Genomic DNA, 112,869 nt, shown 5'->3' with positions numbered 1-112,869 from the left:
GAAACACAGGCCGCCAGCGCGATCCGGGTGTCGCTGGGCCTGCAAACCACCCGGGAAGATGTCTTGCGGTTCGCGACTAGCTGGACCGCAAAAATGAAAAAGCACGAAACGCGGGCCGCCTGAGCGCCGCCACGGAAAGGAACCGAAACCTTGGATAATATGACCCTCAAAGAGAATGACGGCGTCAAAGAAGGCGTTGACCAGGAAACCGTGGATGCCGTGCGCGAAGTCGGCGGCAAATACAAATATGGTTGGTCCACCGACATCGAAATGGAATACGCCCCGAAAGGGCTCACGCCAGACATCGTGCGGCTGATCTCGGAAAAGAACGAAGAGCCGGAGTGGATGACCGAATGGCGTCTCGCAGCTTATGATCGTTGGTTGACCAAGAAAGAACCCGATTGGGCGATGGTCGACTACCCTGAAATCGATTTTCAGGACCAGTATTACTATGCGCGCCCCAAAAGCATGGCGGAAAAACCCAAGTCTTTGGATGACGTCGACCCAAAGCTTTTGGATACTTACAAAAAGCTGGGCATCCCGCTGAAAGAGCAGATGATCTTGGCCGGTGTCGAAGGCGCTGAGGATGCGCCAGCAGAAGGCCGCAAGGTGGCTGTGGACGCCGTGTTTGACTCCGTTTCTGTCGGCACGACGTTCCAAGAGGAACTGAAGAAGGCGGGTGTTATCTTTTGCTCGATCTCCGAGGCAATCCGCGAGCATCCTGAACTGGTGCGCAAGTACCTCGGCTCGGTCGTGCCAGTGTCGGATAACTTCTATGCCACGCTGAACTCCGCCGTCTTCTCCGATGGCTCCTTCGTCTACGTTCCGCCGGGCGTGCGTTGCCCAATGGAACTGTCGACCTATTTCCGCATCAACGCCGAAAACACCGGTCAGTTCGAGCGCACGTTGATCATCGCCGACAAGGGTTCTTACGTCAGCTATCTCGAAGGCTGCACCGCACCGCAGCGTGATGAGAGCCAGTTGCACGCCGCCGTGGTCGAGATCATCATCGAAGAAGACGCTGAGGTGAAATACTCCACCGTTCAGAACTGGTATCCCGGTGATGAGAACGGCAAGGGCGGCATCTATAACTTCGTGACCAAACGCGCCGATTGCCGGGGCGACCGGGCCAAGGTGATGTGGACGCAGGTCGAAACCGGCTCCGCCGTGACGTGGAAATACCCGTCCTGCATCCTGCGCGGCGACGATAGCCAAGGCGAGTTCTATTCCATCGCCATCGCCAACAACATGCAGCAGGCCGATACCGGCACCAAGATGGTGCACCTCGGTAAACGCACCAAGTCGCGCATCGTGTCCAAGGGGATCTCTGCCGGTAAGGCGCAAAACACCTATCGCGGCTTGGTGTCGATGCACCCTAAGGCCAAGGAATCGCGCAACTATACCCAGTGTGACAGTCTGCTGATCGGCTCTGAATGTGGGGCGCATACGGTGCCTTATATCGAGGTGAAGAATAACTCGAGCCGCGTGGAGCACGAGGCGACAACGTCCAAGGTAGACGACGATCAGATGTTCTACTGCCGCTCACGTGGGATGGACGAAGAAGAGGCGGTGGCGCTGGTGGTGAACGGTTTCTGCAAGGACGTTCTGCAGGCCTTGCCGATGGAATTCGCGATGGAAGCCCAAGCGCTTGTGGCAATCTCGCTGGAAGGCTCTGTCGGCTGATCGGGCATGGCGTGTTGCGCAGCATTGAGGGCTAGTGTCCCGCAGCGCAGCGCAGCGCGTCGGCCGATGGCAGTGATAACTTTAATACGCAGGGGGAAGCCTCTGATGGAAAACAGAATATTGATATTGCGGCGCGAGCGCGCGCCAGAAGGAGACCGAAATGCTGAGCATTAAAAACCTGCACGTGAAACTGGAAGAAGAGGACAAGCAAATCCTCAAAGGCGTCGACCTGGAAGTCGAGGCCGGTAAGGTGCATGCCATCATGGGGCCGAACGGCTCGGGCAAATCGACACTGAGCTATGTGCTTTCCGGCAAAGACGGCTATGAGGTGACCGACGGTTCCGCAACACTGGAAGGCAACGATCTGCTTGATCTGGAGCCTGAAGAGCGTGCCGCAGCTGGCCTGTTTTTGGCCTTTCAATACCCGGTCGAAATTCCCGGTGTCGGCAACATGACCTTCCTACGGACCGCCGTAAACGCGCAGCGTAAGGCGCGTGGCGAAGAGGAAATGTCGGCGGCTGACTTCCTTAAGGAAATCCGCGCCAAGGCAAAGGATTTGAAAATCGACGCCGATATGCTGAAACGCCCCGTGAACATGGGCTTCTCGGGCGGCGAGAAAAAGCGCAATGAAATTCTTCAGATGGCGATGCTTGAGCCGAAGATGTGCATCTTGGACGAAACCGACTCCGGTCTTGACGTTGACGCGATGAAGCTGGTCGCCGAAGGCGTCAACGCATTGCGTACCGAAGGCCGTGGTTTCCTTGTGATCACGCACTATCAGCGCCTTCTGGACCACATCAAACCCGATGTCGTGCACATCATGTCCGATGGCCGCATCATCAAGACCGGTGGCCCTGAGCTGGCGCTTGAAGTCGAAAACAACGGTTACGCCGACATCCTCGCCGAGGTGGCGTAATGGCCGAAGCAAAACTCCAAGAAACCCCGACCGAGGCGATGATCGCATCCCTCGATATGCCGCAGGGTGGCTGGGCGCAGGCGGCGCGTGAAGACGCGCTGGCGCGTGTGCGCACAATGGGCTTGCCGCAACGCCGTGATGAGTATTGGAAGTTCACACGCCCCGATACGCTGACACAAGCCGAACCTGTTCCGGCTGCGATCTTTGATCACGGTGATGCGCCGCTGTTCGATGATACCGAGCGTTTGCGTATTGTTTTTGTGGATGGGGTCTTCGACGCCGAAGCCTCTGACGATCTGTCGCTCGAAGGTGTCAGCATTGACCGTCTCGCGGCGGCGAACAGTGATCTGCATTGGGCGCGTGACCTCTATGGGAAATTGGAAAAGAACGGCCAGACCCCAGTTGCACGCCCACTTGCGGCACTGAACACGGCCTACGCCAGTGATGGTGTTTTGATCCATGTGACAGGCACGCCAAGCAAGCCGATCAACCTAGTTTACCACCATAAATCAGAAACTTCTGATGCGATGTTACACCATGTGGTAAAGCTCGACAAAGGGGCCGAAGTGACCCTGTTGGAGAATGGACCCGCAGCGGCACGTTTCAACACCGTTTTGGAAGTCGAAGTAGCCGATACCGCGCGCTTCCACCATGTGCGCGCGCAAGGGCGTGACCATGAACGGCGCGCCGCGACGCATCTCTTCACCCGTCTCGGCACCGAGTCTTTGTTCAAGAGCTTTACCGTGACCGTAAACGGCGCGATGACGCGCAATGAATGCGTGATCGAATTGACGGGCGATGATGCGTCGGCGCATGTGGCAGGCGCCTGTGTTGGCGATGGCGATTTTCACCATGACGACACGGTCTTCATCACCCATGACGCGGTGAATTGCGAAAGCCGTCAGGTCTATAAAAAGGTGCTGCGCAACGGGGCGACGGGCGTGTTTCAGGGCAAGATCCTTGTTAAAGAAGGCGCGCAGAAAACGGATGGTTATCAGATCAGCCAATCACTGCTGCTGGATGGAGACAGCCAGTTCCTTGCCAAGCCTGAGCTTGAAATCTACGCCGATGATGTCGCCTGTTCGCACGGCTCGACCTCTGGCGCGATCGACGAAGAGGCGTTGTTTTACCTCCGCGCGCGCGGTGTGTCTCATGCCGAAGCGACCGATCTTTTGACGCTCGCTTTCCTTGCCGAAGCGGTTGAGGAAATCGAAGCCGAAGGCCTGCGCGAAGAAATCAATGGGCGTCTCAGCTCTTGGTTGGAGCGTCGTAGCAGCTGATGGCTGTTACCAGCGATATCGTTGCCACCTATCGCGGCCCCGGCACAGTGATGTCGGGGCTGCTTGCGCAGGGCCGTAACGAAGTGCGCGTGTTGATGTTCGCGCTGATGGCGGGGCTGCTGATCTTCGTGGCACTGTCGCCTTATCAAGCGCGGGCGGCGCATCTTGATCCTGAAGGGCCGCTTTCGGTTCGGCAGTATTGGAGCGCGTTTTTCTGGATCTTTTTGATGCCGCTGTTGCTTTATGCATTTGCGGCAATGGTATGGGTGATCAGCCGTGTCGCGGGTCAAAAGCTCACAGGTTACGCGGTGCGGTTGACCTTGGTCTGGTCGCTGCTGGCCTCTGCGCCGATCCTGTTGCTGCTGGGCCTTGCGCTCGGTTTCATCGGGCCGGGGGTCCAAGCGCAGATCGTGGGCGCGGTTTGGTTGGCTGTGTTCTTCTGGTTCTGGTTCTCGGGCCTGTTTGCGGCACAGCGGGGCTAGGATGAACAGTGCAGCCTTGATCCCACTTGTGCAAACCACCCTGCGCAACCCACGCGCAGCGGCGGGTCTGATCGCGGCCCTCCAACTTAGCCGAGAGGTCATCTGGACAGCTTTGGCCTTGGTTGCGGCGCTCAATGCGCTGGTGATCTCGGCCATGTTCGCCATTGCGCCGCCTGCCATGGCTCTGCCCAGTTACTTTCAATCACCACTTGTCCTCTTCGCGCTGTTGGGAGGGCTGATGGTGCTCTATGTCCATGCGCTGTCGTGGGTTGGACGCGCGATGGGCGGGCAGGGTATGATTGAGCCCCTCTTGGCCGCGGTGGTTTGGCTACAGGCGCTGCGGCTTTGTGCGCAGTTGGGGATCTTGCTGCTAACGGTCGCACTGCCGCCATTGGCTATGCTGGCCTCTTTTGTGGTCACATTCTGGGGCCTTTGGATCCTGCTGAATTTCGTCGCCGAACTGTTGCATCTGCCGGGGCTTTTTCATGCGGCCGCTGTGCTGGCAGGTGCCGCGCTTGGGGTTCTGTTGGGCCTTGGCCTCTTGCTGTCTTTGATCGGGCTGACCGCCCAAGGAGTTTAAGTCATGTTCGACGTTGAAGCCGTCCGGGCGCAGTTTCCGATCCTTTCACGTCAGGTGAATGGCAAGCCGCTGGTCTATCTGGATAATGGGGCATCCGCGCAGAAACCGCAGGTGGTGATCGACGCGATCACGCAGGCCTATGCGCAAGAATACTCTAATGTTCACCGTGGCTTACACTATCTTTCTAATCTAGCCACAGACAAGTATGAGGGGGTGCGCGGTACGGTTGCCCGTTTCCTTAATGCCGGGTCTGAGGATGAGATTGTACTTAACACCGGCGCTACGATGGGGATTAACACCGTTGCCTATGGATGGGCCATGCCCCGCATGCAGCCTGGCGATGAGATCGTTCTGTCGGTGATGGAGCACCACGCCAATATCGTTCCGTGGCATTTCCTGCGTGAGCGACAAGGCGTCGTGCTCAAGTGGGTTGATGTGGACGCCACCGGTGCATTGGATCCGCAAGCGGTGATCGATGCCATCGGGTCAAAGACAAAGCTGGTTGCAATCTCTCATCTTTCCAATGTTTTGGGCACTAAAGTTAATGTAAAGGCAATCACCGCAGGAGCGCATGAAAAGGGTGTTCCGGTGCTGGTTGACGGCTCGCAAGCGGCCGTTCACATGCCGGTCGATGTCCAAGACCTAGGTTGTGATTTCTACGCGGTGACTGGCCATAAGCTTTATGGCCCTTCCGGCTCCGGCGCGATTTACATCAAATCCGAGCGTATGGCTGAAATGCGCCCCTTTATCGGCGGCGGTGACATGATCCGCGAAGTTACCAAGGACACGATCAGCTATAATGATCCGCCAATGATGTTCGAAGCAGGCACGCCCGGCATCGTTGCAACCATTGGTTTGGGTGTGGCGCTTGATTTCATGATGGATCACGGGATGGAGAATATCGCCGCCCATGAGGATAGTTTGCGCGACTATGCGGTCTCGCGTCTTGGCGGTTTGAATTGGCTTAACTTGCAAGGCACCACGCCGGATAAAGCCGCGATCTTTAGCTTCACACTCGACGGGGCGGCCCATGCCCATGACATTTCGACCGTGTTGGACAAGAAGGGTGTGGCCGTGCGCGCCGGGCACCATTGCGCGGCACCTTTAATGACACATCTCGGCGTCTCGGCCACCTGTCGCGCGTCGTTTGGCATGTACAACACCCGCGCCGAGGTGGACACACTGGTCGAAGCGCTTGAACTGGCGCATGATCTTTTCGCATGACCTGATTTTCGCTTCCCCTGAACCCTGATTTCCCATTGCAGGGGCGGCCCGGTCTGGCTATACCGCCCCTCAGTGGACCCTTAGCTCAGCTGGATAGAGCGCTGCCCTCCGAAGGCAGAGGCCAGAGGTTCGAATCCTCTAGGGTCCGCCACTATTCACGATCATATTTAGGTTGGTTTCGCGGGAACTGGGGCACTGGGAATTTGGTCCCAAGCCCGTTAACGTGACTGTGCCGGTCAGATACTTCTTGTTTTGTCCAGTAGGCGTAATTCGCAATAGCGCTGTGTGGGTCTTGTAGGCCTTGCGCAACTGCCGTCAGCTTGGAGACACCTTATGAGGCTAGCATCCCGTTTGACCGCTGCGCTCATCGTTGGCTTTGCCCGTGCCGTGACGGCCGTCCGCGGAGTTTGGGACGGTATCGAGCCGGTGCAGGGCCAGCGTATCTATTTTGCCAATCACAACAGTCATGGGGATTTTGTGTTGGTTTGGACCGTCCTTCCACCTGATTTGCGCCTTCGTGCCCGTCCTGTGGCGGGGGCAGATTACTGGCTGACATCAAAGCTGAAGTCATTCATCGGCAAGGATGTTTTCAATGCCGTGCTGATCGACCGTAATCCAGAGACGCGCACCGACGACCCAATGACACAGATGAGCGCCGCGCTTAAAAGCGGTGATAGTCTGATCCTATTTCCTGAAGGTACGCGCAACACTGGGAAGTCTCCGCTGCTGCCGTTTAAATCCGGTTTATTTCACCTTGCCACGGCAAACCCCGAGATCGACATGGTTCCGGTTTGGATCGAAAACCTAAACCGTGTCATGCCCAAGGGGGCTTTGGTACCAATTCCGTTGATTTGCACCGTCACCTTTGGCGCAGCTATGCGGCTGGAAGCTGGTGAGGATAAGGCGAGTTTCCTCGCGCGCGCTGAAAGCGCCCTTGTCGCATTAAATCCTGAAGGAACTAGCTGACATGAACGGACATTTCATCATTCTGCTCGGCCTTGTGCTGACCGTCCTACTGATAGCGACGGGGGCAGCTCAACTCCTGAAGCGACGCGCTGGAGCGGATAACCTAACAATCCAGAACCTCACGGCTCGGATCAACGCGTGGTGGGTAATGGTTGCCATTATGGCGATTGCATTCGTCGCTGGCACGGCGGGGGTAGTTATCCTGTTTGCCATCTGCTCGTTCGCAGCACTACGGGAATTTCTCACGCTGACCAACACCGCCGCGGCGGATCATTGGGCGCTGGCCGCCGCCGTTTTCATCGTGCTTCCGTTGCAATATCTATCTGTTGGCATGGGCTGGTATGGGTTCTATTCGATCTTCATTCCAGTTTACGCGTTCTTGTTGATGCCAATTTTATCGACGTTACGCGGGCAGTCTGAAAACTTCCTGATCCGGGTATCCGAAGCGCAATGGGCCCTGATGATCGCGGTCTTCTGCGTCAGCCATGTGCCCGCGCTGCTAAGCTTGAATATTCCCGGCTATGAGGGAAAAAACCTGTTTTTGATTTTCTTCTTGATCGTCGTCGTGCAGTCTTCAGACGTTTTGCAATATGTCTGGGGTAAACTGATGGGCCGCCGCAAGATCGCGCCAACCCTGTCGCCTTCCAAGACATTAGAAGGGCTGGTTGGCGGTGTCATCAGCGCTAGCCTAATGGGTGCCGCTCTGTTTTGGATCACACCGTTTTCCGTTCTGCAGGCATTTGCGCTGTCGCTGGTCATAACATTGATGGGTTTCTTCGGCGGGCTGGTCATGTCCGCGATCAAGCGTGACCGTGGGGTTAAGGATTGGGGCCACCTGATCGCCGGGCATGGCGGCTTCATCGATCGGTTGGATTCGGTGATTTTTTCCGCGCCGATCTTCTTTCATATTGTTCGGTTTTACTGGGATCTGCATTGAATATTCAGCGCCTGATCTCCTCGACACCGCTGCATGTGGCGGTCGGTTTCTTGGCGATGGGCGGTTGGGCCGTTTTTGCCAACGCAGGGCATGGTATGCGCGCCATGCTTGTCGCGGGGCTTGTTCAGGGTCTGATTTCGGGCGCCCTGACATTCGGACTGAAATACTCTGTCGACTGGATGCGTCCCCGCCTCTCGCGCGGACTTGGATACTGGGTGCCCCCCTTAGGCGCGATTTGCGGTTCGGCCCTTCTGCTGGTTGTGACCCATTGGTTAAGCGGTACGCCGGAAATAGCGATGACAATCGCCGTGCCACTTGGCGTGTCATTAAGCTATATTTTTACCTACAACATCCTGCGCCAGCACCGGGAAAGCCCAAAGATCAGCAAGAAAGATGTCCATGATTAACCTTAAAAACCGCCGCCCCCTAAGCAGCCGTGATACGAAATGGGCCGCAGGCTGTGCTGCTTGGCTTGCAAACAAGGGGGTGACGCCGAACGCTATCTCCCAAGCCAGCATGGGGACTGCACTTGTGGCAGGTGTCGCGTTCGCAGCCAGTGGTCATGTGGGCAGTGTTTACGGTGTCGGCGCATTCTTGATCCTTGGTGGGTTTTTCTGCCAGTTACGGCTGCTGTGTAACCTGTTTGATGGAATGGTCGCGGTCGAAGCGGGGAAAAGCGCACCTGACGGGCCGCTTTGGAACGAATTTCCTGATCGCGTGTCAGACTTGCTGATCTTCGCAGGGGTGGGTTTGGGCGTCGGAAATCTTTCGCTGGGGCTGGCGGCAGGCGCGATGTCAGTGTTGACGGCTTATACCCGCGAGTTGGGTGCCGGAATTGGCCTTGCACCTGATTTTAGGGGGCCAATGGCGAAACCGCAGCGCATGGCATTGGTGACGGGCGCCGCGATAATGGCAGTATTCGAACCACTGTTCGCAGCGGCAGGTACGGTCCTGACTTGGGCGCTGTGGATCGCAGCCATTGGTGCTGCGCTGACCGCCATACGGCGTGCCGCGCGTATTCGAACGGACCTGTTGAAACGAGGGTAAAGCGAATGGGTTAGCGGGTATTCCAGCGGATCGAAACCTTGGCAACGTCAGCTTATCACGTTGTTAGCTAAAATATTCGTCATGAATTGCAGGGTCTCAGATTAGTTCAAGGAACTTCTGTTCTGCCAATGAAAGATGCCGTTCCTTGTGGCGCAATACATGAAACTGGCGCTGCGGTAGCCTGAAATTCACCGAAACCAGCCGGTTTGCTTTGATTGCACGGCCAACGACGAGGGTCGATAAGATCGCAGCGCCTGCACCCGCTTCTACCGCGACACAAAGAGCCTCGTTCGATGGCAGCTCAAACGCAATCTCTATGTCATCGGTGCATAGGCCTTGGTCGAGAAGGGCCTTCTCGCAGGCCGACCGGGTGCCGGAACCTGCCTCTCGCATCACCCATGGACTGGCCTTAAGGTCTTCAGGCGCAGAAGGTGGGCGGCACTGCCAATCATGCCCCGGGGCCACGACGAGCGCCAGTTGATCACCGGGCAAGCTTTGGCTGGTCAGCGCCGCATCGGTGATCTCTCCCTCGACGAATCCGAGGTCGACGGTAGCGTCATGGACCATCTGCGCCACGAGGGTGGAGTTGCCGACCGAGAGTTCAAGTGAGATGCCCGGATGATGCTCTCGAAAACGCTGCATCAGAGGCGGTAACCAGTAGTTTGCAATTGTCTGGCTGGCGCCCAAGCGCAGCGTGCCGCGTTTCATCCCGGCCAGATCACCTAGCAGACGTTTTGCCTGTTCAGCGCGTGCCACGACGGCCCGTGCCTCGCTTAGAAACAACTTTCCTGAGTCTGTCAGCACAACACGCCTTCCAACCCGATCAAACAAGCGAACGGCGTGGCGTTCCTCCAACGCGGCGACTGCAGCGCTGGTCGCACTCTGGGTCAGGTTAAGATACGCCGCCGCCTGAGTGACATGCTCACGTTCGGCCACAGCGATAAAGATTCTAAGTTGTTCAAGCGTCATGTCAGTAGAAGAACCAGACCAAGGCTGAAAAAGGAAATGAAAATCCAAGCCCCGGCCCCCAACAGCGCGGGCCTGATGCCTGCGGCCACCAGTTTGCGCATGTCGGTCTCTAGCCCCATCGCCGCGAGGGCCATGGCGAGCAGAAATTGCGTGATGCCGGTGGTGTAGGGCGTTGCGACCTCAGGAACCCAGCCCGTGCTGGCCAGCCCGACCATGGCGACGAACCCGAATACGAACCACGGCAAGGGGGCTGCCGCGCGGTTCGCTACGCCACCAGTTTGACGTAGTTTGCGGGCGGCAAAAAAGCCAAGGCCCAGCACGACAGGTGCCAGCATCATAACACGTGTCAGCTTGGCAATAGTGCCGAATTCCCCGGCCTCCTGCCCGCGCACATAAGCGGCGGCGACAACCTGTGCCACCTCGTGGATCGACGCTCCGGTCCACAAGCCGTAGGCCTGCGGGCCCATGTCAAACAGACCTGCAATCACGGGCATCAGCATCATCGAGAGGGAACCAAAGATCGTCACGCAGGCAACGGCATATGCCACGTCCTCATCACGGCCACGGGTCACGGTATTGGTGGCAATCACAGCAGAGGCGCCGCAAATCGAACTGCCGGAGGCGATCAGCTGCGTCAGCTTTGCATTCACTTTCAACACCCGCCCTAGCCAAGTGGTAAAGGCGAATGTGGCCAGCAGCGTCGCAACAATAAGCGCCACACCGACGCCGCCCACGGCGATGACTTGCTGAACCGTAAGTTGCAGGCCAAGCAACACGATCCCGGCGCGTAAGATGCGTTTGAGGCTAAACGACACACCAGCCTTTGCAATTGCGGGGGTTCCGATCAGGTTGTGAAACGCCATGCCGATCAGGATGGCCAAAATGAGCGGGCTGAGCGTACCAATGCCGGGCAAGTGGCGCAGGCCAAATGCAAGTGCTGAGATCAGCGCTGCGAGGAAAAGGCCAGGAAACATACTGGGCGCTTTCGTCCTTTGCTGCGGCCTCAGCCCAACGCCACCTTCGTGGATGCCGAAATATGTCATCTGAAATCCCCTCGCGATTAGTTCGGGGGTATCTTTAGGTTTTCCGCTGATATTATAAAAACTGTTTGTTTGAGTGGGATTAATCGATTTTGATGAATGGTCGAGGGGAGGCGTCAATCAATCGGAAGCCCAGTCAAATCCGAACGGCTGTTTCTTCTTTCGCAGTGCGGCTCCTTCGCGTCATCTCAGACGAGACGTTTTCGAAATGGGCATTTAGAACGCAAGGCTCGCATTCGACTGTTAAACAAGGCGCGTCGTGATGGTTGTCATGAAAGCTGAAAACGGGAGGTTCTGGGGCAAGACAGTTTATGGAAATGCTTCATGTCGGCGTCCCTTAAGAAAGATGGGATCAATTACCCCTCCATAGTGTACCGCGCTTTGTGATTGCGGGGGGATCAGATCACCATCAGGCGTTCGTGAGATGCATTTCTGAAAAAATGGAACGTAATAGATGCCAAGTTAACCGCCAATAACCCAGTCACGATTATATGCGGCTCCTATAAACTTAATCCCGATTTAGGTGCATTTATATATCTCTGCAATCGTATACCTAGTGCGCATCAAGGAAAATCATGCACTAGGACGAAAAAGATGAAGGCCATTGGCTACAACATTACAGGCGCGGCAGAGGTTTTGGAAGAACTCGAGATCGATCGCCCCGCATTCGGGTCGCGTGACCTTTTGGTTGAGGTAAAGGGTATTTCAGTCAATCCGGTAGACGTAAAGCTGCGCGCACTCGCTGCGCCGGAAGGGGGGGCGAAAGTCTTGGGCTTTGACGCGGCCGGGGTCGTGGTCGAAGTGGGCAGCGAAGTCACAGATTTTGAAGTTGGCGATGAAGTCTTTTACGCGGGCGATGTGACCCGTGCGGGCACCAATGCAGCGTTCCATGCTGTTGATGAACGGATCGTGGGACATAAGCCAGAGACGCTCGATTTTGTCCAAGCCGCTGGTGTGCCTCTCACTGCAATCACTGCTTGGGAAATGTTGTTCGACGCCTTCCGCCTGACCGAAGGTGCTGGGAAGGGGCAATCGATCTTGGTGATCGGCGGGGCCGGCGGTGTGGGCTCGATCCTCATCCAACTCGCCAAGGCCCTGACTGGGTTGACCGTTGTGGCCACGGCCTCGCGGCCTGAGACCCAAGAGTGGGTGCGAAAAATGGGTGCAGACCATGTGATAGATCACCGAGGCGATTTGGTGGCGCAGCTGGCGGAGCTGGAACTCATGCCGACCTATGTGGCAGCACTGACCGCGACTGACATGCATTGGCCCGCTATTGTTGATCTCATCGCGCCACGCGGCCAGATCGCGCTGATTGATGACCCCGATGTGTTAGACATTAAGACTGCAAAGCCCAAAGCGCTGAGCATTCATTGGGAGTTTATGTTCAGCAGGGCGATGTTCCAGACCGCTGACATGACCGCGCAGCGCGATCTGTTGAACCGTGTATCGCAGATGATCGATGCGGGTACGTTGCAGTCCACCGTCACCGAACACGCCGGGACGATCACCGTTGAGAACCTTCGCGCCGCACATCTGCGTCAGGAAAGCGGGCGTGTGATTGGCAAGCAGGTTCTGGGCGGCTGGTGATAGAGATGTCATCCTGACCACATTCTCCCCTCAAACTTAGCAGCGCAGATATTCCAGTAAGGAGAGACCCATGACCAAGACTATCCTCATCACCGGCGCCACCGACGGTATCGGCCTGTTGACCGCAAAGCAGTTGGCCGAGCAGGGGCATACTGTCTTGCTTCATGGTCGCAGCGCCGAGAAATTGGCCAGCGCTGCGGGGGAGGTTGGGAGCAGCCCAAAGACTTACCGTGCTGATCTGTCTCGGTTGGAGGAGGTCGAAGGTTTGGCTAAAGCGCTTCGCGACGATCATGCCCAAATCGATGTGGTGATCAATAACGCCGGTGTATTCAAACTTCCGAACCCGCGGACCGAAGCAGGGTTGGACGCACGTTTTGTGGTGAACACATTGGCGTCCTATCTGCTGGTACAACGGTTGCTGCCAATGCTTCCGAAGGAGGGCAGGGTGGTAAACCTCTCTTCGGCGGCGCAGGCTTCGATAGATGTGGCTGCGCTGCGGGGGGACGGGGCATTGGAAGATATGGCAGCCTATGCGCAAAGCAAACTTGCGATCACCATCTGGACGCAGGAAATGGCCCGCTTGCATCAAGATGGCCCGGTATTCATTGCTGTGAACCCGGGATCCCTGCTGGCATCGAAAATGGTAAAGGAGGGGTTTGGCGTGGCTGGAAATGACCTGAGCATCGGGGCGGACATTCTCTGCCGCGCGGCCCTGTTAGACGAGTTTGCCGATGCATCTGGCGCGTATTTTGATAATGATATGGGTGGTTTCGGGCAGCCTCATAGTGCTGCGCGTGATATGCCTCATGTCAAAGAAGTTATGGCGGCAATCCGCGCGCTTGTCGCAGAGACCCCTATTGGCTAGCTGCTTTCGGGGCATTAACTTGTCCCGGCGAAATAGCTCCAAACTTTAGATAATACCCAACCCCAGAAACCGATGGCAAAGATCAAGCCGACGCCGATCCACCAGCCAGAGGCAAGGTTGTCGCTTTTTGGCAGTTGACCCGTCAGCGTTTCAAGTCGAATGGCCGTCCGCCTGCGCGTACGTTCAGCGTCCTTTGAACTATCGTTCGGCGGATCATCAAGCGGCGCTGAAGGCAGAGGCATGGTATTCGGCGGCGTGTCGCGGGCGTTTTGCTGTTTGCTTGCAATACGCTCTTCTTCATCGGTCATGCCGCTGTCTTTCATCAGGCTCGGTGTTTGGTCGGGATTCGGGTGATCCACATCGACGGTAAATGACAGAGATTACCTAAGAAGAACAGTGTCTTAAAATAAGGCCGAAGTAGGGTCGAGTTTCCCGTAAGTCGGGAAGTGCTATCGCAAAATCGTAAAAAAACCCCGCGCAGCGGTGCTGGCGGGGCAATTTTTGTCGTGCATTGGGGCGCGGTTCCCTTACCGACGGCGACGCCCTCCAGTGCGGCCCGCGCGGCCCCGGCCTTCTTGTCCTGCTTTGGGGGCTACCTTGTTGAACTCGATCCACGCGCTGCCGTGCGGATCTCGGTCAAAAAGGAAATTGGCGGCGCGGATAGCCTCCATTTCTTTGCCCGGGCGTGGCTTGGTCGAGCCGAGGTTAAAGAGGGTGAGGAAGGTTTCATCGTCCATCTCTTCGGGCAAGATGATACCGGCGGCGGCCATCTCGGCGCGTTTTTCGGCAATCTTGACGGCGTTGAGCGGCACGGCCACCGGGTTCATGATCGCGCTGGTCATGCCCGCGCCCATGGCCATCGGCAGGAAGGCGTTGTTGATCCCGTGGCGGTTGGGCAGACCAAAAGAAATGTTCGACGCACCGCAGGTTGTGTTCACGCCCAACTCTTCGCGCAGGCGACGCACGAGGGTAAAGACCTGATGGCCCGCCGTTGCCATGGCACCAATCGGCATGACCAGCGGGTCGACCACGATGTCATGGGCGGGGATGCCGAAATCGGCGGCACGTTCGACGATCTTTTTCGCCACAGCGAATCGCACATCCGGGTCTTCAGAAATGCCGGTGTCATCGTTTGAGATCGCCACCACCGGCACGTTGTATTTCTTGACCAGCGGCAGCACGAGTTCAAGCCGCTCTTCCTCGCCAGTGACGGAGTTCAGCAGCGGGCGGCCCTCGCAGGCCTCAAGGCCCGCTTCCAGCGCGCCGGGAACCGAACTGTCGATACAAATCGGCGCATCAACGGCGTTTTGCACCACTTTGATCAGTTCCGGCATCAGCATCGGCTCGACAAAGTTGTTGTCGGCATAGCGGGGGTCTTCGGCCATTTTGTTGGAGAAGACCGCGCCCGAGTTCACATCCAGCACCGTGGCACCTGCGGCGACCTGCGCGATGGCATCCGCCTCGACCCGCGAAAAATCGCCTTGCTCAAGCTCTTGGCTGAGAATCTTGCGGCCCGTGGGGTTGATCCGCTCTCCGATCACGCAAAACGGCTCGTCAAAGCCGATGACGGCGGTCTTGGTCTTGGATTCGATGACGGTTCTGGTCATGTAACTTCCTTTAGGCTGCGTCGGCGGGCACCCCAGAGGCGCCGCCATTCTCTTGGACCCATGTGGCGCTCGTTTTGATCCCGCCCAGCGGGAAAAGATGCACATGGGTGATGTTGAAGTCCGGGTGTGCTGCCTTGTAGGCGGCCAAGTCGCTGATCACATCTGCGGGCTCATAGGGCAACAGCAGCTTGGTGACATCCATCGCCCGCTTTTGCAGCACCTTGAGCGAGGGGCCGACGCCGCAGGCGATGGCGAATTTAATAAGGGTTTGCAGTTTCGCAGGGCCCGCGATGCCGATGTGAATGGGCAGGGTGATGCCTGCGGCCTTGAGGCTGTCGGCCCATTCGATGATCGGCTGCGCTTCAAAGGCGAACTGCGTGGCGATGGCCATTTCTGCATCGGTGCGGGTCTGGAAATCGTTCTTCCATTTCAGCGCCGCATCGACGTTTAGGCGGCCTCCGTCGGCGTCGATGTCGCGATTGCCCTCGGGGTGGCCAGCGACATGCAGACGGGTGAAACCCGCCTCGTCGAAAAGCCCTGTCTCCATCAGCTGCATGCTGTCGGTAAAGTCGCCCACGGGCGCGGTGACACCGCCCGCGAGCAGCAGCGCTTGGCGCACATCGGCTTCGCCCTGATAACGGGCGATCCAGTCGGCCAGGGTGGCGCGGTCCTTGATGATGCGGGCCGGGAAATGCGGCATGACCTTGAAACCGTCGGCGTTTAGCCGCGCGGCGGTGGCGACCATATCCTCAATCGGGGTGCCGTCGATATGGGCGATATAGACACGGGTGCCCTCTGGCAGCAGGGCGCGAAAATCTTCGACCTTCTCGGCGGTGCGGGGCATCACCTCAATCGAATAATCTTTCAATAGCGCCTCAACTTCGGCCACCGGCGCCTGCGGGGCGGCGGTTTCTTTCTTGCGGAAGTTCAAAAGTGCCATGAGCGTGTCCTTGATCATAGGGCTGGCAGGCTATGCCCAGCCGTCGTTGTCAATCAGTTGCTTGATCCGGTCGCGGTCGTATTCCGCGTCGATCCGGGCGGCTTCGGCATCGGCGATGGCATCGGGATCGCCCTCAACCTCAAAGGGCTCCGCCTTGCGCCATTCTGCCAGGTAAGCGTCGGTATCCTCGGCGCCAATCTTCATAGCCGCACGGTCAATCGCCTGTTCAAAGCGTTCGGGCAGGGGGCGTTTGGAGCCACGGCGGCCCTTGCCGACGATGACCTGTGCCGGAATATCGCGCCAATAAACGATTGTGACTGCGGGCATGGGACGATTCCTCCGGTCCGGTTTAAGCCTGTCTAACGAGCGTCGCGGTCAGGACAGGGCCGTTTTTCGACGAAACACGACCCATCCGCGACTTGGGGTGGTGATAGCGCATCGGGCGGGCCATCACGAGGGCTCTGCGCCCCCATTATTCTCAAGATGATTGTGAGCCGGGGCCAAAGAATACGCCGCGGAAAATGGCCCAAGCCGCCGCGACCTCTTGCACCGGCACTGCGCAGAGAATACCGTGGGGATAACTCGATATGAAAGGCGCGTAACCATGGCGCCACAGCGTCCCAAAGGTGCGGGTGCGCTCGATAAGGACATTCCGGCTCTGAGCCCCGCGCCAGTTCCGCCCAGATCTAATGAGCTATATGCGGCCCTAGATCTGGGTACAAATAGCTGCCGCATGTTGATCGCCCAGCCTCGGGGCAGCGGTTTCCATGTGGTGGACAGTTTCTCGAAATCGGTGCAATTGGGTGCCGGTTTGGAAAAAACCGGGCGGTTGTCGCGCGGATCGATGGCGCGCACCATTCAGGCATTGCGTATTTGCCAGCAGAAACTGCGGCGTAACAAGGTGCAGAACATGCGTCTTGTGGCGACAGAGGCTTGCCGCCGGGCGCATAACGGTGCGGAGTTCATGCGCCGTATCCAGCGCGAAACCGGTCTCAAGCTCGACATTATCCGGCCCGAGGAAGAAGCCCAGCTTGCTGTGATCTCCTGCGCGCCGCTGGTCAGTCGCAAGACGGAAAATCTGCTGGTTGTCGATATCGGTGGCGGTTCGACTGAATTGGTGTGGATCGACATTTCCAAAGTGCCACGGGCTGATCGCGCGCGGTCGATCATGCGCCTGCAGGGTGGGTTCAATCAGGCGAAATCTGATGTGCCCTCGGCGCGGGTGGTGGATTGGATCAGCGTGCCATTGGGCGTGGCGACCCTGCGCGATCAATTCTCAGACGTAGAGGATGACGCCGCGCGGTTTGCTCTGATGAGTTGGTTTTTCGAAGAGAACCTCACCGATTTCACGCCCTACCAGACGATCCAGTCGCAAAAACGGTTCCAGATCGTCGGCACCTCGGGCACCGTGACCACCGTCGCGGCGAGCCACCTGAACCTGAAACGCTATGACCGGACCAAGGTCGACGGGCTTAGCATGAGCAGCGCGCAGATCGACAAGGTGATCCACTCCTATATTGCCATGGGGCCGGGCGGACGACGCGCGGATCCCCGGATCGGGCAAGACCGGGCGGCGTTAATTATGTCGGGCGCTGCGATCTTACAGGCCTTGATGCGCTGCTGGCCGACCGACAGGCTGTCAGTTGCGGATCGCGGTCTGCGCGAAGGCCTGCTATATGCACAGATGAGCGCCGATGGCGTATTAGAAGAAGGGGTCTTTTGATGGCCAAGACACCGGACGGAAAGAACACATCAGGGCGCGGACAGCGTGAACTGAAGGTTAAGGTGAAATCCGCACGCGGGCGCAAGCTTAGCTCAACCCGCTGGTTGCAGCGGCAATTGAACGATCCTTACGTCAAACGCGCGCAGGCCGAAGGCTATCGCGGGCGTGCGGCCTATAAGATCATGGAATTGGATGATAAATATCGGTTCCTCGTACCAGGTGCGCGGATCGTCGATCTGGGCGCGGCACCGGGCGGTTGGTGTCAGGTGGCCGTCAAACGCTGCAACGTGCTGGGCGAGAGATCGGGCAAACAGGTGGGCACTATTCTAGGCGTCGACCTGCAAGAGATGGAGCCAATCGCAGGCTGCGACCTCCATCAGCTTGATTTTATGGAAGACGACGCAGACCTAAAGGTTAAGGAATGGCTTGGCGGGAAGGCCGATGTCGTAATGTCCGACATGGCCGCTTCGGCCTCGGGGCATAAGCAGACCGACCACTTGCGGATCATCGCGCTCTGCGAAGCGGCTGCCTATTTCGCCTTTGACGTGTTGGAAGATGGCGGCACTTTTGTCGCGAAGGTTCTGGCCGGGGGTGCGGAGGGTGAGTTGCAAAAACTGTTGAAGCGCCGCTTTACCAAGGTCGCGAATATCAAACCGCCAGCCAGCCGCGCGGATTCTTCGGAAAAGTTCGTTGTCGCGACAGGGTTTAAGGGCGAAGAGGTCTAAGCAAGCACTGTCGTTCACGCGACGTAAACCAATCTGCATCTAGGGTGCAGTCCTCCCGCGGTCCTTGGGCCGCCTATATTTTGAGGGCTCCTTGATGCTACGACATCTGCCAATTGTATCGCTTATCTTCGTTCTATGTTCTGGGCTCAGGGTCGCCGCGTCAGAGGTGCCATGGGCCCTGAACGACTATATTGATCGGGTTTTGCTGACGTGGGTGAATGACGCCCGCATTGTGGAAGCGATTGCAGAGCAGAACCTGCGCCACCTGCAGATGAATAGTCTAGCAGTCGCACCCGTTGCAGCGAGAGGGGCAGCGATGGCGAACTCCGCTCAACCTTCGCTGTCACAGGTATCGATCGCCAAACCAGTTGAGGCTTTTCTTAAGCAGCAGGTCGCCAGTTCGGCAGGTCAGATTGCAGGCGTAACGGTGCTGGATGCCTACGGGCTAACCGTGGTTAGCAGTGGAACGGCATCCGTCTATTTTAAAGGTGGTCAGCCAAAGATCAGCAATCAGTTTTCGCCGCCGTCTGGGGCGTTTTTGGTTGAACAAGTCGCCTTCGACAATAGCACAAAGGCCCATCAAAGCCGCGTGTTGATGCCTATCACCGAACCGTCGAACGGTGCGATCATCGGCGTGATTACAGTCGAGTTGGAAGCTGCCGCATTCTTCTGATCACCCTGTAGCAGTCTGAGCAGGCCGTCCCATAATTTCGGACGGCCTGCGTTGGGAGTATGATTTCGATGAAGAGAGCGTATCGCTTCCAGCCGTAGCCGCTGCGCCGTGGGTTTATCCAATGGCTGATTGGCGCTTTGGGCAAGCCGCGCGCTGGTCTGTGCCGCGCGTTCTGCATGACACAGGATCTCAAACAGTTTGCGATGGCGGCTTTCATCCTGAGAGGCGGTTTTATGAAGCAAATCTGTTTCCTTAGCGGCCATTTGCCGGATATGTTCAAGTAATTTAAGGGCTAAAGAGCAAATGGGGCGTTCTTTGGTGCCTTCGGAGGCAAGAGCAGGAAATTTGCCCTGATTGGGATAAAACCGTTTCCGAAGACTATCAAATTTAGCCAGATAATCCTTCAGCGATAAAGACCTTGGCCTTCGCGCGGGGAGCGGCAATTCTATGGATACCCCCGACGGAGAGAGAAAATGACCCCCCCCAGCTATTTCGCGCCCACCGGCGGCCATCCAGATCAAAAGACCTTGTTGTCGGACCGCGCCATTTTTACCGAGGCCTACGCCGTTTTGCCGCGCGGCACGATGCGCGATATCGTGACTTCTTTCCTACCCTTCTGGGAGAGTACGCGGCTATGGGTGATCGCCCGCCCCTTAAGCGGCTTTGCCGAGACATTCTCGCAATATATCATGGAAGTGCAGCCCGGTGGCGGCTCGGAAAGGCCTGAACTGGATAAAGAGGCGCAAGGTGTGCTGTTCGTGGTCGAGGGTGGTTTCACCCTAACCATCGAAGGGGAAAGCCATGCGATGCGCGAAGGCAGCTATGCCTATATTCCTGCCGGCGCGACGTGGGCGCTTAAAAACGACAGCGACACGGTCACGCGGTTTCACTGGATCCGCAAAGCCTATGAGGCGGTCGAAGGGCTGGAGCATCCCGATCCGTTGGTTCTGAATGAGCAGGACATCGCGCCAAATGTGATGCCTGACACCAATGGGGTTTGGGCGACCACGCGTTTTGTTGACCCACATGACCTGCGTCATGACATGCATGTGACCATCGTCACACTGCAACCCGGCGGGGTGATCCCGTTCTGTGAAACCCATGTAATGGAACATGGTCTTTATGTGTTGGAGGGTAAGGCGGTTTACCGGCTTAACCAAGATTGGGTCGAGGTTGAAGCGGGTGATTTCATGTGGCTGCGCGCCTTCTGCCCGCAGGCCTGCTATGCAGGCGGGCCGGGGCCGTTCCGGTATCTTCTGTATAAAGATGTGAACCGCCATATGAAGCTGCGCTGAGCCTGCCTTGGGAGGGCGGCCCTTGGTTCGGGGCTGGATGGCCGAGAGGACGTCGGAAGTATAAAAGGGCGCCCAATCGGCGCCCTTTCGGATGAATCAGCCTCGTTTTCCCAGTGACCCTTTGCCGTGGCCCGACAACCCGCCTGAAACCTCTTCAGTTGCGTCATCCGACAGTTGTTCTGGCAGCACAAGGTTCAGCACGATGGCAATCAGCGCCGCTGGCAGCAGCCCGCTTGTCATCAACACCCGCAGTGTATCGGGCAGATATTGCACCGCCTTGGGGTCCAGTTGCAGCCCAAGACCGATCGACAGGGAAATAGCGAAAATAACCATATTGCGTCGGTTCCAGTTCACGTCCGACAGCATCGAAACACCGGCAGCGACGACCATGCCGAACATCACGATCACCCCGCCGCCCAGTACCTCGATAGGGATGGTGCGGATCACTGCGCCGACCTTAGGGACCAAGCCGCAGAGGATCAGAAATAGCGCGCCGATGGTCACCACATGGCGGCTCATCACGCCGGTCATGGCGATCAGCCCGACATTCTGGCTGAACGAGGTATTGGGAAAGCCGCCGAAAACCCCGGCAATCGCGCTGCCCAGACCGTCGGCATAGGTGGCACCCGTGATCTCGGCATCCGTAGCCTCGCGCCCTGCGCCGCCTTTGGTGATGCCAGAAACATCTCCGACGGTTTCGACAGCCGAGACAAATGCCATGAGGCAGAAACCAACAACGGCGGCAAAGCTGAACTCGAACCCATATGCAAAGGGTATTGGCAGCGCCACCGTGGCGGCACGATCCCAACTGGTGACGATGCCCTCAAAGGTGATCATGCCCACCGCCAGCGCATAGATATAGCCGAGCGCGATACCGATCACGACGGCTGAAACCGACAGCATCCCACGGGTGAAGAACTTCAACCCCAGCGTGGCGACAATCACCACCAAAGCCGCCGACCAATTGAGCAGGCTGCCGTACTCGGGTTGATCAATGGCGGGGACGCCGCCAGCGGCATATTGGATGCCCACTTTGACCAGCGCGAGGCCGATCATCGTCACCACCAACCCGGTCACGAGCGGGGGCAAGGCAAAGCGGATGCGTCCGATGAAGGTGCCTAAGACCATATGAAAAAGCCCGCCAACCAGAACGCCGCCAAAGAGCGCTGGCAACGCCTCGACCCCTTTGCCCGCGACGAGCGGGATCATGATCGGCAGAAAGGCAAAACTCGTGCCCTGCACAATCGGCAAGCGCGCGCCTACGGGCCCGAAGCCGATGGTCTGAAACAGCGTGGCAATGCCTGCAAACAGCATCGACATCTGGATCAGATAGGTCATGTCGGGAAAACCCTGCGCCCCGGCATCCGAACCAAACCCGAACCCCGCAGCCCCCGCCACGATGATGGCTGGCGTTACGTTGGAGACGAACATTGCCAGCACGTGCTGAATGCCCAAGGGTATCGCCTTGGACAGCGCGGGGGTATAATTCGGGTCGCGCAGTTGCGCCGGCGTGCCCAGTGAAGCGTCAGTCATGTCATTCTCCCTTTTGACCGATCCCGTCTGCCGCTTCTGATGAGGGCATGACGGTTATTCCTTGGCTGCGACCACCTCCCACGGCTGATCGAACCAATGTTCTTCCAAATTGTCGCCTTCGCCGATCCGGTCGACCACTGCGAAAAGCCCCGGCGCGCTCAGCGGACAGCAGACCGCGTGCCAAGTGTTACGGCGATAGTTCACGCCCTGACCGGGGCCTGCGAGAAACGCCTGCAAGGGGCCGGGGCGGCCCGCGTTATCGGGGGCGACGACGACCAGATAGGGGTTTTGATGCATCGGCAAAAAGGCCTGCGCGCCAAGCGGATGCCGCTCTACCATATCAAGGGTAAAGGGCAGGGCGCGGGGTGTGGCGTCAAACACGCTGATGCCCGCGCGGCCTTGGCCGAAATCCAAATCAGCCAAATCATGATGCCGCCCACACATGCCCTGATTGATGATCTTATCGGGCGCGCCGCACACCTCCAGGACCTCGCCAAACGGGGCGAACGCCTTGGCTGTGAGGGGCTGGAGGACAAGTTGGCGGCTCATGGCAGCATGTCTTTCAGCCGCAGCTGTGCGATGCGTTCGACCTGTCGGCAGGCCTCTTTAAACTCGGTGTCGCGGTCATTATCGATGCGACGCTCAAAAGCGGCGAGGATACCTGTCTTATCATGGTCGCGGACGGCGATGATGAAGGGAAAGCCGTGTTTCTCGACATAGCTTTTGTTAAGCCGGGTAAAGGTCTCGCGCTCTTGATCCGTCAGCGCGTCCAATCCGGCTGCTGCCTGCTCGGACGTGCTTTCAGAGGTCAGGCGTTTGGCCTGTGCCAGCTTGCCTGCCAGATCGGGGTGCGCTTGCAAAACGCCGAGGCGTTGCGCGTCTGAGGCCGATCGGAAAATCCGGGCCAGCGCGTTGTGCAGCCCCACGGCACTGTCATGGCCCGCGCCCAGTTCCAGTGCATGGGCGCCCTCGGCGATCCAAGGCGAATGCTCAAAAATGCTACCGTATTTGGCAACGAAGGTTTCGCGCTCCATCTGGCTGGGGCGCTCGCGGCGCTGGTGCGGGTGCGTTGCGGCCCAATGGTCTGCGATTTGTTCACGGGTGGCGAACCAGACGCCTTCGTGGCTTTGAGCGTATTCGATGAATTGGCGCAGCGCCTCTACCCGACCGGGACGGCCAATCAAACGGCAATGCAGGCCAACCGACATCTTCTTCGCCGCACCCTCGGCCCCTTCGCGGTAAAGCGCGTCAAAGCTCGCTTTCAGATAGTCAAAGAACTGCGCACCAGAATTGAAGCCCTGCGGCGTGGCAAAGCGCATGTCGTTGGCATCGAGTGTGTAGGGTACGATCAACTGATCGTGGCCATCGAACTCAACCCAATAGGGCAGGTCATCGGCATAGGCGTCGGCGACATAGGCGAACTGCCCGGTTTCGGCGGCAAGCCGGATTGTATTCTCGGATGAGCGCCCGCAATAGAAACCGCGCGGGGCAGCGCCCGTTACCTCAGCATGCAGGCGGATCGCCTCGGCAATGGCGGCGCGTTCCTCATCCTCTGGCATGTCTTTGTGTTCGATCCACTTCAGCCCGTGGGTCGCCATTTCCCAGCCTGCGTCGATCATCGCGGCGGTCTGCACCGGCGAACGGGCCAACGCTGTGGCGACGCCGTAGACGGTGATCGGCAGGTCTTTTAATAGCCGATGCAAACGCCAGAACCCGGCGCGTGCACCGTATTCATAGATCGATTCCATATTGGCATGTCGCTGCCCCGGCCATTGCGCGGCGCCGACGATCTCTGACAAGAAGGCTTCGGATGCGGCATCGCCGTGCAGGATGTTATTTTCCCCGCCTTCTTCGTAGTTCAGCACCAATTGCACTGCGATTTTGGCGCCGCCGGGCCACTGCGCATCGGGGGGGGTGGGGCCGTAACCCTGCATGTCGCGGGGGTAGCGAGTCATGTTATTCTCCTTCTGTCGTTCTCTGTCTAAACCGGAAGGTCTTGCATTGCTTTCAATTAATTCCTGAAAGACTATCGTGAAAAGGACACTTTCGTTCGGCCACGCGCCGGGCGATCAAGGGTTAAGCACGGAGGGTATGATGGCAGGCTATCTAACAACACATGTTTTGGACACGGCACGTGGCTGCCCCGCGGCGGGACTGAAGATCGAGTTGTTCCGTTTGGAGGGCGAGGCCCGGACCCATCTGCGGAGCGTGACCACCAATGCGGACGGCCGCACCGATGAGCAGATTTTGCCCGCTGAGGAATTCAAGGTCGGCACCTATGAGCTGCTGTTTCACTGTGGCGACTACCTTGACGCGAATGGCACGCCCGCTGAGGAACCGCGTTTTCTGGATGTGGTGCCGCTGCGTTTTGGCATGTCGGATGCCGCGCATTACCATGTCCCGCTGCTGCTTTCGCCCTTTGGCTACTCGACCTACCGCGGCAGCTAAGCCTCTCCCGCCTTCAGCGCGTCTTCCATACGGGCGATCATGAATTCCATGAACAGCCGGGTTTTCGGATCTTGGTGGCGGCGGTGAGTATAGAGACAGGCCATCTGCACGGGCAGGGGCGGTGTGTCTTCGACCACCCGCACCAGTGCGCCACTGCGCAGGTGATCGGCGATTTCAAACAGTGGTTTCATCGCAATACCGGCACCTGCCAGTGCCCAATCGGTAAGCACATCGCCGTCGTCGCTTTCAAACCGGCCCCGCACGTCATATTTTACTGCGCCTTCCGGTCCTTTTAGTTGCCATTGAAACTCGGTCGCGCCGGGAAAGCGCAGGTTCAGGCAATTGTGCTGGCCCCGATCAATCTCGCCCCCCGTGCGTGGGTGGCCATGCACAGCAAGATACGCCGGGCTGGCGCAGAGCACGCGCTCGCAATCGGCGACCTTACGAATGCGCAACGTGGAATCTTCGGGTCGGCCAAGGAAAAATGCCACATCAAGTCCTTCGGCAGTGAGGTCGAGTTTCCTATCACTTAACCGCAGACGCACATCGACCAGAGGGTAGTCTGCCGCAAACTCAGGCACATGTGGCGCGATCAGCCGACGCCCCACGCCCAGCGGGGCCGCGACATGCAGCGTGCCGCGTGGGTTGTCGGTAACGTCATCGATCCCCGCCTCGGCCTCGGCCACGGAGGCAAGGATCTTGCAAGCGCCATCATAGAAAATCCGCCCCTGTTCCGTCGCCGATAGGCTGCGCGTGGTGCGCTGGAACAGCCGTACGCCCAAATGCCCCTCTAACTGGGTGATCCGCGCCGAGGCAACAGCAGGCGAAACGCGCTGATCGCGGGCTGCTGCCGACATGCTGCCAAGTTCATAGACGCGCACAAAGGTGCGAATGTTGTCGAAATAGGACATTTATCGGGAACTTTTGATAGAGTTTAGGGAATGACAAATCTAGCGGTAAAATCCGCGATTGAATAGTCTGGCCGGTGAATCATCCGGAGAGAACACCATGCACGACATCGCCATCATGTGGGATTGGATCGGTTTTGCCGTCCGCTGGGTGCATGTTATCACCGCCATGGCGTGGATTGGCGCGTCATTCTATTTTATCGCGCTTGATCTGGGTCTGCGCAAAGTGCCGCATCTGCCCGCTGGCGCTTTTGGCGAGGAATGGCAGGTTCATGGCGGCGGGTTCTACCACATTCAGAAGTATCTGGTGGCCCCGGAGAACATGCCCGAGCATCTGATCTGGCATAAATGGCAAAGCTATTCGACATGGCTGTCGGGGGCGGCGCTGTTGATGGTGGTCTATTGGGCCGGGGCAGAGCTTTACTTGATTGATCCCGCCAAGGCCGACCTTTCGATCTTCCAAGGCATCCTGATCTCGGCGGGCTCGCTGATGCTGGGATGGCTGATCTATGACTTTCTGTGCAAATCGCAGCTTGGAAACCGGCCCACGGCGTTGATGTTGCTGTTGTTTGTGCTGCTGGTGGCGATGGCTTGGGGGTATAACCAAGTGTTCACGGGCCGTGCCGCGCTGCTGCATCTGGGGGCCTTCACCGCTACGATCATGACGGCGAATGTGTTTTTCATCATCATGCCGAACCAGCGCATCGTGGTGAAAGACCTTCAAGAGGGCCGCACACCGGACGCTAAATACGGCAAGATCGCCAAACTGCGCTCAACCCACAACAACTACCTGACGCTGCCGGTGATCTTCTTGATGCTGAGCAATCATTACCCGCTGGCGTTTGCGACCGAATACAACTGGCTGATCGCGGCGCTGGTGTTTCTGATGGGTGTAACGATCCGGCATTATTTCAACACGATGCACGCCACGGGTAAGGGGCCGCATTGGACGTGGGGCGTGACCGCACTGCTGTTCGTGGCGATTATGTGGCTGTCGACCGCGCCGCTCATGCAGGACGATGTCGAAGCGGCCGAAGCGCGACCCCTGACCGAAACTGAACAGATGTTTGCCAACGCTCAAGGGTTTGAGGATTTGACAAATATCGTGCCGGGCCGCTGCGCTATGTGCCATGCGCGCGAACCGTTCTATGACGGTATTCACCGCGCACCCAAGGGATTGTTGCTGGAAACACCTGCTGACATCGCGCGCGCCGCGCGGCAGATCTATTTGCAGGCGGGGGTGACCAACGCTATGCCGCCTGCAAATGTGTCCTTCATGGAAGAAGAAGAGCGCCGCAAGATCATGCGCTGGTACCGCGATGGGGCGGCCAACCAGCCTTTTAGCCTCGCCGGGAAGTAACTGTTAGCTTACTCGAACTCCATCTGCTCAAAGACCCGGCCTGCGTTCTTGGTGGCTAATTCCTCGAAGGTGTCCAATCCGTTGTAGGGTGTTTGATCGACGTAATAGGCCTCGGCCAGCCCACCACCTGCATCTAAATGCGCGCCGATCTGTTCGCGCAGATAAACGAGGTAGTCATGAGTGTAGCGCCGTACCTGATCCATATTGGTCGGATGGCCATGGCCGGGGATCACATAGGTCGCCTCTAGCGGCTCAAAGGCGGTTTCCCATGTCTCGATCCAATCTGCCGTCATCGTGTCGGGAAAGATCGGCAACATGCGTTCGTGAAAGGCCATATCGCCCGAAATGACGAGGCGCTGCTTTGGCAACCAGATCACGATATCGCCGGGGCTATGGGCCGGGCCAAGGTGGTGTGCTTCGATCCGGAAATCGCCCATCTCGACGATATATTCGTCCGCGAATGTCTCCGTCGGGAGCTGAACCTCCGTGCCCTCGGCACGGTCACGGTTATAGCGCTGCATCCCTTCCAGAATGCTGCCGCCAAAGCTTTCGACCTCATGCGCCGCGTCCACATGGGCGACAATGGGCACGCCCTGCTCAGCCCAATAGCTGTTGCCCAGAACCGCATGGCCTTGACCGTTTTCGTTGAACACCAGCTTTACCGGCTGATCGGTCACGGCCTTGATCTCTTCATGCAGCGCCTCTGCCAGCCCATAGGCCGCGCCACCGTTAATGACGACGACGCCTTCGCCGGTGACGATAAAGCTCAGGTTGTTGTTATGGCCCGCGTTTTCGTAAGTCGGCGGGGCTGTCGCACCGATGGCGGAAAAGACACCGGGGATCACCTCGTACGGTTTGTCATAAAGCAGAGAGGCGGGATATTTATCGGCGATATCCTCGTTGGCTGTGGCATTGGTGGCGATCAGCAGGGCGGTGCTTAGCAAATAGCGCATCATTGATCCGCCTCCACAAAACGATACGTATCCCCATCGCGTGCGACCCGGCCCAAGCCGCCGTTCGGCAGGTGGAAACCCATCAGCAGGGTCTGTTCATGGGCAAGCTTGTCGAGCAGCCGCTGACGGGTCTGTGCCCCAAGTTCCGGGTCTTGATCTGATCCGCTGGCCCAACCGGGCCGGGCGAAGGCAAGGTGGTGGTTACCGATGGCATCGCCGCCGATCATCAGCGCATCACTGTCGCCGCCCACCTCAAAAGACATATGCCCCGGCGTATGGCCAAAACTTGCGTGGGCCATAATGCCGGGCAGAACTTCTGCGCCATCAACAAAATGGTTCATCCGATCTTCGATCTCGTCAAGCCGACGTGCCGCGCCCACGGCGAAGGCCGTGCGTGCCGCGCCAATCGTGTCAACGGTCTTTGGATCGCGCCAATACTCCCATTCGACCTGTCCCATGTGATAACGTGCCTCTTGGAATACCAGATCATCGAAGTCGTCCAGCACGCCCCAAAGGTGATCGGGGTGCCCATGGGTAAAAATGACATCCGTCACCTGATCGGGCGTAACGCCTAGAGCCCCAAGTCTGTCCAACAGCGTTCCGGCCGAGGGCATGAATGCGGGGCCCGAGCCCGCATCGAAAAGCACTAAACGTTCCTTATTGCGCAGAAGGGCCAAGTTGCAGGGCGGCTCCAACTGATCGTGGGGCAGGTTGAACGGCGCTAGGGCCTGCGCCAATTCTTCCTGCGGCAAGCCGTCGAAGAAAAAACTGCGCGGCAGGACCAGATTGCCATCGCTCACGCTTAAAAATGCGTAGTCGCCGGTCTGGGCCGAGGTTGTGGCAAAGGCGCGCAGCGGACCATGGGCAAAGGCTGCACCGGCCATCCCGGCAATCACCATTCGTCTATTGAGCTTCATTTTATCCCCCTCCCAGTAACCATTCCGATTCGTGAATATAATCATCTTCTGACCCTCAGGGCACAAGAGCGGAATGCGCCGCCCTACGTTAAGGCCGAAAAGCAAAGCAGATATGCATGATCGTGCCTTGCATCGCGGCCCGTGTTTCTGTCTACGGGGCGCTACCCGAAACCCAAGCCAATCCGGACGGACAATGACTGATAACATGATCCAAGGCGCCTCGATCGCCTTTGACAAGGTCGGCAAGGCCTATACCAAAGCGGGCGGGGCGACCGTCAATGCGCTTGAGGGGATTTCTCTTGATGTTGCGCCCGGTTCGATCACCGGGATCATCGGGCGGTCGGGCGCGGGCAAGTCTACCTTGCTGCGCATGGTCAATGGGTTAGAGCGGCCCACATCGGGCAAAGTGTTGGTCGGAGGCGAGGACGTGGGCACCGCCAAAGGCGGCAAACTTCGTGCGATCCGCCGTGACGTGGGCATGATTTTCCAGCACTTTAACCTGCTGTCTTCGCGCACTGTGGCAGGCAATATCGCGCTGCCGCTCGAAGTTGCGGGGGTACCATCGGCACAGATCAAGCCGCGCGTGGCGGACCTGATCGAACGGGTTGGCCTAAGCGCGCAGGCGGGCCGCTATCCGGCAGAGCTTTCGGGTGGGCAAAAGCAACGTATCGGCATCGCCCGCGCTTTGGCCACTGGGCCGAAAGTGCTGCTCTCGGACGAGGCGACTTCGGCGCTCGACCCTGAAACAACACAGACGGTTCTGTCGCTGCTGAAAGACATCAATCGCGATTTGGGGCTGACGGTTCTGCTGATCACCCATGAAATGGCCGTGGTGCGTGACATCGCCAGCCATGTGGCAGTGATCGAAGCTGGCCGCATCGTTGAACACGGGGCGACCTACGATATTTTCACCGCACCGCAACATGAGACGACGCGATCGTTCCTGTCGGGGGTGACCGGGGTCACGCTGCCCGCCTTTGTCAGAGACCGCTTGACGCAAACCGCACCCGCCTCAGGCGGCGAAGAGGTAATCCGTGTGACCTTTGCAGGTGCGCATGCGACGGATCCTATGCTGGCGCGATTGACCAAGGAAATGGGCATACCCGTCAATATCTTGGCTGGTGCTGTTGAAGAAATCGGCACACGCCCCTTTGGCAACCTTTTGGTGTCGATGCCAATGCCGCAGGCCGCCCAAGCGCGCGCATTCTTGGAACAACACGGGCTTCTGACGGAGGTGCTGGGCTATGTCGGCTAACCTTATTAACTTGTTGATCGAAGCGACCGGGCAGACGCTTTATATGGTTGCCATCTCAGCGATCCTTGGCACGGTGTTAGGCCTGCCGCTGGGGCTGTTTCTGGCGACATCGCAGCGCGGTGAACTGCTGTCGGCACCTTGGGTGAACAAAATCCTCGGATTGGTGGTGAACGCCACGCGTTCGGTGCCGTTTATTATCCTTGTTGTGGCGATCATCCCTTTCACCCGCATGGTCGCGGGCACCTCGATCGGGACCACTGCTGCCATTGTACCCTTGACTATTGCAACGGTGCCCTTCATCGCGCGGCTGGTTGAAAACGCCATTCGCGAAGTCGATTCCGGCCTGATTGAAGCCGCCCGCGCGATGGGCGCGACACCGGTGCAGATTATCCGCAAAGTGCTGCTCCCCGAGGCACTGCCCGGCATCACACTGGGTCTGACGCTCGCCATCGTCAGCTTGATCGGATATTCTGCGATGGTCGGTGCTGTTGGCGGTGAAGGCCTTGGTGATCTGGGTATTCGCTATGGTTATCAGCGGTTTATGCCCGACGTCATGGCCATCGTTGTTATCATTCTCATCGTCTTGGTGCAGCTTGTGCAGTCCATCGGCGAGCGTGTCGCGACCGCCGTGGATAAACGCGCCACTAAAAGCGGTGGGCAATAATTCTTACCTTAAACATCTGATCTCTCAATCTAAGGAGACTACTATGCTTCGTCTTACCACGCTTACTTCCGTTCTGGCGCTCATGGCCACGGGCCTTGCTGCCGAAGAGATTAAGGTCGGCGTTTCCCCCGGTGAACACGCCGAGATCATGGAAGAGGTTGCCCGCATCGCTGAGCCGATGGGGCTGGACATCGACGTGATTGAATTCTCTGACTACGTCGTGCCGAACCAAGCGCTCGCCGACGGCGACATTCAGGCCAACTCCTTCCAGCACGTGCCCTATCTTGAGGCGCAGATGAAAGACCGCGGGTTTGAGCTCAGCGTTGTGGGCAATACCATCACTACCCCGATGGGTGTCTATTCCGACAAGATCACCGATATCGCCGATCTGGAAGAGGGGGCCACATTCGGCATCCCAAATGACCCAACTAACGGCGGTCGCGCACTTTTGGTTCTGCAAGAACTGGGCATGATCAAAGTTGATGAGGCCGCTGGTCTGGTGCCAACTGTACTCGACATCACCGAGAATCCGAAAGAACTGTCTTTCAAAGAACTCGACGCCGCCCAACTGCCGCGTTCGTTGGCCGACCTGTCGGCTGCTTTGATCAACACCAACTATGCGATTGCCTCTGGTCTGAACCCGAAGGAAGATTCGATCGCAATGGAAAGCGCCGAGAATCCTTACGTAAACGTGATTGCCGTGCGCAAAGGCGACGAGGAAGCCGCATGGGTTGAAACTCTGCTTAAGGTCTATCATTCCGATGAAATCAAAACTTTCATCGATGAGAGCTATCAGGGCACTGTTATTACCTCTTGGTAAAGTCTCGCTTAGCGCGCTGATTGCAGAACGACTTGACCCGCTGCGCGTGGGTCAAGTCCAAGGAACCATCGCGGGGCTAGTCTCAAAGTCTTCGACCTATACGGCCGCGTCTGACGGTCTTTGAAGTTGGTATCCCGAAATTGGTCTAATCGAGACGACCCAGTATCGCCGCATTCTGCTGTAAGCCAGCTAGCGTCAGGACGGGAATCGGCGCTGCAGATCCGCGACCTGATCGGCAGTGAGGGGCCGCGTCTCCATTGCTTGTAGGGCGAGAAACAGCTTCGCGGTCTCCTCCAACTCCTCGGTGGCATAAACAGCATCCGACAACGATCTAGCTGAAACGACCGGCCCGTGGTTCGCTAGCAGAACCGCATGGTGGTCCGAGGCCATTTCACCGACTGCCTTGGCTAATTCGAGATCCCCCGGCGCGAAGTAGGGCACGAGGGGCAGCTTGCCGACCCGCATGACGTAATAGGCCGTCAGGGGCGGTAAAACGTCCTTGTGATTAATGCATTTCAGGCAGCTTACGGCGACGGAATGGGTGGAGTGCAGATGCACGATAGCCGACGCGCCGGACCGTTTGGCATACATGGCCATATGCAAAAACGCTTCTTTGGTGGGGGCATCGCCTGAGATATGGCGGCCTTCGGGGTCAAGCAGAGACAGGCGCGCCGGGTCGAGGTCTCCCATGGAGGAACCGGTTGGGGTCATCAACCAGCCGTCGTCGACGCGCACGCTGATATTACCAGATGAGCCGAAACTCAGCCCCCGATTATAAAGCGACGCGGCGCGCCGCACGATGTCTTCCCGGATTTTCGCGTCACTCATGGGAGCACCTTCAGGGCATCTTCGAAAAAGCTGGGCTGCCCGAAGTTCCCAGATTTCAGCGCCAGTGTTAAGGGGCGGGGGCCCAAGGCTTGGGTCCATGGTACGCCGGGTGCAATCTCGGGGCCGATCTCTAGCATTTTAATGTCCAGGGCTGAGACGACCGCGCCAGAGGTTTCCCCTCCGGCGACCACCAGCCGGTGAAAGCCTGCATCGGCAAGGCGCAGGGCGAGGGCGCTTAGCGTGTCTTCCATCATCTGCCCAGAGGCGGCAACGCCGTAACGTTTGTGGATAGCGTCCACCTCTACTGGATCGGCCGAGCCGTAAATAATCACCGGGCTGTCAGCAGGCTGGGCCTTGGCCCAATCCGTCAATTCGATGACCACATCATCTCCCGCCGCGACTTTATCGATTTCGACTTTGGCATGGGGCCATTTTGCTTTGGCTTGCGCAAGCTGTGCGCGGGTCGCGGTTGAGCAACTGCCTGCCAGAATCAAGGTGCGCCCTTCGGTTGCAGCGAAGGTGGTTTGCCGCCCCGAGGTGATTTTGCCCCGCGCCCGAAAATTGTCCGGCAGGCCCAGTGCGATGCCTGAGCCACCGGTGATCAAGCTGTGATCCTCCGCTGCTTTGCCAATGGTCCGAAGGTCGCTTTCATCCAGCGCGTCGATGACTGCGTAAGAGATGCCTTCGGTGATCAGCGCGGCTATTTTTGCACGGATCGCTTCGATGCCTTGCTGAACGATCGGCGCGGAGATCAGCCCGACTTGCCCAGAGGACTGCGCATCCATCAGACGCATCAGGTTGGAATCGCGCATTGGTGTTAGCGGGTGATCCTTCATCGGGCTTTCCGCTAGGGGCAACTCTTCGACAAAGAGGACGCCATTGTAGACCGTGCGGCCATTCTTTGGAAAAGCGGGGCAGATCAGCGCGAGTTCGCAACCCATCGCTTCGCGTAGCGCATCGGCGACAGGGCCGATGTTCCCTTGGGCTGTCGAATCGAAGGTAGAGCAATATTTGAACAAGATTTGCTCGGCGCCTTCGGACTGGAGCCAATTTAACGCGGCCAAGGAGTCTGCGATTGCTTCCTCCACCGGTGCTGTCCGTGATTTCAACGCCACGACAACCGCGTCGGCATCGCCATAGGTCTCTTCAGGGCCGGGCACCCCGATGATCTGGACCACCCGCATACCTTCACTGACCAACGTGTTGGCAAGGTCGGTGGCACCGGTGAAATCATCGGCAATGGCACCAAGAACGATGGGCATTTCAATATCCTTTCAAATCAGTAGCGCGGCGCGCAAGCCGCGATAAGCAGACCTGGGCAAGCGCGGCCGATCGTGACAATCGCAGGGTAATTCGCTTGTGGCCCGCACATCCGCAGTGTGGGCCGCGTCGGATTACCCTTTGAGGCCGCCCACGACTTCCCGTGTTGTTGCGAGGGTGCCCATGTCGCCGCCGAACTCCATCGGGCGCAGCGCATTGGCGGCAAACCCTTTTTCGACTGACGCGTCAATCAGGGCTGCCGCGTCAGTGTAGCGGCTGTCTCCAGAGCGTTCGCCAAGGTAGTCCAGCATCAAAGCGCCGCTGAGGATCGCGGCAAGGGGGTTGGCCTTGTCCTGACCCATGATGTCGGGGGCGCTGCCGTGGGCTGGCTGGAAAAGACCGTTGTCATCGCCAATCTCGGCGCAGGCCGCCATGCCCATGCCGCCGACCAAACCACCGCCCAAGTCAGACAGAATGTCGCCGAACATATTCTCCATTACCATGACATCGAAATCCCAAGGACGCCGCACCAGATCAAGCGCTTGGGCGTCGACGTAGTTATAATTGGCCTCGATGTCGGGGTAGTTCGGTTTGATCTCGTCAAAGATCTTGCGGAAGAAAGCCATCGACGTGAAGACATTGGCCTTATCGACACAAGTCACGTGACCGGGCTTGCCGCGCTCTTTGCGTTTCTGGGCCAGTTTAAACGCGAAGTTGTGAAGCTTTTCTGTTGTTGCGCGGGTGATGCGCAGGGTGTCGCGCACCTCTGTATCGCCGATCACTTCGCTGCGTTTATGGGCAGCGGCGGAATAGAACAGGCCTTCGGTGGACTCGCGCAGGATCACCATATCGATCTGCGCCGCACGAGGATCGGCCAGCCGTTGGGGCGCGTTGGGGTAGGCCTTGATGGGACGAATGCCAGCGTAAAGGCCAAAGCGGTCGCGCAGGCGCAGGTGAGGTGAGATTTCTGTGCCATCATCATGGCGGATCGAGGGCAGGCCGATCGCGCCTAGGAAGATGGCATCTGCCTCGCCTGCGCGTTCTTCGCCACCGGGCTCGATGTCATGGCCGGTTTCAGCATAGTAGCCCGCGCCAGCGTTGATCTCGTCATAGGAAAGGGCAGGGGCGCCGCTAATTTCACAGGCAGCATTGACGACTTCGATGGTCGCATCTGCGACATCAATACCGATCCCATCCCCACGGATAAGGGCGATTTTCAAACCAGAAGCCATGTCGTTTTCCTTGGGCTTAAAATTTCACTTTGGTCGAAGGCGGCCCACACGAACGTGCGTGCACCTCTGACGAACGTCACAGCTGAGGGACAAACCGTGCACTTTCGTTGTGCCGCTCTGGTTCGACAAAACACGCTGTAATGCTCCCACTCAGTCTGCAATTCGCACGGCATCACTTCGCCACGTATTTATATGCGTATGCGTTGATGCATTGATAGTCAATGGATTTCGGGTTATCTTCTAGTGGCGCTGAACGAGAGGGAGCGGTTGGAATGAATTCGAGCAAGGTCAAGTCGGCAGAGGCCGAGAAACCGGTCTCGCAGGCTGCTCGTGTTGCGGCCATTCTTCAGGGGATGATCACGAACAACGAACTGCCGCCCGGCTCCAACTACCTAGAAGCCGAACTTGGGGAGATGCTGAGCGTTTCGCGCACCCCGATCCGCGAAGCTGCGGTAATTCTCGCCTCCCGTGGCTTGGTCGAAATCCGGCCTCGGCATGGTATCCGCGTTCTGCCTTTGACCATCGCTGACATGGTAGAAATCTATGACATCCTGATTGAGCTTGAGCCGTTGGCCGCCTTTAAGGCCGCTGAGATGGCTTATCCAGAAAAGGAGCTGCGTGGGTTGGATGAGAGTTTAACTCAAATGGAAAGCGCTCTGCTGCAAGAAGACCGCAAAGAATGGGCGGCGGCGGATGATCGGTTCCATCAGGGGCTGGTGTCCCTGTCGGGGAGTCGGCGTCTGGAGGAGGTGATTGCGATGTACAGCACGCAGGTGCATCGCGTGCGGTTGCTGACTCTCTACATGCGCCCGCTGCCCCACGCCTCGAACGAAAACCACCGCGCGCTTTATGATGCGATCCGCAACGCGGAGCCAGAGCGCGCCCGCGACCTGCACCATGAGCATCGGGTGAAGGCGAAAGCGTTGTTGATCTCATTGCTAGAACAGAACAACCTGTCGCGGTTTTAAGCAAAGCGATACGCCGAGAGGGCGTATCGCCTGAGATGTGGCAAGCCTAGACCTTCAATTTGCGGCCTTCGTCGGCAGAGCGATAGATTGCATGCTCAATCTCGATCACACGCAGATAATCGCGGGCCTTATTTTCTAGTGCGGTGCCATTCAGCAGCGCCGATACAACATGTTCTTGCAGGGCTTTTGTGCAATCCCCACCGAAGCCTTCATGCTGGTCGGGGGGCGAAATTTCTTCAGCCTTTAGCGCGCCGAAGGGGCGGACCCAGATCGACCCGTCACCATAGAGCGTAAGCGTTCCTTCGGTCCCTTCAATCAGCGCCTCGCCCATGGTGCGGCGGGTGTTATCGGCAGCGTGATCCAGACTGCGGTTGGCGTCAAAGAGGGCTCTTACACCACCGGGATGGTCAAAAGTAACGTAACCCGCATCCTCGCCTGCAATCACCGGGTTCACACGGCGCAGATCAGCGTAGACATGGCTTGGTTCGCCAAAGAGATACCGGAAAGTATCGACCCAATGAACGCCTGTCTCATGGATCAAGAAGCGCTCCATCTGTTGGAAATACGGCTGGCGGGCAAGATAGGCGTCTGGGCCCTGGCCATCACCCGGGCGTAACCGAAAGCTGGCCTGTAGCGTGGTGCCGATCCGGCCTGCCTGAAGAGCAGCCTTGATCTTGCGGTACCACGGCTGGAAGCGGAAGTTCTCATGCACGACAAGTGGCACCCCCGCATCTTCGGCCAGTTGGGTGATCTCGCGGGCTTCTTGCAATGATGTGCAGAAGGGCTTTTGACAAATGATCGCTTGCGGGCTTCGGGCGAGCGCCTTGCGAATGGCTTCTGCGTGCCCCGCGGGGGGGAGGATGATGTCGACGATATCGGGGTTTGTTGCCAAAAGGGCGTCGATATTGTCAAAGGCTGGGAGGCCAAAGGCTTCTGCTTTTGCGGGCGAACGATCCGCGACCCCAACAAGGGTCACGCCCTGCATGCGTTGCCATCCGCTGATGTGGAACTGGCTGAAATAGCCAGCCCCCAGACAAGCGATCCGTAAAGTCATGTCATTCTTCCCTTTTCTTTCTCAGCGCGGCCTTTGGGGGGTGCTTAACCCATTGCGTCGGTCACGCCCAATCTTGTTAGCACCGCAGATTTCAGGTGCGTCTCGCGACCAAGTCCGGGCTGGGCAAAAGTGTAGAAACGCCCCTTTAGTCTGACGTGTGAGTTGACAACACATTTGTTAATGCATACGCAGATAAATGCAATAGGCACCGTATCCATTGGGAGGATGAGATGAAAACCAAATTTGCACTGGTCGCGCTTGCCGCGACGCTAAGCACCGGGCTGACCGCGTCTGCGCAGGCACAAGAATACCCATTCCGCGATATTACCGACGTTGTCGTGTGGGGCGCTGGTGGTGGCACCGACAGCATCAACCGGATGATCATGGCCGAGATGGAGAAACATCTGCCGGTTTCGATCAACGTGACCAACCAGACAGGTGGCGTGGCTGGATCCAACGGTATGGTCTTTGTCCAGAACCAACCCGACGACGGCTATACACTGGCGGGCATCTCTGAATCCAATGTGACAGCCGCCGTTCAGGGCGGCTGGGATCAGAAGTTTGATTTTTGGTATCCTTTCATCATCGGTGGCTCGCCCGATCTGATCTCGGTCCCCGCAGACAGTCCTTATAGCACGCTGCAAGAGCTTATGGATGCCGCGATGGCAGAGCCGGGTTCTATTCCCGCCGCCGCTTCGGGCGCAGGGTCGATCCACCATTTGAACCTGCTGGCCATCGAAAAAGGCGCGGAAGTGTCGTTCAAGTTTATTCCCTATGAGGGCTCCGCCGCGGGCCAAGAAGCCGCGATGGCGGGTGAAGTGGAACTGGTCGTGACTTCCCTGGCCGAGCAGGCGCCCTTGATCGAAGGTGGCAAGCTGCGTCCGCTGGCAATGCTGACACCCGAAGAAGGCAAGTTGGGCGAGACCACAATCCCATCCGCATTTGACATGTATGACGGGCTAGAAGCCTATCTTCCGCTCAAGCAATCTATCGGGTTTGGCGTTGCGAACTCTGCATCCGATGACGTGAAGACCACGCTGACCGACGCATTCGATAAGGCGATGGCGTCAGATACAGTGGCTGAGTGGGCAGCGGCGAACTACTACGATATCGGTGGCCAGTCCGGCGATGAAGCACAGGCAATTTTCTCTAAGCTGGAAAGCACCTTTGCCTATACGCTGAAAGAACTCGGTTCGACCACTGTCGACCCGGAAAGCCTTGGCATTGAAAAGCCTTAACAATCACTGAAAACAAGATGGATCGGGGCGCGCATCTGCGCCCCGCTTTGCCGATTGAGGGGGAGCAAAATGGGTATCGAAAAACTGCAGGCAGAACTGGACAAAGATCTAGAGATGCTGCGTGCCCGCGATTTCTGGGGCGCTCTCGCGCTGATCTGGTGCGCGGTTTTCTTTCTCTGGCGCACAAGTTTCATTCCCTTTCTGGGAGAGAACCGCGCCGGGGTGAGCGGGGCAGAGTGGTATAACTCCGCTGCCATCGTTCCTTTTGGCATCTGGTTTGCAATGCTCCTACTGGGATTGGTGTTGCTGCGCATCGCGATCAAGGCAGGGGGCGCAAAACGGGCATTTTCCGCCGTGGGTCTTGGCTGGGACCGCCAAGAGGCTATCCGCATCGGTTCAATCGCGGTCATCATGGGCATGTTCATTTTTGCTCTCGTTCCGCGTGTGGATTTCATCCTTGCCAGTGGTCTTGTGATTACTGCGCTGATTTACGGATTTCACGCGGGTCGGGTCGAACGGATGCTGCAGTCGACAGTTGCCGTGATTTTGCCCGGGATTTACGCACTCTTCATGCACTTTCCGCAGGCAGAGTGGAACAAACCTCATGATGACGATTGGCTGGTGATGGCCGCATGGGTTCTGCTGACCCTCTGGATGTTTGCACATGATCGCAGCCGTATTGCGCGGGCGACACCTTGGGTTGCAGTGCTGACCCCGCTGATACTTGTGACCGCCATGGCCTTTGGATTTCGGCAAAACGTGCCAAACCGGGGCGGGCTGCTGTTTTCAAAAATTGAGTATCACTACTACGTCACTCTTCGTCCGCTTTGGAGAAACTGATGGAATTTTTCCTATCACAGTTGCAAGGTTTCGGTGGGGCTTTTGCTGCCCTCGTCACGGATCCGATCACCTATCCCTATATCATCATTTCGGTTTTTCTGGGCATTGTCTTTGGCGCGTTGCCGGGGCTGACGGCGACCTTGGCGGTCACGATCCTTACCGGCTTTTTTGGTAATAAAATTCCGCTTGATTATGCGCTGATCGCCCTGTTGGGCGCCTATGTGGGCGCAATCTACGGCGGGTCTTACCCTTCGATATTGCTGAACATTCCCGGCACGGCAGCCAGCGCGGCCACGGCGATGGACGGCCACCCACTCGCGAAACAGGGACGGGGGGCCGAGGCCTTGGGGCTGACCACCACGGGCAGCTTCATCGGCACACTCATCGGGACGGCTGCCCTGTTGGTCTTTGTCTGGGCGCTTTTGTTGATTTCGCAATCCATCGCCAGCCCTGAAAAGGCGCTGTTGGCGCTCTTTGGGATCTTGCTGTCCGGTACACTGATGTCCGAAGACCTTGTGGTTAAAGGCTGGATCGCAGGGCTTGCGGGACTGGCGATGGCGATGGTCGGGCTTGATCCGTTGCTGAGCGAGCCGCGCTATACCTTTGGTTGGTCTTATCTGTTGTCGGGATTTCAGGTCGTGCCGGTGCTGATGGGGGCCTTTGCGATCCCGCAGATTATTGATGGGCTGCGTCAAATTGATGCGGGCAAAGTCATCGCGCTCAAGGGACGTATCCTGCCCAACCTCGCAGCGATCCGGCGGCATATGCCCACCATTGCCCGCTCTGGCGTGATCGGCACGGGAGTGGGTGCGCTGCCGGGCGTGGGCGAGGACGTAGCCGGTTGGGTCAGCTACGGTGTTGGCAAATCAGCCAGCCACGATGGCAAGAACTTCGGCAAGGGATCAATCGAAGGGCTACTGTCGTCTGAGACGGCAAATAATGCCTGCATCGGCGGTGCGCTGATCCCGTTGCTGGTCTTGGGTATTCCCGGTTCTCCTCCCGCGGCTGCGTTGATGGGGGCGTTTAAGATCAACAACATCATCCCCGGGCCGACGATTGATCCCTCAATCATTCTGCGGGTCTGCGCGATCATGGTGCTGGCGTCGCTGACCATGTTCATCATGGGCCTGTTCACTGCGCGGGTTTTCATTCAGATCCTGCGCCTGCCGCAGACTGTTTTTCTGCCCGTCGTGCTGATCTTGACCACCATTGGCAGTTTTAGCGTGGGAGGCGGGATCAATGATCTCTACCTCATGCTGGGCGTGGGTGCGCTGGCTTACTTTATGAACCTGATGCGATATCCGATCGCACCGCTGGTCATTGGCGTTATTCTGGGCGGACTATTCGATGAAACCTTCCGCCGCTCCTTGCTGCTGAGCGATGGCGACCTGTCAGGCTTTTTCACGCGTCCAACCGCGGCGGTTCTGCTGGCGCTGAACGTGGCGCTGATTGCCGGGCAGTTGCCGGTGGTTCGCCGGACATTCGCAAAATTGAGGAATAGATAATGTTTGCCATCTGCGTGACCTTTCGTATCGCAACAGGACAGATGGAGGATTTCATGCCTCTGATGCTCGATAACGCCGATACCTCTAAAAAGCGTGAACCGGGCTGCCACCGCTTCGACGTGCTTACCGACGCGGATAAGCCTGATGAGGTGTTTCTCTATGAACTTTACACGGACAGCGCGGCCTTTGACGCACACTGTGACAGCGCCCATTTCAAAGCATTTAGCGCGGCCACGGCTGATATGGTGGTAAGCAAAGACGTAACGAGCTGGAGCACTGTAGCATCATGAGTGAATGGGAGGTTCATGCGGTCAAATACGCAGATCGCAACGCGCGGGTGAGAGGCGACAGCTTTGTTTTTGATGACCGGCACGACGTGGCCCACCCGATGGATTATTTCATCTGGGTTTTACGCCAAGGAGAGCGGGTGATCCTCGTTGATACGGGCTATGATGCGGCTGAAGCTGACGCGCGCGGCCGCCCGATCCAGCTTGATCCGCGCAGTGCCTTGGCGCCCTTGGGCATCACACCCGAAGCAGTCGAGACCGTGATCGTGACGCACCTTCATTACGACCACTCAGGCGGCCTGCATCTTTTCCCCAATGCGCAATTGCATATCCAAGCGGCTGAGATGGCCTATGCCACGGGGCCTTGCATGTGCCATGATACACTGCGGATGCCCTTTTCTTCGGGACATATCTGTGAGGCGGTCAAACGTCTCTACTCCGGCAAGGTCATCTTCCATGATGGCGATGCCGAGGTCGCAGAGGGGGTCACGGTCCACCGTATCGGGGGGCATAGCCGGGGACTGCAAGCGGTGCGGGTGCTCACATCGGCGGGCTGGCTCGTGCTGGCCTCAGACGCTGCGCATTTTTATGAGAACTTCCAAAGCCGCAAACCCTTTCCAATCGTGGTCGATATGCAGGACATGCTGGAGGGTTTTACAACGATCGAGCGGCTCGCCAGCCGACCGGAATTGATTGTGCCCGGACATGATCCCTTGGTCATGTCATCCTTCCCTAGTGACAAGGCGGATCACATCGTGCGGTTGGACCGTGGTCCAAAGCTGTCCTCCGCTTGATCTAGTCCCCCGAGGCTCCCTTCCCAAACCGAAAGCTCCACCATGACCGGCATTCAAACCAAGTACGGAACCCCCATCTCGCGATTGGGATTTGGCGCCATGCAATTTGGCCGTACGGCGGATGTGGGCAACGCCAAAGAGATGTTTGAGACCTGCGTCGCGGCGGGGATCAATCACTTCGACACGGCCTATAGCTATAATGGCGGCGCGTCTGAGAGCATGTTGGGGCAGATCTTGGGATCAAATGTCGATGATCTGATCATCGGTACGAAAGCCCCTAATGATCGGCCCGCCACTTCGGGCAACTTATACGCCGCCTTGGATGAAAGCCGCAAACGGCTGGGCGTGGATGGAGTGGATATCTATTACCTACACCGTTTTGACGCTGAAACACCTCTTGAAGAGACATTTTCCACCTTGGCCAAGATGCAGTCTCAAGGGCTGATACGCTATATCGGCGTGTCGAACTTTGCGGCTTGGCAGATCATGAAGGCGCAAGCGGTGTGTAAGGCGATCGGCACCCAGATTGATGTCTGCCAACCGATGTATAACCTTGTGAAACGACAGGTAGAGGTCGAAATTCTTCCGGCCTGCGCGGACCAAGACATTGCCGTTAGTCCTTTTTCGCCCTTGGGTGGGGGCTTGTTGACCGGAAAATACGCCAAAGGTGCCGAGGGGCGTTTGCAAGACGACAAGACCTATGCCGCACGCTATGGGCAGCCATGGATGCACGAGGTTGCGCGCGATTTGGCCACGCTATCGCAGCGTCTGGGTATTGCGGCCACCACCCTTGCCGTGGCGTGGGTTGCCCGGCACCCGGCGGTGACGTCAGCGCTTATCTCTGGCCGAAATGTTGACCAGTTGCAGCCTTCGCTGGATGCGATGGGCTTGGACTTGTCCGGGGATAGCTACGCCGAAATTTCGCAACTAAGCCCGAAACCGACGCCCGCGACGGATCGGTCAGAGGAAACCTAAGCGTGGTCGGTCGGTAAAACTAAAGCGCCTTCACCGCGCATAAATGTGAAACCCAAAAGCGCTCCCCTTCATTGACATCATTCTGCGTTGCGGCAATGTTCCGCGACAGTCAGTTTGAATGGACAGTAACGTGACGAAAATCAAAAGACGCACATTTGGTGTCGTTGGTTTGGGCAATTTCGGAAGCTCCGTTGCGAAGGAATTGCAACGTTTCGGCAACCACGTCATCGGCATCGACATCTCAGAGGCTCGCGTTGCCAACCTCGCCGATACCCTGTCGCAGGCCATGATTGTGGACGCCCGCGATGATGCAGCGCTCCGTGATGCCGGGTTTGGGGACTGTGATACCGCCGTGGTGGCCATGGGGTCGGACCTAGAGGCGAGCATTCTATCGGCGATGAACCTCAAACTCGTGGGCGTTCAGGTCGTCTGGGCCAAGGCCACGACCCGAACTCACCACCGCATATTGAAGAAGCTCGGCGTGGACAGGATCGTGCATCCAGAGGTCGAGATTGGCCAGCATATCGCGCAGATCCTGCACAACCCACTTTTGCGGGACTATGTCAGCCTCGGCAATGGATACCATGTCGTGAACTTTCGCATCCCAGAAAGCCTCGAGGGCAGACGTCTGACCGAACTGCCGCATGGGAAAACCTATAATCTGCGCTGCATCGGCGTCATGCGGGGGAGCGAGTTCATCGGGCAGGATGGAGACGAATGTCAGTTGCAGTGTGATGATCTGCTCTTGCTGTTGGGCCAGCGCAAAGACCTGCACAGCTTTGCGGCTAGCCTCTGACAATGCCCCTGTCGTTTCGGTCCCTTTTGCGGCGGAAAAAGACCCTGCGGATGCCGCCGCCTGCGCTTTTGTCGCTCTATTATATGGCATTCATCATTCTGGGGGCCATTCTGCTCTGGCTGCCGATTTCGCATCACGGTGATATCGGTCTGGGCGAGGCGCTTTTCACCTCGACCTCCGCAGTAACGGTCACGGGGCTGGTGCTCGCCGATACCGGGGCGACATTCACGGGCTTTGGTCAAGCGGTGATCGCAGCGTTGATCCAGCTTGGCGGTCTTGGCCTGATGACCTTTGCGGTGCTTTTGCTGGGCGCGCTTGGTATTCCTATCGGCATGCCGCAACGGCTGATCCTGCGCGAGGACCTGAACCAGACATCCCTGTCGAACCTGTCCTATATCGCCCGTATGATCCTGATCATCGCGGTTTCTTGCGAGGCGGTGGGTGCAGCGCTTCTGGCCTTGGTCTTTGTGCCTGAGTTCGGCTGGGCCGGGCTGTGGGAGGCGGTCTTTCACTCGATCTCAGCCTTCAACAATGCCGGGTTTGCCCTGCACCCCGATAGCCTGTCGCATTGGGTGGGAAACCCGATCATCAATCTGGTGATCCCTGCGCTTTTCATCCTTGGCGGGCTTGGGTTTATCGTGGTGGGCGATGTGTATCGCAGCCGGAATTGGCGTAAACTGACCCTGCATTCCAAGCTGATGCTGGTTGGCACGGCACTGCTGATCACTTGGGGAAGTGTCATGTTTGGCCTGCTGGAATGGGGCAACCCTGAGACCCTCGGCCCCTTGAGTGTCGTTGAGAAACTATGGGCAAGTTGGTTTCAAGGCACCACGCCGCGTACCGCCGGTTTCAACACGATCAACACCGGCGGGATGCATGACAGCACCTCCTTGCTGACAATGACGCTGATGCTGGTGGGGGGCGGCAGCACTTCGACGGCGGGCGGGATCAAGGTGACCACGCTCTTTGTTTTGCTGCTTGCCACGATCGCATTCTTTCGACGTCAGACAACGCTACACGCCTTTGGCCGGTCCTTAGGGCTGGACGAGGTGATGAAAGTCTTGGCTCTCACCACGATCTCAATGTTGCTGGTGCTGACGGGGGTTTTCGTCATGACAATTAACCACGACGGCCAGTTCACCGATATTGCCTTTGAGGTTACATCCGCTTTCGGAACGGTCGGCCTGTCGCGCGGTATTACGGCGGAGTTAGATGGCATCGGGCGCTTTATCCTCATGTTGATCATGTTCGTCGGGCGGGTCGGGCCCTTGGCAATTGGCTTTTTCCTCGCCACACGCAGCGTTCCTAAGGTGAAATATCCCTCAGGGCAGATCTACTTAGGGTGAGGGGCAGCGAAGTTCGCTAGTGGTTGTTCTTCGGCGCTGGTCCGCCGGATGATTCGAGAATCCCATGCGCAACCAGTGATTGCCACCGGTTTAAAAACCTGTCACTGATTTCGGCGTCGGTTTCCTTCGGGAATTGAAAGGGAATCCGTTCCGGTCACAGCCGGGAAACGGAACTGCCCCCGCAACTGTAGGCGGCGAGCGCCTCTCAAGATGCCACTGGGATTGTCCCGGGAAGGCGAGAGGTGCCGTAACCCGCCAGTCAGGAGACCTGCCGACGGATATGAAACCACGACCGGACGGGGTGTACCGGGGCGGGAAACTCGACATGGTCATCTTGGCCATATTCCGTTTCGCGTCTTGCCCCTGACGGTCCTATCTGACGGGACGGATCGGATGAGACAGACCTTGATTGCGGCCACTTTGGTGGCCAGCGCCGCACTTCCCCTGCAAGCGCAGGAAACAAACTACCCCCTCAATCTCACGAATTGTGGTGTCGAAATATCCTTCGACGCCGCTCCGGACAGTGCCGTGACCATTGGCCAGTCTGCGACAGAGATCCTCTATTCTCTTGGTCTTGCGCCAAAGGTCTCGGGCACTTCGGTCTGGTTCAATCCGGTCCTGCCTGAATTCACCGAAGCGAACGACGGGATCGAGCGGATTGCCGATAACGACCCGAGCTTCGAGAGCGTGGTCGCGAAGAAACCCGGTCTGGTCGCCGTACAATATGAATGGCACGTCGGAGAAAGCGGGATAGTGGGCACGCGCGAGATGTTCCACGACATCGGCATTCCCACCTACATCATGCCTGCCGATTGCGACACCAAGGACAATTCCACCGGTGGCGATGGCACCCGAACCGGCGCCTTCAAGACCGCGTCGGTCTACAAAGGGATCCGCGAACTCGCGACGATCTTCGACGTGCAAGACGCGGGCGAGGAATTGGTCGCCGAGCTACAAACCACGGAGGAAGATGCCATCGCCAGGGCCTCTGGGCTCAAACTGCCGGACGATCTGTCGGCAGTGTTTTGGTTTTCATCCGCCGATCTGGAGATTGACCCCTATGTCGCCGGGCAGCTCGGCGCGCCAGGCTACATGATGGACGCTCTCGGCATCGAGAACGTCATCGCTTCGGACGAGGAGTGGCCGACAGTCGGCTGGGAGAGCATCGCCCGCGCTGATCCGGACGTCATCGTCATCGCCTACATGGACCGCCGCCGTTTTCAGGCCGATAGTGTCGAGAAGAAGCTGGAGTTCTTGCGCAACGATCCCGTGGCAAGCCAAATGACGGCCGTGCAAAAGGGGCGGATCGTGCAGATGGACGCCCATGCGATGAGCGCGACGATGCGCTCAATTTACGGGCTGGAGACGCTGTCTGAGGCGCTCTCGGAGATGTCGTTCGAATGACGATGGTGGCCGCGCAGCCACGGGTTGCGCCGGTACGACGCCTGTGGGCGGCGCCACTGATCCTCGGTCTCACCATTCTCGCTGGGACGGCTATCGGCGAGACATGGCTGCCCTTCGCCACCGTCCTTCAAACGTTGGCGAACCACCTTTGGGGCGCGAGCTATCCCGTGGACGGGATCGAGGCGGGGATTATTTGGAGCTATCGCCTCCCTCGGGCCATTGTCGCCGCCTGTTGCGGTGCGGGGCTGGCGCTGACAGGCGTCGTGCTTCAGGCGCTCCTGCGCAATCCGCTGGCCGATCCCTACCTTATGGGCCTTTCGGCGGGTGCCTCGACCGGGGCGGTTCTGGTAACGGTCGCGGGCGTGGGCGGCGGCGTGATTTCCATGTCGTTCGGGGCACTGACCGGTGCGCTTCTCGCATTCGGCTGCGTCGTGGTCTTGGCCCGTGCCGTGAGCGGAGGGGCGGGTGGCGGCCGTGCCACGCAGGCTGCGGCCGCGATTATCCTTGCAGGCATTGCCGGATCGCAGATGTTCAATGCACTGACGGCCTTCACCATCGCCCGCTCGGCCAATGCCGAGCAGGCGCGCGGCATCATGTTCTGGCTGATGGGCAACCTCTCTGGTATTCGATGGGAAGATGTTATGGCCTGTACGCTGGTCTCCCTTGCTGGGGTGGGCCTTTGCCTTTGGCACCGGCGCGGGCTTGATGCCTTCACCTTCGGGGCGGACGGGGCGGCGTCGCTCGGGATCAACGTGCCAGCCCTGCGCGGTAGCCTGATCACCGCGACCGCGATCATGGTCGGCGTTCTCGTCTCGAAGGTGGGGGCAATCGGCTTTGTGGGGCTGGTCGTCCCCCATGCCATGCGGTTTCTCGTAGGCACGCGCCACGATCGCCTGGTGCCGGCATCTGCCCTTGCCGGGGCAGTGTTCCTTGTCGCGGCCGATGTGATCAGCCGCGTCATAGTCCCGGGTCAGGTCCTCCCCATCGGAGTGGTGACCGCGCTCGTCGGTGCCCCTGCCTTTGCGCTGATCCTCGTTCGAGGTGCGCGCCGATGAGGATAGAGGTAGAGGCCCTGTCGGCGCGCGTGCATCGCACGCCGCTCCTTCAGGACATCACGCTCCGGATCGAGCCTGGAGAGTTGTTCGGCCTGATCGGCCCAAATGGTTCGGGCAAATCGACGCTGATGCGCTGTCTGGCCGGGCTGCACCGGGCTTCCATCGGGCGCGTCCTGGCCGAAGGTGAGGACCTTGTAAGAATTCCGACCCGGACGCGCGCGCAGCGCATCGCCTTCGTTGAGCAGCAAGCCGATACGACGGATCGCCTGACCGTCCTCGAAGCAGTTGAGCTGGGGCGGACGCCCTACCTCTCGCCTCTGCGCGGGTGGCGCGGGGTCGACGATGATGCGGTGTCGGACGCCCTTGGCGCGGTGGAGATGACCGCATTCACCGATCGCCTCTGGCATACCCTCTCGGGCGGTGAACGCCAGCGCGTCCACATCGCCCGCGCGCTTGCGCAGACACCCGATCTCCTCCTGCTCGACGAGCCCACCAACCACCTCGACATCCGCCATCAGCTTTCACTCATGGAACTTGTCGGGAGCCTACCGATAACCCGCGTCGTCGCGCTGCACGATCTCAACCAGGCCATGGCCTGCGACCGGATCGGGGTGCTCAGCGGAGGTCGGCTTTTCGCCATTGGTTCTCCGACCGAGGTTTTGAGCGAGCCGCTGCTTGCCGAAGTTTTCGGCGTGTCGGCCATGCGCCATGCGGCTCCGGATGGATCGTCACGCCTCCACTTTTCTCATGCTCTGTAAAGGATCACCCATGCGACTTCTGACCGCACTGATCACCCTTCTGCCGTCCCTCGGATACGCCGAAACCCATGATGTGAAAATGCTGACGCGCGGAGACACCGGCGCGATGGTCTACGAGCCCGCCCATCTGCAAATCGCTCCCGGCGACACGGTCCGTTTCCTGCCAGCACAGCACGGCCACAACGCCGCGTCTATTTCCGAGATGTTGCCCGAAGGGGCCGAGCGTTTCATTGGAGAAATCGACGAAGAAAAATCGGTCAGTTTCGAGATCGAGGGACGCTACGGCATCAAGTGCTCGCCGCATTACGCTATGGGGATGGTAATGATCGTCGACGTGGGGGAGGTCGATGACGCAGCTCCCCTGCCGTCTGCGCTGCCTACCCGTGCACGAGAGCGGATGTCGAAGTTTCTTAACCGATGACTGGAGAGCGACAGACAGTTCGAAAGTGCCACCGATATGTGCCGCGACCATGGCTGCCAACACGATCCCCACAAAGCCCACTTCGGCCGAATGCATTACCCAGCCCGAAAGCGGCAGTATGAGAATGGCGACGTAGAGTACCCAATGTGCCGTCTGGGCCGCGAAGGTCTTGAGGCGGCATTCGGAGCGGTGATCGTCGACAGCTTGAGACACTTTTGCCCGCAGCGTAGGTCGGCATGGGAACTAAACTTACTGAGGCGCATACCTCAAACGGTCCATTTCCTTTGCGATCATAATTGCGCATTCGTCAACTGAGTTAAGGGCGGTATCCACGATTAAGCGATCGCACTTCCACGGCTCAAAGGTCCGTTTGGAGACCTCGTGCCAGTTGGGAACGACAAGCCCTTTGATATCGCTGATACGCGTCTCGACTCGCTTTCGATGAAGCGCTTTATCCGAACAGATTACTTCGACGTTCAACAGGTGAGCCGCGCCATCGGAAGCGGTCTTCGTCCATAGTTGTCGTGAAATTCCGATGGGATTGACCGTATCGGCAATAACGTCGAAGCCAAGCAAAAGGTTGTCTTGTGCTATAGCTGCGAGTGCCAGGTAGCCTGCATCCTCTGCGGGATGAATACTTAGAATGCTTCTTTGCAGAGCCGTTTCAACGGAATCTACACGAAGATGGATAGCCGGAGTAAGCGCCGCCAATTTCTTTGCCAAGGTCGTTTTGCCGACCCCGGGAAGCCCGGAAAGAGAAACTAAGAAATTCATTCGGGGAAGTTATCACGGAGGGGGTCTAATCCACCAGTCGAACGGCAGGAAAGTCCGCACTGCCGGGATCTAAGTGGTTCTTATATTGCTGTACCGCCATAGGAGAGTTTAGGGCCCAACCTAACAGGCAAACTGGTCGAGCATTTCGCAACCGCAGCGAACTTGGCTGCGAAAGACGGGCGTTGAGCAGATATGCATGGCCCGCAGAGTAAGAATGCGGATTGCATTTCAACTCAACATCATCCGCCGATAGTTTGCATGGGTGTCGGGCGCATTCCGCTCCATAAGACACAGTTCACACAGCACTATCGTCACGAACGAAACCGCCTGAGATCACTGGACGAAGGTTGGTTTGCCCGCCCCCACTCACGGGGACGGGCAGTATGTTCGTGAGATTAGGCGCCAGGCATCGCCATTTTGCGGCTAACCTGACCGGATGGCGCGTGCAATTCGTCGACGACGAAATCGAACCCGTAGCGCTCATAGAAGGGCCGCCCGATTTTGTTGTCGCGGAAGACCTCTACGGACAGTGGGCCCTTGAGTGAGACCGCGTGGTCCACCAATGCCCGGCCATGGCCTTGCCCATGCAACGCCGGATCGAGAAACAGGCCGCCGATCTCATTGCCGATAAGTGCAATGAAGCCGGCAATGTTCCCACCCTTTTCCAGAACATAGGTTTCGGCGTTGGGCAGGTAGACGTCCCGCATCGCCTGATGCACCTCGGCGACGAAGTCTTTGGAAAGAAACGGATGGGCCAAGGCGTTCGCCCGCTGCCAGACGTCGATTACCGCCTCAACGTCCTCGGCGAGGTAGGGGCGGATGGTTTCAGTTGTATCATTCATTGTCTTTGATCCTTTTAGCGTTGGTTAAGTTGCGCGCGCACAGAGGTGATCCCCAGCCGCGTCACGCGGTAGGGGCGTCCGTTTTGCGAGCGGATGAAGCGGCGTCGTCTCAGCCGTTGGAACAGGTCGAGCGGGCAGTCCGTCAGGACGTGTCCCTCGCGTGTGAAACAGGTGATTTCGCGGATCTTGCCCTTGTCGCACCGTTCATAGTGGATAGCTCCACCAAGGGCGAGTTCGTGCAAAACACGCTGTTCGTGCTTTGATATATTCAATGGATTGTCTCGATTTTATGAGAGCACAGAAACAGGATCACTCAGCAAAGCGCTTGAGTGTTCTTGATGTGTCAGTTGCTCCTGAAGCCTACCGGCTGGGAAGGTTCAGGAACGGGCGCGGGCCCGGGGCTCTTGCATAAAATCTCCATTGCATGAGGCCATTCGCTTCATGCTGATTGCGCGTTAGGGGGGCAGTGGCCGAAGAGCAAGTGAGGTTTTCTGTAAGAACCTCAGTGTTTCGTCTGCGCCACAGTTCGACCTGTCGCGGTTGGGCACTGCTGGATCGGTGCAGGACGTTGCCTGCGTTTACAGTCTCTGCCGTGCTTAAGTAGGACTAACGGCTGCCAAAGAAGGCTCTCTATGCGGAGAGGTTAAGAAACAACAATCTGACCCGTGTCATCCGGAGTTATTTCGGATGAAGTACGTCAAACATCGAGGCAGCGATGATCGGGCAATCGATTGCCGCTGATCTGAACGTTTGGTCCAGTGAGGCCCGGTTTCTTTGTTCAATTCCGAGCCGCCAGATCCTAATTCGAGGCATGTAGCGCGGCGCTTGGGGCCCAGCAACGCGCCAAACTAATTTTCGCCAGCCCAATCGAAAGTCTGAAAGAGCGGATCAATCCTATCTCGGCGCAACACGAGAATAGGCGTTAGCTCAGTGTAACTCGCGGCTATACGATGCTCTTCACCCAATGGCTGGCAGCGCACCGCAATCCCAACTTGAATCACCAAAGGTCTGACCTTCGAAAAGAACTTAGGACCGAACGCCTAAGAAACTGGTGGCTAAAGGATTTTCCAATCGCGGGCTCAGCGGAGAGCTATAGCTTGACCACATTTTATTTGCGTTGACAGGTAAGAGGGCGGTGGTACGGTTTCTTCATCCGTATATCCAGGAAAATTTACTTATGACTTTAGTTTCCCTTGCTCGGGCGGCCCTTCTCAGTGGTGCCGCCTTCTGCGGCGTTCTTTCGTCAGCCATGGCCGACGAAAACGCGCCCAAACTTGGCCCCAATGCAACTTCTCTTCCGGAAGAGACCGACTATTTGCGGCAGAGCTCAGCTCCGGATTACTGGGCCTACTCGCCATTTGTGAAGCCACAGTTTTCAAGCTCTGCCTGTTCGATCGCGGCCGTTACGGCTGCTGTCAACGGGTTGCGGGGCCTCCCGAAGCTGGCCGAAGATACGGTGCTGACCCAAACGACACTGCTTGAAACGCTTGAGGATTCCACTTGGGCGGGGCTTTCGGCGGAGGGCGGGGACGGGGTCACCTTTAGCCAATTGGTGGAATACACTGACAAGACGCTCGCTGCTCTTGATATGGCTGACTACCAAGTAGAAACCGTTAAGCCCACGACTGCTGACGAAGCGACCCTCGAAAAACTGCGTGCGATATTGGCCGCCAACGAAAGTACGGCAGAGGATGTACTTCTAATATACTTTAATCAGGGTGTGGTTACTGGTGATTGGGACGGGCCGCATGTCTCATTGATCGGTGCCTATAACGCTGCCAAGGACCGGGTGCTGATCCTTGAAGTGGATCAGGAATGGTACATTCCCTATTGGACCTCTGTGCCGGTTCTTTTGGAGGCCATGACGAAGCCAACTTCTGCCGAACATGGGGTATTGGAAAATGAAACTGGAGGTTTCGTTCACGTAAAGCGCGCTGGATAGCGCGTCGCGTCACGCTACGAAAGAGCGCTACAAGCTTACTGACAAGGCAATCTACCTAGCAAAGGTCTAAACAACCAGCACGTCGTTTAGATCACTTACCAAACGTTCGATCAGTTCTAGAGCCGCATAGCAAATCGGAAGCCTACGTTTCGCCTTCTAAGCCGCGCGCCTTTGTTGAGACGTAGCGACTTTATGCGGGGAATGTAGCCATTCCAACGGCTGCACTGACTATTCGCCGCCCTCGACGCTGATCTCTGCGAAGCAAGAGGGGCGGCGAATAGCTTGAACCTTCTTTTTGAAGGCATGGATGACCCGACATCTAACGGTGGGGTGAAGCAGCATTTGGCTTGAACCAATAATAGTAAAGCAGCCGATCTTGCCCTACGACACGGGCGGTGAACGGACCTTCGGTCGGCGCCAAGGTCTGCTCTAAGACGGGGCAATCCGACCTCAACAGTTTTTCTCTGCCGTTCCTCCCGTATCTGGCACCTCCCTGTGCGCCGCTGAAACGGGAGTTAAGTTTGGTGTGCAGGATGTCTCCAAGCTGCTTTTCTTAATAAGCAAAGCCCCTATAGCTCCACAATTGAATTCTCAGACCCACTGGAGCGTCTCGTAACGAAATACAGCAGGGACGCCGCACAGGCTGGAATTGCGAGCCCAAGAGCCATTGGCAAGGCGGTAGATGCTCCGCCTACGGCCACGAAGCTGGAAACGGCGAAGGCGAGGGCGAACTGGATGGCACCCAGAAGCGCCGATCCCACTCCCGCCGCGGCCTTGGTCAATTCCATCGCAAGGGACATTGCATTTGCCGAAAGCAGGCCCACCAAGCCGATCGAAACCCACAGGGGCACGACAAACACCAACAAGGAGTCTGTCTGAGACAGCAAGGTGAGCAGGATGGTCGACGTGGCGAAGATAGGCAACGCGGTCGTGAGAATTTGTTCTGGTCTGAAACGATTGAGCAATATCCCATTGATCCGACCAAAGATAATCAACGCGGTCGCGATGATCGCAAACATGATGCCAAAGCCAATGGAGCTTAGCCCAAAAATCCCTTGGAATACCCCCGATGAGCCGGTGATAAAGGCAAACATACCGCTTTGGATAAGGCCCGCCACCAAGGCCATCGTGACAAACCCGCGTTGCGAAAGGAGGCGTTTCGCGGCTTTTAAGCCATTGTGAATGGGCGCGGGCTGGCGATCCTGAGCGGGTAGGGTTTCGGGCAGGCTGACCACGGAGAGGGTCAAGGCCACGAGGCTGATTAGCGCCATCGTTGCAAAGATCGACCGCCAGCCAAAGGCTTCGAGAAGCAGGCTGCCCATCGTCGGTGACGCGATAGGCCCGAGTGTCAGCAACATGACCAGCACGGTCATAACCTTCGCGGCCTTTTGCCCCTGATAAAGATCTTTCACCATGGCGCGCCCGACGACCATTCCCGCACTCGCGCCGATTGCCTGTAGGAACCGTAGGGCATTGAACCATGTAATGTCATTCATCAACGGCAGTGCAATCGAGGTAACGGTGAACAGAACGGTCCCTACAAGAAGCGGGCGCTTGCGACCGTAGGTGTCGGTCAATGGGCCAATAAGGATCTGCCCAAAACAGAGACCGAGGAAGAAAATCGAAAGCGAAAGTTCAGCGGCCGTATGGGTGGCATTCATCGAGGCCGCGAGCTCACCGAGTGCGGCGAGGTACATATCGGTGGCCAATGGGGGGAATAGGGACAAAAGGCCCAAGGTGGCGGTAACGGCAAAGGCCCGCTTCGGGGTAAGGGAAATCTGTGACATCTCGGCTCCGGCGACAATATTAGACTGCGGTCTATTTGTAGTTAGTGGACGGCAGTCTAATGATCAATCACGGACTATTCTGCATCTATGAACAGGAACTGTGCATGTCAGGAAAAAAGCCAATCGGACGGCCCGCAAATCAAGACGCCAGCACGGCATTGAAGGCTGTAGCTCTACGTCTGGTTCGGGAACTGGGCTATGAGAAAGTCTCGGTTTCGGAAATCATCGAGCAGGCTGGCGTGGCGCGCCAAACGCTATACAACCGCTGGAATACGAAGGCTGACCTTGTCCTCGAAGCCGTATTTGAGCAAACCAACACCTATGCCGCCGAACCTTCTTGGGACGGGGCAGAGGATTGTCGGACCTTGCTCGAAGGTTTCCTGATCCGTATTTTCGAACACTTGCGCATCGACGGGGACACCCTACGCGCGTTAATCGCGGCCTCTCAGCAGGATGCAAAATTCCACAAGTCGTTTCATGCTAATTTCGTTTTGCCTCGGGAGGAGATGATCACCGCTTTGCTCCGCCGGGCGCAGGACCACGGAGAGCTTTCGCCGGGGCGGAACGTGGAGACACTGTCGGCCTTGATACATGGCGCGTTCTGGTATCGCTTGCTGAACCGCGGGGTGTTGGACGCTGGGTTCGCGAAAGAAATAGTGGCGGAAACCTTCGCCTGAACTCTCGGCACTCTGCACTCGGACTAGGGGTGGCGCAGAAGTGAATGCTTTGCCCGAAGTGCCCGACTCAATGCTCGGAAAAATCAGGACGGCGGCGTCAATAGGGCCGCCGCGGCGATTGTTCCTTCCCAAACTATGTCCAACGCGGCACCCAGTGACAGTCCTTCTGCGTGTTCCCAGAGGAAGATTGCCCTGCCCACGGCGTCGGTCGTGTAATTTGCAAGTGCTGCGGCGGCTTGAGGGTTCTTAACGCGCTGGCTCAGGCAATCTGTAAGCTCTCTGCGCTCCATCATGAGGAACCCTTGCAGAATACCTCTCGCTTTTTCGTTTGAGCGCAGAACCGTGCCGATCATCTGGAGGATTGGTTCATCATTGGTCAACGCCGCGAAGTGTTGATCCAAAAATAACTTGAGATCGTCCGCAAGCGGTCCGCTTCCGCAGCGTAACGCTTCTTTTGCAGCCTCCGAAAAGGGGGGCGGGGCCCCAACCGCAGCCGTTTCCTTGTTGGTATAATAGTTAAAGAAAGTCCGCGTACTGATGCCAGTTGCAGCGGCGATCTCCTCGGTCGTCACATTCTCTAACCCTTTTTGAACGGCCAGATCCAGCGTCGCCAGCTGAATCTCACGCGCCGTCTGCTGTCGCCTTCGCTCTCGTAACGAAACTGTCATGTCTGAATTCCTTGCGTACTGTGCAACTTCTGCCTAGAAGGCATAAAATCTGCTGGATAGTCAAGGATCGAGAAGCACATGAGAGTCGGCGTTTGGAAGATGTTTGGCGCAGCGCTTGCGTTTGCGGGGGCTGCCACGATGGCGAGCGCGCAGGGCGGCCCTCCCGGTGGCATGCCCACCGCGGGGCCGCTTGAAGTAGGTGTGATCGACCTGCAGATGCAGGAAATCCCGCGCGTTGTGACCACGCCGGGCCGGGCCGTTGCGTTCCAAGACGTCGAAGTGCGCCCGCGTGTCGGCGGTGTGATCGAAGAGATCCTCTACTCGCCCGGACAATTGCTTGAAGTCGGGGATCCGCTTTTCCGGATCGACGATGCCTCCTATCTCGCGGCTGTCGCGACAGCCCGTGCCAATCTGGCCACTGCCGAAGCCAACCTGCCTGTGAAGCAGGCGGCCTATGACCGCGCCGAACAACTCTCCGGACGCGGCTACACCGAGGCGGAGGTCGAAGCGGCGCGTGCCAGTCTGGCCGAAGCAAAGGCCACGCTTGATGCAAACAAAGCAGCAGTTGAATATGCCGAGACCGAGCTGTCGTGGACGACCATGACCAGCCCGATCGCCGGGCGTGCGGATGTATCAACCGTTTCGGTTGGGAATTTGGTTACAGCTGGGCAGGCCGACGCTTTGACGAGCATCGTCACTTCCGATCCGATCTATGTGGATATGATGGAGGCAAGCGCGCGTATCCTGTCGGTGCGCAGCGCCATTGCCGAGGGTGATCTGCAACGAAACGACACCCTTCAAGCGACATTGACGTTAGAGAACGGCGACATCTATCGCGGTACCGGGCAATTGGTCACACCAGGCAACAATGTCTCGACCTCCACCGGAACCGTGACCATCCGTTTCACCTTTGACAACCCTGACCACATCATCCTTCCGGGCATGTTCGTGCGGGGGGAAATCGTGCTTGGCACGATGCAAGCCTACCTTGTTCCGCAGCGTGCAGCGACGCGTGGCAACTCAGGTAAACTGACTGCTTATGTTATCGGTGAAGACGGCAAAGCCGAACAGGTGACGCTCGAAGATGACGGTACCTATCAGAACGCATGGATCGTGCGTGAGGGGCTGCACGACGGGGATCGGCTCGTCGTGGACGGCCTTTCATCCGTACGCGCAGGGCAAGAGGTCAGCCCCGTGGCCGTGACGATCGACGACGATGGCGTTTCTCGCGATATCGCTGCCCCCGTGGCGGAGGATTGATTGATGGCGCGTTTCTTCATCCACCGTCCTGTTTTTGCTTGGGTTCTGGCGATTGCCACCATGTTGCTGGGCGCTTTCAGTATGACGGGTCTGCCGATCTCGCAGTATCCTGATATCGCGCCCACCACCGTCCGAATTTCCGCCACCTATACCGGGGCCTCTGCCGCAACGGTGGAGAATTCGGTCACCACTGTCATTGAGGACGGGCTGACGGGGTTGGACGGGCTCACCTATATGACCTCATCCTCCAGCGAAGGTGCGGCGAGTGTATCGCTGACCTTTGATGACAGTATTGATCCTGACATGGCGCAGGTGCAGGTCCAGAACAAACTGCAATTGGTGGAATCCCAACTGCCTGACGCCGTGACGAGCCGGGGCGTTTCCGTCTCCCGCTCGACCAGCTCGGTCCTGATGGTCGGAGCGCTGGTCAGCGAAGACGGCAGCTATTCCTCGCTTGAACTGGGCGACCTGCTGAGCAGCACGATTGAAGACGCGGTGCAGCGCACGGCGGGCGTGGGGTCGATCAATGTTTTCGGCACCGAATACGCAATGCGCATTTGGTTGAACCCCGAAAAGCTGTTCCAATATCAACTGACCTCCGCTGACGTAACCTCAGCAGTATCCGAGCAGAACACAAACGTGACGGTCGGCAGTCTGGGTGAGCAGCCGGTCGTGAAAGGCCAGCAGTTCACGGTCTCACTTTCGGCGCAGTCCCAGCTTGGAACGGTTGAGGACTTTCGGAACATCCTGCTGAAGACCAACTCGGACGGGTCGGCCATTTACCTTGCCGATGTTGCCACAATCGAACTCGCCGAAGAGGACTACGGCAGTGTAAGCCGCTTTAATGGTCATCCGGCGGCGGGCTTTGCGGTGAACCTTTCCACCGGTGCCAATGCGGTGGATACCGCCGAAGCGGTGCGGGAAGTGGTGGGCAATCTTTCTTCCGCGTTGCCCGAGGGCGTAGTGGTCGAATATCCCTATGACACCTCGCCCTTCGTCGAGGAATCCATCGACCAAGTCTATGAAACGTTGATCGAGGCGATTATCCTCGTCTTTCTTGTCATCTTCCTTTTCTTGCAAAGCTGGCGGGCGACGATCATCCCGACCATCGCCGTGCCGGTGGTGTTGTTGGGAACCTTTGGCGTTTTGTCCGCCTTCGGCATGTCAATCAACACCCTTTCCATGTTCGCACTGGTCTTGGCCATTGGTTTGCTGGTCGATGACGCGATTGTTGTTGTCGAGAACGTCGAACGGGTGATGGAAGAAGAGGGGTTGGACGCCGTCGCCGCTACGGAAAAGAGTATGGGGGAGATTTCCTCGGCGCTCATCGGGATCGTGATGGTGCTTTCTGCTGTGTTCCTGCCGATGGCCTTCATGGATGGGTCGACGGGGGTCATCTACAAACAGTTCTCGGTCACGATCATTTCGGCGATGGTGCTCTCGCTTTTCGTCGCCCTGATCCTCACGCCTGTGATGTGCGCGCAGCTTCTCAAACCGAACCATGACAAGAAGCCTCTGCTTCCGCTGCGTTGGTTCAATGGCGGGCTTGACCGTCTGACGGGCGGCTATGGTTCGCTTGTCGGGCGGTTGTCCATGCGGCCTTTCCGTATGGTGGTGGTATTGGCCCTTGTCGGATTTGGCGCCTATTGGGTCTACGACCGTCTGCCCTCGTCGTTCCTGCCGACCGAAGATCAGGGCGTGCTTATGACCATGATCGAACTGCCACAGGGCTCAACAGTTCAGCAAACGGCCAACACGATCGAACAGATCGAGCAATATTTGCTGACCGAAGAGACCGAAATGGTTGATGGCGTCTTTGCCAATGTCGGGTTCAGCTTTGGGGGATCCGGTCAGAACTACGGGATGATGTTCATCAGGCTCAAGGACTACGAAGAGCGTCCCGGGCTTGATGCGGCTGATCTGATGATGCGGGCCAACGGCAAGTTCTTCCAATCCCGTCTGGGCAGCATCTTTGTGCTTCAACCGCCTGCCATTCCGGGGCTGGGCACGTCTTCGGGCTTTGCGATGTACCTCGTCGATCAGTCGGGCGCGGGGCAGGAAGCGCTAAGCGATGCCGCAGATCAACTGGTCGCGGCAGGGCTTGCTGACGGTCGCGTGACCAACCTGCGCGGCAATGATGCTGCGACGGAGCCGTCGTTAAAACTTCGTATCGACCAACAAAAGGCCGAGGCTTTGGGCGTGTCATTGTCGAGCGTGAACACCATGCTGGCGACTGTGTTCTCTGGCACCTATGTCAACGACTTCCCTCTGGGCAACAACCTGCGTGAGGTCATTGTGCAGGGCGGTGCAGACTGGCGCATGCAGCCTGACGACATTGACCATTGGTATGTGCGGAACGACAGTTCGGAGATGGTGCCACTGTCGGCCTTTATCAGCCGCGAATGGGAAACCATCACGCCCAAACTGTCGCGATATGGCGGCACCCGCGCACTGGAGCTTTCTGGCGAAGCGGCAGCGGGCATCAGCTCAGGCGACGCGATGGAGGTGATGGAACAGCTTACCGCTGATTTGGACGGCTCTTACGCTTCTGCTTGGACCGGGTTAAGCTATCAAGAACGGTTGTCCGGCGATCAGGAAGCCATTCTCTATACGATCTCGGCGCTGGTCGTCTTTCTCTGTCTCGCCGCCCTCTACGAAAGCTGGGCCGTGCCCTTTGCGGTGATGCTTTCGGTGCCCGTGGGCATTCTGGGGGCGCTGGTGACAACGTGGTATTTCGGACAGTCGAACGACGTCTATTTCAAGGTAGGTCTGCTTACCACGATCGGCCTTGCGGCGCGAAATGCCATTCTGATCGTTGAATTCGCGGAATCCCTTCGGGCGGAAGGCAAAGTATTGCTGGAAGCCACCGTCATGGCAGCGCGCCAGCGTCTGCGCCCCATCCTAATGACCTCCCTTGCCTTTGGTTTTGGCATCATGCCGCTGGTGCTCGCCTCCGGGGCAGGGGCCAATGCGCAAAAATCAATCGGGACGGGGATGCTCGGCGGGATCATCTTTTCGGCGGTCATCGGGATCGTGATGGTGCCGGTCTTCTACGTCGCCGTAATCCGAACAACAGAAATTTTCCGTAAGCGAGTGGAGAAAACTCAGTGAAACCTTACTATCTCGTGCTGGGTCTGCTCGTTGCGGGCTGTGCTGTCGGCACTGATTACCAGCGCCCCGAAGTGGCCATGGAAACCCGGTTTGTCGGTGGCAATGCAGAGCAGATCGGCGCGGTAGCCACTCAGCAATGGTGGCTGAACTACAAAGATTCGAACCTAACAAGTCTTGTTACGCGTGGCCTTGCCCAGAACCTTGATGTGATTGCCGCGGGTGAGCGCATACGCCAAGCGCAAGCTGAGTTGCGCACAACCGGGGTAAACGCTGCGGCGGACGGATCGCTGACCGGATCAGTGACCACATCCGGCGGCGACGGCACCAGCGGTACGAGCACCGTCGAAAGCGGGTCTTTGGGTGCCTCGCTGGTGATTGATCTCTTCGGTGGTATCCGGCGCGAGCGCGAGGCCGCTGTTGCCTCGCTTACTGCCGCCCGGGCGGAGGAAGAGACTGTTCGTCTTGCATGGCTGGCCGAACTTATCGCTGCCTATTCCGGCGCGCGCTATTACCAAGAGGCGATGGCCTTGACGCGCACCGCCATCGCTACGCGCGAAGAGACGGTGAGCATCACCCGAAGCCAGTTCAATGCGGGCGCGGCCACCGAATATGAAGTGGCCGAAGCGCAGGCCTTGCTTTCGACGGCGCGGGCCGATTTGCCGCAGTTCGCCGCCTTGTTTGACGCAAATGTCTACGCCATCGCGACATTGCTGAACGAACCCGCGGGACCGATCAAGGCACAGATGCAAAAAGGCGCGCCTCAACTCTCCAGCCCCGGGGATGCGCGCACCGGCGTACCGGCGGACCTGCTTCGCAATCGCCCCGATGTGCGTAGCGCCGAAGCCGATTTGGCCGCTGCCGTGGCCAACGTGGGCGTCGCCGAGGCCGCGATTTACCCGGCCTTGTCCTTGTCCGGAACGGTGGGCCGTACGGACGCCACAGATGCGTGGAGTTTCGGGCCGCAATTGTCCCTTCCAGTATTCAATCAGGGCCTCTTGAAAGCCAGCCGTGACGCGCAACTCTCTGGCGCCCGACAGGCCGAGATCGCATGGCGGGCCTCGATCAACGAAGCGGTCGAGGATGTTCAGGTGGCACAGTCCAACCTGTCGCGGGCGCGGCAGAGGGCGCAGCTGTTGAGAACTGCTGCCAGTGACTACAGCCGGGCGCTGACATTGGCACAGGAGAATTATCGAAACGGTGCCATCACGCTGTTGAACCTGCTGGAAACCGACCGAAACACCAATGCCGCAAGGATCTCTGCGGCCTCGGCCACGAACGAAGCGGCGCAGGCCTGGGCCACACTGAAGATCGCGACGGGGGCAGGGGCGGCGGTAACTGGTCACCCGAGTAATTGAGCACATATCAACGCTGGTCGTGAAAGGCCGAACACATGAAACACACTGGAAAAATTGCCGCCCTGATCGCCGTTGCTGGGTTAATTTGCGTTACACTGACCTTGTTCGGAGCGCGCATGGGGCTTTGGGAGCCGATCGTAGGGTTCGGGCTGTACCGGAGCTACTTTAACGCAATCGGCGCGGGTATCTTCAGCTGGGGGCTGATCGCTTTGGCCATCCATCTTGGCCGGGGCGAAAAGGGATGGGCAGCGGTCGGCGGCGTGGTCACGCTGCTTGGACTGGGGGCCCTGTTTCCCCTCATCTCAAGCACTGTGAACCCCCAACCGCGCGCCGCGCCGATCCATGACATCACGACTGATACCACCAATCCCCCGGCCTTTGAGGTGCTGGATGACACCCGCGCGGGTGCGCGCAACACGCTCGAATACGGCGGCGCAGAAGTGGCAGATCAACAAGCGAAAGCCTATCCCGATATTGCGCCACTTGAGACCGGCCTGAGCACGGACGCAGCCTTTGAGCGGGCATTGGAGGTGGCAGGCGAAATGGGGTGGGAGATCGTTGCGACCGATCCAACCCGCCATCGGTTCGAGGCCACCGCGCGCACGTCAGTCTTCTATTTCGCCGACGATATTGTCGTTGCAGTTACCCCTGCCGAGAACGGGAGCCGCGTGGACATGCGCGGCGTTTCAAGGGTGGGGCGCAGTGACCAAGGCGTCAATGCAGCGCGCATTCGTACCTTTCAACAACAGTTCTCAAAGGGGTGAGCTGTACGATTTCCGATCTGGCATTATGCCTTTGCCGTGCCGCTGACAATGGGTGACCTGAACGGCAGCATATCCATAGGGGCTGACCCGGCGGCGACGTTCTTTTGATCTTGTGGCGACACCCTGTGCTCCTCCAGAAGTGACGTGGTGCCGGCGCCGCTGGGGGCTGGGGCCGTAAAGCGCGGCTCTACGCCTCGGCGCGGTCAAACGCTCTTATTATAGGATAGTGGACACAGTCGACGACCATAGGGGGGATAATCGGCGCAGCCAGAAAGTGAAAATGGTGCCATAGTATTACGCTTTTCACCATTCGAAGCTGCGCGAGAAGCGGGCGCACTACGCCCTGAATTCCGCATTGTTATAAGCTTTGTCAGGGTAATAGTGGCGGAGAGACAGGGATTCGAACCCTGGGAACCCGTGAAGGCTCAACGGTTTTCGAGACCGTTTTTGTTGATGCGTTAAGGCAGCAAAGTTCAAATAAATAAGGGCTTTGGGTCAGCGAAAAGGGCCAGATCGGAACGCTGAGAACACTCAGGGGGCATAGCAAAAGGGTCATAGCCGTGGTGGCACATTCCGCATGGTGGGACACAACAGAAGTGAACCTGCTGGTTATCCGATCATAGTAATTTGTTGCGGACGACCTTCAACGAACGTTTCTGTTTGCGCGAATGTTTGCACCGAATAACGCCCCGTGATGGGAACTTCGCCGGGCGTTCTCTACTGAGATGGCCAATTAAACGAGGACGCTGCCATTCGGAGCGTTTTCCGCGTCCATCAAAGCTACATAGTGCGCTGCGGGCACGAAGGCGAAATCTTGCGAACCGACTGTGGTGTTCCGCATCAATATTCGTTGTTAGAATTCTCGGACAGACCGCGCTTCCATTTTGGATTGGGATGAATCGCCATATCCACGTTTCTCGCAGCATTCAGTCCTGAGATCTGCAAGCATGCCCACCTCACTACCCAAAGGGCCCACTAAGTAAGCCAGCCCACAGGATAGATCGCCAAGGTCACGAGGATGACGACCAGAGAAATTTGAATTGATATCAAATCATTGATCATAATAGCTATATTATCGTGACCGTCGCGCTAAAGCCATAAACAATTTCAGCATTTGAGCGGAGCCGATAGGGTGGTCGCCGAAAGTGATACCGTAAGCCCTAAGGAAACGGTTATTTAGAAGAAAAGGACCCCGATTGCCGTAACTATCGAGGCCTCAATTACCTGTGATTGCGATTGGAGCTGAGACGCCAGCCGCTTCACCCTCGGCGAAGCCTATGAGTTGTTCCTGATCTGCAAGGATAGCAGGGTCGAGTTGTTTACAAGCTACGAGGCCGCTTAAAAGGGGGGCTGTAGGATGCCGCGTAACCTTGCGCAGTCCACTTTAGTGGCATTGGACTGAAGTTGATTATCATAAATATAACGCGCATTTTACATTTAGGCGTTCAAGACGACATGAGGTCAAACATATGTTACACGGCGAAGACTTCGGTCGGGTTCCGATCGAGCGGGTTTCCGAGGAGCTGGGGCGGAGAATCAATCTCTGGCGCCTGTCCCGCAAGATCAAGATGGCCGACATGGCCGAAGAGATGGGAGTATCCCGTCCCACGTTGCAGCGTCTTCTCGATGGCGGCAACACTTCAACCGAAACGTTGCTGCGCGCGCTGGTGGCGCTGAGGCTGATCGGGAACCTGGACGTGTTGGTGCCGGATATAAGCTCCAGTCCAATGGCACGTCTGGAGGGCGGTCCGCCACTCTCCGAGCGCAAGCGGGTTGCACCGCAGAAGCAATCAAAGTCCGGAAAGACCTGGACTTGGGGAGACGAAGAGGGGTCTAAATGACGACTGCGCGTGTAGTCCTCTGGGGGAAAACTATCGGTGCGGTGACATGGGAAGAGGCGCAGGGTATCGCGCTCTTCGAATATGACCGAGCCTTTCAGTCCGCTGGTATCGAGGTCTCGCCTCTGGCGATGCCTGTCGAGCCCGGAATTTTTCGGTTTCCCGCCTTGTCGCAAGACTCCTTCAATGGCTTGCCCGGCATGCTGGCCGACAGTCTCCCAGACAAGTTCGGTAACGCGGTGATTGATGCATGGTTGGCTCGCGAGGGTCGTCCGAGGGGGGCCATGAATTCAGTCGAGCGGCTCTGCTATACTGGGAGCCGGGGTATGGGTGCGCTGGAGTATCAACCTGAGGCCGGTATGCGGAAGGAGCCGGGAGACAAGCTGTCGATCTCGACGCTCGTCGATCTTGCACAGGACGTCATTGAGGAGCGTGAAGGGCTTTACGGTGAACTTAACGAATCCAAGGAAGGTAAGGCTGCTTTGCGGGACATCTTGCGGGTGGGCACCTCGGCCGGTGGGGCGCGTGCAAAGGCTGTTCTGGCATGGAACCCGTCTACCGGAGAGTTCCGGTCTGGCCAGGTGGAAGTCGTCAAGGGCTTCCAGCATTGGCTTATGAAGTTCGACGGCGTGTCGGGGAACAAGGACAAGGAGCTTGCCGATCCGATGGGATTTGGGCGCCTGGAATATGCCTGTTACCTGATGGCGAAGGATGCTGGCGTTGAGATGTCGGAGTGTCAGCTCTATGAGGAGGGTGGACGCGCCCACTTCATGACGAAGCGCTTTGACCGCATGGGGCAAGGCCAGAAGGTTCACATGCAGTCCTTGTGTGCCATGCGTCACTTCGATTTCAACACGGCGCACGCCTATTCCTACGAACAGGCGATTGAGACAGGAAGACTGCTGCAGCTCCCGCGCAAAGATCTGGAGCAACAGGTTCGTCGTGCTTATTTCAACGTGATAATCCGGAACCAAGACGATCATACAAAGAACATCGCATACCTTATGGATCGATCCGGAAAGTGGACTCTCTCGCCGGCATTCGATGTGGTGTACGCATATAACCCGTCTGGCTCCTGGACGTCTCAGCACCAGATGTCGATCAATGGGAAGGCAACGAATTTTTCTGAAGACGACCTGATCGCCCTTGCGTCATATGCTGATATTGGAAAGCGACGAGCTCAAAAGATGCTTGCTGAGATTCGGGATGTGGTCATGTCCTGGGAGCATTATGCAGAGCAAGCCGGAGTGTCAGATGACCATGCGAAGCGCGTGAAAAACGGCTTCCGGCTCCGCCTAAAGTAACAGTTGCTAAATTTGACCGCTGGAGCGCTGCACCGCGGTGCAGGGGTGCGCGCGAAGGTCTGGAATGGGCCGTAAGCGACAACTCCCTGGAAGAGCGGACCCGGACCTTCGCTGTCTCCTCTATGAAAGTCCCTTTCTAAAGGCGAAAGGGTAGTGTATTGCGCACTCCGTATCCGCCTCAGTCAATGTTTTGGGTTCAGCAGCCCTCAATTGCTGACGAAACAACACAGCGTTGGATTTGAACAGCAGGCGGCTCTCGGAGCGTTTGCAGGATAACGCAGCTTCTTTCCGCAGCGTCGAGCAAGGCATTTATCTGGGCGAATGGAAGGTCCTCTGCCGCTTCGATCTGCACATCCAGCTGGGCGGTCCGAAAGCCGACAGGAACGTTGTCGACACCCGGCCTGCCATGTCCAAGTCATCTCAACACGGCTATCGATACGATGATGACCAAATCACCCATGCCCGCTGATGTTTCTAAAGCCCCCTTGGCTTTTGCATGGCATCTTGAGTGCTTTTAGCGTCATATGAAAAAACAGCGGACGCGAAGACACGGCCGACCTCGAATTCCTAAGGAAATTTAATAAATATGTGCCCAGCATCAGTGGCCAACGGAGCCGAGCGCGGGTTCATCATCCCAATCGGCGGCGGCGAAGACCGCATCAAGGAGATGCAAATTCACCGCAGGTTTGTGGAGCTTTCGGGGGGAGCAGATGCATCCATCGTGGTCATACCTACAGCATCGATGCTGCATGAGACCGGCCAGGACTATCATCGCATCTTCTCCGAACTTGGGGCCGGCAAGGTCAATTTTTTGCAAATCAACCGTCGGTCCGATTGCGACAATGACGACTTTGCCGCGCTGTTGGACAATGCGACCGGCATCTTCATGACTGGCGGCAATCAGTTGCGTCTGTCCGCGATCCTCGGGGGCACGCGCGTTGCACAAAAGATCAGACGGCGGAATGCGGAGGGCATTCCCGTCGCGGGCACCTCTGCCGGTGCGTCGATCATGTCAGAGCATATGGTGGCCGGGGGTGCAGGGAACGAACCGCCAGCAGAGGGCAGGGTGTCCTTGGCGCCGGGGATCGGTCTTACCAACAGTGTAATTATTGACCAGCATTTCACTCAGCGAAACCGTTTGGGGCGCCTGCTGACCGCATCGTCTTACAATCCTTTCCTGATCGGACTGGGCATCGATGAAGACACGGCAGCCTTCATTGGACCGGATGATATTCTGGAAGTTGTCGGCAGCGGAACGGTTACCGTCGTGGATGCATCCCAAATGACCCATTCGTCCATTTGGGATGCAAAACCCGGGGAGGCGCTGAGTCTATTGGGTCTGCGGCTCGACGTATTGGGGGAGGGGTGTCGGTATGATCTGAATGCCCGTGTCGGATATCCTCCCGATGACCCCGCGTGGACCGGCGTTCCATCCAATGCCACCGGGCAGGGTTCCGCGTAGCGCGGAACTTCAATAGTCAATGAGGTGAACCTGTGAAGATACTTTCTACCAATGTGTTTGTCGGCCCAAATGTCTGGGCAGGTTTCCCTGTCATCCGGCACATCGTTGATCTGGGGGTGTTGGAAGACTGGCCTTCCGGAAAGATTGGGACCGACTTTGTCGAAGGACTGGTCGAGGCCTTGCCCGGATTGGCCGACCACGGCTGCTCTTACGGCGTGGCCGGCGGCTTTCTGCGCCGTCTACGGGAAGACGGTGGCACATGGATGGGCCATATTTTGGAGCATTGCGCCATCGAGGTGCAGAATGTCGCTGGGACTGATGTTACCTTCGGGCGCACGCGTGGCACCGGCGTGCCGGGCCAATACAACATGGTCTATGCCTACCGTCAGCGCGATGTGGGATTGGCCGCGGGAGAATTGGCGCTGACGCTGTTGATGCATCTATTGCCGCCGTCACTTCGCGCTCAGGTGGATTTCCCATTCGATCCTGATTTTGACTGGTCGATGGAATTGCGCAGCTTTGTGCTGCACGCCCAACGAAAGGAGCTTGGGCCATCGACCGGGTCGCTGGTGCGTGCGGCACAAGACCGCGACATTCCATGGATCAGGTTGAACGAAGGGTCCTTGGTGCAATTTGGGCATGGCAAATATCAGCAACGGATCCAGGCAACCATCACCTCCGAGACCCGCCACATCGCTGTCGAAATTTCCTGCGACAAGGAAGACACCCACAACCTGCTCAGCGATCTGGGGCTACCGGTGCCGGTGCAGAGCATCGTCTACAGTGCCGAAGAGGCCGTTCACGCCGCCCACAAGATCGGCTTTCCTGTTGTGGTCAAACCGCTTGATGCCAATCATGGGCGCGGCGTGTCGATCAATCTGACAAAAGACGCTGAAGTCACCGCAGCATTCGCCGAGGCGGAGCAACAGTCGAAAAGCGCTGCCATTTTGGTCGAGAGTTTTGTGACGGGTTTCGATCACCGGATGTTGGTTGTGAACGACAAACTGGTGGCGGTGGCCAAACGGGTGCCCGGTCATGTGGTGGGTGACGGGATCCATACAATCAGCGAATTGGTCAAAACGGTCAATCAAGACCCGCGCCGCGGCATCGGCCACCAGAAGGTGCTGACAATGCTTGAGATCGACCCTCAGGCCAAACGTCTGATCGCCGATGCCGGTTATCGCATCGAGACGGTGCTGCCTGCAGGCGAGCTGTTCTATCTGCGCGCCACCGCAAACCTTTCGACCGGCGGGACAGCAATTGATCTGACCGATGTCGTTCATCCAGACAACCGCGACATGGCCGAACGCGCGATCAAGGCTGTCGGGTTAGACGTCGGGGGTGTCGATTTCCTCATTGAGGACATTACCCGGTCCTATAAGGAGATCGGGGGCGCGATTGTCGAAGTGAACGCGGCCCCGGGTTTTCGCATGCACGTCGCCCCGTCCGAAGGAAAGCCGCGCGATGTGGCCGGCGCGGTCATCGACATGCTGTTCCCGCTCGGACAGGAATGCCGCATTCCAATAGCGGCCATCACCGGCACCAACGGCAAGACAACCACCTCGCGTATGTTGGGCCATATTATGAAGGCCAGCGGCAAGATCGTGGGCATGACTTCGACCGACGGCGTCTATGTGGATGGCAAGCTCAGCGTCAAAGGCGACATGACCGGGCCGAAATCTGCCCAGATGGTCCTGCGCGATCCCAAGGTCGATTTTGCGGTGATGGAAACGGCCCGCGGCGGGCTGGTTCGCAGTGGCCTCGGGTTTCAACGCTCCGATGTTGCGGCCTGTTTGAACGTGACCGGCGACCATCTGGGGCTGGGCGGTATCGAAACGGTCGAGCAACTGGCAGCCGTCAAACGTGTTGTTATCGAAAGTGCGACACAAACAGCTGTGCTGAACGCCGACGACATTAACTGCTTGAAGATGGCTGACTATGCAGATGTCCGTTCGATCTTCTATGTGACCACCAACCCTGGCCACAGTCTGGTAAAGGCGCATATTAAGGCTGGTGGTCAGGCGATTGTTCTTGAAAAAGGCATGAGTGGCGACATGTTGACGATCTACGACAATGGTTTGCACATGCCGGTTCTGTGGTCCCATTTGATCCCGGCCACGCTCGAAGGCAAAGCCGTACACAACGTGCAGAACGCCATGTTTGCAGCAGCTATGGCCTATAGTTTTGGTGTCGATTTGGATAATATCCGACACGAATTGCGCACCTTCGACACCAGCTATTTCCAAGCACCGGGGCGGATGAACGTCTTTGATGAACATCCGTTCAAGGTGATCCTGGACTATGGTCATAATCCCGCTGCATTGGGCGCGATGGCGGGACTTGCCGAGCGGCTGGAGATTAAGGGGCGGCGGATCGTCGTGCTCTCGGTGCCGGGCGACCGCCGCGATTTGGATGTGGTCGAAGCCGCACAGGTTCTGGCTGGAAAATTCGACCATTATATTTGCAAGGCCGACGATGATCGCCGCCACCGCGGCGAGGATGAGATTCCGCAGATGTTCAAGGCAGAGTTCCTAAAGCTCGGCATCGCGGAACATCAGATCTCGGTGATCCCGAATGAGGAAGCGGCCGTGGCTGCCAGCCTCGAGATGGCACAGCCCGAGGACCTTATGGTGATCTTTGGTGACAACAGCGCGCGGTGCTGGAAACAGATCATCTATTTCAATGCCGCCGAAGACCAAGAGAATGGCACAGCGCATGCGGAGGGCGCGCCAAGTGGCGCAATGTTCGAAGAATTTATGGACCACGATCTACCAATCGTGCGCGATGGGCGTGGCGTCCGATTGGCCCGGGAACGCGTTGAAGATGGGGACTAATCCAGACCGCCATATCAACCGCATCGAGCAACTGGAGGCTGCCCTTGATATCCGCTGGGCCACCGTCGACGGGATTCATGTCGCGCCGCCGCGCCGTTTAACCGGGCCGGGCCTGTTGTGGGAGGCCCCCGGCGCGGTGATGGATGTCTCGGTCGAAGATAGTGATCCTAACGCTATTGGCCGACTGTGGGCGCAACACGCGCGAGGGGTTTTGAATGCGGTCGGCTGGGCCGATCAAAAGCTGATCTGCCGCGTTTTTCAGGGGGGTGTCAGCCTCGCACTTTCAGCCCCGATAGATCAGCTGCACTCAGCCACCTTTTTGGCCAAGACGGCATGGCACTATTGCGCGGCGGATCTGTCCCATACCGCAAGCCTGCCATTTCAGGATATGATCAGAGATTTGCTGCGGTTGATGGAGCAGGAAGCAAATTCGCCGCTGATTGCCTTGATGTTGGCAGCCGCGGCCCATGATGTCGATTTTCTTTGTGACGATGAAGAGGTGTCAATCGGGCATGGGGTGGGCGCACAGATTTGGCCCATCGACCGATTGCCAGCCCCAAATCAGATAGACTGGTCGGCTATTCACGATGCGCCCATAGCCTTGATAACTGGCACCAACGGCAAAACCACGACGACCCGTCTTTGCGCAGCAATAGCCACGGCGGCTGGCAAGGTTGTCGGGCTGACATCGACGGACTTGGTCCAGGTCGGCGACGATATTCTCGATCACGGAGATTATTCGGGGCCGGGGGGCGCGCGGATGGCCCTGTGCGATCCGCGGCTCGAAGTCGCCTGCCTTGAGGTTGCGCGCGGCGGCATCCTGCGGCGCGGCTTGCCGACCCGTCGTGCCCGTGTGGCCTTGGTGACAAACGTCGCCAGGGATCATCTGGGCGAATATGGTGTCATGACATTGGCGGATTTAGCTGCAACCAAATTTGCCGTCACCCGCGCTTTATCGGCAGATGGCGTCGTGGTGCTGAACGCCGATGACTCACAGGTCGTCGCGGCCGCAGCGGAAACAACGCAGCCGATCTGGTGGTTCTCTATTGATGCGACGACGCCGCAAATCGTCCAAGCGCGAGACTGCGGCATGCCCTGCTGTTCTGTCGAAAATGGGTATCTGGTGTTTTCTGCCGGGCGCGGAAAGACCTTCTTGATCCCCCTTTCAGAGATGCCCATCACCCTTCAAGGGGCCGCAACGCATAACGTGCGCAATGTTTTGGCTGCGGTTTGCGTCTGCACCGCGATTGGAATCTCAGAAGCCGCGATCCGGACCGGGCTCAAAGGATTTGCCTCCGACTACAGAGATAACCCGGGCCGGTTCAATGAATTCCATCACAAAGGCGCGCGGGTCTTCGTCGATTTTGCGCATAATGCTCATTCGATCTCAGCCGTCTGCGATGCCCTATCAGCGATCCCGTCTAAGCGCCGTTTCATCATGCTGAGCCAGCCCGGAAACCACAGCGATCAAGATATCGCGGACGTGGCCCAAGCGGCTCTACAGTTCGGGCCTGACGTGATCGTTATCGCCGAGATTGAAGACTATTTGCGCGGTCGTCGTCTTGGCGATACCTCTGCGGTCCTCAAAGAATACTTGAGCGCGGCCGAATTTCCCCCTGAGCAGATCCTTAGCGCCGGTTCTCCGCCGCAGGGTGCCAAGCAGATCCTCGACGAACTGCAACCCGGAGATCTGGCACTGCTGTTGGTGTTGTCGGATCGCGGGGTGATCTTCGACTTGCTGCGAGAACAGTAGGTCGCCAGATGAATTGCCTCGATCCGTTGCGGCGCTGATTGGTATTTTACCTGTGGAGACGCGGCATCGGCGAGCCCAGCCGTGGTCGGGGAGGAACTGTGGTCCCCCTGTGATTATTGAATATACCGACTGTTGAGGCCAATTTGCGCGGATTTAAATTTCGAGCTACTTGCGTTTCGGGGGCGTCGCCGGGCACAACGTTTCGGCCGAAGAACAATTTTCTACCTACGCGAAATTTGCATCCCACCCCCTTCTACCCATCCTTCCTGCGTAAAACAGTGGGTGAAGCGACGGGCTACCCGCTTGCTGCGAGCCCGGGTGTTTGGATGTTTAACGACCATTTGCGACAGACGCGGCAGTACATCTATTTCCTTTTGGCACTCAAGCACCAAATGGCTCTCTATGGGTTAGTCAGCCCGAACAGATGCGGTTACTCTTCTTTCCAATAGGCGACATCAAATGAAAACCACAAAGACTTCTCTTGACCGTTCCAAATGGGAGACGCGTGCCGACCAGACAACTGCGGCGGCGACTGAAATCGTAGACAAAGTGAACAGTGACCGCACAAAGAAAACCGAGCTTCTGCGTGCTGCCCGTCTCAAGCGTGATCAAGCAGAAGGCGCAGAGATCACGAAGTATCCGCGCCAAAAGACGTCCAAAAAACAACCAAAGTCCTGAAGCTGTAGATGTCCGTACGAGGCTTCAGCCGGCCAATGCTTGTGCCCGCATGACCAATAATATTGACACCAAGATCCATGTGATAATTTGGCGTTATTGGGCTCAGGCTCGCAGCCTCAACACAGAGGTAAGTAAGGGGGGCGGTGCTACTGCGCGTCCTCAGAATTAGCCGCTTGCCTCTGCCAGTAGCTTATCATTGGTCCGTCCAGAAGTTCTATTACCGCATCCGCGCCTGCAGGGCTTGAGATTGCCAATGCCATCGGAGCGGCGCCACCAAGCTCTGAGTTGGGCTTTTCCAGAAAGCGCATAATGAGAGCACCATTGCCTTGGTAAATTCTGTCAGCGACCACATAGGCTCGCGCAAAATTATAAAGGACTTGGCTTTTGACAGGACTCAAAGGTAGCTTTTCGGCTTTCGCCCTGCGGTAGGCTCGTTCTGATACGATCTTCTGGGCCGGTTGCGAGTGCATAATTTCCCAGATGTTCTCTACCGAGGCGGCGGGAAGGCCCTCTTGGACCCGGGCTCTTAGCGTATCCTGATTGTCGACTTCCTCAGGTAGCCCCAGAAGCTCTGAAACCCGATTGCCGTCGGTTGTGCGCGTGAGTTTTCCAGTCATATGTGGCTCCCTTTGCCAATCGGCTGACAGCTCTTTCGCTCTTTCACAACCAGATAGTGTTCAAAGGCTCCGTGCGTAACTGTGCTTTCGATTTGATATCGCGCATTTCGACCGAGTGACCGATCGATTAACTTCCAATATAAATGCGGCAAATAGAGCACGGGAATACTCCGAGAAAGGCGCGCACCCGTCCCGATCGGAGCTCAAAGTAGTGGCCAACACGAACGGTGGAGATCGGACCTTCGCTGCGCGGGGAATAGATGTCCGCTTATCGAAGTTTCCAGAGCCTCTCTAATCCTCCACCGATGAACAGCTCAGGTGAATGGAACACTGATTATGGATGGGCGTTTTCTTGTCGTTGACCAAAAGGGGGGCAAATCCCGGCCACATTCGGGCGACCAGATCGAACAGCAGAAATATTCGGAAAAGGAGACCGACCATGCCGACAACCGTTGGAACCGAAGGCAACGCTGCCGACCTCGTCAGGAACCTGCTCATTCTGGAGCACGACGCCATCGCGGCCTATGACACGACCATTGAGTGACTCGACAACGCGGACTATCGCGAGCAGATCGAAAGCTTCTGCCGCGACCATGAGGCCCACGCCCAAGACCGTAGCCGCATTGCCGACAGCTTGGGTGTCGAGAAGCCCATGGAGGGCGACATGAAGCAGTGGCTGAAAGCCGGAAAGGTGGCGCTGGCGGATATCGCCGGGAACGGTGCAATTCTCAAGGCGATGAAGACAAATGAGGACGATACCGTCGCCGCCTACCAGCAGGCTCTCGACAATGCCGTCACCAATGCCGAGCTGCGCCCCGTGATCGAGAAGGGTCTGGCCGACGAACGACGTCACCATTCCTGGATGGAAGCTGCGGGAAGCTGAAACGCCTGCATGACGCGGCGGCGCAACTCCTGCGCCACCGCTCCTCCATTATGTCGGTAAAGAGCACGAGCGCACAGGATGGATAGTGACAGTCTGCGGCTCGGGGAACGGTGAACCACTTTGCAGCAGCTATACGTGACGATGGCGATATCTACGCTTACGGTAGTGATGCTGGGCCTCACTTCGGAGCCCTTGCAGAAGCTACCGTTGTCCCGGCGCACCAAGTGGTGCGCGACCAAGCGAACTTAACTGTCGTCCGATCTTGCAACTTGACGATTTAGCATCCATATACCATCCATACGGATGGAGATTGAGCAATGAGCAATATTCGGCAACTGCGTGAGAAGACCCCAGACAGCGAGAAGATCACGATCAACCTTGGCTATGTGGATTTGGGACGGATCGACCTGCTGGTGCAGGAAGGTTTCTATTCGAACCGGAGCGACCTGATCCGCACAGCGATCCGCAACCAGCTTGAGAGCCATGTGGAGGTGGTGAGCAAATCGCTTGAGCGCCACACGATGGAATTGGGTCTGCACGATTATACGGTGGCTGATCTGGAAGCGCTGAAAGCGGCCGGAGAGGTGCTGCACGTCAAAGTGGTCGGGCTGGCGCGGATTGCTTCAGATGTGACACCGGAACTGGCACGCGACACCATCGGGTCCATCACCGTGTTGGGCGCCCTACAGGCCAGCGCAGATATCAAAAAGGCACTTGCCGACCGCATCAAGTAAGATGCGCTCCCCCTGATAAGGACAAATAAGATGAAACTCTTTAACGCCGGTGCCAAGCGCCGGGCGACCCCTGACGCACGCCTGATCGCCGCCAATGATCTGGTGCAGCGCACCTTGGCACAGCATGGGCTTGCCGCGCAGGCCGGGCCCATGGATGCAGCAGACCTGCCTGCCATGGCCTCGATCAGCGATCTCTTTGCAAAGTTGGGGGCCGCCACCCCATCACCCGCGGCCTCGACACCCGAAATCCCCGCAGGCGCCAGCTTTCTCAGCGATACATTCACCTGCGCGGCAGGCAGTCGAAGTTTCCGCAGCTATATCCCAGCATCCGCGACCGAGGGCGCAAGTGGCGTCGTGGTCATGCTGCACGGCTGCACACAAACGCCCGAGGACTTTGCCGCGGGCACCGGCATGAACCAACTGGCCGAAAACACCGCTTTATCGTGGTCTACCCGGCCCAGTCGCGGCGCAACAACACGCAGTCCTGCTGGAACTGGTTCAGCCGGGGGGATCAACGCCGCGACGCGGGTGAGCCTGCGATCCTTGCGGGGATCGCCCGCCACGTCTGTGCAGCCTACGGCATCGCGCCGGATCGCACCTTTGTCGCGGGGCTGTCGGCGGGGGCGGCGATGGCCGTGATCTTGGGAGAGACCTACCCAGACGTCTTTGCCGCCGTCGGGGTACATTCGGGTCTGGCCTATGGGTCGGCAAAGGACGTAGCCTCTGCCTTTACGGCTATGGCAGGGCCGAGGGCGGCGCCTGTGCAGAAGACATCACATATTCCGACAATTGTCTTTCATGGCACCTCGGATGCGACCGTGCATCCATCAAATGGCGAGGCGGTGGTGCGGCAGGTTCAAGACATCGGGCCGGGTCAGACGCTTGAGACTGTCACGCAGGGCACCCATGGCGGGCGGTCCTGTTCCATCCTGCGCGCTGCGGCCGAAACGGGCACCTCAACGGTTGAGTATTGGACGGTCACCGGGCTTGGCCACGCATGGTCCGGCGGTCAGGCCGAGGGGTCTTACACGGACCCCCAAGGCCCGGACGCCAGCGCGGAAATGATCCGCTTTTTCTTTCAGCAACCCATAAAGGGCGCATGATATGACCCAGATGACACTGACTTTTGACGCCGTTGCCGAGGCCACCCCTGGCCCCAAATGGGCGGCGCGCTGGCAGCGGTCTTGGCCTGCCTATGAGGCATGGTTCACAGCCCGCGGAGGCGACCACGGCCCGTCCAGGGAAGATTGCCGGGCGGCCATGGAAAGCCATATGCCAGAACTGGTCCCGATCTACGATCGCCTGGTCTTGATTGCCGGTGGTTCGGACCGTGCCGCGCGGTTCCTGTCCACTTGGTGCCCGCCGACCTATTTGGGCGGCTGTTCGCTCGCGGCCACCTCCGATGCCGATGACGTCCGGTTGCTGCGCAACTATGACCTGTCGCCAGAGCTGAACGAGGGGCTGCTGTTGCAGACGGAATGGTCTGGCCGCGCAGTGATGGGGATGGTTGAGTTTCTCTGGGGTCTGTCTGACGGGATCAACGACGCGGGGCTCACCGTGGCGCTGGCCTATGGCGGACGGTCTGAAACCGGAGTGGGCTTTGGCGTGACTACGATTCTGCGCTACATCTTGGAAACCTGCGACAGCGTGCCAGAGGCGCTGGAGGTCTTGCAGCGCGTGCCCTCGCATATGGCGTATAATCTTGTGCTCGCGGATGCTTCGGGGCGCACGGCAAGCGTCGAACTGTCTCCCGGCGGGGGCATTCGACTGTTGCCAAAGGCCATTGCCACCAACCATCAATCCGCGCCGACCCAAGCTGACCGGCCGGGCTTTACCCGCAGCCTTGAACGCCGCGCCCATCTGGACCGGCTGTGCGTTGCACCGCGCAGGCTCAACCGCGAGTTCCTTCGCCCGCCGCTCTTGCAGGACCGCTACGCGGAGGGGTTTGGCACTTTGTTCACCGCGGAATACAACCCGCTGACCCGGAGCTTGGGGCTGACCCTGAAAGGGGAGAGATGGGACCAACATCTTGACGCTTTTGCGGAGGGGCAGCGGATCGTGGATTATGGCCCATCCACTACACGAGGCGCTGTCGCCAGCGCCATGCCAGACCAATATGCCGGGGTAGACTGGGCCCAAGCTGCGAGGATCAACTGGACCCAAGTGGTGCAGGACTACGCGGCGGGCAGGGGCCGAGAGATCGCTGCATATCTACCCACAAGTTGACGGGGAACCGAGGGCCTGTGACGATCTACCCCTAACGACCTTGATAAACAAAATGAGAATGTTGCGTATCGGGACCGGACCTTGACTGAGACCCCGGTTAAGGTCCGGTATGGGCGGGGAGCGTTTCGGCAGGCTGCCGAGACTGTTGATGGAAGCTTGAATTGAGTTGTCCCTTGAAAACTGACGCTTCGAGCATCCGTGGCGTGTCGATGATCAGCCCCAACCAACACTCCAGATCCTTAAGTTGTTGTCGCTTCCCGGATGGGCATCTGGAAGGTAAAGACAGTGCGGTTGTCTTCTGATGACACGTCCAGGGTGCCACCGTGCCCTTTCGCGATTTCGGAGGCGATAAAAAGTCCCAGCCCCAACCCTTCTCGGCTCGGGCGGTCTTTGCGGCGCTCGAATGGTAGGAAGAGACTGGGCAACATGTCATCGGAAATCTTCTTTCCCGAATTGGTGACCGAGAGCGAAAAGAGCTCTGCTGTCGCGGTGGACTCCACTTGGATGGGCGCACCCGAAGCCCCGTGGGTCACTGCATTCGCCAGAAGGTTCGAAAACATTTGAGATATACGAGGCACGTCACAAGCGATTGGTTCAAGGAGATCAATGTTGGTTTCGATCTTCTGGTCCGGTGCCGCTGCTTGAAGTTCTGCCACAATCTGGTGCAGCGCTGGCTTCAGGGTTGAGCTCAAGGTTTTCTCAATAACGATGCCCTCGCCTTGGCGACGGCGGGCCTGATCGAGAAGGTTTTCAATCAGACGCTCCATCCGATTGGCTGAGCCACGCATCAGGTCGACCAGCTCAATCGTCTTATCATCGATATTACGCCGCGCTATTAGACGGAGGCCAGCTTTGAGCGCGTTGACGGGATTGCGCAAATCATGGGCCAGGATGGCAATAAAACGCTCTTGTATACGGGCCAGCTCTTGTTCGTGTGCCACGGCCTCTCGGCTGGCGGTCAGTTCCTCGTCGGCATCCAGAATCTCGCCGATAATCTGCGCAAAAAGTCTGAACATCGACAGTACGCGGTCATTCTTCAGCTTACGAGGCTGCGGATCGATGGCACATAGAGTGCCGAAGAAGAATCCGTCCTGAAGATAGATTGGGACAGAGATATAGCCACGAAATCCATAGCGAGCAGGACAGTGGTGGTCGACATAGGTTTCATCGTCATGGACATCGTCGATAACGATCTCTTGATTGTATTCCCGCACTTCGTGGCAAAGGGTGCTTTCGACATCCAACTCGTCCCCGGGCATCAGTCCGAATGAAATGTGATCGATAGCACGACAAGTTACCCACCGAGATTCAGTAACTCGTGCGACTGCTGCAAATCCCATCCCGGTGGCCAACGCGACGGTTTCTAAAAGGGTAAGAATTGCGTTGCTGCGACCGACAGCGTCGATGTCGGCCCGGAAGTCATGTTGTTCTAACAAGTGCTACCTCTACTGATTTAAGTTAGGCTCGAGCCGATGTTGAACCTTAGCGCGTCGTCAACCCAAAGTCAGCCAGATTAGCGGGCGTCTTTGGAGCGCAGCAGGGGACTAAAGTCCGGGACGGCAAAGTTTTTCTTACCATGGTGGCGACCAGTAGGATGTATCGCCACCTGACTTCCAGACTAAACTGTTGGAATTAGGTGGCGCGGGTATCGTCAGGTTGTCTTTGAAATCCTGGAAAGCCCAGCCTGCTCTTGCGACAACCGGGCTGCACGCAGCCGAGCAGTCTTTTGCAATCGTTGGCTGGTTTCTTTGCCGATGATTTCGGTTGCGGCAGCACTGGTCCGCTCGGCGATAGTCTCTCGTTTTGAGGGTTCTTGAGGGGATTTGCGAACTGTCATCCGTGTCTCTCTTTTCTCGCGCTGAAAGCATAATGGGCTGCCGTGACCTTAAGCTACGCCTTCATGATGACTTAGCCCGCGGGGGCCGAAAGGAAACGAACCGAAATGACAAGCCAAGATTGGCCGTTATAGGTCCGCACAGGCCTTGGTTCGAAAGGGGGGCCGCGAGCGGGTGACTTAAGGGTGTTGAGAAGAACTTAATATTCTACACAAAGTCTTTGGCGATTATCCATTGCACTTGCGAAAGCTCCAGTTGAGAGGTCACAGGCTAAATTACAGATCCCAAGGAAGACGACACAAGATTTGCTATTGTTATGAATGGCGGCTTGGTTCGCCGCAGCTGCAGTATTTCGGAACCGAACCGAGCGTCCGCTTTGGGCCGAAAGCTGAAGTCGACGGGTATAGGTCCTGCAGGGTTTCTGCAGGACCAGTGACTAATCAATCCCAAGCTGGAGCGAGCGTTTCCGGGCTGACCAAGCGACCTTCGGCTGAACCAAGAGCATCAATGCTGGCGATCTCTTCTGCGCTCAACATGATATCCGCTGCACCAAGGTTGTCGGCAAGCCGGTTCTTGTTACCGGTCCTGGGCAACGCGATGCTCATCGGGCGCGTCAGGACCCAGGCCAATGCAATCTGGGCCGGGCTTGCATTATGCACGGCGGCAATCTCGCGCAACGTGGCGTTCTCCATGACCTTCCCTTGCGCCAGTGGCGAGTAAGCCTCAACGGGAATGCCCTTGCTGGCGAGGTGAGCGATCGTCCGTGTTTGGTCGATCAGCGGATGCAGCTCGATCTGGTTGGCGGCCAATGGCGTGTTCAACGCAGCCTGTGCTTGATCGACCATGTCCATGGTAAAATTCGACACGCCCCCATGGCGGACTTTCCCCGCAGAAATCAGAGCATTCAATGCGCCTATGGTGTCGGCAATCGGGACTTCCTTTGAGGGCCAGTGCAGGAGCAGCAAGTCTACATAGTCCGCCCCCAGTCGATTCAACGACGCATCGGCGGCAGCGGTGAAGGCTTCTGGCGAGAAATGCTCGGGCAGGATTTTGGTGGTGAGGAACACTTCATCGCGGCGGACATCGGCGCGGCGCAAACCTTCGCCGACTTGTTCTTCGTTTTCATAGGCCTGCGCCGTATCAATATGGCGGAACCCTTCGGAAAGAGCCGCGGCCACCATGTCGGCCACGGTATCTTGCTCAAGTTGAAAGGTGCCGAACCCCAAGGACGGAATTTGGGCGGGGCCGTTAAGGGTGATACTCATAGTGTTGTTTCCTTATTATTTTGCTCGGTGAACTCAGGGATGACGTGCTCGGCCAACTCGGCCAGAACGTCTTCGATTTCGCGCTGTGACTGGCGCAGGTTAAAGGCGATGTGGGCGACCCCTGCAGCGTGCAGGGAACGAACGTGAGTGGTTAGAGCATTGCGACCCATACGGCCCCCGAACTGGATCGGCCGGAAGGGCGCATCGGGATCAGGGTCAAGATCCAAGTGCATGGCGGTCAGGACTGGCGCGGGGCGTAGGCCAGCATCAGTGCGCGCCTGACGCCACATCGACAGGCGGCGCTCGGCCTGATCGGGAGGGCCCGGATAGGTGAACCAGCCGTCCAATGTGCGGGCGATCCATTGCAGGCTTTGCTGGCCCATCCCGGCCATGACCATCGGGATACCTTCTGGAACATAGGGGCGCACGGTGACGGGGCCTTGTGGTCCTTGCAGCGCGTCACCTGACCAGAGGGTGCGCATCTGGTCGACGCGATCGCGCAGGGTGGCTCCGCGGTCCTCATAGTCGAGCCCCATCAGAGGGTATTCCACCGGACGGTCCCCGGACGCAATGCCAAGGATAAACCGCCCGCCCGACAGATGGTGCAGGCTGGCCGTCATCTTGGCCAGGATGATCGGATCCCGCAGCGGCAGGACGATACCCGCAGTGCCAAGTGCAATGCGCCGCGTGTGGCCTGCAAGAAAGCCAAGATAGGGGAACGGATCGAAGACCTGTCCCGCATCCCCGAAGCTGGGATCGTGAACCGGCACGTCCCGCAGCCAGATCGCATCGAAACCAAGGCTTTCGGCCAGCTCTACTCCCGTGGCAGGGTTTGAGATGTCTGGCACGCCAAAGGGGCGCCCCTCGATACGGGCACGGCGTTGCCCGGCTTCAGACCAGTCGCGGTCCAGCGGCAATTCAATGCCAAAAGTCATGCGGTCTTTGTAAATCAGATTGAGGGCAGACATGCTATGAACCTCCAGTTCAACGATTTGCCCCGCCGTACTAAGGATGCAGCGAGGCAAGTTAGGTTATTCAGCAGCAACTGCTTGGGACGATGTTTTGTGTAGGCGGCCGGACAGGCGCACCAAAACGATCCCGACAACCACCACACCAGCGGCGATATAGGGGGCCGCGGCAAGGCCGATGCCTTCCACCACAAGTCCACCAGCCCATGCACCCCCGGCGATGCCGAGGTTGAACGCACCGATGTTTAGGCCGGACGCCACATCCACCGCACCGGGCGAGACTTCGCGTGCGATTTGCACGACGTAAGACTGCAGCGGCGGCACGTTGGCGAAGGCAAAGCCGCCCCAGAAGGCCGCAACCGCGATGGCTGCAATTGGGTGTGTAAGGAAGGCACCAAGTGCGATCAGTGATATCGCAAGGCCAGCAAAGATCACCGTCAGGGACGGCACTGCACCAATACGGTCAGCCAGTTTACCGCCGGCGATGTTCCCTACGGCGACAGATGCACCATAGAGCAGCAGCACAAGGCTAACCGCGCCGGCAGACAGACCCGTGACTTCGTTCAGCATGGGCGCGAGGAAGGTAAAGGCGATGAAGTTGCCGCCATAGCCGACAGCCGTGATCAGATAGACCAGCAGAAGGCGCGGCGAAGTCAGCACCTGCAATTGCGCCTTGATCCCTGCCGAGGCCGTCTTGGTCAGATTGGCCGGCACCAGGATGGCAGAAGCGATGAACCCAATCACGCCAAGCGCGACAACGCCAAGGAAAGTCGACTGCCAGCCGAAGTTCTGGCCGATAAACGTCCCCAGGGGCACACCCGTCACAAGGGCGACGGTCAGGCCAAGGAACACCAGTGCGATGGCCGAGCTTTCCTTTTCAGGCTCCACCAGATCGGTGGCGATCGTCGAGGCGATGGCAAAGAAAACACCGTGGGCAAGACCGGTGATAAAGCGCGCAGCGACGAGGCTGCCGTAATCCGGCGCAAAGGCGGCATAAGCATTGCCGAGCGTGAACAACGCCAGCAAGAGCAGCAACAACGTCTTGCGCGGCACTCGGTCTGCCATGGCGGTCAGCACTGGCGCGCCGATGGTCACGCCAAGCGCATAGAGGCTGACCAACAGGCCAGCGGAGGGGATAGAAACGCCAAGATCGGCGGCGATGGTGGGAAGCAAGCCGACGATAACGAACTCGGTCGTTCCGACGGCGAAAGCGCTGATAGTCAGCGCCCAAAGGGCAAGGGGCATCGGTTTTCTCCAATAAGTTTGATGTCGACGCCACATATGCCAGTCGCTATTTGTTGCGAGAACAGGCAAGTTTGGAATAGATCATTGCAGAAGCTGCACGAATTGCTGCGCATGGGGGATTTGGCTGCCTTTGTCGGGATCGTCGATGATGGGGGCTTTGCTGAATCCGCGCGGCGCAGAGGGGTGTCGGCCTCAACGCTCAGCAGGTCAGTGACGCGGCTGGAAGAGCAACTGAAGGTCACACTCCTGCGCCGGACTACGCGGTCCATCGAGATCACCCCCGAAGGCGCTGCCGTTCTGGCCGAGGCGCGCGAGATTTTAGATCGCAGCGAAACCCTGCAAGAGATCGCAACAAGTGGACAGGCCCCCGCCGGACCATTGCGTGTGAATGCGCCTGTGCCTTACGTCCTGCATGTTCTCGCCCCGCGGCTGGCCGAGTTTCGTGCGGAATACCCCGGCATCCAGCTTTCGATCGACATGACAGATGCGCTGGTGGACCTTATCGGCAGTCACGCGGACGTTGCCATTCGGCTGGGCCAGTTGCCTGATAGCGACATGTTGCACCGCCCCTTGGGGCGCACGGCTTGGAAATTAGTGGCCGCGCCGGAATACCTTGATCGCAAAGGCTGGCCAAAAATACCAGCCGACCTCGCAATGCTCGAGCAAGTGCGCTTCGCGGCACCAGATCACATCAACACGCTGCGCTTTACTGGTCTGTCCACCCCCGTGACGGTGCCACCCGCGGTGACCGCAGGCAATGGAGAGGCCGTGCGCCAGATGGTATCAGGCGGTCTGGGCATCGCGCGTTTTTCCGATTTCATGATCGCAGATGACATCGATGCGGGCCGATTGGTTGAGCTGTTTCCGGGCCAGCTTGACGCCGCCCCGTTGGATATCTCAGCCCTCTACCTTACCCGCGTCTCGGGGTTGCGAAGGTTGGGTGTTTTTCTGGATTGGTTGGCGACCATTAGCGAAGGCTGAGTTATTCCCACGTGCTTTCAGTATGCATAACGATGACGAGCAAAGCCTGGCCGCAAAGAGTTATTTTCAGTCAGTCTTATATCGGCATGTTTTTGGATGTCCGCTTCTTAGACGCTGCACTGCAGCGGCGCGATGCCATGCGAACGGCTGGTAAGGGCCGTCCGTGAAGACGGCCCAATTGTTTAGATTTCAATGGCTTCAGCGATAGCGAGGGCATCTTCCAACTCTACGCCGAGATAGCGCACCGTGCTGTCCATCTTGGTATGACCCAACAGCAGCTGAACCGCCCGCAAGTTTCCAGTCTTCTTGTATATTTGGGTAACTTTCGTGCGTCGCATTGAATGGGTTCCATATGCCGTCACTTCCAAGCCAATCGAGGAAACCCAGTCCCGAACGATCCGAGCATACTGGCGGGTTGAGATGTGCAAACGCTCGTGGAAGCGGCCAGGCCAGAGATACTCGGACCCGACCATCAGCGGATCTTCCATCCACTTCGTGAGCGAAGCTCTGGTCCCTTCGGAGATCTCGAAGCGCACCGGTTTATGGGTTTTACTTTGTAACACTGACGCCCTCTCTTTGATCTGACCGGATGCCATGACATCGACCACTTTCATTTTGACCAAGTCGCAGCCGCGCAATTTGCTGTCGATGGCCAGATTGAACAGCGCGAGATCGCGGTGTTTCTCGGCAAGCTCAAGCCTAACCCTGATTGCCCACACGTGCTTTGGCTTCAATGGGCGTTTTTGACCGACTATGCGGCCCTTGTTCCAAGCGGGGCGTAGCGCGCGAATGGCAGGTAAGTTTGGTGTTTCCATGACTGATCCTCCGATCCACCATGCCCTCCCACATCGACAACCCCACGTTGACCGAACCTACATATCATAGGATGCTGCAACGCAGCCAAGGTCCGCTACGAGCCCATAGCCGACCTTCGAGGCAAATCCGTTGAGCGTCTCCTTTTATCGAGATCACCGTCGAAAACCGCCGAGCTTTGTCCGCGATTGATCAGAAAGTTTGAAGCGCACGTCGAAATCCACCCGGCCCGAGCGTTCTAAGGGTATCGAAACCCTAACAGAAAGGACCTTCCATGGTCTTCACGATCACCCCACTCTACGCGTTGGCCGCTGCCGTCATCTACCTTGTCCTCTTTATGCGCGTGTCAGCGCTCCGTGGCAAAACCGGCATATCAACTGGCGAAGGCGGCAATGCGCTTCTGCTCCAACGCATCCGTCAGCATGGAAACTGCGCCGAGTGGTGCAGCTTTGTGCTTATCCTAATGATCCTGGCCGAAGGGGCGGGCGTCGCGCCACTGTGGCTGCATGCCGCCGGTGCATTGCTGATCCTGGGCCGCATCGCCCACCCCTTCGGGCTCGCCATTGACAACGCCGCTCATCCGCTTCGCTATATCGGCAATGGAACCAATATCACCGCCGCCTTGATCGCCATGGTCGGCATCGCCGTTCAAGCCCTTGCATTCTGAGAGTTCATTATGAAGTACATGCTTTTGATCTACAATGATCCCGCACAACAGCCCAAGTTTGGCACGCCCGAATTTGACCAGTTCATGACGGGGTATTTCGCCGCCAACGAACGAATGAAATCGGACGGCGTTCTGATCGCTAGTGAAGCTTTACAGGGCGTCCAAACCGCCACTTCACTGCGTCGAAAGGCCGGCAAGGTGGAGACGATGGATGGCCCCTTTGCCGAAACGCGCGAATATCTCGGGGGCTATTACGTCATCGAGGCGCCCGACCTCGACGCCGCATTGACCTATGCAGCGTTGATCCCGTCGGCCGATTTCGGCACCATCGAAGTCCGCCCCCTCATGGACTACAACCCGGCGGGCTGAACGGATGCCGCAGGCCATTCCCGGACCGGCCCATGCCATGGCGGCGGCGGCCTTGCTTGACCGCACCATGCAGACGGATCGGAGCAGGCTTGTGGCCATTCTTTCGGCAAGCCTGCGCGACATCAGCCTTGCCGAAGATGTCCTGCAGGAGGCCGCCGTTTCGGCCCTGACCCATTGGGGGCGAAACGGTACGCCTGCCTCGCCTGCAGGCTGGTTGTTGAAGGTTGCGCAGCGGAAGGCGATAGACAGGTTGCGGAAGACGTCGCGCCATTCGCGTGTAACAGAGGCACTGGCCCTACTGACCAACGACGACCTGATGCCTGACAAAGACTTCATCCCAGATGAACGCCTGCGCCTGATCTTCGCCTGTTGCCACCCCGCGCTTGAGCCAAAGTCGCGCGTTGCCCTCACACTGCGAACGGTATGCGGCTTGACAACAGCCGAGATCGCACGGGCGTTCCTTGACGCGGACACCACTATGGGTCAGCGCCTGTCCCGTGCCAAGGCCAAGATTGCGGCGACCGGTATTCCGTTCGCCATCCCCGGTCCCGATCAATGGGCGGAGCGCCTTAATACCGTTTTGACTGCGGTCTACTTGATTTTCACAACGGGCTACGTCAACCGTCTCGATGAGACGCGCGATCTGTGCCACGAGGCAGAGTTTTTGGCGCGTCTGATCAATCAACTCCGCCCTGATGATCCAGAGATTGAAGGGGCGCTGGCAATGATCTTGCTGATTGGGGCGCGTCGTTTCGCGAGAGTGTCACCCAACGGAGCAAGCTTGCCTCCTGATGAACAGGATCGCGGGTTATGGGATGCTGACAAGATAGCCGAAGGTCGGCATGTTCTGGAAACAGCTGTGCGCCGGCGCGCTCCGGGGCCGTTCCAGATCAAGGCGGCCGTTGCAGATTGTCACATGTCGCATCCCGGACCGGATTGGCCGCAGATCTCGGTACTCTACGCAGCTCTGTGGCGGTTCGAGCCCACACCGGTCGTGGGTTTGAACGGGGCCGTTGCGATCGCGCGTGCCGGTGACCTGACACGTGGGCTGTCATTGATAGAAGACTTCAAAGAGGCGTTGTCGGACTACCAGCCCTGGCACGCCGCCCGGGCAGACCTGCTTGCCAGATCCGGGAACGTCGACGCTGCGCGAGAGGCTTACGGTCAAGCCATCGAAAGAGCTACAACGGACGCCGACGCCCTGTTTCTCAGGAGGCGCCTGAATGAGATCCGTTGACTGCAAAGGCAACCCGATGCGGCAATAGAGAAGGGACGCCACCAGAAGCGCGCTTCTGTTCGGTCATTCAGGGCGGTTGCAGAGAATGTCGGCTTCGAGCCCATTTTACCGAATGCTGCGGTAGCGTCGACGGTCCGCTATTCAGAAACGGTTGGAAGTTCGATCCCGGGCGCGTGCAGACCACTGGGCGAGCGTGTGAACACCTCGAAACCGTCCGATGTCACGCCAATCGAATGCTCGAATTGTGCCGAAAGGGATTTGTCACGTGTTACGGCCGTCCAATCGTCTTCAAGCATTTTCACCTCGCCGCGCCCCAGATTGATCATCGGCTCAACGGTAAAGATCATGCCCTCTCTCAGTTCCAAACCGGTTCCAGCTTTGCCGAAGTTCAGGATGTCGGGGGAGTCATGAAAGACCTGTCCTATGCCGTGGCCGCAGAATTCGCGGACTACCGAGCAGCGTTCGGAATATGCGTAGGTCTGTATTGCATGGCCGATATCACCTAATCGCGCCCCAGGACGCACAGCCCTGATCCCCTGCATCATGGCCTCATGGGCAATCTGGATAAGACGCTCAGCCTTGCGTTTCGACTTTCCGACCACATACATCCGACTTGAATCGCCATGCCATCCGTCCAGGATCAGTGTGACGTCAACATTCACGATATCGCCGTCGCGTAACTTCTTCTCGTTGGGGAAACCGTGGCATACCACATGGTTGACCGATGTGCAGCAGGCATATGGATAGCCTTTATAGCCCAACGTCGCCGGTTTGGCTCCGTGCTTGGCAGCGAAGTTGAGGACGAATGTATTGATGTGCGATAAGGCTGTGCCAGCGCAGATAAGATCGGCTATGTCGTCGAGGCACCTCGCGGTTAAGTCGCCTGCGCGGCGCATACCCTTGAAAGCGTCAGGCCCATAAAGTTTGATGCTCTCGGTTCTACGGGCCTGCTCCGCCTTAGGTGCAGCGAAGACGTCTATATAACTATCCATAATAAGTCACTCTGAAATTATCTTCGTGGCAACCGCAGTCAGATTGACCTTGAGCCGCCGCGACATTATACGATTCATATACACTTCATTTATACTAAGCATGGGAGACGCGTCGATGGGTATCGTAAAGATTGGGGAGGAAATGCATGAAGAACTTCGCAAGTCCAGTTCAGTCATGTGCCGCTCGATCAATGCGCAAGCTGAATTCTGGATGAAGGTCGGCATGCTTGCTGAAGCAAATCCAACCCTGCCATTTACGGAAATCATGGCGCAGCAACTCAGAAACGCCAATGTGCGGGTTCCGGAAATAGAAGCAGCTTGAAACCTGACGCTCCCACTTCAAGGAAGGATGCTGTCGTATGTCTGGCATCCTCAAACGGCAGCTTTTGTCCGCCCAGCAGACCACCGCACTCGTTGCAGCTAACGACGGCTTTGAGCCGTTCGCCTTCCTTGAAACAGGGAGCTGGAACCACGTTTTTGCATCATGTGCAAAGTGGGATGTCGGCCGGTCCATAAGCAGACTTCCCAAACCCTTGAGACCCTGCATTTAAGGCGCCCTGCCAGATTTGGACCGATCAGTCCTGAAAGGGGAATGGTCCTGGGAACGCGCCGGTTGGGATGACGTCGGACACCAGACCAGGTCCCGGGGCGTCGAGCCAGCGGCAGACCGTGGAACCGCCCGGTTCTAACACCAGCTGCGGATCGGTTTGCGGCTGGTGATCGGTCAGCACAGCATGGCAGGTCGCGGGCGCAATCTGACAGGTCACCCGCCCGATCTGGCCCGTCATCGCGCGGTGGACGTGCCCCGAGATCATGCGCAACGGGGCAGGGTGGGCCTCAAGCCGCTTCATCAGGGCAGCACCATCGCGCAGGTTGTCGGCATCCATCGCGGGTATCCCGCTGTGCATCCACGGATGGTGCGTCGCCACGATAGCAGGCTGATCGCCGATGGCCGCAAGGGAAGCGTCGAGAAAGGCCAGCCCCTCGGGACCGAGTTCGCCGTAATGGGCACCCTCCAGCAATGTGTCGAGGGCGATCACTGAAAAAGGTCCGAAGTCGCGCATCCAGTGAATGGGCCCGCTGATTGGCATCCATGGTGCATCGGCAAAGGCCGACCGCATCGCCTCGCGCTGGTCGTGATTGCCTGGAATGGCGCGCCAGGGCAGGTTCAGGTCCTCCATGAGAGCCGCAAAATGTGCATACTCTTCAGGCGTGCCATGATCTGTAAGATCGCCCGTGACGATGGCGCAGTCGATGCCCGCAAGCAGCGGCAGCTTCGCGTTGATCGTCTCGATCGCTTGGCGCAGGGCCGACGCGCTGTCCGAGCGTCGGCAGACAAGCGTCCCGGGGGCGACGACATGGGTGTCGGTGATCTGGATGAAACCGGACATCAGGCGGCTACTCCCTTTGGCAGGATCAACAGCGCCTCGGGTGCTACGGACAGGCGCACGGTTTCGCCCTGCCGCGGCGCGCTCAGGCCCGAATGCCGCGCGATCAGCAGCGTATCGGACGCGCCGGACAGCGCAATCCGGTAATGCGTGCCGAGAAAGGTGACCGTCTCGACGCGGGCCGTGATGGGCCCCTGCGGGTCGATGCGAATGTCTTCGGCCCGGACCAGAACCTCGCTGTTCGCGGCAGGTCCCGGTAGGGGCAGGATACCGCCCGGCAGATGCAGCTGGTCGCCCTCGACCCGTCCCTCCAGTGGCATGGCGTCGCCTACAAAACGCGCGACGAACCCGGTTGCGGGCTTGCGGTAAAGCGCCTCGGGCGTGCCGATCTGGGCCACTTCGCCTTGGCTCATCACCGCGACGCGGTCGGCGATGGCCATCGCTTCGTTCTGGTCGTGGGTGACGAAAATCGCGGTGATGCCGAACTGGCGCAACAGCAGCGCCAGTTCGTCGCGCAACTGGCCGCGCAGGGCGGCATCCAGCGCCGAAAGCGGCTCGTCCAGCAGCAGCACATGCGGACGTGGCGCCATTGCGCGGGCCAGCGCCACGCGTTGCCGCTGCCCGCCCGACAATGCGGTGATCGCGCGGTCGGCGTAACCATCCAGACGGCAAAGCGCGATGACCTCGTTCACCCGCGCCTCGATCTCGGACTTGGGCAGTTTCTGCATCTTGAGCCCGTAGCCGATGTTGCCGCGCACCGACATGTTCGGGAAAAGCGCGTAGGATTGAAACACCATGCCGATCTTGCGGGTCTCGACCGATTGGCGGGTTACGTCCTTGCCGTCGAAGACGATTTTCGCGCCCGCATCGGGCGTTTCAAGGCCCGCGATCATCCTTAACAGCGTGGACTTGCCGCAGCCCGACGGCCCCAGCAGCGAGACGATCTCGCCCTTCGCGATTTCCAGATCAGTAGGCAGCAGCGCCTTGACGCCGCCCGGAAATGTCTTGGCAATATTGGTAAGTGTCAGCGTCATTGCATGATCCTTTGGGCACGGGCGCTGGCCCATTGCATGGCCATCAGCAGGGGCACGATCATGACGAAGAAGACCAGCGTATAGGCCGACGCCACTTCGAGCCGCATGGAGGCATAGCTGTCGGCCAGTCCCACGGGCAGGGTTTTCAGATAGGGTGTGTGTAGCATCCAGGTCAGGTTGAACTCGCCGATCGACAGGGTGACGACGGTCAGCGCCCCGGCCAGGATTCCGGGGAGCGCGTTGGGTACCACGATGTCAAAAAAGCGCCGCGTAGGACCCGCACCGAGCGAGGCGGCCCCTTCCTCGAGCACCTTGAGATCAATGGCGGCCAGCACCGACAGGACCGAGCGCACCATGAAGGGCAGGGTGTAGAGGACGTGCCCCACAAGGATGAAGGTCCAGCTGGTCCGGAACCCCTGCAAGGTGCCGTAAAGCTGCAAGAGCGCCAGCGCCAGCGCCAGACCGGGGATGGCCAACGGCAGCGAGATGAACTCTTCCAGCACCCGCGACGCGCGGCCCGGATTGCGCGCCAGCGCATAGGCGGCAGGTACGCCGAGGATCAGGGTGACCACCAGACAGGCCAGCGCGATCCAGATCGACAGCAGAATACTGCCGGAATAAAGCTCCAGCACGCGCGCCACCCATTTGAGCGTCAGCCCGGAAGACAGGCCGCGAAAATAGTTGACGGTCAGCCCCGCCAGCACCGACTGGATGATCGGGATCAGCAAAAAGGCGCAAGCCAGCAGCGTGACGATCCGCGGAATGGATTTCGTGATGGATTTCAGCATCTCACCCTCCCGCCGCGACCGTGCCGCCCGAGAAACTGCGCGCGATCAGCAGCATGGCCCAGGTGACCAGCCCCAGGATCACCGACAGGGCCGAAGCCATGGCGATGTTCGCCGACAGGGTGAATTCGGTGTAGATCACCATCGGCAGCACGTCGATGTCGGTCGCAAGAGTGAACGCAGTGCCAAAGGCCCCCATCGCGGTGGCAAAGGCGATGGCCCCCGCCGCAATCAGTGCAGGTGACAGCGCGGGCAACAGCACGTCGATGACGATGCGGTGCGGCGGCGCGCCCAGCGTCTGCGCGGCTTCCTCCAGCGCCGGGTCGATCTTTTCGGCGGCGGCCATGACGGTCAGCAACACGCGCGGGACCGAGAAATAGAGATAGCCCAGAAACAGGCCGGTGATCGAATAGGCAAAGACCCAGTGACCGGGCAGAAGCTGGTTCACCAATCCCTGACGCCCGCCAAGCAGGATGATCATGAAGCCGACGACCACACCCGGAAAGGCAAGCGGCAGGGTCAGGATCGACAGCAGCGTGTTGCGCCCGACAAAGCGGTTTCGCACCAGAAACAGGCCGCCCGTGGTCGAGATCGCCAGCGCCGCTGCCGTGACGGCCAGCGACACCACGACCGTCTGCACCAGTGTCGAGACATAGCGCGGGGTCTGGATGATCTTGAGGTAGATCGCCCAACCCGCCTCGCTCTCCCCCGAGGCAAGGATCAACCGTCCCAGCGGGATCGCCAGAAAGGCCAGCGTGAACACTGCCAGCGGCAGCAGGCAAAGCATTAGAAATTGTCGTTGGCCCATGACGGCTCCGATGCCAAAAAAGGGGGACCGGGCAGATCTGCGCTCTGCCCGGTTCGAAAGGTCTCAGAAGGGATTACTTGACTTCGTTCAGGTAACGCTCGCCAAATGCCGCCTGTGCGCGTTCCATCTCGGCGTAGTCCACCGCAACCGCACGCTCGTAATCCGAAGCGGGCAGGAACTTGTCGGCCACGTCCGCAGGCAGTTCGATCGGGCGTGCGGGCTGCAAATAGGCGTTGGTCCAGATCGCTTGGCCTTCATCCGACAGGATGAAATCTAGCACGCGCTTGCCGGTTTCCGGGTTCGGGGCGGCGGCCACCAGGCTCATGACATAAGGCACGCGCACCGACCCTTCGCAGGGCAGCACGAACTCGAAATTGCCGTCTTCTTCGTATTTGCCGCGATAGGCGTTGAAGTCGTAGTCAAAGAGGATCGGGATTTCACCCGAAACCACGCGCGCGAACGAAGTCTGCTTGGGCACGATGGGATCGTTCTCGGCAACTGCGTTGAAGTATTCGATAGCGGGATCGAAGTTGCCCAGATCGCCGCCATTGGCCAGGTTCACCGCCACGGCACCGGCATAGCCGACAAAGGCGGACGAGGGATCGAGATAGCCCACCATGCCGCGGTACTCTGGCTTGGTCAGGTCAGCGAAACACTGCGGCACCTCGGCGCCGCCAAGCGCGTCGACGTTCACGAACAGGCCCAGCGTGCCATAGTGGATGGCGAACCATTTGCCTTCGGGGTCTTTCAGACCATCGGGGATATCCTCGAAACCTGCGGGTTTGTAGGGCTCGACGACGCCATCGTTGCCCGCCTTGATGCCGGTGGTGACGCCGTAATAGGCGACGTCGGCCACGGGGGCAGCGCGCTCGGCCAGAAGCTGGCTGAGGGTCTGGCCCGAGTTCTTGTTGTCGTGGGGCATTTGCACGTCAAGCTGCTCGTCGATGGCTTCGAGCATCGAGGCCCAGTCAGCCCATTGCGGCGGGCAGTTGTAGCAGATGGCGTCTTCGGCAAAGGCCGGAGCGGCGATCGCGGTTGCAAAAAGCGCTGAAAGAACAGTATGTTTCATGGGTTCATCCTTGTTTGAGATCGGTCTTGAGCGAGTGAACAGACGGCGGCCGGGGGCGAACCTGGTCGTCGTCACGGCTTTCCGTGCGGGGCCGGCCAAGCGTCGCTCCCACACGAAAATCGAAGGGCAGGGGCGGGCGCTGCGCGCCTGGTCTTCCCTGCATCATATCCAGAAGCGTCTGTGCTGCCTGTCGGCCCATGGCGTCCGGCGCGGTTTCGATGGTGGCCAGCGGCACGTCCAGCAGCCGCCCGATCTCGATACCGTCAAAGCCCACGACGGACAGGTCCCTCGGGACGCTCTCGCCCATCAGGCGCGCGGCTTTTTGTACCGCGATGGCCAGAAAATCGTTCGACGCAAAGATCGCGGTCAGCCCTTCCTGTGCGGCAAGGATCGCCGCCAGAAGCTCGGGCGTATTCGCGTCGGCCTCGTCCAGTTCGATCAGCGTCGGATCGAACATGTCGCGCGCACGGCATTCGGCGTGAAACCCGGCATAGCGGTTGCGCGACCGGTCCGAGGTGGAAAACCGAAGCGCCAGAAAGGCAGTGTGCCTATGGCCGCGGTCCGCAAACTGCCGCGCGACTTCGCGCGCCGCCTCGAAGTTGTCGACATGAGCGGTGAGAAAGCCGTCGATCGGGTCATGAAACATCAAGGACACCGGCAAACCACGCTGGCGCGCCTGCTTCAGCGCCGCACTGCGTTCGGGTGCCACCATCGTCACGATCAGCCCGTCGACCTCTTTGGCGGCAAGCGTCGCGATGGCCTCGTTGTCGGCCTCGCCGTCATAGTTCGAACTGGCGATCAGTAGCTGGTATCCGGTGCCTTTCAACGTTTCCTGCACGCCCTGGACCGCTTCGGCAAAGACCGGATTGGCGAGCGATGGCACAAGGCAGCCGATGGTCATGCTGCGACCCCCTTGCAGTGCCCGTCCAAGGGCGCTGAACGAAAATCCAAGCTCGCGCGCCGCCATCTCGACGCGTTCGCGCGCTTCTGCACTGGCGGGGCCGGATTTGTTCAGAACCCGGCTGGCCGTGGCTATCCCGCACCCCGCCTTGCGGGCGACATCCTTGATGGTAACTTTCTGTCTCCGGTCCATTCGTGTACTCCTTCCGACTTGGCGCAGTCGAATTGGAAACGTTTCCACAAGTGATACATGTGATTCACTACATGAATGTGACAGGCGATGTTCTTGGGAAAAAACGAACGCGCCTCAGTGTTAAGAACTCATCTTCTTAGACGACCGAGCTGAACGCATCTGATGTACCATGCTGCAAAACCCCGCGTCACCTTCGCGTCATTCATGATAATCGGCACGAAGGGCGGGAAGCTGCCGTTCGCTGCGTAGGAATACTAAATTGCGCATCTTGAAAAAGGAGACGTTCAGTCCGGCGGTCCTGTTTCCCGATGTGCCAAAGCCGTCTGTTGAATTTTGACCGCTTCAATTGGAATTGGCCTGAAAGTAGACGGTGCCAATAGGGTTTCGAAAACAGAGTGATCAACCGCCAGAAACGCGTGAAAACTTCGAAGAAACAGTCGTAGTCAAGGCGGCTTGGCTTTTTTGTTTACTTCAGTTTCTTCATGGCAAGTTAGGCGTTCGCCAAAGATTTCAGGTTTCTCTAAGCTATATAAGCCTATTTCAGCACGTCAGCCCATTCGGGGTGTTTCCGAAATTGTGAGGCGGCGAAGGGGCACAGCGGCACTATCTTTTTGTTTTGCTCTCGCATGTCAGCGACAATTTGTTTGATAAGCATCTGCCCGTACCCGCGACCCCGCAAGGCGTCGTCGACTTCGGTGTGGTCGATGATGACGATCTTATCTCCAGCTTTGGAGAAGGTCGACACGGCCTCGCCATCCTTGGTTCGGAGGACATAGCGTCCCCCTGTTTCTCCGTCTTCAAAATCCACCTGCATGAGGATCTCCGTCAAATTTTCAACTGGGGTTCAGCTATTCAGATGGTTCCAGACCTCGCTCATGACGACCGACCCTTCGCCCACCGATGACGCCACTCGCTTGACCGAGCCGGACCGCACGTCTCCAACTGCAAAAATGCCGTGGGTCGATGTTTCAAACGGCGATCGGCCACCGGTTTCGGTGCCTGTCAGAACAAAGCCCTTATCGTCCAACGCGACGTGCCCGGCCAGCCAATCTGTATTGGGCGCAGCCCCCGCCATGATGAAAACTGTGCGGCTGTCATAGCGATGATCCGTGCTGTCGGGTTTGTTTTTCACTGTCACTGCAGATAGCTTGTCATCGCCATGCAGGTCGGAAATTTCGGCTTGGTAATGGATCGTGATCCGTGGATCGGCCTCAAGGCGGGACGACAGATAATCCGACATAGACGCGGCAAGGCTGCCGGAGCGCACCAGAAGATGCACATGCGCAGCTGTGCGGCTGAGGAACATGGCCGCTTGCCCCGCGGAATTGCCGCCGCCTACAACGATGGCATCCGAGTTGCGGCAAAACCGAGCTTCCATTTCTGTGGCGGCATAATAAACGCCGACGCCTTCGAATTCTTCCAGTCGCGGGATCGGCAGCTTGCGATACTGAACACCCGTAGCCACCACAATTGACCGTGCGCAGAGTTCGCGTCCGTTTGAACAGGTCGCATAAAAGCGGTCGTCGCGATAGGCTAATGCCTCGATCCGCAATGGCATGGCAAATCGGGTGCCGAATTTCATCGCCTGGACTTCGCCGCGCCACACAAGGTCTCCACCTGAAATTCCCGTTGGAAACCCCATGTAGTTTTCGATCCGGCTGGACGTGCCTGCCTGTCCACCGATGGCGATATCTTCTGCGACGACGGCAGATAGTCCCTCGGCACCAGCATAAACCCCTGCGGCTACGCCCGCAGGCCCGCCCCCGACAATCAGGACATCGACCACTTCGCCGTTCGGAATCACCAGCTCAAGCCCCAACGTCCGAGCGAGCTTTTCCGGCGTCGGATCGTAGATCACCTCACCGCCAAAGATCACCGCAGGGCCACAACCTTGTAGATCACAGCCTGTGCGTTCCGCGTCGGCCTCGGCACTATCAAGATCAATAAGCTGTGCCGCGATCCGGTTGCGCTGTGCAAAGACGGCGATCTTCTGAATATCCTTGTCAACATCCGCGCCGATCAACTTGAGCTCGGTTTGTCCATGCTCGATGTTTCCGCGGCGTCGCGCCGCAAAAACGGTCAGGATAATATCGCTTATCTCGGGGATGCGGGACATCAGTTTTATCAGCTCGGTATTCGTAACGACGATCACCGTGGAGTCTTCACACGCCCTCATCTGGATCATTGACACCGCACCGGACAGCGTCCCGATTTCACCGGTAAATTGGGATGGCCCCATCGTCGCCGCGATTGTTCGCTCCTGCGTAATCGGATGCACAACCTCTATCTCCCCGCTTTCAATATAAAGCAATTCCTCCAGCGGATCACCGGGTCGAATGATCGTGTCGCCTGCGGCATAGGTCCGTATCGTTCCAACCTGTCGCAGCGCTTCGATATGCTCCGCATGCAAGGGCGTTCGCTGCATTTGGTCAAGATCGTTAGCAAAGCTTTCCATGCTTGGCGTCCTTTTAGCTAATCGGCGGATGCATTTTAAGCATCGTAGGTCCCTTGGGCAGAATAGACGCAAGATGGGCAGACGCTAATGAAACTTATATTTTTTCGTGCGTGACAGGCTTGTCTCCTCCTGTGCGACGACAGTTGCCAGTCCAAAATTAGATGTTAGGTTCACCCCGCGCCAAAGCTTCGAAGTGTAGTCGGAGACAGCGATTCCGCAGCGCCGTCCGGCGAACAGGGCTATTCTTTTCTATAGCTGTTCTATGGATGTTTATACCTCTATGGAACAGCTGTGCGGCATCTAACCCCCGTCCCACATTCGGGCAGCCTGAACCGTCCGAATGTGTCGCTTTCATTAGGGGTAATCCAGTCTTAGAACGGGGCGAAATTGTCAAATTCTTCCGTTGGTACGGACCACCTGTCTTTGGCCGAGATTTGCGGCGTCGGGGTGCCGCCATGCGGAATTTGTCCGTGTTGACCATACAGCCACAGAACAAAGTTATAGCGTTCGCCTTCAGTGATCGGCTCGGACGCGTGGGGGACGCTGCCGTGGTGGATCAGAGCCGTACCGGGTTCAAACGTAAGTTTTTCAACGCGGCGTGAAACCGGATCAATGAAGCTGACGGCCGAACCGGAGTACCCTTCGCCGGGCAGGTTCAGGTTGATATTCAATGTCACCGCAGAGGCATCCGAATGAGGGCGCAGGGACGTATCTTTGCTGGCCTGCCACCGGATAGAGAACCCGAAGGTCTGTCTGTCGTAACCCACGACGTCAGGAAATAGCAGACGAGACACAGGCCGCATGTAGGCGTCCATCATCTCGCGGTAGAAGCCCTGAAACCCGGGCGCGGCCAGATACCCTTCGGAGCGCGGGTCAAGCATGGCACCACCACGGTTCAGCACGATCCCGTAAGGGGGGCGCAATGGGATGTCCGCATCTGCAACGCCGTCAAGGTATTCACGCAGGGCCGCAAGGCGTTCGACATCAAAGAATTGCGCGCGATAGACGCCGGGGAACACTTCTTCCCACAGGTCCTTGACCGCACCTTCGGCTGTCGGATCTACCCAAGCTTGTTCCACAGCCGCGCGCAGTTTCGGATCGAAAATAGAGCTGTCGAGCTGAGGCAGTTTAGCCTCGTTCTCCGTCTGCCATTCTGACCAAGCGCGTTCAAACAGATCGCGGTTCTGGTTCCAGAATTGTTGGACAGAGAACTCGCGGTTAAGCATTTGTTCCCGGCTTGGGCGCGCAATGGCACGGGCTTGTTGAAGAGATGAAAGGGTCATTTAGGGGCATCCTTCTTATGTTGGAGCAGGTTTGATAAGCAACACTTATTGATCTCTCTCAGCTTGATAAACGGGCGTATTTTGTAATCAAAATTCGGTTAATGGATATAATCTTCAGTTCGGGTTGGGACGCAGTTTTTCTTCAAAATCCTATTTCGGAAAAACGAATGGCGCGGCGAGCCGAAGCCCGCCGCGCCATGCCGAACGCGCCTTGTGGTGCGTTATACGTCCACGACCACCTTGCCGATTGCCTTGCCGCTGGCAAGCCGGTCATAGGCTGCACCGACCTCTTCAAGGGTAAACTGGGGCTCATCCACGACCGGTTTCAATGCGCCGCTATCAACCAGCTTTGCCAGTTCGGCCAAGATTGCACCGTGGTCTGCGCGGTCTTTGTCATGCAACATCGGGATCAGCATGAATACGACATGCAGTGAGGCACCCTTCAGGTGGGCGGGGGACAGGTCAAGCTCTGCCAGCGCGAGGGTGGTGGCCACGTGGCCGTTCAGGGCGACCGCGTTGAATGAGTTCGTCAGGTTGCCAGCGCCGACTGTATCCAGCACCGCATCAAAACCTGTGCCGCCTGTGTGTTTGGCGACGTAGTCCTCGACGGACTCCGCTTTGAAATCGATCGCTTCGGCACCAAGGGCTCGCACAACAGATAGGCGTTCATCGCCGCTATCGGTGGCATAGACATCTGCGCCGAACTCACGCGCCAATTGCACGCCGATGTGCCCGACACCGCCAGACCCGCCATGGACAAGCACCTTCTGGCCTTTGCCAACGCCAGCGCGCTTGAGCCCCTCATAAGCGGTGATCCCGACCAGCGGGATCGCGGCCGCTTCGCGCATGGATAGGGATTTCGGCTTTTTCGCGATCAGCCGTGCATCAGCCGGCATGTATTCCGCCAGAGCGCCCTGAAGGTTGGCCAGACCACCGGCGCAGCCATATACTTCGTCGCCCACGGCGAAACCGGTCACACCCTCGCCGACTTCTTCAATCGTGCCAGCAAAATCCATGCCCAAAACAGCAGGTGTAGCGGGGGCAAAACCAAGGTCCGTGCCCATATTGCGGATCATCATGTCGATTGTGTTGATACTGGTTGCTTGAACGCGAACAATCACATGACCGGTGTCTGCGGTTGGTTTGGGCAGCTCGGTCAATGCAAAGGGGGAGTTGGGTCCGTATTCGGAGAGGGCCATGGTTTTCATCGGGTTTTCCTTTCGATGTGTTTGTTGACACAGAACTAACACGTCTGAATACTTGGGTAATCGGTGCAATTCGGAGTTCAGTTTTCGGATTCTGAAGGTAATGCTGTCATCTGCGCGTGGACGGCGACCAAACAGAAAGAACCGCACCGTGAATACTGGCGCGGTTCTTGAGTAGTGACCTCGGAGAGAAAATCTAATTGATGTCTTGAACCTTCATGACCAGATCGCCCCAATTGCGCTGGTTCTCGATGTCGTGCTCAAGCCCTTGTTCGTCAGCCACTGTGAAACGCTTGATGGCCGGGGTTTTGCTGGTCGCTTGATAAAGCCAATAGGCCTCTGCCTTCAGGGCTTCTTCAATCGGTTTGTCGATAGATTCGTAAACCATCTGCTTACAGGCGTTAATCGAAGCTGCGGGAAATTTGGAAATGCGCTGCGCCAGCGCGTCAACGTAGGGGCCGATCTCATCGGGCTCGAGCGCCTTGTTGATTGTGCCGAACCGTTCCGCATCATCTGCGTCATAATCATTTGCGCTAAGGATAATTTCCAACGCTTTGCCCAAACCGGTTTGACGGGCCATACGAGACGCGCCGCCTCCACAGGGCAGAATGCCCATGCCCACTTCCATTTGCATAAACTTGTACTTGCCACGCGCGGCGAACCGCATGTCGAGCGCCAGTGCCAGTTCATGGCCGCCGCCACGTGCAAACCCTTCCAGCTTCGCAATGGTCGCTTGCGGCACCCTGCTAATCCGTTCGCATACCATTTGTAGGTCAAGCAATACCGCGTTTTCGCGCGAAACGGCTTCGATCGCCATATCTTTAAGAAGCTCCGTGTCGTAATGCGCCACCCAGATTTCGGGGTGCGCCGACTGGAAGATTACAACTTTTGTATCGCGGTCCCGCTCAAGCCGCATGGCAAGGCTGTTCAGGTCTGCGAGCATCTCTTGTCCCTGGATGTTGACCGTTCCATAATCGAACGTCACGGTAGCGATGGCATCTTTGACATCGACGCTAAACGTTGTGAAATTCTCGTACTTCATAGCATCTCTCCGTTGTGGTGCCCTGTTTTGCGCAGGGCTTGAGTTGTGAGCCGAAGCTCTTTTTCGTCCCCCTATGATGAGATGATCCAAATCTTGGATAAACGGGGGTGAAATGAGCTACAGAATTCGGATTTTGAATATAAATTGCATAACGGCTTTAATGCTGAGTCGATGTCCGTCTTTCTTCGACGCGCAGACCAATTCCTGCTCAAGGTGCACCACACTCTGGCTCAATGTGTCTCAAACTGTCTCATGATGAGACAGTTTGCGCGATCAAGCCCCGCGTGGGCGTCAGCACCGTTGTTTTGCGGCCTAACAGGATCAATCCTCACCATAGCGTTAATGCGGCAGGGAGAGGCCGCGCACATGGGAGGAGGAATTCATGTCACCAACACGCGAAGAACAGCATTGGATGTATCGCAATATGGTCACGAGCCGGAGGTTCGAAGAGGCCATTGCGAAGATCTATTTCGAGGGAAAATCACCGGCGTTCAACATGGCCAATGGGCCAATTCCCGGTGAAATGCACCTGTCCGACGGGCAGGAGCCAGTGGCGGTGGGGGTTTGTGCGCACCTGACTCCCGAGGATGTGGTCACAGCCACCCACCGTCCACATCATCAGGCCATCGCCAAAGGCGTCGATCTGGATAAAATGGCCGCCGAGATCTTCGGTAAAAAAACCGGCTTATCCGGTGGTCGTGGCGGACACATGCATCTGTTTGATGACAATGTGAACTTTGCCTGCTCCGGTATTATCGCGCAGGGTATGGGCCCCGCCGTGGGGGCGGCGCTCAGCCGCAAGATGCAAGGCAAGCCGGGCGTCGCCGTGGCTTTCGTTGGGGAAGGCGCGGTGAACCAGGGCGGCTGGCACGAGGCGATGAACCTCGCTGCCGTTTGGAACCTGCCCTTTATCTGCGTGGTCGAGGATAACGGCTGGGGCATTTCTGTCGCCAAAGAAACCGCCAGCAGCATCGGCAGCCATGCAGACCGCGCGGCGGCTTATGGCATCCCCGGCAAACGGATTGAGGGCAACGACCCCTATGCCATCTTTGAAGCAGCAGGCGAGGCGATTGCCCGAGCACGAGCGGGTGAAGGCCCATCGCTGCTGGAATGTGAAACCTACCGTTTAGCGGGCCACTTTATGGGGGACGCTGAAGCCTACCGCCCCGAAGGGGAAAAGGACGCGCTGTTTGAAAAAGATCCGATCCCGAAAATGAGGGAAAGATTGCTCGCCGAAGGTACTGCCAGCGAGGCGGACTTGGACACGATCGAGGAAGAATCTGCTGCGCGCGTTGATGCCGCGATCAAGTTCGCCCGCGAAAGCGATGATGCAGCCCCCGAAGATGCGCTGACGCGCGTGTTCGCAGCATAAACGGGAGGGAGAGACATGACCAAATCGAACGAGAGAAAACTGACCATCGCCCGCGCTATGGCCGAAGCCACCGCACAGGAAATGCGCATCGATCCCTCCGTCTTTGTGATGGGCGAGGACATCGGCCCTCTGGGTGGCGTCTATGGCAACACCCGTGGGTTAATCGAGGAATTCGGGGCGGAACGCATCCGCGACACACCGATTTCGGAAACTGCCTTTATCGGTGCCGCTGTTGGTGCGGCGCAGGATGGCATGCGTCCGGTGGTCGAACTGATGTTCGTCGACTTCTTTGGCGTCTGCTTTGATGCGATCTACAATTTGATGGCCAAGAACATCTATTTCTCCGGCGGCAACGTGAAAGTGCCAATGGTTCTGATGACCTCAACCGGTGGTGGCTATTCCGACGGCGGCCAGCATTCGCAGTGTCTGTACGGCACCTTTGCTCACCTGCCCGGAATGAAGGTTGTGGCCCCATCCAATGCCTATGACGCCAAAGGGTTGATGACGGCCGCCATGCGCGACGACAGTCCGGTGGTTTACATGTACCACAAGGGGCTACAGGGCATGGGTTGGCTTGGCACCGAGGCGGGGGCGACCGTGCATGTGCCGGAAGAGCCTTACACGCTGGAAATCGGCAAGGCCAAGGTCGTGCGCGAGGGCAAGGACGTGTCGATCGTCAGTGTCGGAATGGGCGTTCACAACGCGCTGAAGGCGGCAAAAAAGCTTGAAGAACAAGGTGTCAGCGCCGAAGTCGTCGATCTTGTCAGCCTTGTCCCACTGGACCGTGACACCATCCGCGCCAGCGTCGCCAAGACCGGCAGGCTGATCGTCGTCGACGAGGATTATATGAGCTATGGTCTGTCCGGCGAAATCATCGCCTCCGTGACCGAGCATGATATCTCGGTTCTCAAGGCCGCGCCAAAACGCGTTGCCTTCCCCGATGTGCCGATCCCATTCGCGCGGGTGATGGAGCAGTTCTGCCTGCCCAACCCTGACAAGATCGTCGCTGCCTGGGACGAGATGCAAGCGGCCTAAGCCAAACCAAAACCAACAAATCACTAATCAACGGGGTCGCATGCAGCGCGACCCCGAACAGGAAAGGACACTTCAAATGGCAACAGATATCGTCATCCCATCCGACCTCTGGGAAGAGGACGAAGAAACAGTGATCACCGGCTGGCTTGCTGATGATGGCGCGACCGTCGAAGAAGGCGCGTTGGTGGTCGAGATTATGACCGCCAAAGTGCAATACGAGATTAACGCACCAGCCTCTGGCACCCTGCGGATCAAGGAAGAGGCCGATGCCGTTGTGCCCAAGGGCGCCGTCATCGGGTCGGTCGAATGACCAAGGTCGTCCCTCTCAAAGGCGTGCGCGGCATGATCGCGGATGCCATGACCAAAAGCTTAGCGACGGCCGCGCAGCTGACCCACCACGGCAGCGCCGATGCGAAGGCGCTGATGGCAGAAAAAACCCGTCTGGGCGCGGCAGGTACCAAGATATCTGTTGAGGATCTGTTGATGCTGGCCGTGGTGCGCGCCCTGAAAAAGAACCCCGACGCAAACGGGCGTGTCGAGGGGCGCGAGGTGCATCTGTCTGATGCGGTTGACCTGTCGGTGGCTATCGCCTTGCCTGGCAATCTGTTGGTCGCCCCTGCCATGTTCGGTGCCGATGCGATGGATGTAACCGAATTGCGTGCGGCGCGGCAGGATCTGGCCGCACGGGCAAAGGTTAACAAGCTGACCGTGACAGAAATGACCGGCGGCACATTCACCGTCTCCAACCTCGGTCTGACGCGGGTGGAACATTTCACGCCGATCATCAACGCGGGGCAAATCTGCATCCTTGGTATTGGGCGCATTACGGATCGCGCGGTACGGGGCGAGGATGGTGGGATCGAGTTGCGCCCCCATGTGGGCCTGTCGCTGACCTTTGATCATCGCGCGCTTGATGGTGCACCAGCGGGTGATCTGCTGACTTCCATCTGCGAAGAGATCGAAAGGATGGCGGTGTGAACGCACCTCTCACATATGTGGAGGGCGTGGCCGAGGGGCTTGCCCTTGAGGCAGCGGCCTTCGCGGCGCAAGGCGCTGTAACTTGTCTCTGGAGCCCACGCCGCCGCGCGCTTGTCTGTCCCGCAAGCCTGAGGCTCAAGCCCGGATTTGAAACGGCGAAGCGTAATTCAGCCACGCGCGGCTGGCCGTTGCATCTGCGCCCCACGGGCGGCGGCGCGGTCCCCCAAGGGCCGGGGGTGTTAAACCTCGCGCTGGCGTTTACCGCTGATCGGACGTTCTCCATCGAGGATGGTTACCGCCTGATCACACGGATCATTCAGAATGCAATCCCCGCCGGTTGGGCGACGGGTGCGACCCCGAACAGCTTTTGTGACGGGGCGTGGAACCTGTCCCTGAAGGGCCGCAAAGTAGTTGGCACGGCACAGCGCATACGCCCTGTTGGCAACGGGCAGCGCCGCATTCTGGCGCATGCGCTGATTTTGGTGGAGGGCGATCTGGCCGCCGGGGCCGCAGCCGTCGATGCGTTTCACCGCGACCTTTCCCTTGGCCCAATCGACGCGGGTGTTCACACGACGTTGGACAGGGCCATCCCGTCGCAGCGTGATCCGATGAACACATTGGCCGCATCACTCAATGAAATAGCACAGCGCGTTATTCTGCGCGCAACACAGCATTTAGGTCGCCGAGCGGCCTGAACCCAAACCCGCGTGAACAACAAGGGTAAAAGAAACCAAAGAGGAGGAACCAATCCATGACAGCCTATTCAGTTCTGGCCGTGACACCCACCGACGACAGCTGGATACCCGGCTATATCGAGCCGGTCGGCAAGATCATCGCCAAACATGGCGGCAAGTATATTGCGCGCACAACCAGCCACGAACAGGTCGAGGGGGAAGACCAGCCCGCAGCCCTGCGCGTGATCCTTGAATGGCCGGATGCGCAAGCCGCCCGCGATTTCGTGAATGATCCTGACTACGCGCCCTATCTTGAGGCCCGCCACAAGGGATCGACCAGCGTTCATTTCATCATCGACGGCAAGGACGAGCTTGCCTGAGAACCTTAAGATACCCAGCGGTGTCCTTGCGAGTTCCGCTACTGCCGACGGCCTGTGAGGACGCCAAGAAAAGTCAAATAAACCCACAATGTGATTGTGATCTGCACAGTATCACGCCTCGCACGCGAGGTTCGGCGAAATGACGGAACAACGCGCTCTGGTCGCCTTTGACAGGCGGTCCATATTTAGGCGACGTTGGGCCGGCCTGCTTCAGGTCGGCCGCCGGATCTCGTACATTATCAGTTTCCGGTTAATCGTTGCGCGCCCCATGCCAAGTACGCGAGCAGCTTCGCTGACATTCCACCGGCTGTTTGCGAGCGCATCAAGGATCATGCTGCGTTCGTCATAGGCGGTTACCGGATTGGCGGGTACAATGGCGCAAACCGGTTCCGATATCGCAGAGGTCAGAGGAGCGCCAACACAGGCTTGTTGCAAATCAAGCAGGTTGATCCGGTTGTCCTGTGCCGTTGCCAATGCGTTTTGAAGCGCGCCGCGCATTTCGCGGACATTGCCATGGAACGGTAGGCGACAAAGCGCATCTTTGGCCTCGGCACTGAAGGTGACGTTGCAACCGGTCAGCTGCGCGCACAGGGCCTGTGCCAGAACCTCGGGATGTTCACGCCTTCGGAGGGGGGGCAGGAAGACCTTTGAGCCTGTTAGAAGATACAATAGGTCGTCTCTGAAATGCCCTGCATTGACGGCGCCTATCAAAGGTTTGCGGCTGGTGGAAACCACACGCAGGCACCTGTCCTGGCCAAGGTCTTCCCCTTGGTGGCGGTGCTCTTCCTGTTCATTCAAGAAACGTCGCAGCTCTGCCTGCGAAGCGCCCGGCAACTCGTCCACATTGTCAAACACCAAGGTAGCGCGGACGCCCTTGCCATAGGACATTCTTGAAACGACGCGGGCTTGCTCAATGACCCTGCGCAAATGGTCTGTGTCGGCGTCACAGTCGCTAAGCGTCGCACAATCCAGATCGAAAACCGGTGCGTCAGGGGCATCGGTTTGCAGCAACGCGGCCACAAGCGCGGATTTCCCGGTTCCGGTTTCGCCTTCCAGATGCAGCATGGCTGTGTCTTCCAACATGGTTCGCGCACGGCGACAGGCGGCAGCCATGCTATGACTTCCGGTCGCCAACTGCTGTAGCGATGGTGGCAAGCGCCGTTTGCGCGCAGGGCCGGGCGGCAGCGGCTTGGACACCCGTTGGGGTGCGGCGGTCTTCGGCAAAGCAACCGTCAGGTTCACGGCGGCCCCATGATTGGCTGGAATCGAAAGTACCCTCTCGGGCACATTCACCAGCCGATTGCTGTCGACGTGAAAGATCGCCTCGAACGCCTGACCTCTCAGCGATGCAGCGTTTGCACCGTCAATGCAGGCGGAAACGGTCGAAGTGGCACCGATAATCATCCCTGCCTCGTTCACGGCGACCAGTGCATCTTCGGATAGGACGTGATCACGCCCCACACGCGAGACCGTCACAAGCATCGCGTCGTTGAATTCCTGTTCAAACAGGTTGCGCTGAATGCGATGCGCGGTCTTTGCCAACAGCTGCTGCCCAAACAGATAATCGGCGCGATTGCCCCGATCGACAGAGACAAGATTGATTGCACCAATCATCCCCCCGCTGGCATCCAGCACCGGAACGCCGGTACAGGCGAACTGTCTGAGCGTCGAAAAGTAATGATCCGCACCGCGCACAGTGATTGCGTGCCCCGTCCGCAAGGCCATGGATACGCCGTTTGTACCGGCCACGCGTTCGTCCCAACATGACCCAAGGGCGATGCCGTTCCATCCGTCAGAGCCACTCGTCGCCCCGCTATGCTCAATCCGAACAGAGACGCCATCGGCGTCGGTGACAACCAGACAATGACCGATTTCGCCCGCGACCGAAGCGAGATGTTGAAAGAAGCCCTGCCTGCCGCCGGTGCTCTCGACAATCTGTTCAAGTCGGGGGGCAACTTCGGAGGATTGGAGGCGCATGATAGGCCGCCCGGTATCGTGCCGCAGGTTATACTGCCGCGCACAACGGTCCCAGGACGCGGCAATCGCATCCGTTTGATTTGAGGTAATGAAACCTCTCATCACGTCTCCTCCCGACTCTTATCTTAATGCGCAATCACCTTGATCGGCAAACGTTTTGGGACGCCTTAAGCGCCAGCCAGCTCGCGAATAGCCGCCATCAGTTGCGCGATATGTGCGCGGTCGGCGGCTGCGGGATGAGGCCGTGCGATGCGTCCGGCATCGTTGTCGTAATACTGCCCCGAGGCGTTGGCGAATTCCTCAGACATTGCCGCACGGCGCAGGATGTCAGCCCCGATGCGCAGGTCATTGCCCGCCATTCCATAGGATTCCTTGACCATTTTTGTGGCAAGGAGAGACCCCGGGTTGACCGAGATAAACATCGGCCCGTCGGGGTGTTCGCGCGCCAATTCCTGCGACCAGATTGTCAACGCCAGCTTGCTTTGCGCGTAGGCTTCATTGTGGCCAAGCTGTTGCTCACCGCGCATGGCCTTGATGTTGACGGGCGCTTGTGCTGCTGAGGAAAGGCTCACCACGCGACCGTCTTTTGGGATGATCGGCAGCAGTCCAACGGTCAAAGCCCAAGGCGCGATTGCGTTGACCATGAAACGCACGTCCAGCCCGCTGTCCGTCTGTGTGTTGGGAACCTTCAGAACACCGGCATTGTTGATCAACACATCCAGGGTGTCATGTTTGGCACGGACATCTGCCACCAAGGCGTTAACATCCTCCAGCAACGAAAGGTCAGCGCGGTAGGTTTCCGGATTGCCCCCGACCTCGTGTGCCGCGGCTTCCAACTTGTCCGCGCTGCGGCCGTGCAACAGGACGTTGTGGCCGTCAGCAGTCAGCGTCTTGGCAGTCAAAAGGCCGATCCCGTCCGTCGCGCCGGTGATAAGAATTGTCTTGGTCATGTGAATGTCTCCTCAGTTGTGCAAGGCGCGGGTGGGCGCTCTCTAATAGCGAACCAACGTACGGCTCTCGATGCTTTGGCGGGGCGTCGTGACTGTCGGGTCCTCGATCAGATCAATCGCACTGTGGCCAACGCAGGGGCGGCCGGAATTGTCGTAGATGTTGAAAAACGCGACCTCGTCAGGCGTCATCCGTGAGCGGTAAACCCATTCGTGCGCGTCGTCTTTTGCCAACCCCATCACCTGGCCTTTGCGATCGGGGTAGATCAAGTCAATCACGATCCAATCTGCGTCTCTGACCGTCGACGGCCGAATGAAGCCAAGAGGTGCAGAATTGATCGGGTTCGCGAGCGGGCGCCAGACGTTGATAAAGGCATAATGACCCTGCGCCCATTCATCGGCCTGTCCAGGGCCAAGAATATCCACAAGACGCCTTTCCGCACCCTCGCGGCTATAATCGCTGTGGACGTGGCGGGCCGGGCGGCGCTTGGCCTGCGGATCATCGATGCGCACTGTATGATCAAAGGTGATCACCTCTTTTGCGCCAACTTCCTGTTTCAATAGATCGGCCAGTTCGGCATCATATTGGCTTTGCCAATTGCCACCTTTGAAATCCAATATAGCCGTTGGGGAGTTGGCATAAGCAAAGCCATCCTCTGCAAAATCCGTGGCGGCCTCGCAGTTCCGTTGATCCTTCACTGCGATTTTGGCTGCGGAAAACTCCGGCTCGATGAGGTTGCCAGCAATGCCATCCACATCAATTTCGAACGCCTGCCGAAACGGCTTGTGGACGTGATAATTTACGGTTCCGGTCAGTGTCATCAGAGACTCCTTTCCATCATGATCGGGCCAGTCTGCTCGGCGGATTACCGCAAAAGCCTTGAGTTGATGTCATCCTTATGATGCGAATTTATATCTTGTGCTTCGCGCAATAAACTGCCGAGAGTGGAGTTCACTTTCTTGATTTTGGGTATAATAGATGGACACCGATCACCTGCGATTGTTCGTAATGGCAGCAGAGCGGCTCAATATCAGCGCTGCGGGTCGTGAACTTGGCCTTGCACCTGCCGTGGCAAGCGCCCGCCTCGCCAAGTTGGAAACCGAGCTTGGGGTGGAGCTGCTACGCCGCACCACCCGCAAGGTTTCATTGTCACTGGAAGGGGCGGATTTTCTACCCTATGCTCGCGAAATTCTCGCGCAGTCAGAGGCCGCACAGGCGGCACTTGGTGGCACGGATGTCGGCCCGAAAGGCACGTTGCGCTTTGCGGCGCCCAGCAGTTTCGCACAGTTGCACATCATGCCACTCTTGCCCGAATTCCAAACCCTTTTCCCCGATTTGACGCTGGACCTGCGCCTGTCGGATACCAGCTTTGATGCCATCGAAGGCAGTTTTGATTTGGCCCTTAGAAGTGCCCCACTGGCGGACAGCAGCTTGAAGGGTCGGAAGCTGTCGGATGACACCCGTGTTTTGTGTGCATCGCCAAGCTATCTGGAAACCCACGGTACGCCCACGCACCCATCCGACTTGTCGAGTCACCGTTTCATTGCATGGTCCAACCTTGAACCACGGGAATTGCTTAGCACCGAGGGTGAAATTGCAAAGCTTGATCCGCAAGCCATGACATGCCGCACAATCGTCGATGACGGCGACGCGCAGCGCGAGGCGACGGTATCAGGGGTCGGAATTGCAATCAGTTCGCTGTGGAACATCGAACACGAAATCGCGGCAGGACGCCTGGTCCGTGTGCTTCCGGAATGGTCCTTGAACGAAGCGACGGTCCTTTGGCTGGTCTATCCCCGCTCCAATGTTTTGACTCCCAAAACAAGGATATTCATTGATTTCCTGATCAAACGGTTGGGAAACCGATCTGGTTGGTCGATATGATACCAAGCCTCTTCGAGGCATGGCTTCAATCTTCAAACTCGCAGGTGTTTCGGTGCACTTGCAGTTCCGGTGTGTTGGGTATTCAGAGCACATTTCGGGGGCAAAACGTCCTATTCGTCACTGCAACAAATATCGCGCATTTACTCGGAATAGGGGAAGTTTCATGTGACGATGTAGCGTGACCTTAAAGCTTCAACTTAGTTCTCAGATAACGGTTGCGTTCTGGGGGTAGCGCCAATGCGCTGGTCGATCCCACGGAGGGTGCTCAAAGGTTTCTGCGACAAATTGGCTGTTTCTGGTGCAGGCTTTGCCATCGCGATACAATCGAAGCCCTTGGTACCCACGGTCGCAGCGAATGTCTCCCTTGAATGGCCGCACCGCAGCATACGTATTGCGTGTTGAGAGTCCGGTTGGGGCCGGAAGCGTCGTTTGGATCGTCAAATTCCCGTGGAGCCCGACCCGGCGGCGACTTCTTCTTGATCTCGTCGCGACCAAGCATACCCGATACAAAACTGCTCGAACTTTATTTGCATCACCCTGTGCTCTTTCAGGAGCGGCGTGATGTGACGTGGTGCCCGTGCCGCTGTGCCTGGGGAAGGTAAGTGCGGCTCTACCCCCCGGCGTGGTCACGCACTCTAAACATGGGATAGAGGTCATAGAAGGCGACCAGAGGGGGCATAGTCGGCGCACTCGGAAGGTGGAAAAGGTGTCATAGTATGACGCTTTTCACTATTCGAAGCATCGCGAGAAGCGGGCTCACTACGCCCTGAGATCGCATTTTTACGAGCTTTATCAGTGGTATAGTGGCGGAGAGACAGGGATTCGAACCCTGGGAACCCGTGAAGGCTCAACGGTTTTCGAGACCGCCCCGTTCGACCACTCCGGCACCTCTCCGCGGGGGTCTGGGTGGCCCGTTTAGTCGCCTTTTCAGGCAGTGGCAAGAGGGGTTTTGCGCATCAACTGAAAGTTATTGAATTTTCGTTGCGCCGGGGTTGGGAAGGCCTAAGTTTAGGGTTACAATTCTCCGAAAGGACAGCCCGTGTTCCGTCAAAATCGTCTGATTATCGCCCCCTTCGTTATGGCATTCATTGCGCTGATCGCGTTTGCCCACCCATTGCGCGCAGCTGATCGCGGTGCGCTGGAGCGGTTTTTGGAAGTGACCGGCTTTGACGTCGCGTTGGATAGTATCCGGCTTTCTGCCGATTCCGCACCCGAGATGCTGGGACTTCAGACCGAGGATTTTGGATCGGAATGGTCACGGCTGGTTGGGGATGTGTTCGACACCGAGCTGATGCATGACATGGCGATGGACATATTGGCCGAAACGCTGAGCGACGATCTGTTGGATCACGCCGCCAGCTTTTACGCGAGCGATCTGGGCACGCGTTTGGTCGACGTAGAAAATAAAGCGCATATGACAGAGGATGACGGGCTGAAGGCCGAAAGCGGCGCAGCCATCATTGCGGGGCTAGAGCAGATTGATTCACCTCGGTTAGAGACCTTGCGGCGGTTAAATGTTGCCAGCGATGTTGAGGAAATATCCGTTCGGGCCATTCAGGAGGTGCAGATACGGTTCCTACTCGCCGCTGCCGGTGCCGGGGTGATCGAATTGCAGATGGAAGAACCTGACTTGCGCGAGGTGATGCGCGCACAGGCGGATGACTTAGGCGCTCAGATTGCCGCGAATGCGCTGGCCAATGCCGCCTATACCTATCAATCCTTTTCGGACGACGATCTTGCGGCCTATGCCGATGCGCTGGAGCATCCGAAGATGCAGCAAGTTTATACCCTGATGAATGCTGTTCAATATGAGATCATGGCCAACCGTTTCGAGGCCGTAGCCGCTCGCCTTGCGGCGATGCAACCCAGTCAGGATATCTGATGCGCGCATGGATTTCTGTCCCGCTTCTGTGGCTTGTGGCTCTGCCCGCTTGGGCCGACGCGCGGATGACCGTTCTCGTCGATCTGTTGGAGCTGCGCGAAGCGGCAGCGATCCTAAGCGATGAGGGGCAGGCCCATGCGGAAACGTTGAACCAAGACATGCTAGGCGGGCAGGGCGGTCCGGGTTGGGAGTTGCAGGTTGAGAGCATCCATGACCCCGAGCGGATGGTAGAGGCCGTGCGCCGCGCGCTCGAAGAAACGATGAGCCCTTCCGCGGTAGAGGACGCAATCGACTTTTACACTACAGAGCTCGGCGGCCGGATCGTCGCATTGGAAAATGCCGCCCGCGCCGCCATTGCGGAGCGTGAAGTCGAGCAGATCGCGCGGGCAAACTATGGGGTACTGGCTGGGGAAAATGACCCACGGCTTGCTTTGATCCGCCGCTTGATTACATCTGCCGATATGGTCGACCGCAACGTTAGCACGGCGCTTAATAGCAATTTTCAGTTTCTACGCGGTATGCGCGACGGCGGCGCGCTCGAAGACAGCGACGAAGACCTGCTCTCTGAAATTGGCGGTGACCTTGATGCGGTGACCGAGGACACCTCTGTTTGGGCACATGCCTACATGCTGCTGGCCTATCACCCCTTGAGCGACGCCGAGATTCAACGCTATGCCGCATTTTCCGAAACCGATGCAGGGGGTGCCCTGAATCGCGCACTTTTCGACGGTTTTGGCCACGCATATGAGGACATCTCTTACGCATTGGGCCGTGCTGTGGCATTGAACATGGTGGCTGAGAACCTCTGACAGCTTTGCTGATCCAGCGATAGAAAACCTGCTTGACTTACCCAGCCATTCCGAAGATAAGCCCGCATCCCGGCGGTTAATCCGTCTTAGGGATTGATTTTTAATGACGCCCCATGGGCGCGCTGTTCGAGGCGGATCGGCAGGAAAGCCATTCCACAACTCCCAAGCGGGGGCCACAGAACGCGGATGACAGAAAAGGAAGACGCATGTTTGCGGTCATCAAGACAGGCGGCAAGCAATACAAAGTGCAATCCGGCGATATGCTGCGGGTTGAACGTATTGCGGCCAATGCTGGCGAAACAGTCCAGTTCAACGAAGTTCTGATGCTCGGCGGCGACAGCCCTGTGCTCGGCGCGCCTATGGTTAAAGATGCAGGCGTTCAGGCCGAAGTCGTTGACCAGATCAAAGGCGAGAAGGTTATCAACTTCGTCAAGCGTCGCCGGAAGCACTCTTCCAAGCGTACCAAAGGTCACCGTCAGAAACTGACCCTGATCAAGATCACCGATATCCTCGCCTCTGGTGCAGAGAAGTCGGGCGTTGCTGCTGCCATCGGTACCGGCTCCGTAAGCGCTGCCGCTGTTGCCGCGATCACCGGCAAGTCTGATGACGCTGCGAAGCCGGCCAAAACCAAGAAGGCCGCCGCACCCAAAGCGAAGGCTGAAAAAACCGCGCCTAAGGCCAAGAAGGCCGACGCGGGTTCTGACGACTTGAAAGAGCTGAGCGGCGTTGGCCCGGCACTTGAGAAGAAGCTGCACGAAGCGGGGGTCACATCCTTTGCGCAGATCGCAGCATGGACCGAAGCGGATATCGCTGAAGTTGACGAGAAACTGTCTTTCAAAGGCCGTATCCAGCGTGAAGGCTGGGTCGATCAGGCCAAAGAAAAGACCAAAGGCTAAGGAGAGACCGAGATGGCACATAAAAAAGCAGGCGGTTCATCCCGTAACGGGCGCGACTCAGCTGGTCGTCGCCTTGGCGTTAAGAAATATGGCGGCGAAGCCGTTATCCCTGGCAACATCATCGTGCGTCAGCGCGGCACCAAGTTTTGGCCAGCCGAAGGCGTCGGCATGGGTAAAGATCACACGATCTTTGCTGTTGTAGACGGTGCTGTGACCTTCCACAAAGGTTTGAAAAACCGCACGTTTATTTCGGTTCTGCCACGCGCGGAGGCCGCTGAATAAGCCGTACCCCACAGGGTTTGAAAAAATTCAGGGATCGGCGATACCGCCGGTCCCTTTTCTTTTTCAGGGAATATTCCCATGTATTTCGTATCAGCTAAGCGGCCATCTTGGCCCGCCAGCAATTTTGACCCTCAGGGGCGATTACTGTGTGAATTTTATGAGATCGTTACGTTCGGCAGGGAGGTTTGTGCCGAAAGTCAGGTCGCATTTTCGCAGCGAATTAGCGTGATCATGGCCGGAGTGCGCAGATTGGCCACCCGCCCGTTATTCAGTCTGTTCGGAGGAGGAGCATGACGATGCAGATGGAATCTATAGTTAACCAACCCGTGATCGAAACCGACCGTTTCGATCTGCGCCCTGTGCGCCGCTCGGATATGGGAATGATAGAAATGTACGCCAGCGATCCGCGTGTCGCCAATGCGACGTCGTCTATCCCGCACCCGTTGCCGCCCGGAAGCGTAGAGGCCTATGTGACACGCGCCATGGCCGATGACCGCGAAGAAGATGTGTGGGTCATGGATGGCACCCGGGCGGACAGCTCCGAAGTCATGGGGGTAATCTCCCTGACACGGCTTGATCGCAACCAGTCCGAGGTCGGGTACTGGGTGGCGCCTGCGTTCTGGAATACGCATCTTGCCTCTGACGCGGTGCAGGCGCTGGTGAATGCGAACCCTTTGGGAAATGACGCGCTTTTTGCCTCTGTCTTCCACGACAACCCAGCCTCGGCCAAAGTTCTGACCAATGCAGGGTTTGTCTATCTTGGCGACGCGGAAACCTATTGCTTGGCCCGCGATGCTGCCGTACCCACATGGACCTATAGTCGTAAGCTGTAGGACCGTATCCCGCGCCTGAAAGGCAAGACCATGAAGTTTCTCGATCTGTGCAAAGTCTATATTCGATCCGGTGGAGGCGGTGGCGGATGCGTGTCGTTTCGCCGCGAAAAATATATCGAATATGGTGGTCCGGATGGCGGTGATGGTGGTACGGGCGGTTCTGTCTGGGCCGAAGCGGTCGATGGGCTGAACACGCTGATAGACTTCCGCTATCAGCAGCACTTCTTTGCTAAAAGTGGCCAGCCCGGCATGGGCAAACAGCGGACCGGTAAGGACGGCGACGATATCATCCTGCGGGTGCCCGTGGGCACGGAGATCCTCGACGAGGATCAGGAGACCGTCATCGCCGACCTGACCGAGCTGGGGCAGCGCGTGCAGCTTGCGCGCGGTGGCAATGGCGGCTGGGGTAACTTGCATTTCAAATCCGCGACCAACCAAGCGCCCCGTCGGGCAAACCCCGGTCAAGAAGGCGTCGAACGCACGCTCTGGCTGAGGTTGAAGTTGATCGCTGACGTAGGTCTGTTGGGCTTACCGAATGCGGGTAAATCGACGTTTCTTGCTGCTACTTCCAACGCGCGGCCCAAAATTGCGGATTACCCATTCACCACGCTGCATCCGAACCTTGGGGTTGTGGGAGTGGACAACACGGAATTCGTCGTAGCAGATATTCCCGGCCTTATCGAAGGGGCCTCCGAAGGGCGCGGCTTAGGCGATC

General features: G+C 58.0%; 113 protein-coding genes, 2 tRNA genes, 1 pseudogene and 1 riboswitch (2 of these 117 only partly in view). Of the genes and pseudogenes, 72 read left to right on the top strand and 44 right to left on the bottom strand.

Annotation, left to right across the window (positions count from 1 at the left end):
• From BM229_RS03625 to BM229_RS03570, 12 genes are all read left to right on the top strand, one after another.
• Positions 1–123 carry the end of a cysteine desulfurase family protein gene (locus BM229_RS03625; RefSeq protein WP_093926307.1) on the top strand. It extends 972 nt beyond the left edge of the window, so 123 of the gene's 1,095 nt are visible here — the last part of the coding sequence; the start codon falls outside the window, past its left edge; it ends in the stop codon at positions 121–123.
• A gap of 36 nt (positions 124–159) precedes the next feature.
• On the top strand, positions 160–1,683 hold the full coding sequence (sufB, locus tag BM229_RS03620) for a Fe-S cluster assembly protein SufB (protein ID WP_093926306.1): 1,524 nt from the start codon (positions 160–162) through the stop codon (positions 1,681–1,683).
• 160 nt (positions 1,684–1,843) lie between these two features.
• Positions 1,844–2,599, top strand: a complete 756-nt coding sequence (gene sufC / locus BM229_RS03615; RefSeq protein ID WP_093926305.1) for a Fe-S cluster assembly ATPase SufC — start codon at positions 1,844–1,846, stop codon at positions 2,597–2,599.
• Positions 2,599–3,879, top strand: coding sequence for a Fe-S cluster assembly protein SufD (gene sufD, locus BM229_RS03610; RefSeq protein ID WP_093926304.1), 1,281 nt, complete (start codon positions 2,599–2,601; stop codon positions 3,877–3,879). Before sufC ends, sufD begins: the two co-directional genes overlap by 1 nt.
• The gene (locus tag BM229_RS03605; RefSeq protein ID WP_093926303.1) at positions 3,879–4,361 is read left to right on the top strand and encodes a hypothetical protein; all 483 of its coding nucleotides are present in this window, start codon (positions 3,879–3,881) and stop codon (positions 4,359–4,361) included. Before sufD ends, BM229_RS03605 begins: the two co-directional genes overlap by 1 nt.
• A 1-nt stretch (position 4,362) precedes the next feature.
• On the top strand, positions 4,363–4,941 hold the full coding sequence (locus BM229_RS03600) for a YIP1 family protein (protein ID WP_093926302.1): 579 nt from the start codon (positions 4,363–4,365) through the stop codon (positions 4,939–4,941).
• Between the two features lie 3 nt (positions 4,942–4,944).
• A complete protein-coding gene (locus BM229_RS03595; protein ID WP_093926301.1) occupies positions 4,945–6,165 on the top strand; it encodes a cysteine desulfurase in 1,221 nt (406 codons plus the stop codon).
• 74 nt (positions 6,166–6,239) lie between these two features.
• A tRNA-Arg gene (locus tag BM229_RS03590) sits at positions 6,240–6,316 on the top strand.
• 182 nt (positions 6,317–6,498) lie between these two features.
• Entirely contained in the window at positions 6,499–7,131 is a 633-nt protein-coding gene (locus BM229_RS03585; protein WP_093926300.1) for a lysophospholipid acyltransferase family protein, read from the top strand.
• 1 nt (position 7,132) lies between these two features.
• On the top strand, positions 7,133–8,068 hold the full coding sequence (locus tag BM229_RS03580; protein WP_093926299.1) for a phosphatidate cytidylyltransferase: 936 nt from the start codon (positions 7,133–7,135) through the stop codon (positions 8,066–8,068).
• Entirely contained in the window at positions 8,065–8,475 is a 411-nt protein-coding gene (locus BM229_RS03575; RefSeq protein WP_208604016.1) for a hypothetical protein, read from the top strand. Before BM229_RS03580 ends, BM229_RS03575 begins: the two co-directional genes overlap by 4 nt.
• On the top strand, positions 8,468–9,115 hold the full coding sequence (locus BM229_RS03570) for a CDP-alcohol phosphatidyltransferase family protein (protein ID WP_093926298.1): 648 nt from the start codon (positions 8,468–8,470) through the stop codon (positions 9,113–9,115). Before BM229_RS03575 ends, BM229_RS03570 begins: the two co-directional genes overlap by 8 nt.
• 96 nt (positions 9,116–9,211) lie before the next feature.
• On the opposite strand, the gene BM229_RS03565 is transcribed toward BM229_RS03570, so the two are convergent.
• Both BM229_RS03565 and BM229_RS03560 read right to left on the bottom strand, forming a co-directional pair.
• Positions 9,212–10,084, bottom strand: coding sequence for a LysR substrate-binding domain-containing protein (locus BM229_RS03565; protein ID WP_093926297.1), 873 nt, complete (start codon positions 10,082–10,084; stop codon positions 9,212–9,214).
• Entirely contained in the window at positions 10,081–11,058 is a 978-nt protein-coding gene (locus BM229_RS03560) for a YeiH family protein (RefSeq protein WP_244152103.1), read from the bottom strand. The genes BM229_RS03565 and BM229_RS03560 overlap by 4 nt, the downstream gene beginning before the upstream one ends.
• Before the next feature lie 660 nt (positions 11,059–11,718).
• On the opposite strand from BM229_RS03560, the gene BM229_RS03555 reads away from it, so the two are divergent.
• Complete coding sequence (locus tag BM229_RS03555; protein ID WP_093926295.1) at positions 11,719–12,714, top strand: zinc-binding alcohol dehydrogenase family protein; 996 nt, start codon at positions 11,719–11,721, stop codon at positions 12,712–12,714.
• 70 nt (positions 12,715–12,784) lie between these two features.
• Positions 12,785–13,579, top strand: a complete 795-nt coding sequence (locus BM229_RS03550; protein WP_093926294.1) for an SDR family NAD(P)-dependent oxidoreductase — start codon at positions 12,785–12,787, stop codon at positions 13,577–13,579.
• Between the two features lie 14 nt (positions 13,580–13,593).
• Here the strand turns inward: BM229_RS03550 and BM229_RS03545 are convergent, their stop codons facing one another.
• The 4 genes from BM229_RS03545 to BM229_RS03530 form a co-directional block, all read right to left on the bottom strand.
• Entirely contained in the window at positions 13,594–13,887 is a 294-nt protein-coding gene (locus BM229_RS03545; RefSeq protein WP_093926293.1) for a hypothetical protein, read from the bottom strand.
• Between the two features lie 219 nt (positions 13,888–14,106).
• Positions 14,107–15,186 (bottom strand): methyltetrahydrofolate cobalamin methyltransferase, encoded by a 1,080-nt coding sequence (locus tag BM229_RS03540; protein WP_093926292.1) that lies wholly within the window; start codon positions 15,184–15,186, stop codon positions 14,107–14,109.
• Positions 15,187–15,196: 10 nt separating this feature from the next.
• Positions 15,197–16,144, bottom strand: coding sequence for a methylenetetrahydrofolate reductase (locus BM229_RS03535; protein WP_093926291.1), 948 nt, complete (start codon positions 16,142–16,144; stop codon positions 15,197–15,199).
• Positions 16,145–16,156: 12 nt separating this feature from the next.
• On the bottom strand, positions 16,157–16,453 hold the full coding sequence (locus BM229_RS03530) for a virulence factor (protein WP_093926290.1): 297 nt from the start codon (positions 16,451–16,453) through the stop codon (positions 16,157–16,159).
• A gap of 277 nt (positions 16,454–16,730) precedes the next feature.
• Here BM229_RS03530 and BM229_RS03525 point away from each other — a divergent pair, with 277 nt between their 5' ends.
• The 4 genes from BM229_RS03525 (at position 16,731) to BM229_RS03510 (ending at position 20,542) form a co-directional block, all read left to right on the top strand.
• Entirely contained in the window at positions 16,731–17,849 is a 1,119-nt protein-coding gene (locus BM229_RS03525) for a Ppx/GppA phosphatase family protein (protein ID WP_093926289.1), read from the top strand.
• The gene (locus BM229_RS03520; protein ID WP_093926288.1) at positions 17,849–18,574 is read left to right on the top strand and encodes an RlmE family RNA methyltransferase; all 726 of its coding nucleotides are present in this window, start codon (positions 17,849–17,851) and stop codon (positions 18,572–18,574) included. Before BM229_RS03525 ends, BM229_RS03520 begins: the two co-directional genes overlap by 1 nt.
• Before the next feature lie 94 nt (positions 18,575–18,668).
• Positions 18,669–19,247, top strand: coding sequence for a hypothetical protein (locus BM229_RS18040; RefSeq protein WP_139226258.1), 579 nt, complete (start codon positions 18,669–18,671; stop codon positions 19,245–19,247).
• A 473-nt stretch (positions 19,248–19,720) separates the two neighbouring features.
• Positions 19,721–20,542 (top strand): bifunctional allantoicase/(S)-ureidoglycine aminohydrolase, encoded by an 822-nt coding sequence (locus BM229_RS03510; RefSeq protein ID WP_093926286.1) that lies wholly within the window; start codon positions 19,721–19,723, stop codon positions 20,540–20,542.
• A 96-nt stretch (positions 20,543–20,638) separates the two neighbouring features.
• Here the strand turns inward: BM229_RS03510 and BM229_RS03505 are convergent, their stop codons facing one another.
• Genes BM229_RS03505 through puuE form a run of 3 tightly spaced genes read right to left on the bottom strand, consistent with a single transcriptional unit; the run spans position 20,639 to position 24,030 of the window.
• Positions 20,639–22,075, bottom strand: coding sequence for a nucleobase:cation symporter-2 family protein (locus BM229_RS03505; protein ID WP_093926285.1), 1,437 nt, complete (start codon positions 22,073–22,075; stop codon positions 20,639–20,641).
• A gap of 54 nt (positions 22,076–22,129) precedes the next feature.
• Positions 22,130–22,624, bottom strand: a complete 495-nt coding sequence (locus BM229_RS03500) for an ureidoglycolate lyase (protein WP_093926284.1) — start codon at positions 22,622–22,624, stop codon at positions 22,130–22,132.
• Positions 22,621–24,030 (bottom strand): allantoinase PuuE, encoded by a 1,410-nt coding sequence (gene puuE, locus BM229_RS03495; protein ID WP_093926283.1) that lies wholly within the window; start codon positions 24,028–24,030, stop codon positions 22,621–22,623. Before puuE ends, BM229_RS03500 begins: the two co-directional genes overlap by 4 nt.
• Positions 24,031–24,169: 139 nt before the next feature.
• On the opposite strand from puuE, the gene uraH reads away from it, so the two are divergent.
• Entirely contained in the window at positions 24,170–24,523 is a 354-nt protein-coding gene (uraH, locus tag BM229_RS03490) for a hydroxyisourate hydrolase (protein ID WP_093926282.1), read from the top strand.
• Here uraH and BM229_RS03485 read toward each other — a convergent pair.
• Entirely contained in the window at positions 24,520–25,434 is a 915-nt protein-coding gene (locus tag BM229_RS03485; RefSeq protein WP_093926281.1) for a LysR family transcriptional regulator, read from the bottom strand. The genes uraH and BM229_RS03485 overlap by 4 nt on opposite strands.
• A 97-nt stretch (positions 25,435–25,531) precedes the next feature.
• Between BM229_RS03485 and BM229_RS03480 the strand changes: the two genes are divergently transcribed.
• The gene (locus BM229_RS03480; protein ID WP_093926280.1) at positions 25,532–26,791 is read left to right on the top strand and encodes a urate hydroxylase PuuD; all 1,260 of its coding nucleotides are present in this window, start codon (positions 25,532–25,534) and stop codon (positions 26,789–26,791) included.
• Between the two features lie 8 nt (positions 26,792–26,799).
• Here BM229_RS03480 and BM229_RS03475 read toward each other — a convergent pair whose 3' ends face one another.
• Complete coding sequence (locus tag BM229_RS03475) at positions 26,800–27,747, bottom strand: MBL fold metallo-hydrolase (protein ID WP_208604015.1); 948 nt, start codon at positions 27,745–27,747, stop codon at positions 26,800–26,802.
• On the bottom strand, positions 27,744–28,661 hold the full coding sequence (locus BM229_RS03470; RefSeq protein WP_167360182.1) for an MBL fold metallo-hydrolase: 918 nt from the start codon (positions 28,659–28,661) through the stop codon (positions 27,744–27,746). Before BM229_RS03470 ends, BM229_RS03475 begins: the two co-directional genes overlap by 4 nt.
• Positions 28,662–28,854: 193 nt before the next feature.
• Here BM229_RS03470 and BM229_RS03465 point away from each other — a divergent pair, with 193 nt between their 5' ends.
• Genes BM229_RS03465 through BM229_RS03455 form a run of 3 tightly spaced genes read left to right on the top strand, consistent with a single transcriptional unit; the run spans position 28,855 to position 31,400 of the window.
• A complete protein-coding gene (locus BM229_RS03465; protein WP_093926278.1) occupies positions 28,855–29,916 on the top strand; it encodes a methionine ABC transporter ATP-binding protein in 1,062 nt (353 codons plus the stop codon).
• Positions 29,906–30,580 (top strand): methionine ABC transporter permease, encoded by a 675-nt coding sequence (locus BM229_RS03460; RefSeq protein ID WP_093926277.1) that lies wholly within the window; start codon positions 29,906–29,908, stop codon positions 30,578–30,580. Before BM229_RS03465 ends, BM229_RS03460 begins: the two co-directional genes overlap by 11 nt.
• Positions 30,581–30,623: 43 nt before the next feature.
• Positions 30,624–31,400, top strand: coding sequence for a MetQ/NlpA family ABC transporter substrate-binding protein (locus BM229_RS03455; RefSeq protein ID WP_093926276.1), 777 nt, complete (start codon positions 30,624–30,626; stop codon positions 31,398–31,400).
• Positions 31,401–31,595: 195 nt separating this feature from the next.
• Here BM229_RS03455 and otnC read toward each other — a convergent pair whose 3' ends face one another.
• The 3 genes from otnC to BM229_RS03440 form a co-directional block, all read right to left on the bottom strand.
• On the bottom strand, positions 31,596–32,228 hold the full coding sequence (gene otnC / locus BM229_RS03450; RefSeq protein WP_093926275.1) for a 3-oxo-tetronate 4-phosphate decarboxylase: 633 nt from the start codon (positions 32,226–32,228) through the stop codon (positions 31,596–31,598).
• Positions 32,225–33,490: a 3-oxo-tetronate kinase gene (gene otnK, locus BM229_RS03445; protein ID WP_093926274.1), complete on the bottom strand. Its 1,266-nt coding sequence runs from the start codon at positions 33,488–33,490 to the stop codon at positions 32,225–32,227. Before otnK ends, otnC begins: the two co-directional genes overlap by 4 nt.
• A gap of 132 nt (positions 33,491–33,622) precedes the next feature.
• Positions 33,623–34,720, bottom strand: a complete 1,098-nt coding sequence (locus tag BM229_RS03440; protein ID WP_093926273.1) for an isocitrate/isopropylmalate dehydrogenase family protein — start codon at positions 34,718–34,720, stop codon at positions 33,623–33,625.
• Between the two features lie 272 nt (positions 34,721–34,992).
• On the opposite strand from BM229_RS03440, the gene BM229_RS03435 reads away from it, so the two are divergent.
• A complete protein-coding gene (locus tag BM229_RS03435; RefSeq protein ID WP_093926272.1) occupies positions 34,993–35,688 on the top strand; it encodes a GntR family transcriptional regulator in 696 nt (231 codons plus the stop codon).
• Between the two features lie 46 nt (positions 35,689–35,734).
• Here BM229_RS03435 and BM229_RS03430 read toward each other — a convergent pair whose 3' ends face one another.
• Positions 35,735–36,742 carry a Gfo/Idh/MocA family protein gene (locus BM229_RS03430; protein ID WP_093926271.1) on the bottom strand — a complete coding sequence of 336 codons (1,008 nt, stop codon included), beginning with the start codon at positions 36,740–36,742 and terminating at the stop codon, positions 35,735–35,737.
• A 230-nt stretch (positions 36,743–36,972) separates the two neighbouring features.
• Here BM229_RS03430 and BM229_RS03425 point away from each other — a divergent pair, with 230 nt between their 5' ends.
• From BM229_RS03425 to BM229_RS03370, 12 genes are all read left to right on the top strand, one after another.
• Positions 36,973–37,980 carry a Bug family tripartite tricarboxylate transporter substrate binding protein gene (locus tag BM229_RS03425; protein ID WP_093926270.1) on the top strand — a complete coding sequence of 336 codons (1,008 nt, stop codon included), beginning with the start codon at positions 36,973–36,975 and terminating at the stop codon, positions 37,978–37,980.
• A 69-nt stretch (positions 37,981–38,049) separates the two neighbouring features.
• A complete protein-coding gene (locus BM229_RS03420; RefSeq protein WP_244152102.1) occupies positions 38,050–38,820 on the top strand; it encodes a hypothetical protein in 771 nt (256 codons plus the stop codon).
• Positions 38,820–40,325 carry a tripartite tricarboxylate transporter permease gene (locus tag BM229_RS03415; protein ID WP_093926269.1) on the top strand — a complete coding sequence of 502 codons (1,506 nt, stop codon included), beginning with the start codon at positions 38,820–38,822 and terminating at the stop codon, positions 40,323–40,325. Before BM229_RS03420 ends, BM229_RS03415 begins: the two co-directional genes overlap by 1 nt.
• On the top strand, positions 40,325–40,615 hold the full coding sequence (locus tag BM229_RS03410) for a putative quinol monooxygenase (protein ID WP_093926268.1): 291 nt from the start codon (positions 40,325–40,327) through the stop codon (positions 40,613–40,615). Before BM229_RS03415 ends, BM229_RS03410 begins: the two co-directional genes overlap by 1 nt.
• On the top strand, positions 40,612–41,406 hold the full coding sequence (locus BM229_RS03405; RefSeq protein ID WP_093926267.1) for an N-acyl homoserine lactonase family protein: 795 nt from the start codon (positions 40,612–40,614) through the stop codon (positions 41,404–41,406). Before BM229_RS03410 ends, BM229_RS03405 begins: the two co-directional genes overlap by 4 nt.
• 42 nt (positions 41,407–41,448) lie before the next feature.
• Positions 41,449–42,381 carry an aldo/keto reductase gene (locus BM229_RS03400; protein ID WP_093926266.1) on the top strand — a complete coding sequence of 311 codons (933 nt, stop codon included), beginning with the start codon at positions 41,449–41,451 and terminating at the stop codon, positions 42,379–42,381.
• Between the two features lie 130 nt (positions 42,382–42,511).
• The gene (locus tag BM229_RS03395; RefSeq protein WP_243267851.1) at positions 42,512–43,177 is read left to right on the top strand and encodes a potassium channel family protein; all 666 of its coding nucleotides are present in this window, start codon (positions 42,512–42,514) and stop codon (positions 43,175–43,177) included.
• 2 nt (positions 43,178–43,179) lie between these two features.
• Positions 43,180–44,523, top strand: a complete 1,344-nt coding sequence (locus BM229_RS03390) for a TrkH family potassium uptake protein (protein WP_244152100.1) — start codon at positions 43,180–43,182, stop codon at positions 44,521–44,523.
• 100 nt (positions 44,524–44,623) lie between these two features.
• Positions 44,624–44,813: riboswitch (cobalamin riboswitch) on the top strand.
• A gap of 103 nt (positions 44,814–44,916) precedes the next feature.
• Complete coding sequence (locus BM229_RS03385) at positions 44,917–45,927, top strand: ABC transporter substrate-binding protein (protein ID WP_093926263.1); 1,011 nt, start codon at positions 44,917–44,919, stop codon at positions 45,925–45,927.
• A gap of 2 nt (positions 45,928–45,929) precedes the next feature.
• Positions 45,930–46,982 (top strand): FecCD family ABC transporter permease, encoded by a 1,053-nt coding sequence (locus tag BM229_RS03380; protein WP_093926262.1) that lies wholly within the window; start codon positions 45,930–45,932, stop codon positions 46,980–46,982.
• Positions 46,979–47,740 (top strand): ABC transporter ATP-binding protein, encoded by a 762-nt coding sequence (locus BM229_RS03375; RefSeq protein ID WP_093926261.1) that lies wholly within the window; start codon positions 46,979–46,981, stop codon positions 47,738–47,740. Before BM229_RS03380 ends, BM229_RS03375 begins: the two co-directional genes overlap by 4 nt.
• Before the next feature lie 10 nt (positions 47,741–47,750).
• A complete protein-coding gene (locus BM229_RS03370; RefSeq protein WP_093926260.1) occupies positions 47,751–48,161 on the top strand; it encodes a pseudoazurin in 411 nt (136 codons plus the stop codon).
• A gap of 249 nt (positions 48,162–48,410) precedes the next feature.
• Here the strand turns inward: BM229_RS03370 and BM229_RS03365 are convergent, their stop codons facing one another.
• From BM229_RS03365 to BM229_RS03355, 3 genes are all read right to left on the bottom strand, one after another.
• On the bottom strand, positions 48,411–48,935 hold the full coding sequence (locus BM229_RS03365) for a P-loop nucleotide/nucleoside kinase family protein (protein WP_093926259.1): 525 nt from the start codon (positions 48,933–48,935) through the stop codon (positions 48,411–48,413).
• Between the two features lie 395 nt (positions 48,936–49,330).
• Positions 49,331–49,777 carry a GNAT family N-acetyltransferase gene (locus BM229_RS03360; RefSeq protein WP_093926258.1) on the bottom strand — a complete coding sequence of 149 codons (447 nt, stop codon included), beginning with the start codon at positions 49,775–49,777 and terminating at the stop codon, positions 49,331–49,333.
• A gap of 14 nt (positions 49,778–49,791) precedes the next feature.
• Positions 49,792–50,049, bottom strand: a complete 258-nt coding sequence (locus BM229_RS03355; protein WP_093926257.1) for a YjhX family toxin — start codon at positions 50,047–50,049, stop codon at positions 49,792–49,794.
• A 905-nt stretch (positions 50,050–50,954) separates the two neighbouring features.
• On the opposite strand from BM229_RS03355, the gene BM229_RS03350 reads away from it, so the two are divergent.
• Entirely contained in the window at positions 50,955–51,719 is a 765-nt protein-coding gene (locus BM229_RS03350; protein WP_093926256.1) for a phytochelatin synthase family protein, read from the top strand.
• Positions 51,720–52,288: 569 nt separating this feature from the next.
• On the opposite strand, the gene BM229_RS03345 is transcribed toward BM229_RS03350, so the two are convergent.
• Positions 52,289–53,506 (bottom strand): multidrug effflux MFS transporter, encoded by a 1,218-nt coding sequence (locus BM229_RS03345; protein ID WP_093926255.1) that lies wholly within the window; start codon positions 53,504–53,506, stop codon positions 52,289–52,291.
• A 104-nt stretch (positions 53,507–53,610) separates the two neighbouring features.
• Between BM229_RS03345 and BM229_RS03340 the strand changes: the two genes are divergently transcribed.
• Positions 53,611–54,183 (top strand): TetR/AcrR family transcriptional regulator, encoded by a 573-nt coding sequence (locus BM229_RS03340; protein WP_093926254.1) that lies wholly within the window; start codon positions 53,611–53,613, stop codon positions 54,181–54,183.
• A gap of 83 nt (positions 54,184–54,266) precedes the next feature.
• Here BM229_RS03340 and BM229_RS03335 read toward each other — a convergent pair whose 3' ends face one another.
• Positions 54,267–54,851, bottom strand: coding sequence for a TetR/AcrR family transcriptional regulator (locus tag BM229_RS03335; RefSeq protein ID WP_093926253.1), 585 nt, complete (start codon positions 54,849–54,851; stop codon positions 54,267–54,269).
• Between the two features lie 78 nt (positions 54,852–54,929).
• Between BM229_RS03335 and BM229_RS03330 the strand changes: the two genes are divergently transcribed.
• From BM229_RS03330 to BM229_RS03280, 11 genes are all read left to right on the top strand, one after another.
• Positions 54,930–56,111 carry an efflux RND transporter periplasmic adaptor subunit gene (locus BM229_RS03330; RefSeq protein ID WP_093926252.1) on the top strand — a complete coding sequence of 394 codons (1,182 nt, stop codon included), beginning with the start codon at positions 54,930–54,932 and terminating at the stop codon, positions 56,109–56,111.
• Between the two features lie 3 nt (positions 56,112–56,114).
• Positions 56,115–59,222: an efflux RND transporter permease subunit gene (locus tag BM229_RS03325; RefSeq protein ID WP_093926251.1), complete on the top strand. Its 3,108-nt coding sequence runs from the start codon at positions 56,115–56,117 to the stop codon at positions 59,220–59,222.
• Positions 59,219–60,577 carry an efflux transporter outer membrane subunit gene (locus BM229_RS03320; protein WP_093926250.1) on the top strand — a complete coding sequence of 453 codons (1,359 nt, stop codon included), beginning with the start codon at positions 59,219–59,221 and terminating at the stop codon, positions 60,575–60,577. Before BM229_RS03325 ends, BM229_RS03320 begins: the two co-directional genes overlap by 4 nt.
• A gap of 35 nt (positions 60,578–60,612) precedes the next feature.
• Complete coding sequence (locus BM229_RS03315) at positions 60,613–61,341, top strand: DUF1499 domain-containing protein (RefSeq protein WP_093926249.1); 729 nt, start codon at positions 60,613–60,615, stop codon at positions 61,339–61,341.
• A 1,469-nt stretch (positions 61,342–62,810) separates the two neighbouring features.
• On the top strand, positions 62,811–63,182 hold the full coding sequence (locus tag BM229_RS03310; RefSeq protein WP_093926248.1) for a helix-turn-helix domain-containing protein: 372 nt from the start codon (positions 62,811–62,813) through the stop codon (positions 63,180–63,182).
• On the top strand, positions 63,179–64,483 hold the full coding sequence (locus BM229_RS03305; RefSeq protein ID WP_093926247.1) for a type II toxin-antitoxin system HipA family toxin: 1,305 nt from the start codon (positions 63,179–63,181) through the stop codon (positions 64,481–64,483). The genes BM229_RS03310 and BM229_RS03305 overlap by 4 nt, the downstream gene beginning before the upstream one ends.
• Positions 64,484–64,715: 232 nt before the next feature.
• Positions 64,716–64,952, top strand: coding sequence for a hypothetical protein (locus BM229_RS18340; protein WP_244152099.1), 237 nt, complete (start codon positions 64,716–64,718; stop codon positions 64,950–64,952).
• 117 nt (positions 64,953–65,069) lie between these two features.
• Positions 65,070–65,945 (top strand): cyanophycinase, encoded by an 876-nt coding sequence (locus tag BM229_RS03295; protein WP_093926245.1) that lies wholly within the window; start codon positions 65,070–65,072, stop codon positions 65,943–65,945.
• Between the two features lie 32 nt (positions 65,946–65,977).
• On the top strand, positions 65,978–68,779 hold the full coding sequence (gene cphA, locus BM229_RS03290; RefSeq protein WP_093926244.1) for a cyanophycin synthetase: 2,802 nt from the start codon (positions 65,978–65,980) through the stop codon (positions 68,777–68,779).
• The gene (locus tag BM229_RS03285) at positions 68,769–70,532 is read left to right on the top strand and encodes a Mur ligase family protein (protein WP_167360180.1); all 1,764 of its coding nucleotides are present in this window, start codon (positions 68,769–68,771) and stop codon (positions 70,530–70,532) included. Before cphA ends, BM229_RS03285 begins: the two co-directional genes overlap by 11 nt.
• Before the next feature lie 459 nt (positions 70,533–70,991).
• Positions 70,992–71,210: a hypothetical protein gene (locus BM229_RS03280; protein ID WP_093926242.1), complete on the top strand. Its 219-nt coding sequence runs from the start codon at positions 70,992–70,994 to the stop codon at positions 71,208–71,210.
• A gap of 146 nt (positions 71,211–71,356) precedes the next feature.
• Here the strand turns inward: BM229_RS03280 and BM229_RS03275 are convergent, their stop codons facing one another.
• Positions 71,357–71,827 (bottom strand): antitoxin Xre/MbcA/ParS toxin-binding domain-containing protein, encoded by a 471-nt coding sequence (locus tag BM229_RS03275; RefSeq protein WP_093926241.1) that lies wholly within the window; start codon positions 71,825–71,827, stop codon positions 71,357–71,359.
• Positions 71,828–72,491: 664 nt separating this feature from the next.
• On the opposite strand from BM229_RS03275, the gene BM229_RS18335 reads away from it, so the two are divergent.
• From BM229_RS18335 to BM229_RS03255, 5 genes and pseudogenes are all read left to right on the top strand, one after another.
• Positions 72,492–72,710 (top strand): ferritin family protein, encoded by a 219-nt coding sequence (locus BM229_RS18335; RefSeq protein WP_244152098.1) that lies wholly within the window; start codon positions 72,492–72,494, stop codon positions 72,708–72,710.
• 317 nt (positions 72,711–73,027) lie between these two features.
• A complete protein-coding gene (locus tag BM229_RS03265; RefSeq protein WP_093926240.1) occupies positions 73,028–73,444 on the top strand; it encodes a CopG family transcriptional regulator in 417 nt (138 codons plus the stop codon).
• A 30-nt stretch (positions 73,445–73,474) separates the two neighbouring features.
• Positions 73,475–73,921 (top strand): annotated as a pseudogene (locus BM229_RS18465) (PHB depolymerase family esterase); the annotation flags it as partial.
• Entirely contained in the window at positions 73,816–74,547 is a 732-nt protein-coding gene (locus tag BM229_RS18325) for an extracellular catalytic domain type 1 short-chain-length polyhydroxyalkanoate depolymerase (protein ID WP_476755912.1), read from the top strand. The pseudogene BM229_RS18465 and the gene BM229_RS18325, both read left to right, overlap by 106 nt.
• A 1-nt stretch (position 74,548) precedes the next feature.
• On the top strand, positions 74,549–75,670 hold the full coding sequence (locus tag BM229_RS03255) for a C45 family autoproteolytic acyltransferase/hydrolase (RefSeq protein ID WP_093926239.1): 1,122 nt from the start codon (positions 74,549–74,551) through the stop codon (positions 75,668–75,670).
• A gap of 239 nt (positions 75,671–75,909) precedes the next feature.
• Here BM229_RS03255 and BM229_RS03250 read toward each other — a convergent pair whose 3' ends face one another.
• The 5 genes from BM229_RS03250 to BM229_RS03235 all read right to left on the bottom strand — a co-directional run bounded on the left by BM229_RS03250 (position 75,910) and on the right by BM229_RS03235 (position 80,983).
• Complete coding sequence (locus tag BM229_RS03250) at positions 75,910–77,106, bottom strand: GAF domain-containing sensor histidine kinase (protein WP_093926238.1); 1,197 nt, start codon at positions 77,104–77,106, stop codon at positions 75,910–75,912.
• A 215-nt stretch (positions 77,107–77,321) separates the two neighbouring features.
• The gene (locus BM229_RS18030) at positions 77,322–77,507 is read right to left on the bottom strand and encodes a hypothetical protein (RefSeq protein ID WP_139226256.1); all 186 of its coding nucleotides are present in this window, start codon (positions 77,505–77,507) and stop codon (positions 77,322–77,324) included.
• 438 nt (positions 77,508–77,945) lie between these two features.
• Entirely contained in the window at positions 77,946–78,770 is an 825-nt protein-coding gene (locus tag BM229_RS03245) for an aldo/keto reductase (RefSeq protein ID WP_093926237.1), read from the bottom strand.
• Positions 78,767–79,738, bottom strand: coding sequence for a TIGR03571 family LLM class oxidoreductase (locus BM229_RS03240; RefSeq protein WP_093926236.1), 972 nt, complete (start codon positions 79,736–79,738; stop codon positions 78,767–78,769). The genes BM229_RS03245 and BM229_RS03240 overlap by 4 nt, the downstream gene beginning before the upstream one ends.
• Before the next feature lie 63 nt (positions 79,739–79,801).
• Positions 79,802–80,983, bottom strand: coding sequence for an MFS transporter (locus BM229_RS03235; RefSeq protein ID WP_093926235.1), 1,182 nt, complete (start codon positions 80,981–80,983; stop codon positions 79,802–79,804).
• A gap of 84 nt (positions 80,984–81,067) precedes the next feature.
• On the opposite strand from BM229_RS03235, the gene BM229_RS03230 reads away from it, so the two are divergent.
• Positions 81,068–81,964, top strand: a complete 897-nt coding sequence (locus BM229_RS03230) for a LysR family transcriptional regulator (protein ID WP_093926234.1) — start codon at positions 81,068–81,070, stop codon at positions 81,962–81,964.
• Between the two features lie 182 nt (positions 81,965–82,146).
• Here BM229_RS03230 and BM229_RS03225 read toward each other — a convergent pair whose 3' ends face one another.
• Positions 82,147–82,779 (bottom strand): tyrosine-type recombinase/integrase, encoded by a 633-nt coding sequence (locus BM229_RS03225; RefSeq protein ID WP_093926233.1) that lies wholly within the window; start codon positions 82,777–82,779, stop codon positions 82,147–82,149.
• 272 nt (positions 82,780–83,051) lie between these two features.
• Here BM229_RS03225 and BM229_RS03220 point away from each other — a divergent pair, with 272 nt between their 5' ends.
• From BM229_RS03220 to BM229_RS03210, 3 genes are read left to right on the top strand one after another with little or no spacing between them, the layout of a single operon-like run.
• Positions 83,052–83,444, top strand: coding sequence for an MAPEG family protein (locus tag BM229_RS03220; protein WP_093926232.1), 393 nt, complete (start codon positions 83,052–83,054; stop codon positions 83,442–83,444).
• A gap of 9 nt (positions 83,445–83,453) precedes the next feature.
• Complete coding sequence (locus BM229_RS03215) at positions 83,454–83,813, top strand: YciI family protein (RefSeq protein ID WP_093926231.1); 360 nt, start codon at positions 83,454–83,456, stop codon at positions 83,811–83,813.
• Positions 83,814–83,817: 4 nt separating this feature from the next.
• Positions 83,818–85,050: an RNA polymerase sigma factor gene (locus BM229_RS03210; RefSeq protein WP_244152097.1), complete on the top strand. Its 1,233-nt coding sequence runs from the start codon at positions 83,818–83,820 to the stop codon at positions 85,048–85,050.
• 137 nt (positions 85,051–85,187) lie between these two features.
• Here the strand turns inward: BM229_RS03210 and map are convergent, their stop codons facing one another.
• Entirely contained in the window at positions 85,188–86,042 is an 855-nt protein-coding gene (map, locus tag BM229_RS03205) for a type I methionyl aminopeptidase (protein ID WP_093926229.1), read from the bottom strand.
• 115 nt (positions 86,043–86,157) lie between these two features.
• Between map and BM229_RS03200 the strand changes: the two genes are divergently transcribed.
• Positions 86,158–86,364, top strand: a complete 207-nt coding sequence (locus tag BM229_RS03200; protein WP_093926228.1) for a ParD-like family protein — start codon at positions 86,158–86,160, stop codon at positions 86,362–86,364.
• Positions 86,365–86,617: 253 nt separating this feature from the next.
• Here BM229_RS03200 and BM229_RS03190 read toward each other — a convergent pair whose 3' ends face one another.
• The 11 genes from BM229_RS03190 to BM229_RS03140 all read right to left on the bottom strand — a co-directional run bounded on the left by BM229_RS03190 (position 86,618) and on the right by BM229_RS03140 (position 98,294).
• A complete protein-coding gene (locus BM229_RS03190; protein ID WP_093926226.1) occupies positions 86,618–87,433 on the bottom strand; it encodes a phosphodiesterase in 816 nt (271 codons plus the stop codon).
• Positions 87,433–88,464, bottom strand: a complete 1,032-nt coding sequence (locus BM229_RS03185) for an ABC transporter ATP-binding protein (protein ID WP_093926225.1) — start codon at positions 88,462–88,464, stop codon at positions 87,433–87,435. Before BM229_RS03185 ends, BM229_RS03190 begins: the two co-directional genes overlap by 1 nt.
• Positions 88,461–89,252: an ABC transporter permease gene (locus BM229_RS03180; protein ID WP_093926224.1), complete on the bottom strand. Its 792-nt coding sequence runs from the start codon at positions 89,250–89,252 to the stop codon at positions 88,461–88,463. The genes BM229_RS03185 and BM229_RS03180 overlap by 4 nt, the downstream gene beginning before the upstream one ends.
• Position 89,253: 1 nt before the next feature.
• Complete coding sequence (locus BM229_RS03175) at positions 89,254–90,057, bottom strand: ABC transporter permease (protein ID WP_093926223.1); 804 nt, start codon at positions 90,055–90,057, stop codon at positions 89,254–89,256.
• Between the two features lie 73 nt (positions 90,058–90,130).
• A complete protein-coding gene (locus BM229_RS03170) occupies positions 90,131–91,126 on the bottom strand; it encodes an ABC transporter substrate-binding protein (RefSeq protein ID WP_093926222.1) in 996 nt (331 codons plus the stop codon).
• 4 nt (positions 91,127–91,130) lie between these two features.
• Positions 91,131–92,219, bottom strand: coding sequence for a LacI family DNA-binding transcriptional regulator (locus BM229_RS03165; protein ID WP_093926221.1), 1,089 nt, complete (start codon positions 92,217–92,219; stop codon positions 91,131–91,133).
• 535 nt (positions 92,220–92,754) lie between these two features.
• Positions 92,755–93,033 carry a GNAT family N-acetyltransferase gene (locus BM229_RS03160; RefSeq protein ID WP_093926220.1) on the bottom strand — a complete coding sequence of 93 codons (279 nt, stop codon included), beginning with the start codon at positions 93,031–93,033 and terminating at the stop codon, positions 92,755–92,757.
• Positions 93,034–93,063: 30 nt separating this feature from the next.
• A complete protein-coding gene (locus tag BM229_RS03155) occupies positions 93,064–94,674 on the bottom strand; it encodes an FAD-dependent oxidoreductase (RefSeq protein ID WP_093926219.1) in 1,611 nt (536 codons plus the stop codon).
• A gap of 371 nt (positions 94,675–95,045) precedes the next feature.
• Positions 95,046–95,957 (bottom strand): 2OG-Fe(II) oxygenase family protein, encoded by a 912-nt coding sequence (locus BM229_RS03150; protein ID WP_093926218.1) that lies wholly within the window; start codon positions 95,955–95,957, stop codon positions 95,046–95,048.
• Positions 95,958–96,178: 221 nt separating this feature from the next.
• Complete coding sequence (locus BM229_RS03145) at positions 96,179–97,165, bottom strand: zinc-dependent alcohol dehydrogenase family protein (protein WP_064216748.1); 987 nt, start codon at positions 97,163–97,165, stop codon at positions 96,179–96,181.
• Positions 97,166–97,358: 193 nt separating this feature from the next.
• On the bottom strand, positions 97,359–98,294 hold the full coding sequence (locus BM229_RS03140; RefSeq protein ID WP_244152096.1) for an enoyl-CoA hydratase/isomerase family protein: 936 nt from the start codon (positions 98,292–98,294) through the stop codon (positions 97,359–97,361).
• Between the two features lie 292 nt (positions 98,295–98,586).
• Here BM229_RS03140 and BM229_RS03135 point away from each other — a divergent pair, with 292 nt between their 5' ends.
• The 6 genes from BM229_RS03135 (at position 98,587) to BM229_RS03110 (ending at position 102,643) form a co-directional block, all read left to right on the top strand.
• Entirely contained in the window at positions 98,587–99,576 is a 990-nt protein-coding gene (locus BM229_RS03135) for a thiamine pyrophosphate-dependent dehydrogenase E1 component subunit alpha (protein ID WP_244152095.1), read from the top strand.
• A 15-nt stretch (positions 99,577–99,591) separates the two neighbouring features.
• Complete coding sequence (locus tag BM229_RS03130) at positions 99,592–100,611, top strand: alpha-ketoacid dehydrogenase subunit beta (RefSeq protein WP_064216749.1); 1,020 nt, start codon at positions 99,592–99,594, stop codon at positions 100,609–100,611.
• Positions 100,612–100,687: 76 nt separating this feature from the next.
• Positions 100,688–100,921: a biotin/lipoyl-containing protein gene (locus BM229_RS03125; RefSeq protein ID WP_005851830.1), complete on the top strand. Its 234-nt coding sequence runs from the start codon at positions 100,688–100,690 to the stop codon at positions 100,919–100,921.
• Complete coding sequence (locus BM229_RS03120) at positions 100,918–101,589, top strand: 2-oxo acid dehydrogenase subunit E2 (RefSeq protein ID WP_064216750.1); 672 nt, start codon at positions 100,918–100,920, stop codon at positions 101,587–101,589. Before BM229_RS03125 ends, BM229_RS03120 begins: the two co-directional genes overlap by 4 nt.
• The gene (locus tag BM229_RS03115; RefSeq protein ID WP_093926216.1) at positions 101,586–102,284 is read left to right on the top strand and encodes a lipoyl protein ligase domain-containing protein; all 699 of its coding nucleotides are present in this window, start codon (positions 101,586–101,588) and stop codon (positions 102,282–102,284) included. The genes BM229_RS03120 and BM229_RS03115 overlap by 4 nt, the downstream gene beginning before the upstream one ends.
• Before the next feature lie 56 nt (positions 102,285–102,340).
• The gene (locus tag BM229_RS03110; protein ID WP_064216752.1) at positions 102,341–102,643 is read left to right on the top strand and encodes a DUF1330 domain-containing protein; all 303 of its coding nucleotides are present in this window, start codon (positions 102,341–102,343) and stop codon (positions 102,641–102,643) included.
• A 210-nt stretch (positions 102,644–102,853) separates the two neighbouring features.
• Here BM229_RS03110 and BM229_RS03105 read toward each other — a convergent pair whose 3' ends face one another.
• From BM229_RS03105 to BM229_RS03095, 3 genes are all read right to left on the bottom strand, one after another.
• Positions 102,854–104,722 (bottom strand): sigma-54-dependent Fis family transcriptional regulator, encoded by a 1,869-nt coding sequence (locus BM229_RS03105; RefSeq protein WP_093926215.1) that lies wholly within the window; start codon positions 104,720–104,722, stop codon positions 102,854–102,856.
• A gap of 65 nt (positions 104,723–104,787) precedes the next feature.
• Complete coding sequence (locus BM229_RS03100; protein WP_093926214.1) at positions 104,788–105,570, bottom strand: SDR family NAD(P)-dependent oxidoreductase; 783 nt, start codon at positions 105,568–105,570, stop codon at positions 104,788–104,790.
• Between the two features lie 42 nt (positions 105,571–105,612).
• The gene (locus BM229_RS03095; protein ID WP_093926213.1) at positions 105,613–106,389 is read right to left on the bottom strand and encodes a CmcJ/NvfI family oxidoreductase; all 777 of its coding nucleotides are present in this window, start codon (positions 106,387–106,389) and stop codon (positions 105,613–105,615) included.
• Positions 106,390–106,546: 157 nt separating this feature from the next.
• Here BM229_RS03095 and BM229_RS03090 point away from each other — a divergent pair, with 157 nt between their 5' ends.
• The gene (locus BM229_RS03090; protein ID WP_064216756.1) at positions 106,547–107,452 is read left to right on the top strand and encodes a LysR family transcriptional regulator; all 906 of its coding nucleotides are present in this window, start codon (positions 106,547–106,549) and stop codon (positions 107,450–107,452) included.
• A gap of 804 nt (positions 107,453–108,256) precedes the next feature.
• Here the strand turns inward: BM229_RS03090 and BM229_RS03085 are convergent.
• Positions 108,257–108,346, bottom strand: a tRNA-Ser gene (locus BM229_RS03085).
• A gap of 184 nt (positions 108,347–108,530) precedes the next feature.
• Between BM229_RS03085 and BM229_RS03080 the strand changes: the two genes are divergently transcribed.
• The 6 genes from BM229_RS03080 to obgE form a co-directional block, all read left to right on the top strand.
• Positions 108,531–109,334: a DUF2059 domain-containing protein gene (locus tag BM229_RS03080; protein WP_093927193.1), complete on the top strand. Its 804-nt coding sequence runs from the start codon at positions 108,531–108,533 to the stop codon at positions 109,332–109,334.
• Positions 109,334–110,143, top strand: coding sequence for a DUF2059 domain-containing protein (locus tag BM229_RS03075; RefSeq protein WP_093926212.1), 810 nt, complete (start codon positions 109,334–109,336; stop codon positions 110,141–110,143). The genes BM229_RS03080 and BM229_RS03075 overlap by 1 nt, the downstream gene beginning before the upstream one ends.
• A 206-nt stretch (positions 110,144–110,349) precedes the next feature.
• On the top strand, positions 110,350–111,039 hold the full coding sequence (locus BM229_RS03070) for a 50S ribosomal protein L21 (protein ID WP_093926211.1): 690 nt from the start codon (positions 110,350–110,352) through the stop codon (positions 111,037–111,039).
• A 12-nt stretch (positions 111,040–111,051) separates the two neighbouring features.
• Entirely contained in the window at positions 111,052–111,321 is a 270-nt protein-coding gene (gene rpmA / locus BM229_RS03065) for a 50S ribosomal protein L27 (protein ID WP_093926210.1), read from the top strand.
• A gap of 296 nt (positions 111,322–111,617) precedes the next feature.
• Positions 111,618–112,154: a GNAT family N-acetyltransferase gene (locus tag BM229_RS03060; protein WP_093927192.1), complete on the top strand. Its 537-nt coding sequence runs from the start codon at positions 111,618–111,620 to the stop codon at positions 112,152–112,154.
• Positions 112,155–112,184: 30 nt separating this feature from the next.
• Positions 112,185–112,869 carry the 5' portion of a GTPase ObgE gene (gene obgE / locus BM229_RS03055; RefSeq protein WP_093926209.1) on the top strand. 350 nt of this gene lie beyond the right edge of the window, so only the first 685 of its 1,035 coding nucleotides appear in the window; it begins with the start codon at positions 112,185–112,187; its stop codon lies beyond the right edge, outside the window.

It is taken from the genome of Sulfitobacter dubius, assembly GCF_900113435.1.
Lineage (GTDB): Bacteria > Pseudomonadota > Alphaproteobacteria > Rhodobacterales > Rhodobacteraceae > Sulfitobacter > Sulfitobacter dubius.
The sequence above is the reverse complement of the archived record's forward strand: the minus strand, read 5'-3'. Positions and strand labels throughout refer to the sequence as shown.

Coding starts and splice junctions, on each gene's coding strand:
- BM229_RS03125 (WP_005851830.1), top strand. CDS start 100,688: ATGGCAACAGATATCGTCATCCCATCCGACCTCTGGGAAGAGGACGAA.
- BM229_RS03330 (WP_093926252.1), top strand. CDS start 54,930: ATGAGAGTCGGCGTTTGGAAGATGTTTGGCGCAGCGCTTGCGTTTGCG.
- BM229_RS03365 (WP_093926259.1), bottom strand. CDS start 48,935: ATGAATTTCTTAGTTTCTCTTTCCGGGCTTCCCGGGGTCGGCAAAACG.
- BM229_RS03415 (WP_093926269.1), top strand. CDS start 38,820: ATGGAATTTTTCCTATCACAGTTGCAAGGTTTCGGTGGGGCTTTTGCT.
- BM229_RS03185 (WP_093926225.1), bottom strand. CDS start 88,464: ATGACGCTGACACTTACCAATATTGCCAAGACATTTCCGGGCGGCGTC.
- BM229_RS03345 (WP_093926255.1), bottom strand. CDS start 53,506: ATGTCACAGATTTCCCTTACCCCGAAGCGGGCCTTTGCCGTTACCGCC.
- BM229_RS03525 (WP_093926289.1), top strand. CDS start 16,731: ATGGCGCCACAGCGTCCCAAAGGTGCGGGTGCGCTCGATAAGGACATT.
- BM229_RS03560 (WP_244152103.1), bottom strand. CDS start 11,058: ATGTTTCCTGGCCTTTTCCTCGCAGCGCTGATCTCAGCACTTGCATTT.
- BM229_RS18030 (WP_139226256.1), bottom strand. CDS start 77,507: ATGACAGTTCGCAAATCCCCTCAAGAACCCTCAAAACGAGAGACTATC.
- BM229_RS03425 (WP_093926270.1), top strand. CDS start 36,973: ATGAAAACCAAATTTGCACTGGTCGCGCTTGCCGCGACGCTAAGCACC.
- BM229_RS03420 (WP_244152102.1), top strand. CDS start 38,050: ATGGGTATCGAAAAACTGCAGGCAGAACTGGACAAAGATCTAGAGATG.
- BM229_RS03360 (WP_093926258.1), bottom strand. CDS start 49,777: ATGAATGATACAACTGAAACCATCCGCCCCTACCTCGCCGAGGACGTT.
- BM229_RS03350 (WP_093926256.1), top strand. CDS start 50,955: ATGACTTTAGTTTCCCTTGCTCGGGCGGCCCTTCTCAGTGGTGCCGCC.
- BM229_RS03100 (WP_093926214.1), bottom strand. CDS start 105,570: ATGACCAAGACAATTCTTATCACCGGCGCGACGGACGGGATCGGCCTT.
- rpmA (WP_093926210.1), top strand. CDS start 111,052: ATGGCACATAAAAAAGCAGGCGGTTCATCCCGTAACGGGCGCGACTCA.
- BM229_RS03155 (WP_093926219.1), bottom strand. CDS start 94,674: ATGGAAAGCTTTGCTAACGATCTTGACCAAATGCAGCGAACGCCCTTG.
- sufD (WP_093926304.1), top strand. CDS start 2,599: ATGGCCGAAGCAAAACTCCAAGAAACCCCGACCGAGGCGATGATCGCA.
- BM229_RS03175 (WP_093926223.1), bottom strand. CDS start 90,057: ATGGGCCAACGACAATTTCTAATGCTTTGCCTGCTGCCGCTGGCAGTG.
- BM229_RS03410 (WP_093926268.1), top strand. CDS start 40,325: ATGTTTGCCATCTGCGTGACCTTTCGTATCGCAACAGGACAGATGGAG.
- BM229_RS03120 (WP_064216750.1), top strand. CDS start 100,918: ATGACCAAGGTCGTCCCTCTCAAAGGCGTGCGCGGCATGATCGCGGAT.
- BM229_RS03580 (WP_093926299.1), top strand. CDS start 7,133: ATGAACGGACATTTCATCATTCTGCTCGGCCTTGTGCTGACCGTCCTA.
- BM229_RS18335 (WP_244152098.1), top strand. CDS start 72,492: ATGAAGCAGTGGCTGAAAGCCGGAAAGGTGGCGCTGGCGGATATCGCC.
- BM229_RS03235 (WP_093926235.1), bottom strand. CDS start 80,983: ATGCCCCTTGCCCTTTGGGCGCTGACTATCAGCGCTTTCGCCGTCGGA.
- BM229_RS03520 (WP_093926288.1), top strand. CDS start 17,849: ATGGCCAAGACACCGGACGGAAAGAACACATCAGGGCGCGGACAGCGT.
- BM229_RS03470 (WP_167360182.1), bottom strand. CDS start 28,661: ATGAAGCTCAATAGACGAATGGTGATTGCCGGGATGGCCGGTGCAGCC.
- BM229_RS03310 (WP_093926248.1), top strand. CDS start 62,811: ATGTTACACGGCGAAGACTTCGGTCGGGTTCCGATCGAGCGGGTTTCC.
- BM229_RS03285 (WP_167360180.1), top strand. CDS start 68,769: ATGGGGACTAATCCAGACCGCCATATCAACCGCATCGAGCAACTGGAG.
- BM229_RS03265 (WP_093926240.1), top strand. CDS start 73,028: ATGAGCAATATTCGGCAACTGCGTGAGAAGACCCCAGACAGCGAGAAG.
- BM229_RS03110 (WP_064216752.1), top strand. CDS start 102,341: ATGACAGCCTATTCAGTTCTGGCCGTGACACCCACCGACGACAGCTGG.
- BM229_RS03135 (WP_244152095.1), top strand. CDS start 98,587: ATGTCACCAACACGCGAAGAACAGCATTGGATGTATCGCAATATGGTC.
- BM229_RS03600 (WP_093926302.1), top strand. CDS start 4,363: ATGAACAGTGCAGCCTTGATCCCACTTGTGCAAACCACCCTGCGCAAC.
- sufB (WP_093926306.1), top strand. CDS start 160: ATGACCCTCAAAGAGAATGACGGCGTCAAAGAAGGCGTTGACCAGGAA.
- BM229_RS03375 (WP_093926261.1), top strand. CDS start 46,979: ATGAGGATAGAGGTAGAGGCCCTGTCGGCGCGCGTGCATCGCACGCCG.
- BM229_RS03465 (WP_093926278.1), top strand. CDS start 28,855: ATGACTGATAACATGATCCAAGGCGCCTCGATCGCCTTTGACAAGGTC.
- BM229_RS03540 (WP_093926292.1), bottom strand. CDS start 15,186: ATGACCAGAACCGTCATCGAATCCAAGACCAAGACCGCCGTCATCGGC.
- BM229_RS03555 (WP_093926295.1), top strand. CDS start 11,719: ATGAAGGCCATTGGCTACAACATTACAGGCGCGGCAGAGGTTTTGGAA.
- BM229_RS03080 (WP_093927193.1), top strand. CDS start 108,531: ATGGCATTCATTGCGCTGATCGCGTTTGCCCACCCATTGCGCGCAGCT.
- BM229_RS03060 (WP_093927192.1), top strand. CDS start 111,618: ATGCAGATGGAATCTATAGTTAACCAACCCGTGATCGAAACCGACCGT.
- BM229_RS03280 (WP_093926242.1), top strand. CDS start 70,992: ATGAAAACCACAAAGACTTCTCTTGACCGTTCCAAATGGGAGACGCGT.
- BM229_RS03160 (WP_093926220.1), bottom strand. CDS start 93,033: ATGCAGGTGGATTTTGAAGACGGAGAAACAGGGGGACGCTATGTCCTC.
- BM229_RS03505 (WP_093926285.1), bottom strand. CDS start 22,075: ATGACTGACGCTTCACTGGGCACGCCGGCGCAACTGCGCGACCCGAAT.
- BM229_RS03215 (WP_093926231.1), top strand. CDS start 83,454: ATGAAGTACATGCTTTTGATCTACAATGATCCCGCACAACAGCCCAAG.
- BM229_RS03210 (WP_244152097.1), top strand. CDS start 83,818: ATGCCGCAGGCCATTCCCGGACCGGCCCATGCCATGGCGGCGGCGGCC.
- BM229_RS03255 (WP_093926239.1), top strand. CDS start 74,549: ATGACCCAGATGACACTGACTTTTGACGCCGTTGCCGAGGCCACCCCT.
- BM229_RS03475 (WP_208604015.1), bottom strand. CDS start 27,747: ATGATGCGCTATTTGCTAAGCACCGCCCTGCTGATCGCCACCAATGCC.
- BM229_RS03225 (WP_093926233.1), bottom strand. CDS start 82,779: ATGGAAACACCAAACTTACCTGCCATTCGCGCGCTACGCCCCGCTTGG.
- BM229_RS03335 (WP_093926253.1), bottom strand. CDS start 54,851: ATGACAGTTTCGTTACGAGAGCGAAGGCGACAGCAGACGGCGCGTGAG.
- BM229_RS03070 (WP_093926211.1), top strand. CDS start 110,350: ATGTTTGCGGTCATCAAGACAGGCGGCAAGCAATACAAAGTGCAATCC.
- BM229_RS03385 (WP_093926263.1), top strand. CDS start 44,917: ATGAGACAGACCTTGATTGCGGCCACTTTGGTGGCCAGCGCCGCACTT.
- BM229_RS03315 (WP_093926249.1), top strand. CDS start 60,613: ATGAAACACACTGGAAAAATTGCCGCCCTGATCGCCGTTGCTGGGTTA.
- BM229_RS03570 (WP_093926298.1), top strand. CDS start 8,468: ATGATTAACCTTAAAAACCGCCGCCCCCTAAGCAGCCGTGATACGAAA.
- BM229_RS03595 (WP_093926301.1), top strand. CDS start 4,945: ATGTTCGACGTTGAAGCCGTCCGGGCGCAGTTTCCGATCCTTTCACGT.
- BM229_RS03275 (WP_093926241.1), bottom strand. CDS start 71,827: ATGACTGGAAAACTCACGCGCACAACCGACGGCAATCGGGTTTCAGAG.
- BM229_RS03220 (WP_093926232.1), top strand. CDS start 83,052: ATGGTCTTCACGATCACCCCACTCTACGCGTTGGCCGCTGCCGTCATC.
- BM229_RS03325 (WP_093926251.1), top strand. CDS start 56,115: ATGGCGCGTTTCTTCATCCACCGTCCTGTTTTTGCTTGGGTTCTGGCG.
- BM229_RS03430 (WP_093926271.1), bottom strand. CDS start 36,742: ATGACTTTACGGATCGCTTGTCTGGGGGCTGGCTATTTCAGCCAGTTC.
- BM229_RS03435 (WP_093926272.1), top strand. CDS start 34,993: ATGAATTCGAGCAAGGTCAAGTCGGCAGAGGCCGAGAAACCGGTCTCG.
- BM229_RS03130 (WP_064216749.1), top strand. CDS start 99,592: ATGACCAAATCGAACGAGAGAAAACTGACCATCGCCCGCGCTATGGCC.
- BM229_RS03585 (WP_093926300.1), top strand. CDS start 6,499: ATGAGGCTAGCATCCCGTTTGACCGCTGCGCTCATCGTTGGCTTTGCC.
- BM229_RS03245 (WP_093926237.1), bottom strand. CDS start 78,770: ATGAGTATCACCCTTAACGGCCCCGCCCAAATTCCGTCCTTGGGGTTC.
- BM229_RS03535 (WP_093926291.1), bottom strand. CDS start 16,144: ATGATCAAGGACACGCTCATGGCACTTTTGAACTTCCGCAAGAAAGAA.
- BM229_RS03200 (WP_093926228.1), top strand. CDS start 86,158: ATGGGTATCGTAAAGATTGGGGAGGAAATGCATGAAGAACTTCGCAAG.
- otnC (WP_093926275.1), bottom strand. CDS start 32,228: ATGAGTGACGCGAAAATCCGGGAAGACATCGTGCGGCGCGCCGCGTCG.
- BM229_RS03500 (WP_093926284.1), bottom strand. CDS start 22,624: ATGAGCCGCCAACTTGTCCTCCAGCCCCTCACAGCCAAGGCGTTCGCC.
- map (WP_093926229.1), bottom strand. CDS start 86,042: ATGGATAGTTATATAGACGTCTTCGCTGCACCTAAGGCGGAGCAGGCC.
- BM229_RS03340 (WP_093926254.1), top strand. CDS start 53,611: ATGTCAGGAAAAAAGCCAATCGGACGGCCCGCAAATCAAGACGCCAGC.
- BM229_RS03305 (WP_093926247.1), top strand. CDS start 63,179: ATGACGACTGCGCGTGTAGTCCTCTGGGGGAAAACTATCGGTGCGGTG.
- BM229_RS18040 (WP_139226258.1), top strand. CDS start 18,669: ATGCTACGACATCTGCCAATTGTATCGCTTATCTTCGTTCTATGTTCT.
- BM229_RS03530 (WP_093926290.1), bottom strand. CDS start 16,453: ATGCCCGCAGTCACAATCGTTTATTGGCGCGATATTCCGGCACAGGTC.
- BM229_RS03075 (WP_093926212.1), top strand. CDS start 109,334: ATGCGCGCATGGATTTCTGTCCCGCTTCTGTGGCTTGTGGCTCTGCCC.
- BM229_RS03455 (WP_093926276.1), top strand. CDS start 30,624: ATGCTTCGTCTTACCACGCTTACTTCCGTTCTGGCGCTCATGGCCACG.
- BM229_RS03295 (WP_093926245.1), top strand. CDS start 65,070: ATGTGCCCAGCATCAGTGGCCAACGGAGCCGAGCGCGGGTTCATCATC.
- BM229_RS03550 (WP_093926294.1), top strand. CDS start 12,785: ATGACCAAGACTATCCTCATCACCGGCGCCACCGACGGTATCGGCCTG.
- puuE (WP_093926283.1), bottom strand. CDS start 24,030: ATGACTCGCTACCCCCGCGACATGCAGGGTTACGGCCCCACCCCCCCC.
- BM229_RS03545 (WP_093926293.1), bottom strand. CDS start 13,887: ATGACCGATGAAGAAGAGCGTATTGCAAGCAAACAGCAAAACGCCCGC.
- sufC (WP_093926305.1), top strand. CDS start 1,844: ATGCTGAGCATTAAAAACCTGCACGTGAAACTGGAAGAAGAGGACAAG.
- otnK (WP_093926274.1), bottom strand. CDS start 33,490: ATGCCCATCGTTCTTGGTGCCATTGCCGATGATTTCACCGGTGCCACC.
- BM229_RS03145 (WP_064216748.1), bottom strand. CDS start 97,165: ATGAAAACCATGGCCCTCTCCGAATACGGACCCAACTCCCCCTTTGCA.
- BM229_RS03460 (WP_093926277.1), top strand. CDS start 29,906: ATGTCGGCTAACCTTATTAACTTGTTGATCGAAGCGACCGGGCAGACG.
- BM229_RS03370 (WP_093926260.1), top strand. CDS start 47,751: ATGCGACTTCTGACCGCACTGATCACCCTTCTGCCGTCCCTCGGATAC.
- BM229_RS03400 (WP_093926266.1), top strand. CDS start 41,449: ATGACCGGCATTCAAACCAAGTACGGAACCCCCATCTCGCGATTGGGA.
- BM229_RS03165 (WP_093926221.1), bottom strand. CDS start 92,219: ATGGACCGGAGACAGAAAGTTACCATCAAGGATGTCGCCCGCAAGGCG.
- BM229_RS03090 (WP_064216756.1), top strand. CDS start 106,547: ATGGACACCGATCACCTGCGATTGTTCGTAATGGCAGCAGAGCGGCTC.
- BM229_RS03190 (WP_093926226.1), bottom strand. CDS start 87,433: ATGTCCGGTTTCATCCAGATCACCGACACCCATGTCGTCGCCCCCGGG.
- BM229_RS03405 (WP_093926267.1), top strand. CDS start 40,612: ATGAGTGAATGGGAGGTTCATGCGGTCAAATACGCAGATCGCAACGCG.
- BM229_RS03150 (WP_093926218.1), bottom strand. CDS start 95,957: ATGACCCTTTCATCTCTTCAACAAGCCCGTGCCATTGCGCGCCCAAGC.
- BM229_RS03105 (WP_093926215.1), bottom strand. CDS start 104,722: ATGAGAGGTTTCATTACCTCAAATCAAACGGATGCGATTGCCGCGTCC.
- BM229_RS03240 (WP_093926236.1), bottom strand. CDS start 79,738: ATGTCTGCCCTCAATCTGATTTACAAAGACCGCATGACTTTTGGCATT.
- BM229_RS03485 (WP_093926281.1), bottom strand. CDS start 25,434: ATGTCCTATTTCGACAACATTCGCACCTTTGTGCGCGTCTATGAACTT.
- BM229_RS03480 (WP_093926280.1), top strand. CDS start 25,532: ATGCACGACATCGCCATCATGTGGGATTGGATCGGTTTTGCCGTCCGC.
- BM229_RS03390 (WP_244152100.1), top strand. CDS start 43,180: ATGCCCCTGTCGTTTCGGTCCCTTTTGCGGCGGAAAAAGACCCTGCGG.
- BM229_RS03605 (WP_093926303.1), top strand. CDS start 3,879: ATGGCTGTTACCAGCGATATCGTTGCCACCTATCGCGGCCCCGGCACA.
- BM229_RS03565 (WP_093926297.1), bottom strand. CDS start 10,084: ATGACGCTTGAACAACTTAGAATCTTTATCGCTGTGGCCGAACGTGAG.
- uraH (WP_093926282.1), top strand. CDS start 24,170: ATGGCAGGCTATCTAACAACACATGTTTTGGACACGGCACGTGGCTGC.
- BM229_RS03095 (WP_093926213.1), bottom strand. CDS start 106,389: ATGACACTGACCGGAACCGTAAATTATCACGTCCACAAGCCGTTTCGG.
- BM229_RS03170 (WP_093926222.1), bottom strand. CDS start 91,126: ATGAAACATACTGTTCTTTCAGCGCTTTTTGCAACCGCGATCGCCGCT.
- BM229_RS03380 (WP_093926262.1), top strand. CDS start 45,930: ATGGTGGCCGCGCAGCCACGGGTTGCGCCGGTACGACGCCTGTGGGCG.
- BM229_RS03510 (WP_093926286.1), top strand. CDS start 19,721: ATGACCCCCCCCAGCTATTTCGCGCCCACCGGCGGCCATCCAGATCAA.
- BM229_RS03440 (WP_093926273.1), bottom strand. CDS start 34,720: ATGGCTTCTGGTTTGAAAATCGCCCTTATCCGTGGGGATGGGATCGGT.
- BM229_RS03180 (WP_093926224.1), bottom strand. CDS start 89,252: ATGCTGAAATCCATCACGAAATCCATTCCGCGGATCGTCACGCTGCTG.